General features: G+C 28.7%; 91 protein-coding genes and 1 pseudogene (1 of these 92 running past the window's edge). 13 read left to right on the forward strand and 79 right to left on the reverse strand.

Annotated features, from left to right (window positions below; genetic code table 11):
• Window positions 1-311: 311 nt before the first annotated feature.
• From N4A48_RS00660 to N4A48_RS00710, 11 genes are all read right to left on the reverse strand, one after another.
• Window positions 312-575, reverse strand: coding sequence for a hypothetical protein (locus tag N4A48_RS00660; protein WP_293663745.1), 264 nt, complete (start codon window positions 573-575; stop codon window positions 312-314).
• Between the two features lie 217 nt (window positions 576-792).
• Window positions 793-2,211: a hypothetical protein gene (locus N4A48_RS00665; RefSeq protein ID WP_293663746.1), complete on the reverse strand. Its 1,419-nt coding sequence runs from the start codon at window positions 2,209-2,211 to the stop codon at window positions 793-795.
• Window position 2,212: 1 nt separating this feature from the next.
• Window positions 2,213-2,950, reverse strand: a complete 738-nt coding sequence (locus N4A48_RS00670) for an endonuclease/exonuclease/phosphatase family protein (protein WP_293663747.1) — start codon at window positions 2,948-2,950, stop codon at window positions 2,213-2,215.
• A gap of 22 nt (window positions 2,951-2,972) precedes the next feature.
• A complete protein-coding gene (locus N4A48_RS00675) occupies window positions 2,973-3,929 on the reverse strand; it encodes a radical SAM protein (RefSeq protein ID WP_293663748.1) in 957 nt (318 codons plus the stop codon).
• Window positions 3,930-4,112: 183 nt separating this feature from the next.
• Window positions 4,113-5,471, reverse strand: coding sequence for a 23S rRNA (uracil(1939)-C(5))-methyltransferase RlmD (rlmD, locus tag N4A48_RS00680; protein ID WP_293663749.1), 1,359 nt, complete (start codon window positions 5,469-5,471; stop codon window positions 4,113-4,115).
• 364 nt (window positions 5,472-5,835) lie between these two features.
• Window positions 5,836-6,531, reverse strand: a complete 696-nt coding sequence (locus N4A48_RS00685; RefSeq protein WP_293663750.1) for a hypothetical protein — start codon at window positions 6,529-6,531, stop codon at window positions 5,836-5,838.
• A gap of 246 nt (window positions 6,532-6,777) precedes the next feature.
• A complete protein-coding gene (locus N4A48_RS00690) occupies window positions 6,778-8,358 on the reverse strand; it encodes a sodium-dependent transporter (protein WP_293663751.1) in 1,581 nt (526 codons plus the stop codon).
• A gap of 498 nt (window positions 8,359-8,856) precedes the next feature.
• Window positions 8,857-9,435, reverse strand: coding sequence for a TetR/AcrR family transcriptional regulator (locus N4A48_RS00695; protein ID WP_293663752.1), 579 nt, complete (start codon window positions 9,433-9,435; stop codon window positions 8,857-8,859).
• A gap of 145 nt (window positions 9,436-9,580) precedes the next feature.
• On the reverse strand, window positions 9,581-11,338 hold the full coding sequence (gene pyk / locus N4A48_RS00700) for a pyruvate kinase (RefSeq protein WP_293663753.1): 1,758 nt from the start codon (window positions 11,336-11,338) through the stop codon (window positions 9,581-9,583).
• 50 nt (window positions 11,339-11,388) lie between these two features.
• Complete coding sequence (gene pfkA / locus N4A48_RS00705) at window positions 11,389-12,348, reverse strand: 6-phosphofructokinase (RefSeq protein WP_293663754.1); 960 nt, start codon at window positions 12,346-12,348, stop codon at window positions 11,389-11,391.
• 221 nt (window positions 12,349-12,569) lie between these two features.
• On the reverse strand, window positions 12,570-16,055 hold the full coding sequence (locus N4A48_RS00710; RefSeq protein WP_293663755.1) for a DNA polymerase III subunit alpha: 3,486 nt from the start codon (window positions 16,053-16,055) through the stop codon (window positions 12,570-12,572).
• A 135-nt stretch (window positions 16,056-16,190) separates the two neighbouring features.
• Here N4A48_RS00710 and N4A48_RS00715 point away from each other — a divergent pair, with 135 nt between their 5' ends.
• Window positions 16,191-17,258: a YibE/F family protein gene (locus tag N4A48_RS00715; protein ID WP_293663756.1), complete on the forward strand. Its 1,068-nt coding sequence runs from the start codon at window positions 16,191-16,193 to the stop codon at window positions 17,256-17,258.
• Window positions 17,259-17,563: 305 nt separating this feature from the next.
• Here the strand turns inward: N4A48_RS00715 and N4A48_RS00720 are convergent, their stop codons facing one another.
• From N4A48_RS00720 to N4A48_RS00765, 10 genes are all read right to left on the reverse strand, one after another.
• Window positions 17,564-18,664 (reverse strand): YibE/F family protein, encoded by a 1,101-nt coding sequence (locus N4A48_RS00720; protein ID WP_293663757.1) that lies wholly within the window; start codon window positions 18,662-18,664, stop codon window positions 17,564-17,566.
• A gap of 114 nt (window positions 18,665-18,778) precedes the next feature.
• Window positions 18,779-19,045, reverse strand: coding sequence for an HPr family phosphocarrier protein (locus tag N4A48_RS00725; RefSeq protein ID WP_293663758.1), 267 nt, complete (start codon window positions 19,043-19,045; stop codon window positions 18,779-18,781).
• Window positions 19,042-19,998: a DNA-binding protein WhiA gene (gene whiA, locus N4A48_RS00730; protein WP_293663759.1), complete on the reverse strand. Its 957-nt coding sequence runs from the start codon at window positions 19,996-19,998 to the stop codon at window positions 19,042-19,044. Before whiA ends, N4A48_RS00725 begins: the two co-directional genes overlap by 4 nt.
• A 31-nt stretch (window positions 19,999-20,029) precedes the next feature.
• A complete protein-coding gene (locus tag N4A48_RS00735; protein WP_248480250.1) occupies window positions 20,030-20,452 on the reverse strand; it encodes an NUDIX hydrolase in 423 nt (140 codons plus the stop codon).
• Window positions 20,453-20,518: 66 nt separating this feature from the next.
• A complete protein-coding gene (locus N4A48_RS00740; RefSeq protein WP_293663760.1) occupies window positions 20,519-21,643 on the reverse strand; it encodes a gluconeogenesis factor YvcK family protein in 1,125 nt (374 codons plus the stop codon).
• 12 nt (window positions 21,644-21,655) lie between these two features.
• Entirely contained in the window at window positions 21,656-22,513 is an 858-nt protein-coding gene (gene rapZ, locus N4A48_RS00745; RefSeq protein WP_293663761.1) for an RNase adapter RapZ, read from the reverse strand.
• A gap of 5 nt (window positions 22,514-22,518) precedes the next feature.
• Window positions 22,519-23,241, reverse strand: coding sequence for a PHP domain-containing protein (locus tag N4A48_RS00750; RefSeq protein ID WP_293663762.1), 723 nt, complete (start codon window positions 23,239-23,241; stop codon window positions 22,519-22,521).
• 17 nt (window positions 23,242-23,258) lie between these two features.
• The gene (murB, locus tag N4A48_RS00755) at window positions 23,259-24,173 is read right to left on the reverse strand and encodes a UDP-N-acetylmuramate dehydrogenase (RefSeq protein ID WP_293663763.1); all 915 of its coding nucleotides are present in this window, start codon (window positions 24,171-24,173) and stop codon (window positions 23,259-23,261) included.
• Window positions 24,174-24,253: 80 nt separating this feature from the next.
• On the reverse strand, window positions 24,254-24,469 hold the full coding sequence (locus tag N4A48_RS00760) for a hypothetical protein (protein WP_293663764.1): 216 nt from the start codon (window positions 24,467-24,469) through the stop codon (window positions 24,254-24,256).
• A complete protein-coding gene (locus N4A48_RS00765; protein WP_293663765.1) occupies window positions 24,423-25,226 on the reverse strand; it encodes a formate/nitrite transporter family protein in 804 nt (267 codons plus the stop codon). Before N4A48_RS00765 ends, N4A48_RS00760 begins: the two co-directional genes overlap by 47 nt.
• A gap of 198 nt (window positions 25,227-25,424) precedes the next feature.
• Between N4A48_RS00765 and N4A48_RS00770 the strand changes: the two genes are divergently transcribed.
• Window positions 25,425-26,288: a formate/nitrite transporter family protein gene (locus N4A48_RS00770; RefSeq protein ID WP_293663766.1), complete on the forward strand. Its 864-nt coding sequence runs from the start codon at window positions 25,425-25,427 to the stop codon at window positions 26,286-26,288.
• 41 nt (window positions 26,289-26,329) lie between these two features.
• On the opposite strand, the gene N4A48_RS00775 is transcribed toward N4A48_RS00770, so the two are convergent.
• Window positions 26,330-26,770 (reverse strand): DUF1499 domain-containing protein, encoded by a 441-nt coding sequence (locus N4A48_RS00775; protein ID WP_293663767.1) that lies wholly within the window; start codon window positions 26,768-26,770, stop codon window positions 26,330-26,332.
• Window positions 26,771-26,797: 27 nt separating this feature from the next.
• Entirely contained in the window at window positions 26,798-28,192 is a 1,395-nt protein-coding gene (locus N4A48_RS00780; RefSeq protein ID WP_293663768.1) for a dihydrolipoyl dehydrogenase family protein, read from the reverse strand.
• A 163-nt stretch (window positions 28,193-28,355) separates the two neighbouring features.
• On the opposite strand from N4A48_RS00780, the gene N4A48_RS00785 reads away from it, so the two are divergent.
• Window positions 28,356-28,814: a DUF3189 family protein gene (locus N4A48_RS00785; protein WP_293663769.1), complete on the forward strand. Its 459-nt coding sequence runs from the start codon at window positions 28,356-28,358 to the stop codon at window positions 28,812-28,814.
• 47 nt (window positions 28,815-28,861) lie between these two features.
• On the opposite strand, the gene N4A48_RS00790 is transcribed toward N4A48_RS00785, so the two are convergent.
• From N4A48_RS00790 to N4A48_RS00940, 31 genes are all read right to left on the reverse strand, one after another.
• Entirely contained in the window at window positions 28,862-35,029 is a 6,168-nt protein-coding gene (locus N4A48_RS00790; protein ID WP_293663770.1) for a calcium-binding protein, read from the reverse strand.
• A gap of 24 nt (window positions 35,030-35,053) precedes the next feature.
• Window positions 35,054-36,427: an HlyD family type I secretion periplasmic adaptor subunit gene (locus N4A48_RS00795; RefSeq protein ID WP_293663771.1), complete on the reverse strand. Its 1,374-nt coding sequence runs from the start codon at window positions 36,425-36,427 to the stop codon at window positions 35,054-35,056.
• 14 nt (window positions 36,428-36,441) lie between these two features.
• Window positions 36,442-38,568: a peptidase domain-containing ABC transporter gene (locus N4A48_RS00800; RefSeq protein ID WP_293663772.1), complete on the reverse strand. Its 2,127-nt coding sequence runs from the start codon at window positions 38,566-38,568 to the stop codon at window positions 36,442-36,444.
• Window positions 38,569-38,909: 341 nt separating this feature from the next.
• Window positions 38,910-40,421, reverse strand: coding sequence for a DUF4153 domain-containing protein (locus N4A48_RS00805; RefSeq protein WP_293663773.1), 1,512 nt, complete (start codon window positions 40,419-40,421; stop codon window positions 38,910-38,912).
• Between the two features lie 65 nt (window positions 40,422-40,486).
• A complete protein-coding gene (gene recQ / locus N4A48_RS00810; protein ID WP_293663774.1) occupies window positions 40,487-42,598 on the reverse strand; it encodes a DNA helicase RecQ in 2,112 nt (703 codons plus the stop codon).
• A gap of 285 nt (window positions 42,599-42,883) precedes the next feature.
• On the reverse strand, window positions 42,884-43,822 hold the full coding sequence (gene hpdA, locus N4A48_RS00815) for a 4-hydroxyphenylacetate decarboxylase activase (RefSeq protein WP_293663775.1): 939 nt from the start codon (window positions 43,820-43,822) through the stop codon (window positions 42,884-42,886).
• 15 nt (window positions 43,823-43,837) lie between these two features.
• Window positions 43,838-45,115, reverse strand: coding sequence for an MFS transporter (locus tag N4A48_RS00820; protein WP_293663776.1), 1,278 nt, complete (start codon window positions 45,113-45,115; stop codon window positions 43,838-43,840).
• Window positions 45,116-45,147: 32 nt separating this feature from the next.
• The gene (gene hpdC, locus N4A48_RS00825) at window positions 45,148-45,405 is read right to left on the reverse strand and encodes a 4-hydroxyphenylacetate decarboxylase small subunit (protein ID WP_293663777.1); all 258 of its coding nucleotides are present in this window, start codon (window positions 45,403-45,405) and stop codon (window positions 45,148-45,150) included.
• Between the two features lie 5 nt (window positions 45,406-45,410).
• On the reverse strand, window positions 45,411-48,134 hold the full coding sequence (hpdB, locus tag N4A48_RS00830) for a 4-hydroxyphenylacetate decarboxylase large subunit (protein ID WP_293663778.1): 2,724 nt from the start codon (window positions 48,132-48,134) through the stop codon (window positions 45,411-45,413).
• 440 nt (window positions 48,135-48,574) lie between these two features.
• Window positions 48,575-49,372: a radical SAM protein gene (locus N4A48_RS00835; RefSeq protein ID WP_330665019.1), complete on the reverse strand. Its 798-nt coding sequence runs from the start codon at window positions 49,370-49,372 to the stop codon at window positions 48,575-48,577.
• The gene (locus N4A48_RS00840) at window positions 49,335-51,704 is read right to left on the reverse strand and encodes a glycyl radical protein (RefSeq protein ID WP_293663779.1); all 2,370 of its coding nucleotides are present in this window, start codon (window positions 51,702-51,704) and stop codon (window positions 49,335-49,337) included. The genes N4A48_RS00835 and N4A48_RS00840 overlap by 38 nt, the downstream gene beginning before the upstream one ends.
• A gap of 107 nt (window positions 51,705-51,811) precedes the next feature.
• Window positions 51,812-52,357: a helix-turn-helix domain-containing protein gene (locus tag N4A48_RS00845; RefSeq protein ID WP_293663780.1), complete on the reverse strand. Its 546-nt coding sequence runs from the start codon at window positions 52,355-52,357 to the stop codon at window positions 51,812-51,814.
• Window positions 52,358-52,678: 321 nt separating this feature from the next.
• On the reverse strand, window positions 52,679-53,425 hold the full coding sequence (truA, locus tag N4A48_RS00850) for a tRNA pseudouridine(38-40) synthase TruA (protein WP_293663781.1): 747 nt from the start codon (window positions 53,423-53,425) through the stop codon (window positions 52,679-52,681).
• A gap of 193 nt (window positions 53,426-53,618) precedes the next feature.
• Window positions 53,619-54,887 carry an RNA-guided endonuclease InsQ/TnpB family protein gene (locus N4A48_RS00855; RefSeq protein ID WP_293663782.1) on the reverse strand — a complete coding sequence of 423 codons (1,269 nt, stop codon included), beginning with the start codon at window positions 54,885-54,887 and terminating at the stop codon, window positions 53,619-53,621.
• A 188-nt stretch (window positions 54,888-55,075) separates the two neighbouring features.
• Window positions 55,076-55,294 (reverse strand): hypothetical protein, encoded by a 219-nt coding sequence (locus tag N4A48_RS00860; RefSeq protein WP_293663783.1) that lies wholly within the window; start codon window positions 55,292-55,294, stop codon window positions 55,076-55,078.
• Window positions 55,295-55,609: 315 nt separating this feature from the next.
• Complete coding sequence (locus tag N4A48_RS00865; RefSeq protein WP_293663784.1) at window positions 55,610-56,476, reverse strand: hypothetical protein; 867 nt, start codon at window positions 56,474-56,476, stop codon at window positions 55,610-55,612.
• 74 nt (window positions 56,477-56,550) lie between these two features.
• Window positions 56,551-57,456 (reverse strand): hypothetical protein, encoded by a 906-nt coding sequence (locus tag N4A48_RS00870; protein WP_293663785.1) that lies wholly within the window; start codon window positions 57,454-57,456, stop codon window positions 56,551-56,553.
• On the reverse strand, window positions 57,456-57,701 hold the full coding sequence (locus N4A48_RS00875) for a hypothetical protein (RefSeq protein WP_293663786.1): 246 nt from the start codon (window positions 57,699-57,701) through the stop codon (window positions 57,456-57,458). Before N4A48_RS00875 ends, N4A48_RS00870 begins: the two co-directional genes overlap by 1 nt.
• 89 nt (window positions 57,702-57,790) lie before the next feature.
• Window positions 57,791-59,017: an ATP-binding protein gene (locus N4A48_RS00880; RefSeq protein ID WP_293663787.1), complete on the reverse strand. Its 1,227-nt coding sequence runs from the start codon at window positions 59,015-59,017 to the stop codon at window positions 57,791-57,793.
• Window positions 59,018-59,030: 13 nt separating this feature from the next.
• Window positions 59,031-60,731 (reverse strand): ATP-binding protein, encoded by a 1,701-nt coding sequence (locus N4A48_RS00885; protein ID WP_293663788.1) that lies wholly within the window; start codon window positions 60,729-60,731, stop codon window positions 59,031-59,033.
• Window positions 60,732-60,745: 14 nt separating this feature from the next.
• Window positions 60,746-61,333: a hypothetical protein gene (locus N4A48_RS00890; RefSeq protein ID WP_293663789.1), complete on the reverse strand. Its 588-nt coding sequence runs from the start codon at window positions 61,331-61,333 to the stop codon at window positions 60,746-60,748.
• A 95-nt stretch (window positions 61,334-61,428) separates the two neighbouring features.
• Window positions 61,429-61,905, reverse strand: a complete 477-nt coding sequence (locus tag N4A48_RS00895) for a hypothetical protein (protein WP_293663790.1) — start codon at window positions 61,903-61,905, stop codon at window positions 61,429-61,431.
• 550 nt (window positions 61,906-62,455) lie between these two features.
• Window positions 62,456-63,778, reverse strand: coding sequence for an MFS transporter (locus N4A48_RS00900; RefSeq protein WP_293663791.1), 1,323 nt, complete (start codon window positions 63,776-63,778; stop codon window positions 62,456-62,458).
• A gap of 81 nt (window positions 63,779-63,859) precedes the next feature.
• Complete coding sequence (locus N4A48_RS00905; protein ID WP_293663792.1) at window positions 63,860-64,456, reverse strand: indolepyruvate oxidoreductase subunit beta; 597 nt, start codon at window positions 64,454-64,456, stop codon at window positions 63,860-63,862.
• A gap of 1 nt (window position 64,457) precedes the next feature.
• Window positions 64,458-66,233: an indolepyruvate ferredoxin oxidoreductase subunit alpha gene (gene iorA / locus N4A48_RS00910; RefSeq protein WP_293663793.1), complete on the reverse strand. Its 1,776-nt coding sequence runs from the start codon at window positions 66,231-66,233 to the stop codon at window positions 64,458-64,460.
• Between the two features lie 17 nt (window positions 66,234-66,250).
• Window positions 66,251-67,363 carry a histidinol-phosphate transaminase gene (gene hisC / locus N4A48_RS00915; protein ID WP_293663794.1) on the reverse strand — a complete coding sequence of 371 codons (1,113 nt, stop codon included), beginning with the start codon at window positions 67,361-67,363 and terminating at the stop codon, window positions 66,251-66,253.
• Window positions 67,364-67,643: 280 nt separating this feature from the next.
• Window positions 67,644-69,686, reverse strand: a complete 2,043-nt coding sequence (locus tag N4A48_RS00920; protein WP_293663795.1) for a sigma-54 interaction domain-containing protein — start codon at window positions 69,684-69,686, stop codon at window positions 67,644-67,646.
• Between the two features lie 252 nt (window positions 69,687-69,938).
• The gene (locus N4A48_RS00925; protein WP_293663796.1) at window positions 69,939-70,070 is read right to left on the reverse strand and encodes a hypothetical protein; all 132 of its coding nucleotides are present in this window, start codon (window positions 70,068-70,070) and stop codon (window positions 69,939-69,941) included.
• Window positions 70,071-70,455: 385 nt separating this feature from the next.
• On the reverse strand, window positions 70,456-71,094 hold the full coding sequence (trmB, locus tag N4A48_RS00930; RefSeq protein ID WP_293663797.1) for a tRNA (guanosine(46)-N7)-methyltransferase TrmB: 639 nt from the start codon (window positions 71,092-71,094) through the stop codon (window positions 70,456-70,458).
• 1 nt (window position 71,095) lies between these two features.
• Entirely contained in the window at window positions 71,096-72,511 is a 1,416-nt protein-coding gene (locus N4A48_RS00935; RefSeq protein WP_293663798.1) for a sensor domain-containing diguanylate cyclase, read from the reverse strand.
• 170 nt (window positions 72,512-72,681) lie between these two features.
• Window positions 72,682-74,883 (reverse strand): GGDEF domain-containing protein, encoded by a 2,202-nt coding sequence (locus N4A48_RS00940; RefSeq protein WP_293663799.1) that lies wholly within the window; start codon window positions 74,881-74,883, stop codon window positions 72,682-72,684.
• 271 nt (window positions 74,884-75,154) lie between these two features.
• Between N4A48_RS00940 and N4A48_RS00945 the strand changes: the two genes are divergently transcribed.
• Window positions 75,155-75,853, forward strand: coding sequence for a DUF554 domain-containing protein (locus N4A48_RS00945; protein WP_293663800.1), 699 nt, complete (start codon window positions 75,155-75,157; stop codon window positions 75,851-75,853).
• A gap of 106 nt (window positions 75,854-75,959) precedes the next feature.
• Here N4A48_RS00945 and N4A48_RS00950 read toward each other — a convergent pair whose 3' ends face one another.
• The 5 genes from N4A48_RS00950 to fdhF all read right to left on the reverse strand — a co-directional run bounded on the left by N4A48_RS00950 (window position 75,960) and on the right by fdhF (window position 81,336).
• Window positions 75,960-76,463 (reverse strand): peroxiredoxin, encoded by a 504-nt coding sequence (locus tag N4A48_RS00950; protein ID WP_293663801.1) that lies wholly within the window; start codon window positions 76,461-76,463, stop codon window positions 75,960-75,962.
• A 222-nt stretch (window positions 76,464-76,685) separates the two neighbouring features.
• On the reverse strand, window positions 76,686-77,243 hold the full coding sequence (locus N4A48_RS00955; protein WP_293663802.1) for a 4Fe-4S dicluster domain-containing protein: 558 nt from the start codon (window positions 77,241-77,243) through the stop codon (window positions 76,686-76,688).
• Complete coding sequence (locus N4A48_RS00960) at window positions 77,243-78,616, reverse strand: [FeFe] hydrogenase, group A (RefSeq protein ID WP_293663803.1); 1,374 nt, start codon at window positions 78,614-78,616, stop codon at window positions 77,243-77,245. The genes N4A48_RS00955 and N4A48_RS00960 overlap by 1 nt, the downstream gene beginning before the upstream one ends.
• A 17-nt stretch (window positions 78,617-78,633) precedes the next feature.
• The gene (locus tag N4A48_RS00965) at window positions 78,634-79,176 is read right to left on the reverse strand and encodes a 4Fe-4S dicluster domain-containing protein (RefSeq protein ID WP_293663804.1); all 543 of its coding nucleotides are present in this window, start codon (window positions 79,174-79,176) and stop codon (window positions 78,634-78,636) included.
• 21 nt (window positions 79,177-79,197) lie between these two features.
• A complete protein-coding gene (gene fdhF / locus N4A48_RS00970) occupies window positions 79,198-81,336 on the reverse strand; it encodes a formate dehydrogenase subunit alpha (RefSeq protein WP_293663805.1) in 2,139 nt (712 codons plus the stop codon).
• Between the two features lie 311 nt (window positions 81,337-81,647).
• Between fdhF and N4A48_RS00975 the strand changes: the two genes are divergently transcribed.
• The 4 genes and pseudogenes from N4A48_RS00975 (at window position 81,648) to N4A48_RS00985 (ending at window position 84,858) form a co-directional block, all read left to right on the forward strand.
• Complete coding sequence (locus N4A48_RS00975; protein ID WP_293663806.1) at window positions 81,648-82,289, forward strand: hypothetical protein; 642 nt, start codon at window positions 81,648-81,650, stop codon at window positions 82,287-82,289.
• 7 nt (window positions 82,290-82,296) lie between these two features.
• Window positions 82,297-82,362, forward strand: a pseudogene (locus N4A48_RS15030) (hypothetical protein); the annotation flags it as partial.
• A gap of 42 nt (window positions 82,363-82,404) precedes the next feature.
• Window positions 82,405-83,352, forward strand: a complete 948-nt coding sequence (locus N4A48_RS00980) for a methyl-accepting chemotaxis protein (RefSeq protein ID WP_293663807.1) — start codon at window positions 82,405-82,407, stop codon at window positions 83,350-83,352.
• Window positions 83,353-83,433: 81 nt separating this feature from the next.
• On the forward strand, window positions 83,434-84,858 hold the full coding sequence (locus tag N4A48_RS00985; RefSeq protein WP_293663808.1) for a copper amine oxidase N-terminal domain-containing protein: 1,425 nt from the start codon (window positions 83,434-83,436) through the stop codon (window positions 84,856-84,858).
• A gap of 125 nt (window positions 84,859-84,983) precedes the next feature.
• Here N4A48_RS00985 and N4A48_RS00990 read toward each other — a convergent pair whose 3' ends face one another.
• The 7 genes from N4A48_RS00990 to N4A48_RS01020 all read right to left on the reverse strand — a co-directional run bounded on the left by N4A48_RS00990 (window position 84,984) and on the right by N4A48_RS01020 (window position 92,084).
• Entirely contained in the window at window positions 84,984-86,774 is a 1,791-nt protein-coding gene (locus N4A48_RS00990) for a sensor domain-containing protein (protein ID WP_293663809.1), read from the reverse strand.
• Between the two features lie 289 nt (window positions 86,775-87,063).
• Window positions 87,064-87,858, reverse strand: coding sequence for an ABC transporter ATP-binding protein (locus N4A48_RS00995; protein ID WP_293663810.1), 795 nt, complete (start codon window positions 87,856-87,858; stop codon window positions 87,064-87,066).
• On the reverse strand, window positions 87,821-88,720 hold the full coding sequence (locus N4A48_RS01000; protein ID WP_293663811.1) for an ABC transporter permease: 900 nt from the start codon (window positions 88,718-88,720) through the stop codon (window positions 87,821-87,823). The genes N4A48_RS00995 and N4A48_RS01000 overlap by 38 nt, the downstream gene beginning before the upstream one ends.
• A complete protein-coding gene (locus N4A48_RS01005; RefSeq protein ID WP_293663812.1) occupies window positions 88,721-89,713 on the reverse strand; it encodes an ABC transporter substrate-binding protein in 993 nt (330 codons plus the stop codon).
• Window positions 89,714-89,931: 218 nt separating this feature from the next.
• Window positions 89,932-91,131: a cation:proton antiporter gene (locus tag N4A48_RS01010; RefSeq protein WP_293663813.1), complete on the reverse strand. Its 1,200-nt coding sequence runs from the start codon at window positions 91,129-91,131 to the stop codon at window positions 89,932-89,934.
• 78 nt (window positions 91,132-91,209) lie between these two features.
• Window positions 91,210-91,632 (reverse strand): HutP family protein, encoded by a 423-nt coding sequence (locus N4A48_RS01015; protein WP_293663814.1) that lies wholly within the window; start codon window positions 91,630-91,632, stop codon window positions 91,210-91,212.
• Window positions 91,623-92,084, reverse strand: coding sequence for a MarR family winged helix-turn-helix transcriptional regulator (locus N4A48_RS01020; protein ID WP_293663815.1), 462 nt, complete (start codon window positions 92,082-92,084; stop codon window positions 91,623-91,625). Before N4A48_RS01020 ends, N4A48_RS01015 begins: the two co-directional genes overlap by 10 nt.
• Window positions 92,085-92,282: 198 nt before the next feature.
• Between N4A48_RS01020 and N4A48_RS01025 the strand changes: the two genes are divergently transcribed.
• On the forward strand, window positions 92,283-92,831 hold the full coding sequence (locus N4A48_RS01025) for an NADH peroxidase (protein ID WP_293663816.1): 549 nt from the start codon (window positions 92,283-92,285) through the stop codon (window positions 92,829-92,831).
• Window positions 92,832-93,137: 306 nt separating this feature from the next.
• On the opposite strand, the gene N4A48_RS01030 is transcribed toward N4A48_RS01025, so the two are convergent.
• The 6 genes from N4A48_RS01030 to N4A48_RS01055 form a co-directional block, all read right to left on the reverse strand.
• A complete protein-coding gene (locus N4A48_RS01030; protein ID WP_293663817.1) occupies window positions 93,138-93,722 on the reverse strand; it encodes a tyrosine-type recombinase/integrase in 585 nt (194 codons plus the stop codon).
• 1,820 nt (window positions 93,723-95,542) lie between these two features.
• Complete coding sequence (locus tag N4A48_RS01035) at window positions 95,543-96,160, reverse strand: type II toxin-antitoxin system PemK/MazF family toxin (RefSeq protein WP_293663818.1); 618 nt, start codon at window positions 96,158-96,160, stop codon at window positions 95,543-95,545.
• A gap of 326 nt (window positions 96,161-96,486) precedes the next feature.
• Complete coding sequence (locus tag N4A48_RS01040) at window positions 96,487-97,437, reverse strand: hypothetical protein (RefSeq protein WP_293663819.1); 951 nt, start codon at window positions 97,435-97,437, stop codon at window positions 96,487-96,489.
• Between the two features lie 202 nt (window positions 97,438-97,639).
• The gene (locus N4A48_RS01045; RefSeq protein WP_293663820.1) at window positions 97,640-98,095 is read right to left on the reverse strand and encodes a hypothetical protein; all 456 of its coding nucleotides are present in this window, start codon (window positions 98,093-98,095) and stop codon (window positions 97,640-97,642) included.
• Window positions 98,096-98,100: 5 nt separating this feature from the next.
• Window positions 98,101-98,370 (reverse strand): hypothetical protein, encoded by a 270-nt coding sequence (locus tag N4A48_RS01050; RefSeq protein ID WP_293663821.1) that lies wholly within the window; start codon window positions 98,368-98,370, stop codon window positions 98,101-98,103.
• Window positions 98,363-98,722, reverse strand: coding sequence for an S-layer homology domain-containing protein (locus tag N4A48_RS01055; protein ID WP_293663822.1), 360 nt, complete (start codon window positions 98,720-98,722; stop codon window positions 98,363-98,365). Before N4A48_RS01055 ends, N4A48_RS01050 begins: the two co-directional genes overlap by 8 nt.
• Window positions 98,723-99,453: 731 nt before the next feature.
• On the opposite strand from N4A48_RS01055, the gene N4A48_RS01060 reads away from it, so the two are divergent.
• The 4 genes from N4A48_RS01060 (at window position 99,454) to N4A48_RS01075 (ending at window position 102,416) form a co-directional block, all read left to right on the forward strand.
• Window positions 99,454-100,632: a tyrosine-type recombinase/integrase gene (locus N4A48_RS01060; protein ID WP_293663823.1), complete on the forward strand. Its 1,179-nt coding sequence runs from the start codon at window positions 99,454-99,456 to the stop codon at window positions 100,630-100,632.
• Window positions 100,633-100,748: 116 nt separating this feature from the next.
• On the forward strand, window positions 100,749-101,315 hold the full coding sequence (locus tag N4A48_RS01065; protein ID WP_293663824.1) for a hypothetical protein: 567 nt from the start codon (window positions 100,749-100,751) through the stop codon (window positions 101,313-101,315).
• Window positions 101,316-101,670: 355 nt separating this feature from the next.
• Entirely contained in the window at window positions 101,671-101,853 is a 183-nt protein-coding gene (locus N4A48_RS01070; protein WP_293663825.1) for a hypothetical protein, read from the forward strand.
• Window positions 101,850-102,416 (forward strand): peptidoglycan recognition protein family protein, encoded by a 567-nt coding sequence (locus tag N4A48_RS01075; RefSeq protein ID WP_293663826.1) that lies wholly within the window; start codon window positions 101,850-101,852, stop codon window positions 102,414-102,416. The genes N4A48_RS01070 and N4A48_RS01075 overlap by 4 nt, the downstream gene beginning before the upstream one ends.
• A gap of 67 nt (window positions 102,417-102,483) precedes the next feature.
• Here the strand turns inward: N4A48_RS01075 and N4A48_RS01080 are convergent, their stop codons facing one another.
• The 7 genes from N4A48_RS01080 to N4A48_RS01110 all read right to left on the reverse strand — a co-directional run.
• Window positions 102,484-103,317 carry a methyl-accepting chemotaxis protein gene (locus N4A48_RS01080; protein ID WP_293663827.1) on the reverse strand — a complete coding sequence of 278 codons (834 nt, stop codon included), beginning with the start codon at window positions 103,315-103,317 and terminating at the stop codon, window positions 102,484-102,486.
• Window positions 103,318-103,465: 148 nt separating this feature from the next.
• Window positions 103,466-104,119: an ECF transporter S component gene (locus N4A48_RS01085; RefSeq protein ID WP_293663828.1), complete on the reverse strand. Its 654-nt coding sequence runs from the start codon at window positions 104,117-104,119 to the stop codon at window positions 103,466-103,468.
• A gap of 274 nt (window positions 104,120-104,393) precedes the next feature.
• Complete coding sequence (locus tag N4A48_RS01090; protein ID WP_293663829.1) at window positions 104,394-105,944, reverse strand: ABC transporter ATP-binding protein; 1,551 nt, start codon at window positions 105,942-105,944, stop codon at window positions 104,394-104,396.
• Entirely contained in the window at window positions 105,917-106,696 is a 780-nt protein-coding gene (locus N4A48_RS01095) for an energy-coupling factor transporter transmembrane component T (protein ID WP_293663830.1), read from the reverse strand. The genes N4A48_RS01090 and N4A48_RS01095 overlap by 28 nt, the downstream gene beginning before the upstream one ends.
• A 186-nt stretch (window positions 106,697-106,882) precedes the next feature.
• Entirely contained in the window at window positions 106,883-109,894 is a 3,012-nt protein-coding gene (locus N4A48_RS01100; protein ID WP_293663831.1) for an S-layer homology domain-containing protein, read from the reverse strand.
• A gap of 16 nt (window positions 109,895-109,910) precedes the next feature.
• Window positions 109,911-111,512: a lectin like domain-containing protein gene (locus N4A48_RS01105; RefSeq protein ID WP_293663832.1), complete on the reverse strand. Its 1,602-nt coding sequence runs from the start codon at window positions 111,510-111,512 to the stop codon at window positions 109,911-109,913.
• A 13-nt stretch (window positions 111,513-111,525) separates the two neighbouring features.
• Window positions 111,526-115,343, reverse strand: partial view of an Ig-like domain-containing protein gene (locus tag N4A48_RS01110; protein WP_293663833.1) — the final stretch only. It continues 4,537 nt past the right edge of the window; the window shows 3,818 of its 8,355 coding nt (coding positions 4,538-8,355); its start codon lies beyond the right edge, outside the window; its stop codon occupies window positions 111,526-111,528.

The following is a 115,343-nucleotide window of genomic DNA, read 5'->3' on the forward strand; positions in this document are numbered from 1 at the left end:
ATATTCCTCAATTTTACATTTAGAGTAATGATGCCAACTGTCATTATCTGGCCAAACCGAAGAGATATTCTCATAAAATTCTTTTGTTTTTTGTATATCTATTTTCATTTGTAAAACCTCCAAATAATCTATAGTTATTTTAAGTTAATATATCAAAAAAATTATTATTTTATTTTCTATATTAACGGTATTTATCAATAGAGTTGTCGTATAAAATTTAATCTTTTTGTTATATTCAATTTTTAAAAGTGTAAAATTTCAATGTTTCAACACATATTTTTCAACCAAATATTTGACCTCATCTGTTAGATTTAAAGTAACGATTTTAGGAGTTTCCCATTTAGTATTCCTTTATTAAATCGTTGAAAATCAAGCTTTCGTGCTGATTTATATAGTTCTTTTCTTCTTCTCATTATTTCTTCATCTTGTCCATTATGTCTGCTATTTGGTGTTAAAAAATTTATTCCACTATGATAATGCTTGTTATTGTAGCAATCAACAAGGGTACAAACCCATTCTCTTGCATCTTTAATGGTTTTAAATCTAGCTTCTGAATACGGATTATCATTACTCACTCTTAATCTTAAAATTTATTCTTAGATGCTAGTCTTATAGATATTTTTCTTCTAGTGGCTATCTTTTATTGTTTTTTCTATAGATCTAACCTCCTTCATTATCTTCATTCGAGAATATCATTAATTATCTACTACGATAACTATCTTACCACAGGGAGTATATGAAATAATCTAACAATCACTATTCAAACAAAGATGATTTTACTTTATATCACATTTAGCTAGGTGCTGTGGCTAAAGGTTGTTTTTCAGTAGTAAACTGATCTCTATCTTTCTTATTTAATATTCGCTTATCAACTAATTCGTTAATTAACGGATTGACTCCATCCTTAATATTAAATTCGATTACACTCCATCCACATTTTATCGCTTCTTCAATATCCTTTTTCTCATCATCTATTAAAAGAACTTCAAGATTATTAATTTGTCTATATTCTGTAAAAGCTTTATAAAATTCTTCATTAGGCAACAATATATCTTTATTACATAACCTTTCATAAGACATAAAACTTTCTCCATTAAAATTATTAAAATAACCATTTACTTTATAATGTTCACCATTTTCTTTGTCTATATTACCAAAGGGATATACCTTATATCCTTTATCCACTAGCAATTTAACAAGTTGTTTCATTTCTTTATTAGGTTCCCAAACACTCTTCCAAGTATCTTTTATTAGCTTTTTATCTTCTTTTTTGAATGTTTTATTTGTTCTTTTTTCCCAAACTTTAACTATATCAATCTTTCCTAAATTTAATTCTTCATCTAATATAACTGTATCTTGAGATGTCGTTTTAACATCTAGATTTAGTTTTTTATTTATAACATTAACAAAATCGTTATTAAAATCACCATTAAAATATACTCCACCTAAGTCTAATGCTATATATTTTATTAAAGGGTTTACTGATTCGCTATGCATTGAAATGAATTCCTCTTTTAGCGACTGTATTATAAATCCATTTGTTATTTCGATTTTATTATATTTTGAACCCTCTAAAGTTTTTTCAACAAATAAACATTTAGTCCTACCTGTTGAGTCAATTTTAATGTGACCTCTTAGTTTACTAAAACTATTTTGAGATGTACTTGAGTCTATTCTTCTTATATCTACATCAGAATCCAATAGTTCTTTATACTTAGATTTTAGATTGTTACCAATACTATTTGAAGTACAAAGAATCTTACAGTTTGACCTTAACTGCTTGAACTTGTTAAATTGATCTTTATTGTCCTTCAGAAAATCTAGATCACTGCCTATTACATATAACTCAACTGCATCTTTAACAAAATTATCATATTTTTTATTTATTTTCCTAGTGCTTATTTCTGAAGAAAAAGTAATTTTCTGTAATACTTTCATTGCCTCTATTAAAGACACTAATACTGTACTACTTATAATAATATAAAAGATATTATATTTATTAGCAAATTTATATGGTAAGAATCTAATATCATCGCTTATTAATTTGCTATCCAATACAAAAAAATTAGGAATATTAATCCATCCTATTACAGTTATTAACGCCCCTGTTATAAGTATTTCAAGTGCAATATGTTTATTAAATCTAAAATATAACCATACAGAATATATAATTAAGATACATACTAAAAAAAGAACGAAATTCCCACTCATTTTATGACCTCATTTCTATTATTTGACATGCATGATCACTTAATTTTTGTGTTATAGTGTTTTTATCAAAATATGCAGATTCAACATTTTCTAATAATTCTTTGCTCATGTATGTATAATCATATAAATGACCTATATTCTTGTTACCATACCAACTATATAATTTTTTATCGTAATTAAAAACATCATTTACATCAATTAATCTATAGCTTAATATTTTATCAAATATCTCATATTCCCATTTCCTAAACCAGCTAAATTTAGGTATATGTACTCTTTTAACAGAATTAAAATCACCTATAAGCATCACTCTATTACTATTAACATTGTCTAAAACATCAAACAATAATTTAGTATGCTCTTTTTTCTTTTCAATTTTTTTTCTATTATTTGCTGGAAAATATGTCCCAATTAAAAATACTTCTCTATCATATATATCCAACACTATAGAAGTAATTCTAGAGTTAATATCAATCCTTTCAAAATGTAAATTTTTACAATTAATATTTGACCTTATAACAATAACAGCGCTATACTTATCTATAAAGTTATCATTATAAAATAAGTTATAATTTAAATCATAAAAAAAACTACGTAATACTTCATTTTTTTCTCTATTCCCACTTTCTGTTAAAACCATAATATCCGGATTAATTTTCTTTAGATATTCTACTTGTTTCCTCAACCTATCAATTGATGGGTTCCCAATATTCCAGTTTATAATTTTAATTTTTTTCATATAGTAGTACTCCTTATTTAATCTATAATATATGTGCAATACACTCTCCATAATCTTCTATATCGTATTCTACTTTCTCAATAGCTCCATTAAAAACATTACCTATAATATTTGTTAATCCATCTATATTTGCTTTTTCTTCCATGTTTTGTGAAAATGATACATATGGACATTTAGTAATATTACCATTAGCATATATATAATACAATCTATTGTATATGCAATTTGCAATTTTACTTTTTTTTATTATAGGAAATCTAATATAATTAATATCAAAATTACTATCTTTTAATTTTGCAGTACTTGCATATAAATTATTTAAAAAACTGTCGCTAACACCACATATATTTACATTATCAACCCCTCTTCCCAAAGGTGCAATAGGATTAAATAGTACATATTTTGCATTATTAGCCTTTGCAAATTTACATAAATCAACATATTCATCTATACTAGAATATATGTTTGGCGTTACTAGTATACCCTTTAGTAATCCAATTTTACCAATGTGTTCTATAGTTTGTTTAACACTGAAAAATTTATTATTCACTCCACGAAAGTTTGAATAACTTGTTTCACTAAAACCATCAAGACTCACATTAATATGTATATCATTTAATTCATTAAATTTATTAATCAAATCATTCCCTAACAGCATCCCATTTGTACATATAGCAACGCTTATATCATTATCATTTAATATTTTAGCAAAATGAAATATATCCTTATGTAATAATGGCTCTCCTCCAGTCAATGTCACCCTTTTGGTTTTCCATATTCTTAATTGCTCAACAATATATTTATTAAAATTCTCTACATTTATATCAAATCCATTTGATGTTGCTTTCACAAAGCAATGTTTGCAATTCATATTACACCTATTTGTAATTTGTATAAGTACTTTACTATTAGGCTTTTTAACACTTGTTCTAAAATAACATATTTGGTTAATAGCATTACTATATATTTTATCAATCATATATACAGCCCCCTCAATCTATTATATGTTATATTTTACCACACAATATTACTTTTATTGCCTCTTTTTCTAAATAAAAATACAATTATGTCGAATAAACTTGATAACTTATATTTTCTTTTTACTACAAAAAGAAGCTAATAAAAATTAGCTTCTCAATAACTCTACACTATATTAAATTCATTACTTTCTAACTATAAGGGCAACCGTCTCAACATGCATAGTATGCGAAAACATGTCCACCGGTTGAATTTCTTCACACTTATATCCTCTCTCATCTAAATAAGCTAAATCCCTTGCAAGAGTTGATGGATTACATGAAACATACACAACCCTACTCGGATTCATGCTAACTATAGTGTCTAACACCTTTTCGTCACACCCTTTGCGCGGTGGATCAACTACAACTACATCAGCTGTTTTTCCCTCTTTATATAGCTTAGGAACGACCTCTTCTGCCTTTCCTGCATAAAACTCAGTATTATCTAAATTATTCATACTAGCATTTACTCTAGCATCAGCTATAGCATCCTCAACTATCTCTATTCCATATACTTTCTTAGCCTTTTTGGCTAAGAATAACGATATAGTTCCTATGCCACAATATATATCAAATACATTCTCATTTCCTGAAAGATTTGCATACTCTAAAGCCTTGTTATATAAAACCTCAGTTTGTACAGGATTTACTTGAAAGAATGATAGAGGTGATATATTAAACTTAAGATCTTCTATATAATCTTGTATAGTTCCATCTCCATATAAAACCTTGTTCTCTCTTCCAAGTATAACATTACCTTTTCTTGTATTTATATTTAAAACTAAAGTCTTAAAACCTTCTATATTATCTTTTAGATCATTTATAAGCTTGTCTACATTAGGAAGCTTCTCTGTATTAGCTACAAGAACAACCATTATCTCTTTAGTTTTAAAACCAATCTTAGTTACTAAGTGCCTTAAAAGACCTTCATGCTTTTTTTCATCATATACACTAACATTGTTTCTATCTATATAATTCTTAACTACATTGACTATCTTATCATTCATATCATGTTGTATAATACACTTATTCATAGGTATTATATCGTGGCTCTTCTTTTTATAAAAGCCTAGTACAGACTCACTTCCTTTTTTTCCAATTGGAAACTGAGCCTTATTTCTATATCTAAAAGGAGTATCCATTCCTATAGTATCATAAATCTTAACATCCTCAATCTTACCTATTCTTTTTATAGTCTCTTTAACTAGATTAGTCTTTATATCAAGCTGTTTTTGATAATCAAGATGCATAACTTGACATCCACCACATTCTATTAAATCGTCCGAACACTCTCTATCAACTCTAAAAGGAGACTTTTCTATAATCTTAACTATTTCGCCTTCGGCATAATTCTTCTTAGACTTTATTGTCTTAACCTCTATCTTATCCTGTATAACTCCACCTTCAACAAATACAGTAAAACCTTCAAATTTTCCTATTCCTACTCCAGTATGTCCTATATCAACTATATCAACTATATACTTTTTACCTTTATTTAGCATAGCGTCTCTCCTTTTTGTTTAAATATCATCTATTAATATTACCAAAAAACAATACATGTATCAACTCAGAATATACTCAACTTTCTTCACTATTATTTTTGCTTTATCCAAATCTAAAAGTTTTAAGACTCTACCCTATTGGGGCAAGCTTCTGCTTTTATACTAAATCATCGCTACTAAAATATATATAATAATGTTAGCGAATGCTTTTAGATATTTTGATTAATATCCAAAATATCGTTGTATTCGCGGTATTATTATATATATTTTAGATAACCCACAATCGAGAAAATCATAGTTCTTTTGTAATAGAAAAAAGCCCTCTCTATTAAAGAAGACTTTTGGTATAAATATATTATAATTGCTATACAAATAAATCCTTACTCTTATATCCTCTATAAAGCTGAGTCATAGCTACTAGAAAAAGTACACATGCAAGAATAGGTGGTACAGTAACTAACGCCTTTGCAATTCCTAAGCTTCTTCCAGTATCCGTTATAACCTTATTAACTGCTTCTTGATAATTGCCCATTGCATATAAACCATATCTTATCCATATAAACGAAGTCATAAGTCCGACAGGTACTAAAGACATACTCATATAAAGACCATTTATAGATCTACTTTTAACTCCCTTAATACCTAAATACATAGGAACAAAAAACACCGCTGGAAGTACAAACCCAAAGTACTGTGGAGATAATCCCAAAAACAATATAGCTGTGAATATGAATGACCTATAATACTTATTCACATATTCTGTACGACCTTCAAAATCAGCCATTGCTGCCTTTAAATATCTTATATATACCTCTATATTGTCTCCATTTTTCTTGTTACCTTTATTATTTTTTATTTCTTTTACAAGTTCTTTTCCTTTGTTACATAAAGAATCATACACGTCACTTAAATTTGTAGGTATTTCTAATTTCTCATAGTGGCTGTATAGTTTATTTAATTGACTAATATATTTTTCTTTTCTAGACTCTTTAATAGTCTTTAGACCCTTAGTTAAATCTGTTAATTGGTTTAATGTGTTCATTAATGTAAGAGCTTTCATTAGATTCACCTCCAAATGTATTTTAGAAGATTCCGAATAATATTTTAATTAATTGTATCACATTTTGGTTATAATTTAAATAACTAACTTCATCTTATATTTTAAAACCCCACCTTATCGGTGGGGTTTTATATCTATTTTTTCTTTAATAGAGGTCTTAGTGTAATTGCTATACAACAAAATATAACAGACCATATTGTTAACATAAAAGTAAGTGCTGTACTAGTCATAATTAATCCCTCCTAATTATATACGTATAGAAACTTCATTTTCAGAAAGTTCTTTACCGTATTTGCTCTTGATAGATCTATATGATTGCATAAATCCTATTATCAATGTTGCAAGTATAACAAATCTAGCTCCATTAACCCAAGGTACTAACTCTGGAGTTTTTTCAACAAATGATGGAACTAATCTAAAGTATCCAGCCTTAACATAATCCATAGTAGAGAAGAATAATATTGTAAATGTAGTTATAGGAGTTAATGTTTGATGGAATAATTTAAAGAACCATTTAGGAATCTTCCAAATTCCACCTTTATTCATTTCAACTAAAGCTTTCTCTCCCATTAACCATGCACAGGCTACAACCTCAACCGCTGCAAGAACAATCAGTAAATACGAACCTATCCAGTTATCTACTTCTGTTAAGTATACAAGATTTGCACTCTTTGTTATTATACCTTCAAGTCCAACTGGAAGACCTAATATAATATATCCTAAGAATATAATCCATGCACCCTTGCTTCTAGCTATACCCATATCTTCTTCAAGTAGAGCAACTAAGTAGTTGTACATAGCTATTGCTGATGTAAATCCTGCGAAGAATAATAAGAAGAACCATAAAGCTCCTACAAATTGTCCTCCACCCATAGTTCTAAATACGTTAGGTAGTGCTATAAATGCAAGACCAACACCTTGACCCATTCCATCTGGTCCCATGAATGCATAAGCTATAGGAATAACCGCTGTTCCTCCAAGTATAACCTCTGCAAACTCATTAAGTGAAACTGTTGCAAGTGATGAAACTATAATATCATCATCAGGCTTTAAGTAAGACGCGTAGTTTGCTATAATACCCATACCAACTGATAATGTAAAGAATACCTGACCTGCTGCTGCAACTATTGATTTCCATGTAAATGTTGAGAAGTCAGGATTCCAAATAAAGTTAAGACCCTTCATAGATGACCAATCAGGATTAACTGGACTTCCCATAGTTAAAGATCTTATTGCAAGAACTATACCAAAAGTATAAAGAACTGGCATCATAAGTTTAGCCCAAGTTTCTATACCTTTTTGAACTCCACGCATAACTGCAAAACCAAGTCCTGCTAGAGCTATTACCCAGAATGTAAATACCATAGATGGGTTTTGAATATAATTTACGAATACCTCCCCTGTTGAAACACTCATATCTGAGTATCCACCAGTTAGTGATAAGAATCCATATCCAAGTGACCAACCTATTATATGGTTGTAATATGAATTAACAAGAAGCGTTACTGCAAAAGCGAATGATCCTGCTACAGCTCCTATTATAGCAGCATTTCTAGGTTTTGTTCCCTCTCTAGCTTGTAAATAAACCATTGGTCCAAGTGTACCATGACCATACTTTCCACCATAACGTCCTAAGTTCCACTCAAGAAGCATTACAGGTATACCAAGTACAATAAGTGCAATAAAATAAGGAATCATGAATGCTCCACCGCCGTTACTAGCAGCTTGATACGGGAATCTCCAGAAGTTTCCTAATCCTATAGCATTACCTGCCATAGCTAGTATAAGACCTATCTTAGATCCCCAGTTTTCTCTTGAATTTGACATTTAACTGTTCCCTCCTTTAATCATTTTAATTATTTTTTATTATAGTATGTATATTGTAGATATTTTATACATACCCTAAATCTATTTAATAGTTATTATACTATTTAAAAAAGTATAAATCAATTTATTTTTCAAAGTTTTCTGAATCTATTTTTTAACAAAGAAAACCCTAGACTGTATACAGTCTAGGGTTTATTTTGAATTTTCTTGCATTTTGTATTATGAATCCAATTATTTTTTTGCTTAACTTTACAGATAATTCTTACAAATAATTTGATGCATTTGCAATTTTTTCTCTATTGTACCTTTATTGATGCCTCTTCCTTTTATAAAGTAAGTTATTTTTTAGTATTGAATTAATTATATAGTAGATATATTTATACCTTTTTCATTAAGTTATAAAAGTGGTATTTAAGCTACTGTTTCATATATACTTTGTTTATTTTTTATCAATTTTGAAATATTATCCAAATTTCTGTCGAATTATTTAAAAAATATTTAAGATACTTCCTTATTTATTCCATTAAAATAAAGTTTAATTATTTGATCTAATTTTTCTATAGTAAAATTACCATCATGTATAATCATAGTAAGAATGCCTCTTAATATTAGTTCATATGCATACATTATATTTTGCATTTTTTCTTCATCGATCTCTTTATTTTTTGTTTTTTCTTTAATATTCATATAAATACATTCATAAATTTTATATTTAGTTATATCAAATTTAACTTCTTTTTCTAAACTATATGGTGGAAAATACATAACTAAACTCCAGAATTTTGCTAAAATAATATTATTATTAAAATAATCCACAAATCTATATATAATTATATATAACATTTCTTCTAATTCGTATTTTTCTATGTCATTGTATATATTTTCCATGTATGCATTTAGTTTCTTAATTTCATCTTCTAATATAGAAAAAAATATCTCTTCTTTACTTTGAAAGTGACTGTATATAGAAGGTTTCTTTATTCCTACCCTTTTTGCTATTAACGATAAAGTTGTCTGACAATACCCTCTTTCTGCTATAAGTTCAAGAGATGCTTCTTTTATTTTTTTTCCTGTCATTAGATAATCCTCCATTAGTAGTTCTATATTAAAGTAAATTAGTCAATATACTTATCGTCATAGCTATCTTATTTTTTTATAATATTTCAAATTTTTATTATTATAGTTTTATAAGCAAAAAAACAAGCCTAGGCTTGTTTTTTGATTATAAAACTCTTGTATTTCCTTTGTATATTATTCCACTAGCAGTATCTACAGTAATTATTTCTTCATTCTTTACAAGTTTCATTATATCTTCTGCTGAAACTATTACAGCCTTTTCTAGGTTAAGACCTACTATAGCTGCATGACTTGTAATTCCACCTTCTTGTGTTATTATTGCAGAGGATTTTTCTATATATTCATTCATATCTATATCAGTCAAAGTAGTAACTATTATATCTCCTTGATCAAAATTATCTTTTATATCAGAAGCATTCTTTACTAAACAAACTTTTCCACTTACTACTTTTCTTCCAATACCTATACCTTTAGTTATTATTTCACTAACAACATGAACTTTTATTAAGTTAGTTGTGCCTGTTACACCGACAGGTACTCCAGCAGTTATAACTACTAATTCACCATTTTTTATGTATCCTGATTCAACAGCAGTATTGATAGAATTATCTATAACTTCATCAGTTGAAGTTGCTGATTCAGTTAGTAGTGGGTATACACCCCAACTAAGTGCAAGTTTTCTCATAGCTTTTTCACAGTTAGTAGCTGCAATTATAGGAGCTTGTGGTCTAAACTTAGATACCATTCTAGCTGTGTGTCCAGAAGATGTTGATGTTACTATTGCAGATGCTTTTAAGTCAATAGCTGTTGTACAGGTTGCATGACTTATAGCATTAGTTACATTCACTTGATTTAATTTTTTTGACTTTAATATATTATTGTAATCAAGAGATTCTTCTGTTCTTTTAGCTATTAACGCCATTGTTTTTACTGAATCAGCAGGATATCTACCCGCAGCAGTTTCTCCTGAGAGCATTATAGCATCTGTTCCATCATAGATAGCATTTGCAACATCTGTAACCTCAGCTCTTGTAGGTCTTGGATTTCTAATCATGGAATCAAGCATTTGAGTTGCAGTTATAACAGGTTTTCCAATCTCATTACATTTTCTAATCATCATCTTTTGAGCTATAGGTATTTCTTGAGTTGGTATTTCAACGCCTAAATCTCCTCTAGCTACCATTATTCCATCAGAAATTTCAAGAATCTCATCTATATTATCTACACCTTCTTGATTTTCGATTTTTGATATTATTTGAATATCTCTTGCATTATTTTCTTCAAGTATTTCTTTTATTGCCATAACATCTGATGCTTTTCTAACAAAAGATGCCGCTATAAAATCTATTCCTTGCTTTATACCAAATTCTATATCACTTTTATCTTTTTCAGTTATAGCTGGAAGATTGATTTTTACTCCTGGTACATTTACACCTTTATTATTCTTTACAATACCTGCATTTTCAACTATACAAACTATTTCTTCACCTTTTATTTCTTGTACCTTAAGTCCTACAAGACCATCATCTATTAATATAGTGTCTCCAATTACTATATCATTAACAAGTTCTTTGTAGCTTACTGTACACCTTTCTTTTGTTCCAAGTATATCCTTCATAGTTATAATGAAAGTTTGCCCTTCTTCTAGTAAGACTTCAGGGTCTTCAAACTTACCAGTTCTTATTTCAGGTCCTTTTGTATCAAGAAGTATTGCTATTGGCTTATTTAATTCTTCTCTTAATTCTTTGATTGTATCCATTCTTTGTCCGTGCTCTTCATGATTTCCATGTGAGAAGTTAAGTCTACATACATTCAACCCATTATTTACTAGTTCTTTTAGAACCTCTTTCTTTTCACTAGCAGGCCCTATTGTACAAACAATTTTAGTCTTTTTTCCTAACATTTATTAATCCTCCTCAAATAATTTTAACTTTGTCTTAATTAAATTTTATTTTATATAGACAATATATCAACTAATTTATAGATATCTTTATCAAGCTTTCTTTCCATAGCTAAAGCTTCATGTATATCCATATCTATTATAGAATTGTTCTTTATACCTACAACCCTTGAAGATTTTCCATTTATTAATAACTCTACAGCTTTTGCACCCATTTGACTAGCTATTATTCTATCAAATGCACTAGGACTTCCACCTCTTTGAATATGTCCAAGTATTGTTGCTCTAGATTCTATGCCCGTTTTATCCTTTATTCTCTGAGCTAAATCGCGAGATCCACCTACACCTTCTGCAAGCATTATTATACTATGAGCTTTTCCTCTGTTTTTACTTTGAATTAATTTTTTACATATATCATCTTCATTGTAATCTGATTCTGGAATTATTATAATCTCAGCTCCGCCTGCAAGCCCTGCATAAAGTGCTATATCGCCACAATGTCTTCCCATAACTTCTATTATGCTCAATCTTTCATGAGAATATGATGTATCTCTTATTTTACTTATTGCATCTATAACTGTGTTAAGAGCTGTATCAAATCCTATAGTGTAGTCTGTATAAGCTAAGTCATTATCTATTGTTCCAGGAACACCTATTGCAGGAAATCCCATTTCACTTAGTTTTTGAGCTCCTTTAAAAGATCCATCTCCACCTATTACAACAAGTCCATCTATACCAAATACTCTAAGTACATTGAGTGCTTTTTTTCTTCCTTCTTCTTCTATAAATTCCAGACATCTAGCAGATTTTAGTATGGTTCCTCCTCTATGTATTATATCTCCAACAGAAGATAATTCCATTTCAAATAAATCTCCATCTATTAATCCTCTATAACCTCTGTTAACTCCATAAACTTTACATCCATTATATATAGCAGAACGTGCAACTGCTCTTACAGCAGCATTCATTCCTGGAGCATCTCCTCCACTTGTCAATAAAGCTATTTTTTTCATTTTGTACCTCCTATTACTAAGGGACATTTTAAGTCCCTATATATTCTTTTTCATCCCACTACATTTAAAAAAATTCGTCTACTCGCTAACGCGGTGACTCATGTATTTATGCTTTGGCTCATGCTTAAATATTATTCTTAAATTAAAATTATTATGATTTATTTAGAGATAGAATATAAAAATTATATTCTATCTCTAACATCATACATTATAACATAATTTTAAATATTTTTTGAACTTATATTTTTAATTTTAATATTCTGAACACCAAAAAATTCTTGTAATTTATTTATTAACTCTTCATTCAAGTCCACCATACAATTTTTTTCAACTCTATATGCTTTTCTTGATTTCTGACAATATAAACGAACTAATGAATTTCCTTTATGTTTATTTAATATTCTGTTAAGATTATATACTTCTTCATTATCTTCTATATCATTTAATTTAATCCATAATTCTTTATCACTAATTTTTATTATTTCTTCAAATTTATTAGCTATAATTTTTGCATTTTCGCCTTCTTTTATACTCATATTTCCTTTTATATATATAATTTTATCTTCTAATATGATATCTGAGTATTTTTGAAGTATTCTTGGAAATACTATTACTTCTATAGTTCCATCTAAATCTTCAACTTCTATAAATGCCATTATGTCGTTTCTCTTAGTAGTTTTAATAGTTTTATTTATTATTATACCACCTATGATAACTTCTTTATTGTCCATATCTAAGAATTTTTGATAGTTTTCTTCTTGAATCTTAGAAAGAGTTATATTATTTATATTAGTATTCAGTTTAAGCTCTCTTTCATATTGTGATAATGGATGACCACTTATATACATTCCTAAAACTTCCTTTTCTAATAGAAGTTTCTCTTTTTCCTTAAATTCAGATACATTAGGAAGTGTATATATATTATTTTCTTCTTTTTTATCACTTATTTCAAATAAAGATATCTGACCTTGAATATTTTTTTTCTTATCACTTATTATACTCTCTATTATTTTTTCATAACCAGCCATAAGCTGTGCTCTATTAGGACTTATACTATCAAACGCTCCACATTTTATAAGTGATTCTATAACTCGTTTATTTAAATCCTTTGATTTAATGGTTTTGCAAAATTCAATAAAGTCCTCAAATTCACCGCTTATTTCTCTTTGTGCTACTATATCTCTTATAGCATTTGCTCCTACATTTTTTACAGCTTCTAGCCCAAACCTTATATTGTTTTCTTCAACTGAAAATTTACCAAAACTCTTTTTTATATCAGGCTTTAATACTTGTATTCCAAGGCTGTTACATTCTCTTATATACTCTACTACCTTATCCGTATTTCCCATTACGCTAGTTATAAGAGCTGCCATGAACTCTACAGGATAATGTGCTTTTAAGTATGCTGTTTGATATCCTAAAACCCCATATGCAGCTGCGTGCGATTTGTTAAATGCATACTTTGCAAAATCTATCATATCGTCATATATTTGATTTGCTATTTCTTCACTTACTCCATTTCTAACACAACCTGCTATTTCTATATTTCCATTATTATCAAGTTTACCATGTATAAAGTATTGCCTTTCTTGTTCCATTACATCCATTTTCTTTTTACCCATAGCACGTCTAACCAAATCGCTTCGTCCATAAGAGTATCCAGCTAAATCCCTAACCACTCTCATCACCTGCTCTTGATAGACAAGGCACCCATAAGTTACATCAAGTATAGGTTCTAATTGTTCATGAAGATACTTTACTTGGTCTGGATTGTTTTTGTTTTTTATATAAGTTGGTATAGAATCCATAGGTCCAGGTCTATAAAGAGATATTCCCGCTACTATATCCTCAAAATTATCAGGTTTTAATTCCTTCATAAACTGTCTCATTCCAGCACTTTCTAGCTGGAATATCCCAAGTGTATTACCAGAGCTTAAAAGCTGGTACACTTTTTTATCATCGTATTCCATTTTAGAGAAATCTATTTTTACATTATGATTTTTTTGTATAAGAATAAGAGCGTCTCTTATTACAGTAAGAGTTCTAAGGCCTAAAAAATCCATTTTTAGAAGACCTAACTCTTCAAGTGTAGTCATAGTAAATTGAGTTGTAACTCCATTTTCATGCATATATAATGGAACATAATTGTCCACTGACTCTTTTGATATAACAACTCCAGCTGCATGAGTTGATGCATGTCTTGGCATTCCTTCAAGATCTCTTGATGTATCTATTATTTCCCTAACTATTTTATCCTCTTCATACATATTCTTAAGATTTTTATTTACTTCAAGTGCTTTATTTATAGTCATTCCAAGTGCAAATGGAATTTCTTTTGCTATTTTATCAACTTGAGCATAACTAACATCTAAAACTCTTCCAACATCTCTTATAGCAGCTTTTGCTCCCATTGTTCCAAATGTTATTATCTGCGCTACATGATCATCTCCGTACTTTCTTTTAACATAATCTATTACTTCTTCTCTTCTTTCATAGCAGAAATCAATGTCAATATCTGGCATTGATACCCTTTCAGGATTCAAAAATCTTTCAAATATAAGATCATACTTCATAGGATCTATATCTGTTATCTTAAGAGTATAAGCAACTATTGATCCAGCTGCACTACCTCTCCCTGGACCCACCATTATATTGTTCTCTTTTGAGAAATTTATAAAATCCCAAACTATAAGGAAGTATTCTACATACCCCATATTATTTATTACATCTAATTCATAATTTAGCCTATCTATTAATTCCTGAGATGGATTCTCAAACCTTTCATAAAGACCATCCGTACATAACTTTCTCAGATAATCACTTTTTGTAAATCCACTTGGTACGTCATACTCAGGTAAATGAATTTGATTAAAATCAAATTCCAAGTTGCACATATTAGCTATTTTGACTGTATTGTCAAGAGAACTAGGTGCATATGAAAATAATTCATACATCTCTTCCTTTGACTTTAAATAAAACTCCTGCGTTTCAAATTTCATTCTTTTCTCATCTTGAAAGGTTTTTCCAGTTTGAATGCAAAGTAGTATATCATGAGTTTTTGAATCTTCTTTATTTACATAATGCACATCATTAGTTGCAACAAGAGGTATCCCTGTTTCTTTTGAGAGCTTCAAAAGACTTAAATTTACTTCTTTTTGTTCTTTTATTCCATGATCTTGAATTTCAAGATAAAAGTTATCTTCTCCAAATATTTCATTTAAATTAAGAGCTAATTCTTTTGCTCTTTCATAATTTCTCTTCATAAGATGCTGCTGTATATCTCCTCCAAGACAAGCAGATAAAGCTATTATTCCATCGCTATGTTTTTTTAGTTCTTCATAATCAACTCTTGGTTTATAATAAAAACCCTCTACATAAGCCTTTGAAACAAGCTTTATAAGATTTTTATACCCAGTCATATTTTTTGCAAGAAGAACTAAGTGACCTTGGTATTTATCATAATTAGGATCTTTGTTTTTTAAGGACCTAGCTGCTGTGTATACTTCACATCCTATTATTGGTTTTATTCCTTCTTTCTTAGCCTTTTTATAAAAATCTATCACACCAAACATACATCCATGATCTGTAATAGCAACTGACTTCATATCAAGTTCCTTAGCTCTTTTAATAACCTTATCTATTCGAGCAAATCCATCAAGTAAACTATACTGGGTATGGACATGAAGATGAGCAAAATCTTTTACCACAAAATCACCTCCATTATTTAATTTAGATTATTTTATTCTATCATGAATGTATATTTTTTTGAAATAATATAAGAGTTTTTTGTTCTAATGCTTGTCTAAATTACATACTATGTTATAACACGAGGAGGGATTAATATGAAAAAAATTATATATGTATTAATTTTTGTAATGTTTTTACCAAATATAGTATATGCTCAGAATATAGATAATAGTGATATAGTGAAAGCTGAAATATTAGACATAAAAAAGATAGATTTTAATGAAGTAAAAAAAGAAATTATTAAGGTGAAAATTTTAGAAGGCGAGTATTTAAATAATGAAATAGAGATTGAATATATGCCTATACAATATTCTCAGTATAGTTTTGATCTTCACAAAGGTAGCAAGGTAAGAATAAAAATTCAAAAAGATAGCGGACAAATAAAAGCAAATATTATAAACGTATCTAGGGAAGATAATCTCAAATTACTTGCTATAGTTTTTTTAATATGCGTAATTTTATTTGGTAAAATAAGAGGTCTTCTTTCAATAACTTCATTAGCTGTTTCTGGATTTATAATAATAAAATTTATGATCCCATTTATATTAAAAGGATATAATCCACTTTTAGTATCTGTCATGTGTAGTATATTTATTGTTTTAATAAGTTTTATTTTAGTATCTGGATTTACATATAAAAGTTTTGCTGCTATATTAGGAACTATTTGTGGAACTATTAGTGCTGGAATTTTAGCTTATATTTTTACTGATTTATGCTCTATAACTGGGCTTGCAGATGAAGATGTACAATTTTTAATTACATCTATGAATATTACATTAGATTTTAGAGGTTTTTTTATGAGTGGAGTTATTATAGGAACTATAGGGGCAGTTATGGATGTAGCTATGACAGTAACCTCTGTTATTTTTGAAGTTAAAAGTAAATCCAGAAATTTAGGATTTATGAAATTGATTGGAACAGGTCTGAATGTAGGAAAGGATGTTATGGCAACTATGGTAAATACTCTTATATTAGCTTATGCAGGAACATCTATGCCTCTTCTTATAATATTAAATAAATTCAATATTTCAGTTAATCAAATAGTAAGTATGGAGATTTTATCAACCGAAATTATTAGATCTCTATGTGGAAGTATTGGTTTAATTATGACAATACCATTAACTTCAGTAATCGCTAGTGTTATGGCTAATAATAAAAGATAGAAACTTTAGGTGAAGTAAGTTTCCCTTTATGTGGGTTATCAAAACTATATATTAAAATACCGTGAATGCAACAATCTTTTGAATACAACTAAGATTTTATCTTATTAATAATCCTAAAATTTACGAACTCCCTACGGTCAGACACGCAAATTCCTTAACGGATTATTAAACGATAAAAACTAAGTTATATTAGTCATTGAATAAGATGTAATGCTTAGTATTATTAAAAATATTTACTACATGAGCGGTATTTTGATACCATTTATTTTAGATTAAGCACATAAACCTCCTTATTTTATGAAATTTTATTTTGATTCTTTCTTATTTTTAATTAGCATACTTGAAACCAGTGCCGTTAAAGGTATAGCTACTATTAAACCAATACTTCCTGATAATGAACGTACGATTTCTGTGGCTATTATATCTAAATTTAATATTTTTACTATAGATGGCTCATAATACATAAAAAGTAAAAGTAAAGGAATAGAACTTCCTGTATAAGCAAGTATTAGTGTATTAGTCATTGTGCCCATTATATCTCTTCCAACATTCATACCTGATGCAAATAATTCTTTCTTAGATAAAGACGGGTTTGCTTTATGTATTTCTTCTATTGAAGAAGCAATTGACATACCGACATCCATTACAGCACCTAAAGCTCCCATAATAATTCCAGAAAACAATAATGATTTAAAATCAAGGTTAATAGAATCACCTATAGTAGACAACATTATCGCTTCTTCACTATTAAGTCCTGTTAATTTAATTTTACTACCTACATAATAGGCTAATATTCCTGATGTTAGAACTCCACCAGTAGTTCCAATAATTGCTGATATACTTTTAGTATTCACTCCTGAGATAATAAATAGTGTGGCTCCAGTTATACCTATTGATACGCAAATTGTCGTAATTATAGGATTGAACCCTTTTAGTACTAATGGAAGTAGTATTTTTACTACTCCAAAAAGAGTAATTGTAAGAGTTATTACAGATTTTACACCCTTTTGTTTTCCTACTACCAATATAAACAATATAAAAATAATACTTAAATAAAGGATATAATCTTGTCTTAAATATTCAGATATAAATACATCTATATCTCCATTTACTTGTTCTTCAATTACAACAACAACTTTATCATTTGCTTTTACTCTTATGTCATAAGCAGGATTTCCAGATAAATTATTTATTACATCTAAAGTTTTATTATTATACTTTCCGCTTAGTATTTTTAGCTTTACATATTGCTGCTCCATTTCATAATCTTCAAACTCTATATTTTCTATACCTTCAACTTCTAAAATAACTGCTTTTTCAGTATACATAATAGGTTCTTCATCTGCATATACGTTAAATACGGATGCAAACAAAGCTAAGATAATTAGTAAAATATATTTTTTCATTAAGCACCTCCACTAACCTGTCTCTGATTTATATTAATTATATAACAATGATTTGTAATATCAAATTTTTTAATAACATAATACAGAAAATCCCCTTAAATAAAGGGGATTCTTCTACAGACTTTTCAATTTTTCATTAAAAAACTCTTGAATGGCTTTAATAGCATCATTTTCATCAGCTCCATCTATAATAACAATAACTTTGTCACCAAATGCTGCTCCTAGTGTTAATACTCCCATTATAGATTTGCCATTAACTGTCTTATTATCTTTCTCAATAGATATCTGAGATTTAAATTTACTAGCAGTTTGAACGAATAAAGCTGCTGGTCTTGCATGAAGTCCTACTTTATTAAAGATTTCAAACTCTTTTTTTATCATATTCCCCTACCCTTTCCTTTTAAATCTTCTGCTAATTTTTCTAATTTTCTAAGCCTATGATTAACTCCAGACTTTCCAATAGGAGGATTTAGAATTTCACCTAATTCTTTCAAGCTCAAATCTTGATACTGAATTCTCATATAAGCTATTTCCTTTAAATTCTTAGGTAATGACTCTAATCCAATTGTATTTTTTATATATTCTATATTGTGTATTTGCCTTATAGCTGCATTTACAGTTTTACTTAAATTTGCTGTTTCACAATTAACAATCCTATTTACATTATTTCTCATCTGCTTTACTATTCTAACATTCTCTAAATCAAGAAGCGCCTTATGAGCTCCCATTATATTTAATAAGTCTGATATCTGCTCACTTTCTTTTAAATAAATAACATAATTACTCTTTCTCATAACTATCTTACTATTAAAACCTAGTGAGTTTATTAAATCACTAAGGGATATGCTGTATTGTTCTTTATTTGTTACAAATTCTAAATGATACGTTTTTTCAGGATCACTAACTGATCCTCCTCCTAAAAACGTACCTCTTATGTAAGATTTTTTAAGCTTATTGTCCTCCATTATAGAACTAGGTATATCATTATTTATAATAAGATTGTTACCCTCATTTAGGATACCTAAATCCTTTAATAAAGTACTTGCTCCCATCTCACTAGTTACGCTAAGTATATAACTATTATTTTTTTTCAAATTCTTATTTTTCTTTACCATTATTTGAGTGTGAATATTAAAGTTTGATTTCAAAAGCTTAAATACCTTTCTAGCTATAGCCGCATTTTCCGTAGCTATTTCAAGATTTAGCTTTTGAAATCCCTTTAACTTAATAGTTCCACTCATTCTTATTATTCCCGAAAGTTCTGCTATATTACATTTTTTCTGTGAAGAACTAACCCTTACTAGTTCATTCTTAGTTTTGCTCGAAAATGACATTTTCTATCACCTATACCATTTTAAATATTCTTTAAATTAAATGTAGTTTCTTTATTTCATCAAGTGCAACCTTAATTATTTCTTTTTCATCATCATACTTTGCAAGATCTACAACCCTATTAATGTGTATAAATTTAGCATCTACAAAACCTTCTTCTCTTTGAGGAATGGTATTCATGGTTTTTGCTTTCATAAGATACCAAAAAACAGTTTTGTGAACAGTCTTGTTTTCATCCCAGTTTTCTTTAAAAGTATAATGAATCTCTCCTAAATATTTAACAATTTCTCCTTTTACACCTGACTCTTCCAGGACTTCTCTTAACGCTGCTTCATCTTTTTCCTCATTTTTTTCTACTTTTCCCTTTGGAAGTACCCAATCTCCGTTATACTTTCTTAAGAGAAGTATTGCATTTCCAAATAATACCACGCCACCAGCACTAATCTCTTCTCTCATATTTCTCACTCCTTAAAAAAAGCATAATAATAAAAAATTCTACATAAAAGCTTCAAATCCTCTATATTAGGAGTTAAATTTATTAAGAATATTTTTAATTAAGCAGCTACAGTTAGTCTTCCTAGTTAAACCAACTATAATACTACCTATCTTTTCAGAGTTGTGTCTTATATACTTTTTTCTAATCTCAACAAGATTGGTTTGTATAACCGAAATATTCATAGAGTTTAATTGTTTTATTTGATCTTTATCTATTAACACTTGATTTGATCCGTCTTTTTCATACTTTACTAAATCATCGTTATTTATTCTTTCATTATTGGCTATAACTAAATCTATTATTCCATCCTTAGTATGCTTAAGTATAGAATTAATATGATCACAAACATTGTAATTATCAGTTTCTCCTGGTTGAGTCATTATGTTGGATATATAAACTTTAAGAGCATTACTTTTTATTATTTTATCAGAAACTCCGTCTACTATTAAATTTGGTATTATGCTAGTGTATAAGCTTCCCGGACCCATTACAATTATATCTGCATTCTCTATAGCATCCAAAACACCTTGTAATGGTTTAGGTTTACTGGGTTCTAAGTGTATTCTATCAATCTTGGTATCTTGATTTTTTACTTCCTCAGGTATTGCGGATTCACCTCTTACTATATTTCCATTTTTAAGCTGGGCTATTAAATTTATATCCTCTGTTGTTACAGGATATACTTTTCCTGTTAAAGCGAATATATCTGATATTTTAGATACTGCAATTTCTAAGTTTCCGTATATTCCATTCATAGCAGCTAAAAAAAGATTTCCAAAGCTCTGGCCTTCTAACTTTCCTTCTTCAAATCTGTACTGCATTATCTTTTCCATTGTTGGTTCCATATTTGCAAGAGCCAATATACAGTTTCTTATATCTCCAGGAGGCAGCATTCCAAGATCTTCTCTTAACACTCCAGATCCTCCTCCATCGTCTGCAACAGTGACTACAGCAGTTATATTATTTGTAAATTTTTTAAGACCTCTAAGGAATATAGACTGACCAGTTCCACCTCCTATAACAACTACTCTAGGACCTCTTTTAGCTTTCTCTAGAAGTTTTCTTTTTTTTATAGTTTCATAGTTTAAATAGGCTGATACCAACAAGAAAATTATACCTACAAATACCAGCCATGCCCCAAAATTGTACATAGTATCCTCCAATTATCTCAATGTATGATCTCTATGTTTTTTAAGCACACTATAGTTTTTTTCTTTAAGAAAATCATACAACAAATTAGATATTGTGACTGATCTATGTCTACCACCTGTACATCCTATAGCTATAACCAAATGATTTTTACCTTCTTTGATATACTGAGGTATTAAAAAGTCTACCATATCTGCTAATTTTTCAAAAAACTTTATGCTTACATCAGATTTCATAACATATTCTCTAACTACTACCTCATTACCGGTCTTTTCTTTAAGTTCTTCTATATAGTATGGATTAGGTAAAAATCTAACATCAAATACTAAGTCTGCATCCATTGGAATTCCATGTTTAAACCCAAATGAAGTTACAGATATTATTAAATTTGATCGTTCATCTCCATTTGTATAAGATTTATTTATTTCTTCTTTTAAATCCTTCGGTTTCATATTACTAGTATTTATTATATTATTTGATTTATCTTTTAATTCTTTTAAAATCTCTCTTTCTTTTTTTATTCCCTCAACTATATCCGTATTCGATGATAGAGGATGCTTTCTTCTTGTCATTTTATATCTTTTGACAAGAGTATTATCACTACAATCTAAAAACAGTATTTCATATTCATATCCAAATTTTTTAAGCATTTCAAGACTTTCATTTAAATCATTAAAAAAGCTTCTTCCTCTTATGTCTATACCAAGAGCTATTTTTTCAATAGCTCCCTTTGATTGGTAACATATCTCTGCAAACTTTGATATAAGAGTAGGTGGTAGATTATCTACACAGTAAAAACCAATATCCTCTAAAGCCTTCATAGCTTCACTTTTTCCCGCCCCCGATAAACCTGTTACTATTATAAATTTCAATTATTTCATCTCCCGTCTATATTTATAACACTACTTATATCTATGCCAGCTTGTTTTATCCTCTTTATACCACTTATAAAGTTTCCAACATCTTTAGAATCATGAGCATCAGACCCTAATGCAAACTTAACTCCACTATTTTTTAAAAGTTTTAGCTCATCTACTGTTAAATGTCCATGCTTTGAATTCACCTCAAGTGCTGTATTAGTCTTTTTTGCAACTTTTGCTATCTCTAAAAGATCTACGCTTGCTTTTGCACCAGGATGAGTTATTATAAATATATCATTTTTATTCATAGCATTAATAACAGCTTTTGTATTATACTCAATTGCCGATTTCTTTAACAATCCTGTAAAATTAATTAGATGATTTATGCTTCCTTTTATCAATTTCGTTGGAGTTGACCCAAAATGATATCCTGCCATTATATAATCCAAATGTTGTCTTATATTATCATCTACATCTATATTTCCTTCATCATCTAATATATTGGCTTCTATACCCATTAGTATCTCTATATCTTTGTATTTTTCATTTAGTTCATCTATTTCATCTCTCATCTTCTTTATATCTTTATATTTTATGCCAAAGCCCATGTGTTTATATCCATGATCTGATATTCCTACTCTCTTAAGACCTTTATTTATAGCCTCTAATACATTTTCTTCTATAGTTCCTTTTCCATGACTATATACCGTATGAGTATGGTAATCAGCTATAATATTCATAATTATCGTCTCCTTTTTTAATCTTCTCCGACGATTTTAACTTCCTCATTTAGTTCAACCTTAAACTTATCATATACAGTCTTCTTAATGAATTCTATAAGCTCTATTATATCCCTAGCTGTTGCTCCTCCTGCATTAATAACAAAGCCACTGTGCTTATTGGATACTTGAGCTCCTTTTAATTTAACTCCCTTAAGACCACTATCCTCTATAAGCTTACCTGCATAATAGCCCTCTGGTCTTTTGAATGTACTTCCCGCACTCGGAACATTAAGAGGCTGTTTAGTAGTTCTTTTAACTGTTAAATCGTCAAGTATATTTTTTATATCTTCATAATTACCCTTTTCAAGAGATAATGTAACCTCTAGTACTATTAAATTTTCCTTAGTAACCAAACTAGTTCTATATCCAAATTCCATATCTTCATTAGAAATTTCTACTATTTCTCCTTTTTTGTTCAATACTTTCACAGAGCTTACTACATCCTTCATTTCTCCACCATAAGCTCCTGCATTCATTGCAATAGCTCCACCTAATGTTCCAGGTATACCACTTGCAAATTCAAATCCTTTATAACAGTTTTTAGATATATGTTTTGCAAGAGTTGACAATAGTATTCCCGATTGAGCTTTAATAATATTTTCATTTATTTCAAACTTATTATAATTTTTAGCTATTTTAACAACTATACCTCTTATTCCACCATCTTTAACCAAAAGATTTGAACCATTTCCCATTAAAAAGTATGGAATATTTTCTTGTTTTATATATTTTATAATATCTCTTAATTGTTTTTCATCAGTTGGAGTAACTAAAAAATCTGCTGGCCCTCCTATTTTAAATGAAGTATGATTCTTCATAGGCTCATCTACTAGTATATTTTCTCCCCCCATAATTTCACATAATCTATCATATATATTTTGTTTATTCATAATATCCCTCCCAGAAAAATTGTATCAATTTTAAGTATATAACTAAATTAACACAAGGTCAAAAAAATAGAGATACTTTATTATATAAAGTATCTCTTCAAAATGATTTTAAATATAGTATTTTTTAATCTATTTTTAAAGCTATTTATGGATTTTGATAAATTATTTGCAAGATTATTCAAATCTTGAGTTAGACTTGTTACACTTTCTATAGATGTAAGTTGTTCCTCTGTTGACGCTGATACTTCTTCAATTGGCACTAAAGGTTTTTGATTTTTCTTTATTATTTTTAACATAGCAAATATAATAAGCTATAGGTACTATTAAAGCTCCACCTACTATATTTCCTAAGGTCACAGGTATTAAATTTATAGTAAATATATGGGTCCAACTAGTTGATAGTCCAAGTACTTTTCCCATTGGTATGAAAAACATATTTGCTATACTATGCTCATAACCAGATAATACGAATAACATTATAGGAAACCAACATGCAAATATTTTTGATATAATATCTTGTGCAGCAGTAGCCATCCATACAGCTAAAACTACTATTATATTACATAATATTGCTCTTAAAAATAATACTTCAAAAGGTAATGACATCTTAGCTTTTGCTATATTAATACTTAGATTTGTAGCAGACTCAGAAAATAAATTAGCCTTTAATAACACAAACACTAGTAATAGCGAACCTATAAAATTTCCAATATACACTATAACCCAATTTTTAAGAAGTTGTTTTAATGTTATCTTTTTATCCATAACAGCTAAAGTCATAAGATTATTTCCAGTAAAAAGCTCTGCTCCTGCCATAACTACTAGAATAAGTCCAACAGGAAATACTAATGCTCCAAAGAATTTCATCAATCCTACGTCTATATTTTTTAATGTCTGCATTATTACAATATCTCCATAAGCTCCAAACCCAATAAATATACCAGCAAAAGCTCCAAGTATTAACATATGACTTGACTTAAGATTAGCCTTAGCTACTCCGCTTTTGATAGTTGCCTGAGCTACCTCTTTAGGTGTTAAATATCTCTTTTCCATAAAATATCCCCCCAAAAGTATTATATTAATTTATATATATTTTATGCATTTTACCATATTTTTACAATAAATTTTGTTTAATTTTTGTCAATTTTCTTATTAATATTTTTTATATTTATCAAAGTGTTGTTTTTTGTATACAAAATGATATAATTTATAAAGTACTTTTTATTAAAATATAGTTTGAAAGGAGTTTTTATGAATAATAAAAATTATCTAGTACCTGATGAAATAGCTTCTTATACTATTGATACAGGAATAAAAAAAGTAAGTAAGAAATATTGTGTTCAATTTATATTAGGAATATTAGCAGGAGTGTTTATAGCCTTTGCTGCCCAAGGGTCTAATGTTTCAGCTTATGGACTTTGGGCAAAACCTGAAACTTATGGACTTGGAAAGGCAATGGCCGGCGCTTTATTTGGAACTGGTCTTATGATGGTTCTTTTAGCAGGAGCAGATCTTTTCACAGGTAATACCCTTATAATAATGGCCGTTCTTGAAAAAAAAGTTAAATTAAAAGGTATGCTTATAAACTGGACTTTAGTTTACTTAGGAAATTTTGTAGGATCACTTTTGATTGCATTTATGATAGTTAAGTCTGGGCAGCTTCATATGGGAAATAATATGTTAGCTGGTGCCACTATAAAAATAGCCTCTTATAAGGTGTCTTTATCTTTTACAAATGCATTCTTCTTAGGAATTATGTGTAACTGGCTTGTATGCCTTGCCGTTTGGCTTGCATATTCTGCTAAAGATATAACAGGTAAAATACTAGGAATTTTCTTTCCAATATGGTTATTCATAACTTCAGGATTTGAACATAGTGTAGCTAATATGTATTATATAGCTGCTGGAATACTTGCAAAATCAAATCCTCACTATGCACATGCATCTCACTTATCAAAAGAAACTTTATATGCACTTAACTGGAAAAGTTTTATAATAAACAACTTAGTTCCAGTAACTTTAGGAAATATAATTGGTGGTGCTTTCTTTGTAGGATGTGTATATTGGTTTATATACGTAAGAAAAAATAGTCAAACACAAAAATCCTCTATATAAGGATTAAAACCTAGATTTAAGATAAAATCTAGGTTTTTTTATTAAAACTGAGAATAATAATTTTTTATTTCATCGAATCTTTTTTTATTGAGTCCCATATCAGAATATCCAACTCTTGAAGCTGATCTGAAATGAATAATCTTATTTTTTTCATCAAAGTAAAATTCTACATCATCTTTATATTTCATTCCTCCTGTTGTAAATACAGCATGAATATAGTTTTTTTCATTTTTAATTATCTTTGTTCCTTCATAATTATTTATTATATTTACTATTTTAGTTTTTGTTTCTTCTAAATCCCCATTAAATTTAAGTGGCTCAACTTTTTTATCTTCAATATCTGTTTGAGAAGAAACTGCATTTGGTGTGTTTGGCATTTTAGCTAATTTACCATCTCCTACTCCTAAATTTTTAGGTGTTATATTATTTTTTATAAACATAAAGCTTATAATTAAAATTAAAATTATTGAGAATATTTTCATTTTTTTCACTCCTTTTCTAATATACATTTACTTTCTAAAACCATTGATTAATTTTATAAAAGGATTATTTAAAATATTATCAATATAAACCTTTTTCGATATTTTAACCAATATCTCACTATAAGTTGGATAAGGATGAATTACTTTAGATAATTTGGCAAAATTTATTCCTAAGGTTTTAATTGTTTGAATTTCTGAAATTATTTCACCTGCACGGTTTCCTAAAACACTAGCACCTAAAATTTTCCCTTTTTTATCACAAATAATCTTTACAATGCCTAAGTCATCCTCTTTAGTTTTGGCTCTATCAAGATTTTTATAAGTTTCTGTATAAACTCTTATATCATCTTTGTATTTATCTCTTGCTTCTTTTTCTGTAAGTCCAGCTCTAGCAAGCTCTGGTTCAGAAAATGTACACCATGCAACATGTGAGTAATCTATCTTTTTATTTATTGGTAAAACTGCATTTTGAACGGCTGTTATTCCCTGCATATTTGCCATATGAGAGAATTGATAAGGACCTACAACATCTCCTACAGCATAAATATTTTTCACATTTGTCTCTAGATATTCATTAACTTCAATTCCTCTTTTATTAAACTTAACTTCTACTTCTTCTAAGTTTAGATTATTAATATTAGGAGTTCTTCCAAGAGCTAATAATATAGAATCTCCTTCTAATGTGTCAATATTATCGTTTCTCTCAACCTCAAGTATAATTTTATTGTTTACTTCATTAACATTAACTGCTTTAGTTGATGTATAAATGTTTACTCCTTCATTTATGAGTCTTTCTTCTAATAATTTTGCCAACTCATCTTCTTCTCTAAATAATACTGAGTCCATCATCTCTACTAAAGAAACTCTTATTCCCAACCTATTTAGAGCTTGTGATAACTCCACGCCTATTGCTCCTGCTCCTAGAACTATAATATTTTCTGGTAGCTTTTCTTGTGTAAATATATTTTCATTTGTAAGAAAATTAACTTTATCAAGTCCTTTAATGGGTGGTATAAATGGAGATGAACCTGTAGAAATAATTATTTTCTTTCCTTTTATTATATTTCCATTCACATCTAATTTATTTTTGTCTATAAACTTTGCAAATCCTTTTATAAAGTCTATCCCATCCTTTTCTAATACTTGTGGATTTTCTCCTTCATATACATTTTTTATTACCCTACGTACTTTTTCTAAAACTTCACTAGTATCTACTTCTATATCAGCGTATTTCTTAGCTATATAAACATCTTTTGCAATATTTATTAATGCCTTGCTTGGAACACATCCTGACCAAGTACATTCTCCTCCTGGATTATTTCTTTCAATTAATGCTACTTTTTTTCCAAAGCCTTTAGCTGTATAAGCTGCAGTTAATCCTCCTGCACCAGCACCAATTATTACTATATCGTATTCTTTCATAATTAACCTCCAATTTAATATCAAAACTAGTATTATTAATAATACTATTCTAGTACCCAGTATATTGCTTTTGTAACAATTTGATAAATTAATATTAAAATCATTAATAGGGTATACTATTATTGATTTTAATATTAATTTTAATCAAAAAAGGAGTTAAATTATGAAAATTATATATCATTGTGTTGGCGGAACACATTCTTCTGCAGTTGCTACTGCAATTCACTTAAATATACTTCCTAATAATAGAGTTCCTGATTTAGATGAAATAATGAATATTGGCTATTTTGATACTATGCAAAAAGAAGATTTAGGGAATTTATTTTTAAGAGGTATAGATGAATTTGGAAATGAAATATATAGCTTAGGTAGACAATTTAATAAAAATTTAGTTTTAAATACAGTAAAAAGTGCGTATTCTATATCTGATAATAATCCAGATGATATGTTATTTGTAGATACTATGACTACAGTAAATACTCTTATGAAAGTAGGGGGATTCTCATCTAGAAGACTTCATTTAGTTTCATTTGGTAGGCCTATCGTTTTAAAAGGTGCTCAAAAAGCATATGACGATATGATTAATTTAGTAAAGGATACCAAAGAACAATTTCGTTCTTAGGTATCCTTTTCTTATTTTTATAAATTTTAATTGTATTCTATCTTACTTTATAACAGTTCATCTCTACCTTGATAAGCATTACTTAGGATTTGTTCAGCTATCATACGTATATTGCTATCACTATCAGTCAAAGCATTCCTAAAAGATACACCATTATTATTAGATGCAAATGAAGCCATCTGTTCAACTAGCTTATCAATTTGAGATGATAGAATTACTCTATTATCAGATGTATAAACTTCTTCGATTTTATATTTATCATCTTTAAACCAATTTTTAACACTTGTATAATTATATGCGTAATCTATATCTCCATATTGGGAATCAAAGATATATAAATCATCACCCTTTCTCTGATAATATAGATCTTTACTAGTTAATCTGCCATTTATGACAAGTTTATCTCCTTTATCAGCACCTGTATCTTCAATTATATTTCGTCCATACATTCTAGCTATATAAGTATCGTCTCCAGTTCCTCCATATAAGCTATCATTACCTGAACCATCTACTAATATATCGTTTCCTTCTCCTCCATATAGTTTGTTATCGTCAAAACTATAAGAATCCATAATGTAATCATTCTTGCTTGTACCTTGTATATTCTCTTCACCTTGATTACCATGTATATAATTATCTATTTTAACTCCATATTTTACTCTATTCTTTTGCCACTCTAAATCCATATCATATGATTCGTCATAGTCTTTATAACCTGATTTTAATATATTCATTGCTTCATAATATACATTTGATCCATTTAAAGCCTGTACTATAGACATTCCATATTTTGATTCAAATTTAGCAATTTCTTGAATTTGATTTTCTATTTCTGAGGCTGTAATTCTCCTACTCATTCCTGTATAAATAGTTTCTATTTTACCTCCATTATACCAATCTTTTATAGTTCCATATACCTGTCCGTCTGTAAGTTTGATAATTACATCGTCATTTTCTCTTGCAAAATATATATTTTCACGATTTACATCTAATTCTAGCTTATCATTATCTCCCGCTTCATCATAAATAGTTCCTAGTTTTTGATATCCAGTCTTTAAATACATATCATTTCCTTTTCCGCCTTCTAATACTCCCCCTTTTGATTCTAGAATATCATCTCCATCTCCTGCATATATTTTGCTATTTTCTCCTCTAGCTATTAAATAATCATTTTTATCGCTACCTGTTAATACAGCATCTTTTTCAGTTTTTAATAAGTAATTATCTATCCCCAATTCTTTTATACCTGTATGATTTGAATAGCTTTCTCCATAATACTTATTTATATCTACATTTGATTGTTCATATACACTATTTATAATTGATAATGCTGTACTATTATTTTTAATTAAGTCTGCCCAATTTCCATTATCTGGACCAAACGATTTTTCCATTTCTGCTATCATTTTCTTTATTTGAGTAGTTGTAATTTTTTTATTATCAGCAGTATAAATATCAAAATCATTGCCAAAAAGAACTCTAATTTTTCCTGAATGTCCTATACGCTTTATATATAATAAATTACTATTTATTTCAAAATATATTTCTCTAGAACTAGTATTTTTAAGAACTATAGAATCACGATTACTCTCTATGTCATCTCCATCAGTAAGAGTAACTTTTTGTAATCCGTTATACCAGTCTCCTTTAAATCTATAAATATTCCTTCCAGTTCCACCTGATAATTTATTATTTCCATATCCGCCTTCAATGATATCATCTCCATCTCCAGCAGATATTATATCATCTCCATCTCCACCTACTAAAACATCATCTTTATCCGAACCCATTAAAACATCATTTCCTCTACTTCCAACTATTTTCTCTATAGAATATAATCTGTCTATTCCAAGACTACCTTGCGAATTAGCATCATTTCCATCTCTTTTATTAATTAATCTGTAACCATCACGTTCTAACATATGAATAGCATTATCACTATTTTCATAAGTTACAGTGTCAAAGCCTTCTCCTCCATGAAATTCCCCATTACTAGCTCTTTCATTTAATCTTACGCTAGCATCTATTACATCATCACCTTTATTTGCATATATTTTATCATTTGCACTATCCACTAGTTCTATATAGTCATTTCCTTTTGTACCTACTACATAGTTTCCTCTTCCACTATGATGGCTTTTTATTAGTATTCTATGACCATATTTTTCATCATTTTGTATATCTCCATTTTTACTTGTATCAACATATTCTTTCATATTGTACAAATCGCAAAGTTTTGCATACATCTGCTCTTTATCCCAGATAGCTCCATCTGCAAATTTAATTTTTTCTACAAATCCATCAGAAATTCCAATGTAATTATTTTGTGAATCAAATTTATCATGATATCCATTCATAAAATCTTTTAATATAAGTGTATCTTCAGTTCCTTTAACCTTTAAAATAATATCTCTATTATTACCATCAATCTCAATCTCAACATCTGAGGAATTTATATTTCTAAATATTATTGTATCTTCATTTTTATCATTTAATTTGTGCCATTTGTTGAACCATACTTCTTTTTGTGCTTTATTTATAAGGGTATCTTTACCAAAGCCTCTATCAAATATATACGTATCTGCACCAAATCCACCTTCTAGAATATCGTCTCCTTCTCCACCTTCTAAAATATCATCTCCTTCTCCTCCATATAACTCATCATCTCCTTTTCCACCGTATAATTTATCATTTCCAGCATCTCCAAATAAACCATCATTACCGCCTTGACCATAAATATTATCATTACCATCTTGGCCTTTAAATAAGTTCTTTTTATCGTCTCCTTTTATCGTATCACCAAATCTACTTCCCATTATATTCTCAACTTCTCTTATGCTTTCTTGATAAAAAATTGGATCATCATATTTATCTTTTGGTCTTTCTTTTATATCAGCTTTATTTTGTGATAAATCTACATTAACTTCGTAATCTTCCTGTGAAAAGTCAACTGTATCCTTTCCACTTCCTCCAATATATTCATCTTTACCTCTTCCACCTCTAAGTAAATCATCATCTGCTCCACCATCTAAACGGTCATTTCCTTCTCCACCTATAAGTAAATCACTTCCTCCTTTACCCTCTAAATGGTCGTTTCCTTTATATCCGTCTATTTTATTATCTGCACTATTTCCTGTTATCATATCAATTTTCGCTGAACCTATAACATTTTCGATAGAGCTTAAAGTATCTTTTTCCTGCTTCTCACCATCTTTATAAACATGATCAACATAAGCCGTTCCTTCCTCTAGGTTAACATATGCTTCATTTTGCTCGCTTGAAAAATCAATTGTATCACTTCCAGTGCCACCAACATAATTATCATTTCCTTTACCAGATATAAATACATCATTTCCACCATGACCAACTACATAATCGTCTCCTTCTCCACCTTCTAGTTTATTATTTTCATCGTCTCCAAATATAGCATCCATATATTTTGATCCTTTAATATTCTCTATTGATGTTAATTTTTCTTCTCCATCATCTGTAGTTGCTGTTCCTTTTTTTAACTCTACAGTTACTCCACCTTTATCATCAGCAAAGCTTACAGTATCTATTCCTTTGCCTCCATCATAAGTGTCTTGTCCTTCACCACCTATGAATACATCATTTCCACCATGTCCATAGAATGAATCATTTCCTGCTCCACCATTGAACATATTTGCCTTAGAATTTCCTGCAAAATGGTCTGAATACTCACCACCTAAAACTCCTTCTATAGATGATGCTGTATATGTTCTAACAAGTCCGCCTCCACTTCGTGCTTCATCTACATGCATAACATCATCTTCATATATTGCTACTGATATACGTCCATCAGCCTGTCTATAATCTAGTACATCTATGCCTTTACCTCCATCAAGTAGTGTAAATGTACTAGATCCTTTTTGATGAACAAATACGTCATTTCCGCCCATACCATTAATAATATTTCCTGTCTTATCTCCTCCAAATGAATCTCCTGTTTTTCCTATTCTTATATAATCACTTAAATTACTTCCTGTAATTTTATCAATGTATCCGTGTTCATTTTTTCCCCCAAGATAAGTAAGTTTAACTCCTTTTGTATTGCTAAAATCAATCTCATTCCCATGATTTCCACCTATAATTGTTTTCATAATTGTTTTGCCGTGGTTTTCTCCAGTAGCTATTATTTTATTTTTAGAATTCTTATTCAACTCCAGAGCTTCAAAATTCTTTAAATCATATTTTGCATTATTATAAGATCCTAAATCATATTCAACATTGTTTAATTTATATGAATCATTTGATGCATTATAAATACCATCTGTACTTAAAGCAAACAAGCCTGCCATACTAGCCATGTCATTTCCTACACTTCCATCTATAAATATTTCTTTTCTATCATCAGTTTTTCTTTCACTTACTCCAAGAGTTTTAAACATTTCATATATTGCTTTTTTGTATTCTTGTGTATTAGTACCTCCGTGTAGTTGCTCAAGCATTTTATTAATTATTTTTAATGAAGCATCCTCATATTCTCCAGTTCTGTTTAATTTAAAGACATCATTCCCTCCACCTAAATCAATTAATAACTTATTAAATCTATTTTGAGTATTTCCTACTACAAAGTTTACAAGATTGTCAACCCCACTATAATCGACAAGTTTTACTTGATTAAGGTTAAGATAAGATCTGTATTTATTTGAAAAATTAATAAGTGTATATGCATCCATTTTTCCAGAAACATTATCTACCTTACGTGATAATTCAAATACAAGCGATCTACTTCCCTGATTATAATCTTTAAAAATATTAGCATTCTTATGATTGTATGTATCATCGAACCAATAAAGATCATCCATATATGGGTCATGAACAGCACCATGCTCATCTATAATTTTAGTTATATGACTTCCTAACATATCCTTAAAAGTTGCTCCTATTACTCTGACTGTTTGTACTCCTAAACTTTTTTTCATATCATTATAGAACTTTTTGTTTTCTTCACCTTTAGCCATCTGTTTTACACGATCATCATATATATATGAATAGAAGTTTTGATAGCTTCCATATTCTTCCTTTATTTTTCTGATCATATTATTCTCAAGTACTTGAGCATATATAAAGCTAAATTTATTTATTATTGGAGTAGCATTTAAAGAAGCTATTGTGTGATAACTATCTATAATTATTTTGTCTCCATCATTTGTAGCATTATTAGATGCTTCTTTAAGTTTCATTGCTTGAGATATTGACTTTCCATCAGGCATTATTGGTACAAGTGATTCAAGAACATCAGATGCAACCTCCCAGCCAGTGTTTCCTTCTCCCATAGAACTTCCAACAGACTTAAGAATAGTTCCTACAGTATTAGCTATTGCTCCAATTGCAGGACCAAAAGGTGGAGGAAATAAAGCTGCAATATCTCCAACTAAACAAGTTACATCTCCAGCAACAATTAGAGCTTCATCTGTTACATCATCTCCTGACTCTATAGCCTTATGCAATTTATATGAATCATATCCTAACCATGCTCCATCTAATGCTATACCTACACCGGCCATTACATTTGAAAACTTACCTCCGGATTCAGCTCCTTCCAATTGTATATCTTTAGCACTTTTAATATCATCTAAATCAAAGAAAGATATTGTTCCTTGATTTCCAAAATAATCAGAAGCATCTTGATAAGATTTTGTTAATTGACGAAAATCATATAAGCTCTTACCTAAGTCTACTAAATTATAAGCAAGTGTAGGTACCATAAGAGAATCTTCTACTATTTTTAATTTTGTTTTATCATCTTTAAGATCGTTATATACTCCGTTTTTTATATTATTTACAACCCCATATATAAACTGTCCTGTATATGCTGCAGTTGCTATACCAGAAACTTTTGTAAATACACTTCCGTAGTCTTTTATAGTAGTATTTAATCTAATAGAATGAAGTCTATTCACAAGAGTTATCATATTACCAAGAGCTGCTAGTTTATCAGCCTCACTTCCCAAATTAAGCCCTTCTGTTTCAACAATAGCTTTTAGTTTACGACCTCTAATAGAGCTAGGAAGCCCCGCCTTAATACTATCTTCATCCACAATATCCTTAGAAAATTCATATGCAGATTTTAATTGAACTCTAGCATCTTTTAGTAATTTATCCAAATCCAAATCATCATTTACTATACTGTTTTTCATCTTATCTATATCTTCTTGATTTATATAGTTGATTGCTTTTACTTCACTCATTTTTATCTCTCCTTTTAAATTAATTTATCGAATTTCAAAACTTTCCTTTAGGTATTCCATTCCTGGAAGGAAAAATTCTATAACTCTTCTCTTTCCTGTCTTTATTTCTGCTGTACTTGTCATACCAGCTGAGATAGATACATCTTTTTTATTTATTAATATAGTGTTTTTATTTGGTTTAATTTTCGCTTTATATATGTATCCCAGTCTTTCATCCTTGATTGCATCTGGGCTTATATGTACTATTTCGCCTTCTATCGTTCCATATTTTTGAAATGGAAATGTATCTAGCTTAATATCTGCTTTTTGCCCCTCATGAACAAATCCAATATCCTTGTTAAGAATAGATGCTTCTAATAACAAAGACGTATCTTTAGGTACTATAGTTATAATAGGCTTTGCAGATGTAACTACTCCACCTATTGTAGTTGTACCTACTGCAAGAATTGTACCATCTACTGGAGATAAAATCCTTTGCATCGTCAACCTCTTTTCTAGTTTTATCACCTCCTTTTCAAGTTTTTGAATTTCCTTATCCTTGCTGATTATTTGATTCATAATTTCTTTATTGTATTCTGCATCATGAATATTTTTTTGGGTCATATTTATATCTGTTTGCTTTTCATAATAAGCAATTTGTGCTTCTTGCATATTTTTTTCATTAATAGCATTTTCTAAATCATTTTTTCTTTTTTCATACGCTTCCTCTGATACTGCTTCATCTTCAAAGAGCTTTTTATATTTTTCTTCTTCATCTTTTAAAATTTCTATATTCTTTTCTTTTTGTTTTAAACTCTCTTTTGCTATTTCTAGCTCTTCAATACTTTTTTGGTAATTTAGATAGTGAGATTTTTGTTTTTCTAAGAAATCTTTTTCTTTTAGTTCTTTGAACTTTTTATATGTATTAATAACTTCCTGATCTAATAACAAGCTTTTGTTATTCTTAAGCTTATTAATTTTTGAATCATCTCCACTTGCCATTGCTGAGTAAAAATCCTTTTCTAATTTAGCTACTTGAAGAGAATTCTTATATTTCTCAAGTTCTGCTACATTAATATCTGCATCTAATTCAATTAATAGCTGCCCTTTTTTAACGCTTTCTCCTTCTTTAACATGTATATTTCTAATTATCCCTCCCTCTAAGGACTGAATAACCTTAACATTTCCATCAGGTACAATTTTTCCTCTTGCAACAGCAATTTCATCTACTTTACTGACAAAAGACCATATAATAGCTGTCATTATTAATATAAAAACTAACCAAATAGTAAGACCTCCAAGAGGTGATGCTGGTGTTTCAATAATTTCTAATGCTGAGGGTAAAAACTCTGTTTTTATATCCTTTTTCCAGTTTAGTTTTCCATCTTTTACAATTGATTTGATACCTTTTTTATTCAATAAATCCACCTCCTTTATGACATTTGTTCATTTCCATTTACTAAATTATAATATATACCTTTTACATCCATTAATTTATCATGAGGTCCAAATTCCACAAGCTTTCCACGGTCCATTACCATTATTGCATCAGCATCCTTTATAGTTGATAATCTATGAGCAATAATAAATACAGTTCTTCCTTTACAAATACTAGATAAATTTTCTTGAATAATCTTTTCTGATTCATAATCAAGTGCAGATGTAGCCTCATCAAATATTAATATACTAGGATTTGTTAAAAGTGCTCTTGCAATTGCTATTCTTTGCTTTTGTCCTCCCGAAAGAGCAGTTCCTTTTTCTCCTACCTGTGCATCATATCCTTCTGGAAGTTCTAAAATAAAGTCATTTGCTCCTGCAACCTTAGCACAGTATACTATTTCTTCCATACTTGCTTCTGGTTTATGTATACATATATTTTCCTTTACACTTCCGTTAAATAAAAAGTTTTCTTGAAGTACAACTCCAATTTGCCTTCTAAGCCAGTGAGGATCTGTCATAGATATATCTACTCCATCAACCATTATTTTTCCTGACTCAGGTATATATAATCTTTGAATCAACTTTGACAATGTACTCTTACCTGAACCTGAACGACCTACTATTCCTATAGTCTTTCCTGGTGGAATCCTAAGAGAGAGCTTATTTATAGCCTCAGGTGTATTTTGTCTATATCTAAAAGTTACATCTTTAAATTCTACATGCCCTTGAATATTAGGTAATCTAATTTTACTTCCATCTGAATTAGGCTCAGGTACAGCATGGAATATATCTCCTAATCTCTCTATAGAAACACTAGCTTGTTGAAATTCCTGCCATAAATTTACTAATCTAAGTATTGGTCCACTCACTCTACCAGATAGCATTCTAAAGGCTATTAACTGACCTACTGTAATTTCTCCACTTATTACAAGATGAGTACCTACCCATAATATAACAATATCTGTAGCTCTTTGTACAAACTGCCCTATTGCTCCAGCAGTTCCTCCAATTATAGATGTTTTAAAAGATGCTCCTGTGTAATCTGCAATCTTATCCTCCCAACGTTTTTGAGTAAGAGGCTCTAGAGCAAATGATTTGATAGTTTGTACACCTGATACCGTCTCAACTAAAAAGTTTTGCATCTCTGCTCCAAATTCAAATTTTTCCTTTAATTGATTTTTAAATAATGGTGTTATAATTAATGAAATTATTGCAAAAATCGGTAATGATAATAATACAATATTTGTAAGCTTTGTACTGTACATATACATAACTACAACATATACAACAAGAAAAAGAACATCTAATATAGAAGATAATGGTGCTCCAGTTAGAAACTGTCTTATATTTTCAACCTCCCTAACACGTGCAATCGTGGCTCCTACTCTTCTTGTTTCAAAATATCTTAAAGGTAATCTGAATAAATGATTAAACAAACGAGAACTTAATATTACATCTATCTTATTCGTTGTATGGGTAAATACATAATTCTTAGCTAAACTCATAAACATTTCAAAGGTAATGATAATACAAAGACCAATCATTAAAACCTTTAGTGTTGTAAATGCTTTATGTACTAAAACCTTATCTATTATTACTTGAATAATTAGGGGTGATACTAGTCCAATAATTTGTATCGTAAATGCAGCAATTAAAACATTCATAAAAGATTTTTTATATTTTAATATAGATGGAATAAACCATTTAATACCAAACTTTATCTGTCTCATTCTAAAATCTTTATTTTTTACTAGAATAATTTTTCCTGTCCATATTTCTTCAAATTCTTCTTTTGTCATTTCTTGTGGTCCCTGCTTTAAAGGGTCTAATACAAGTACCTTTTCTTCATCAGCTTTTGCTAATACTATGAATCCTCCATCTTTCATTTCTATTAATGCTGGTAGTGGATACTGTATAACTTTTTCATATTTTTTATTTGTTACCTTTGCTTTTAATCCTACTTTTTTACAAATTCTAATGATGTCTTCTTCATTTACATCCTTTCCTTCTAATGCAAAGGTATGGTTTATCTGATCTTCATTTAAATTAACATGATTCATCTGACTAATTATAATTAAGCTTTGTGTTGATTTTTTTAATTCTTTTATTTTTGACTCCATGATTCCCTCCTTTATTTTTAACTTTATCAAGCTATTTTGAATAGTTGTAATTTTATAACAATTATTTTCAATAATTATACATTTTTTCTGTATTTTTCGCTATAATTTTACAGTATTTTTTAAAATTTGCTAATTTAAGTTAACTGTTTTCTATTTTTATTACATTTGAAATGTAACAAAGAAGAAATCTTTGTAATTTTTTGTAAATAATTGTACTAAAAAAGAGCCTTTAGACTTGATTCTAAAGGCTCTTTTCAGTACATTAAATCTCTAAATTCTTATTCTATTTTAATTTATTCTATATACACTATAACAACATTCTTATTTATATCTATTATCTATCAAATATCTGTATTTAAAACCTTAGATTTATAATAATTGTATTCATACCAATTATCATATGATTCTTTTAGATACCTTTTTTCGTCTTGTATATATTGCTTTATACGTTTTGAATCTAATTTAGATTCATTTTCCTTTATAGCATCTATAGCATCATACGAAAGATCTAGTATGTACCCTTTATCCAATTTACCAGTTTCATTATATCTTTTTATATTTTTATTTACTATTATCTTATCTAGATTAACGCAATTAACTACCATATAAATAACCATTATAGATACTATTGAAAATTTAAATACATCAAATTTCTTCTGCCAAATTTTTATCAATCCGTATATAAGAATTATTGATAATGTAAATAAAAATATATGAACATAAATTCTAAGTCTTGTAAACCCAAGTACTTTTTCATATATTGTTAATTTATAGTTTGATGAGAAAAGCATGTTTCCCGTGAAAACTAAAAGTATTGTATAGAATATATTTAAAGTTTTATTTATTTTATCAGAGGTTATTTTTACACTTTTCATACTAAATCCAAGTATTGAGAAGTTTATTAAAGCAACTGTTAAAAGTTCAAAAAATCCTTTTCTTGCATACTTTGAATAAGAAAATCCACTAGGAAGAACATGCTTATTTCCTCCATATAAATATGATGTTTGTATTATAGAGAATAACAGATATGTACAGCATAATACAAATAGTATAGTTAAAACCATAATAGGATTTATCACTTTATAATCCTTATCAATCTTACTATCCTTGTATTCATATTTAAGACTCCATATATATCCAAAGAAATACATTGAAAATATAGTTATTAATATAACATCCCAAATTATATCTCCAAAATTGATTTTTCTTAATATGAACTCATATAAATCTTTTATATTTCTTATATAATGATCAAACATCATATCAGCAGATGCTAAAAGCGCTACTATGATAGCTAAAAGTGGTATTGATATTATTACTCCTAGTAATATATTTTTTATATTATCATCTTTAGTCTTTAATTTATCAAAGTTCACAACTTGCTTTGAAAAAGAAAATATTTTTTCAATATTACTAAATGAAAAATTTAAAAGTCTTTTTCTAATATGAGTTATTATTCTAAGCTTCATATAATCTATATTCTGATATCTTATAGTTATAATATAAGCACTTATACTTATAGGAACTAAGAAGAAATTAAAAAATTTTATTAAACTATTATTGTAAATAGAAAAATTCAAACACATTACAAATATAAATAAGAGAATAAAGTTACTAAATTTATTCTTCAGATTAACCTTATCTTTAACTGAGTATACACAAGATAAAATGAATAAAGTTGCAAATATCATCTCAGATACTCCAATACCATTTCCATTATAAAAATATCTACATAAAATTCCTAATAAAATAGATAGTATTACAATTTTTAGTTTATGAGATAAGCTAATATTAGAATCTATTTCCTTCTCTATATTAATTTTCGTGTCTATAACGCTCTTATCATTTTTCATATATATATTCCCCCCTTTGATTTTAAGCAATATAATAATACCATATTATTTATACTTTTCCAATATCACCCCTTAACTTTATGAAGAAATACTTTTATATGAAAATAACTTATTTCATCTGGTAAATTTTCTTTTATAGTTTTTAAAGCATTGTATCCAACTTTATTTACTACTTCCTCTATTTGCTTTTCATATTCATCAGGTAGTAATTTATCCAAGTCAACTTCCATTCCTTCTATTGCACATCTAAACAAATGCTCTCTTACAGTTGACTCTACTAAATCTCTCTCTTTTGCTATATCCTCCACACTCTTTTTTTCATTATACAGATTAAGTGTTATTATATGACTTTTTACTTTTTCTTTTTTAGTCTCTTTTTTTATTTCTTTAGTTTCTATATTTTTATTTTTTCTGTATTCATTTATTTTTTCCATGAATAAATTCCCGTACTTTTCAAGCTTTGATTGCCCAACTCCTTTTATAGTCAAAAATTCTTCTTCACTTTGAGGCATATAAATACTCATTTCCTTAAGCGAAGCATCTGAAAAAACTATATACGGAGGAATACTTTCTCTTGTAGATATTTCTTTTCTAAGCTCTCTTAAAATATCAAATAGTTCATTGTCTGAGTTAGATATTTTCTTAACTTTCTTGTTTATCTTCATAAATACATTTTCATTTCCCTTTAAAACATCAACAGATTTTTTGTTCATTTTAACTAATGGATACTGTCCTTGGGACAGTACAAGATAATCATCTGCTATTAGCTTATTTATTATTTCTTGTATTTCCTTTACTGTATATTCCTTTACTATTCCATAAGTACTTAGTTTATCTAATCCAAAGTTTAATAATTTTTGATTTTTAGACCCTCTTAAAACCTGTGCAATAAGTATAGATCCAAATCTCTCCTTCATTCTGTATACACAAGAAATTATCTTTTGAGCTAGCACTGTTATATCTTCTTTTTCTTCATTATCATTGCATACACTACAATTTTTACATTTATCTTCTATATTTTCCTCACCAAAGTACTCTAGTATATATTTTCTCAAGCAATTTGATGTATGACAGTAATCTATCATATATTGAAGTCTTTTATACTCATATTCTTTTCTATCTATATTGTGTATAGTTTCTTCTATAAAAAACTTTTGAGTTTGAATATCTCGTGGATTGAATAAAAGTATACATTCACTCTTCTCTCCATCACGACCTGCACGTCCTGCCTCTTGATAATAGCTTTCCATATTCTTTGGCATATTATTATGTATTACATATCTAACATTAGACTTATCTATTCCCATACCAAATGCATTAGTTGCTACAATAACATTTATATTATCATACGAAAAATCATCCTGCATTTTAGTTCTTTGTTCATCTGTAAGACCTGCATGATATATACCAGCCTTATAATCTTTATCAATTAATAGTTCATATATAGATTCTGCTTCTTTTCTTGTAGATGTATATACTATCCCTGTCTGTTCTTCATTATTCTCAACAAAATCAGCTATGAATTTTTTAGTATTTTCTCCTCTTATAACAGAAAACGTAAGGTTTTCTCTATCAAATCCACTTATATACTCGTTTGGTTCTCTAAGCTTTAGTAATTTTTTTATATCGTCTTTAACTTCACTTGTAGCAGTTGCCGTAAAAGCACACACTATAGGTCTTTCATATAAATTCTCTATAGCTTGACTAATTCTAGTATAGCTTGGTCTAAAATCATGCCCCCATTGAGATACGCAGTGAGCCTCATCTATAGCTATTAAAGATATATTTGCATCATTTAAAAAATTTAAAAACTCCCTTGAATTAAGTCTCTCTGGTGCAACATAAATAAGCTTATATTCCTCGTCCTTTGCATCAAATAATCTCTCTGTTATCTCAATACTTGATAATGTACTATTTATATAAGTTGATTTTATACCTATTTCATTAAGGGAATCTACCTGGTCCTTCATAAGTGATATTAATGGAGATATAACTACTGTTACTCCTGATAGTGCCATTGCTGGAACCTGATAGCAAAGAGACTTCCCTGCACCCGTAGGCATTATAGCTATCGTATCATTTTTTTGAAGTATACTATTTATAACCTCTTCTTGTCCTTTTCTAAATCTATCGTATCCGAAATATTTCTTTAATATATCCTTTTGTATATCAATCATATATTTGCTCCTTTAAATTAAAAGTATTATATTTTATTATATACTAAATATTTATTTTTTAACAAATTCTTATAACGAAAATTATATTCTTCTTTAAGTTATGAATAAATATAATTTTCGTTATAAGTTTCAAAAAAGTTTACATATAAGATTCTTTTAAAAGAAGAACTTTTTTATTATTTAAAATCCTAATACTCATTTTGATATACTAAAAAAGAGCTGTGAAAAATTTTCACAGCTCTTTTTTATTTAGCTATAGCCTTATCATGTTGATTTGGAAATTTACTAGAATGCAGTGTCATGCCCTACATAACATGCTATCTGATTTTCTAAGAACAAATCTTGTATTTCTTCAAGCTTTTTAGGATCTGTCCCCTCTTCATCTTTATATTTATATTCTTTACCTAATTGTTTCCATTTAGATTCTCCAAGTCTATGAAATGGAAGTATATTTATTTCAAATAAATCATTTTCTTTCATAAACTGGGTAGTGTCAGTTATATTTTCATATGTGTCATTAAAGTCTCTTATAACAGGCATTCTAAGGATTAATCTTCCCTTCCAACCACTCTGCTTTAAAGCTCTAATGTTATTTAAAATGATATCATTATATACTCCAGTCTTTTGTTTATGCATATCTCTATTTATATGCTTTACGTCTATAAATGCAAAGTCTATATACTTCATAACTTCTAAAAATGTTTTATTATCTTTGTATGCAGTTGTTTCAATAGCAGTATGAAAATAATTTTGCTTACATTCTTTTAATAAATTTATCAAGAATTCACTTTGTAAAAGAGGCTCTCCTCCACTAAATGTAACTCCACCCTCAACACTCCATGAATTAGAATCTCTAGTCAATATTTTCATTATTTGATCAACACTATATTCTTTACCACAAACCTTAAGTGCATCATAATAGCATTTCAAGCTGCATTCAAATGTATCACAGTTTTTGCATATATCCCAATTTAATGTCGGCATATTATTAAATGTTAGACCTTTATAAGGACATGCATCTTTACAAATAGTACATCCCTTTTGATACTTACAGCTAGTTTCGCTAAACATTATATGAGGCTTTAAAGTCCAACTTTCAGGATTTGCACACCACTCACATCTTAAAGGACATCCATTCATAAAAACTGTAGTCCTACATCCCGGTCCGTCATGTACTGAAAAACTCTGTATATCAAATACTATTCCTTTGTCGATTTTTTCCATTTTAAATACCTCACTTTAATCCTTATCTATAGATAATGGAAGAAGCATTGCCACTATAGCAGATATTGCGAATGATGTCATGGCAAACTTTAGTGAATTATAATAACTTCCTGATATGTCATATAAATAAGCTCCCATAAAACTTCCAAGTGCAGGCCCTATACCCATGACTATAAGAGTTGATAGTCCCCATATCTTACCAAACGTCTTATTGCCATAAACAGATGCTGCATATCCTGCAACTCCACCAGGTTCTATAGCCCAGTATACAGCAAATACTATACAAGATACTATACTAAGAGTTACTGCACCTTTTCCTGTCATTAAAGCAATACAAGCTATAACTCCTGTTATAGGTGCAAATATTATCATATACTTCCTAGCTTTTGTCTCATGCTTTAACTTACCTACCATTTTATCTGCTACAACCCCCATTAAAGGCATTGTAAATATACCAGCTATTCCTATTGCAACATAAAGATTAGTAGCAGTAGATAAAGATAAATCACAATCTGCCATCCAATACTTTACAATCTGAGTCCAAACTAAAAATTCTGCAACCATACTAGTCAAGAATGCTATTATAGCACCCCATATAGGAAATGTAGAAAATGCCTGTTTTATACTCCATTCTCTATCATTTACATTGTTTTTCTTAGTTTTTAGTGTATCCATGCCAAAAGGCTCAAGTCCATAATATTTAGGATTTTTCTTTGCAACTAAAGTAGCTATTATTAAAGCTATTAATACTACAAGAGATAGTATCCTCATAGCAAATCTCCAGTCCATAGTTGCAAGAACTTGTTTTGCTCCAAGGCTTAGTACAACCTGTGCAACAGGTGCTCCCATAAAAGCTATCCCCCACATTGTTGCATATGCCTTTCCTACATACCATTTTCTAACGGATACTGTTGATGATACCCAAAGCATACCAGTTCCTATTCCTGCAAATACAGCATATGGAATCAAGTATGACATATATGTTTTAGAAAAGCTTGTTATTAAAAATCCTAAGGAACCACTTATAGCACCTAAAAAATACGCAGGCTTAGTTCCCCATTTATCTATTATCATTCCACTAAAGAATGCAGTTACTGCATAAACGCTCATCATAAGTGAATAACCTAGAGTTAGCTTTGACGCACTCCACCCAAGATCCTTTGCCATAGGACCTTGAAGAACAGAAAAGGTAGCTCTATAGCCAAACAAACAAAATACTGCAAGCCAAGAGGCAAGAACTACCATATAACCTAGGTGTTTTGCTTCCTTTTCACTTACTCTGCTCTCTAGCATTCACTATCAATCCTTCCACCTTATTCAATATATTATCTTTTGAATTCGTGTGAATTACAAGTTATAGCATTTAAATCTCCATATGTCCAGCTATCTTTATCAAGACCTACGCACATTCCTAATTCATCTTTATCCGAGTTTTTAAAGTTAGAACAATTTCTACATTTAGGACATAGCTCAAATGCTTCACATACATCAGAATCTATATTAATCATATTTCCTGTTACTCTGCAAATTCCCTTTGCAGCGTCCATAGGAGAAAAATTTAAACAATCATTGTGTTTTAACATAATCACTACACTCCTTCATATTCTGTTCTTGAAATAACTTCATCTTGAATAGGCTTACCTATTTCGCACCAGTATTGTGTAAATCCTGCAACTCTTACCATAAGATCTCTATAATTATCAGGATTCTTTTGTGCATCTCTTAATACCTTAGAATCAACTATATTGTATTGTATATGGAATCCTCCTTTTCTCATGTATGAGCGTGTTAAATCTAATAAATGCTTAGTTCCTTGTGCTCCTTTTAATGCACTTGGATGTATCTTCATATTCATTTGAGAATTTTGAGAATTTGAATGATCCCAAACTGTAGCTGATTCAAATAATGCATATGGTCCATTTTTATCAGTTCCAGGATAAGCTGACATTGAACCATCTGAATAAGTTGTTCCTGCAAGTCTTCCATCAGGTGTAGCAAGCGTTGCAGCTCCTTGTGCTCCGTGAGTTGAAACTGATATTTGGCAAGCATACATAGGCTTTGCATAAAGTGACATTGCAGTCTTTGACATTTCGCAGAACCAATCTTCATACTCCTTAAGGATAGTATCTGCATAAGGATTGTCATTACCGTACTTAGGAGCCATCAAGCATTCTCCATATATATCATCATATTTTCCACTATTATCTACTTTTTCTTGATCCACCATTGAGAAGTTTCTAGTTTCTAGAGCATTCTTAAATCCAAAGTTATTTATTATAGCATCCTTTAACTCTTCAATAGTAAACTTCTTATCATCATATACAACCTTTTTAATTCCAGCTAATGAATTTACCATAGTTACAGTTCCACAGCTTTCAACATTAAATGTAGCATTGTATCTATATCCCATATTACCTATATGCTGTCCTTTTGATAAGCAGTCTGGTTTTAAGAAAGAGTTTACAACAGACATATTTTGCTTACGCCATATATCATGCTGAACATTATTTGTTTTAGCTAAAACATCAACTGCTTTTTCATAATACATCTTAAATGTATCAACTAATTCTTCATAAGTTTCAAGCTTTCTATTATGAGGTTCAAACACCTTAATTCCAGTTCTATTATCTACTCCATTAGTAAGTACTAATTCTAATACCTTAGGATTTGCTATAAAGTGAACTCCAACACTTGTAGGCTGACCTGCTCCTCCAGGTATTTTATATTTCTTACCATTTAAATCAAGCTCTTTCCAACATCCTGGTGATGTTTCAAGGCATCCTCCTATTGCAAAAGATCTAGCTTCTTTAATAGTCATTCCTTCAGGAGAGTATTGATTCATCATAAATTCTATTCCACCTCTATTGTTCATCCAAGCTGGATATCCTGCACCAGTTTTATCGCATTCTACACACTTTAATAAGAACTTCTCTGGAAGCTTCTCATCGTAAAGAACTGATAAAGTAGGCTGAGGTGTTTCACATGTTATACCAGCTTCAACTATTAACATTTCTAAATCGTTAGTAGCAGACTGTCCATCATGAGTAAGTCCTCCAAGAGTTAAGTTGTTAAATGTATTTCCTGATAAAACTCCTCCAACAACTCCAGTTGATGCAAAGCAGTCTATACATGTAATTTTTATTCTATATAATTCTAGAAGCTCTAATACTTCTTCTTTAGTTATATTTCCTAATTCAATATCTTGTTCATACCAAGGATACAATACTTGACCAAGTCTTCCTATTGCTAATCCTGATATTGCATCTTCATTTAAAACTGCAATATGTAGGATATATGATAATTGAAGTGCTTCTCTGAATGTAGCTGGCTTTTTATGAGCTATATTTTCTAAGCAGTTAGCTATATCCATATACTCTTTTTTGTCTTCTTCATTTTTAGCAATCTTTTCAAGTCTTCTTGCATGCTTTGAGTAATTTAATATCCAAGTTTGAATACCTTCTATAATATGAATTACAGCTTCATAGAAATAAAGTCTGTCCATTCCTGTTACTCCATCTCCATCTGCATTTCCAGCAACTTCATCTTTACACTCTTTAGCCATCTCTATAAGTTTGTCAAATCCATACTGAAGAGGATAGTAATAGTTTATTACTTCTCTTCCTTGAGGTAGAGTAAATCCTGAGTCAAACATACAAACTAAGCTTCTCATTATATTCTCTTTTATTTCATAATCTGGAACCATTTTTTCATATTTATGTCCTAAGTCCTCAACAGATTTTCCTATCCATTCATTTGCAACCTTTAAAAGAACAGGTATTTCTTCTTTTCTCATTCCAAACTTACCTGCAATGGAAACTACATTACCAAAACTCTTTGTAACATTTCCTCCACCGTGTCCAAATTCACTTAACTCACCAGCACTTGCACTACCTGATTCAAGAGCAGCTTTATATAATTCACTCTCTTTTGCTACGAAGAAGCTTTCTGAAAGCCACGGCATAGGAAAAGAGCCTCTATAATTATAAGTTTTTTGCATAACAAGTTTTTCACCAGGAATGATATTTGGTGTAAGTCTTGAAAATGCCTCTTTTAAAGCAAGAGCTCTTCTAACTACTGTAATCTCACCTTCAAGTTCATTAAACTTACGATTATACCAATAAGGAAATTCCATATTAGCAGTTGATAATGTGTTATAAAATATATCCCTTAACCTCTTTGCTCTTGGAGTTGGTTCTTTTTTTACCTCTCTATCAACCATCTCCTCAGGAGCTTTTCCTCCATACTGATAATTAATTGACAGTCCTTTAGATGCCAAAATATCAGCAAGTTTCATTTTTTTATTATCATCCATCCAATTTACCTCCCTTGTAAACTTACTTGCCCTATAAATATATATGACTTTTGTTCTTGATTAATGAGTTAATAATCAATTTTAATACACCTTATTTTACCATTATTCTACATAAAAGTATATCTTTAAAAAATTTGTTAGATGAATTATATATTTTATTTATATTTATGTCTGATTATCATTTTTCTTGTTTTCTAATTATTATATTTAGAAACTAAAAAAACCTGATTATATCAAGTTTTAATTGTTATGTTTCATATAGTGTAAATAATATCTACTGAAGGGTTTAACAATAAGATCAAGTTTCTTAAGTTAACATTTTTTAGCATTAGAAACTTCCATAGAATCAAAAGTGAATTAGCTAGGTTTACTGTGAACTATTTTTTGATATACCCAATCATTTGAATTTCAATATCTGCACCGATTAGATTTCTTCTTAGCTACATGTAGCTAACTACTTCAACACCTTCTTGTTCAATAATATTTTTAAGATGAAACAATTTATCACCCGTAGGTCTTTTGAAATCTTCTGAAGGCTTTTTTATATTAAGTTCTTCATACTTATATGTTCCAAATTCATGATATGGCAACAGTTCGATTTTAGGATGAGGTATATACTTTTTTACAAAAGCTGCTGTTTTCTGAATATTCTCATCAGTCGTATTTACCCCTTCTATCACTGGTATACGAATCACTACGGGGTACGAAAGTGCAGCCATTTTTTTGATATTGTCTAAAATAATCTTATTGTTTTTTTCTGTGAATCCAGTATGTTTAATATCATCAATCACTTTAATATCCACAAAAATCTTATGCATTCTTTCAAGTATTGGCTTAACCTTATTAAACTCAAAATAGCCACATGTCTCGATCGCCAAGTCAAAACCATCATTATATAGTTTTCGTGATAGTGTATCTAAAAACTCTAATTGAACGGTAGGTTCGCCTCCTGAGAATGTAATTCCACCATTTGAAAATCTGTAGAAAACTCTTTGCCTATCGATAAGATTCAGAATAGCCTCAATTGTATATTCACTAATGAAGCTATTTGGTCCATTCGAGGCAAATGATTCAGGATTGGCACACCACTTGCATCTTAGAGGGCAACCAGACAAGAAAAGTACTGTTCGAATACCGTCCCCATCATTCACAGAATAATTTTGTGGCTGCATCATAAAGCCAGATTGATTCTTTGTAAAACTAGAAGCTGCCATGAGCAGTTCTTTCAATAATTGCATCCTGCATTTGTCGGGACAGGTTGACGAACTGAGTGCTATAACCAGCTACACGAACAAGTAAATCTTTATAATCCTCAGGTTTTTCTTGTGCTTTTCTAAGAACTTCAGTTGATATTGTATTAAACTGAACATGGAACGCACCAAGTGCAAAGAATGACTGCACCATGCACCCTAAGTTACTTTGACCTCGCTTGGTCGCTACCATATCTTCGTTAACACGTAGGTTTAGTAAAGTTCCTCCAGAGTGAACATCTTGATTTAATTTTGCTGCAGAACGCATTGCAGCTAGAGGTGTTGATGTATCTGATCCTGCAAATGGTGAAACACCTTCTGATAGTGGCATTCTGGCTTTTCTACCACAAGGTGTTGCTCCCACAACTTTTCCTGTTGGAAGATAGTTAGATATTCCCATAAATGCAGTAAGGAAAGGACTACCATTGATGTCTAAATAGCTGTGTACCTTTTGATAATAGTGGTTCGCTATTTTTATTGCAATATCATCAACATAATCAATATCGTTCCCATACTTAGGAATTGAAAGTGCTTGTTCTCTTAATTCATCATAACCTTCCCAGTTTACATCTAGTGCGTATAACAATTCAGAAAGAGATACAACTTCATCCTCAAAGACTAATTTCTTAATTGCAGCAAGTGAATTGGCTGTTACTGCTAAACCTATCCCTGTCAGCACTGGCCCTATATTATATTTAGCTCCAGCATCAACTAAATCTTTTCCATTTTTCATACAATCCTCAATACAAGAAGATAGGAATGGTCTAGGCACCATTTCTTTATGAAGTTTTTGAGCTAGAACCGTAGCAATTACAGACTGTTCAATGAAATAGTCAAACTGCTTGTAGAAAGCTTCTTCAACTTCTTCATAAGATTTGAATAATTTTGCATCCTTTTCAGCTATACTGACTTGTTCGCCAGTTAAACGACTGCATCCTCCATTAAGTGCAAACTCAAGGGCAGCCGTGAAATTCACGTTTGCAGCCGATGTCCATTCGCTAGTTTTCCTAAAATGAGGTACTACACATCCACAATTATTCCAGTCTCTAGCATCTTCTGGCTCATACCCTGAATTAATAAGCATCTGATAACCTGCAGAATCATTATGAATGGCTGGAAAACCTGTCCCTTTGCTAACTAAATGCGTTATGGCATTCACAAATTCCGTGGGTGCATCTTGATGAAGACGGACACTTAATCCTGGCTGATGTGTTTTTACTCTTTCAGTTGCTTTTAAGCACATGTATGATAATGGATTTGTACCATCCTTGCCATCTCTTCTTTTACCACCAACAGTAAGATTCTGAAACTGGTTGTAACCAGCAAAGAACTCTGCTGTATTGGCTGAAATCGTCCATACCCATTCTGAGTACTTAATCCAAAGACAATCTATTAGCTCTTGAACTTTCTTATCAGTGGTTTCGCCTTTTTCTATATCAGTTTTATAAAATGGATACATGTATTGATCAAATCGACCTGGATTTAACGCAAGTGGGTTTTCAGAAAGTATTCCACCGACTTGAGTGAACCAAACAAACTGAATAGCCTCATAAAACGTTTCAGGAGGTTTAGCTGGAACCTTAGAGCAAATACGTCCGATCTCATAAAGCTCTGATTTTCGTTTTGAATCCTGTTCATCCTCAGCTAACATAATTGCTTTTTTAGAATAGCGCATAGCAAGAGTAATAATCCCTTGAGAAGTTAGTATAATTGATTCATAAAACTCTCTCTTCTTCAAATCTTCAATTGATGTCATACCTACTGACTTCATTTTTTCCTTAGCATCATCAATAATTCCTTGAAATCCTTTTTTAAACAAAACATCTTCATAATCTGGTGTTATTTCACCTACTGCTTGACGCCATTTAGAGTCATTATCAACGAAACCAGTATCAACTACAAGTTTTGCTGTCTCAGAAGGTAATTGTGCTAAAAAGGCTTCCTCGAGAGATTTACCTTCCCAATATGGGAAAATTTCATTTCTAACAAATTCTCTTTGTTCTTCATTCATCTCATAAGGATCTTGAACACGTTTATCAAAATTGTCCATTTCCTTATCAACCCAAGTCCAAGAAAATTCAGGTGTTAGAATTCCACATTTTCGAAACTCACCCGTGGCACCAACAATAAGCTCATCGTCAAAAATTGTCACTACCAGTTCTTCACATGTTTTCTTAAAGGCTTTCGCTCTTCTAATAGGAACAGCTTCACTTTCCGATGACTTATGCGATTCAGTCCAAATTCTGGCTCTTTCATAAGAAATCGCTGGTTTAGAATTAATATAGTTTTCTTTAGCATTTTGAATTCTTTTTGTAAGCATAAAATTCATCCTTTCTCATATCAAACTTTAGTTGTTATATTGAATTTTTATATTTTATAACATACACACGTGTTATAAATTAACCAGAACCAATGGTTCCGGCTAGTTTAATATTTTACAATACTCTGGAAAATCACTTCATCCTCAAACGGATTGCTGTAACTGTGTTCCAAACTAGAATTGAACTTTAATGCTGAAGGTGCTGTCATATCATAAACTTGCCCATCTACTGTCAATCTGAGCACGCCTTTTGTCACAACAATATGTTCCTCTGTTGATTTCAAATGTGGTGTCGATACGTGATGTCCTCCCTGATAAATAGTAATATAAAAATACTCAAATCCCGTCATTGGGTTATAAGGGAAAACATCATGAAGGACCATTTTTCCATCCGATTCATAGACAGGCTCAATATTGCATATATCAATAACATCATGATTCTCATCGCCTGACCCTAATAACTCAGAAAACGAAACTTTAAGCCCTGTTGCAATCTTCCATAAAACTGAAATTGTTGGGTTAGATTTACCTCTTTCAATCTGACCAAGCATTGCTTTACTAACTCCAGTTAGCGTAGATGTTTCTTCAAGAGTCAAGCTTCTTTCAACCCTTACTTGCTTCAGAACAGAACCAATACTTTGTGTAGGATCCATCAATTCTCCTCTCTTCCCTTAATATCATAGAACTTGAAATAATTAAATATGCTATAACATATTTTAACCAATTATAACATACGATAACATTTTCAGCAAATATTTATTCATATTTAGAATTATAAAATCGCGAAATTGCTATGCAAAATCACGCCAATTAATAAGCCTCAGATTTATTGACTTCAGTTTCTAGGACAGGTAATAATATTTTAAAAAACCTCCACCATATTAAATCAGGTGGAGGTTTAACTCTATAAATTAATCTCGATTTATGTGAGATTTAGAGTTATGTTTCATATAGTGTTTAAATATTTATATTAACTAGTATTCAACACTTAATAAACAAAGTGCTCCTGCACTAGCTTTATGACCTACATCATCCATATCTTTAGATTTAAAAGCTTTCTCAATCATATTCATAGGTAATTGACCAAGACCCACTTGAATTAGCGTACCAACTATTACTCTTTCCATATTTAATAAAAATCCATTTGCTGTCATAGTAATAATAATTTCATTTCTAGTTTCTCTTACATCAAGAGACACTATTTTTTTAATTGATTTTCTTGTTTTCTTATTAGTAGTAAAAGCTAAGAAATCATGTTCCCCTACAAGGTAATTTGCAGCTTTTTTAATTTTATCTACATCTACTATTTGATTCATTAAGTTAACATATTGTCTCTCAAACAAAGGACGATTAGGAGCATCTTTTTTCCATAAACGATACTCATAAGTCAAGCTTTTCATTAAGTATCTACTATGAAATCTTTCATCCGCAGTTTCTACCGATAATATAATAATATCATCAGTTAAATATTTTTCGAAATAATCAAAGATTTCTTTTTCCTCTAAACGACTATTTGGTGCTATAAAATTGACAATTTGTCCTTTAGCATGTACTCCAGCATAAGTATTAACTGCACTAATAACCTCTACTTCTTCTTCATAAAGCTTTGATAATATTAATTCTAATTTACCTTGAATACTCTTTTCTAGTTTACCTTTTGATTTATTATACCCCGTATACTTTCTACCATCATAAGCTATCATCATCTTATAGTTTTGCATTTAAATCCTCCTTTTTCTAAATGTCAATCAATACATTCTATCTTGAATACTCCCACCACTTAGGCACTAAAAAAACGTGCCTTGAAGTGGGGGATTCTAAGGAAGTTTACTAATTATTTTTCAACCTAAAAATTAGGAAGTCTTATTCCTTATGGTTAATCCAAGATAACCGTATACTATTGGTTAAAAACCTTTAGCTTACATTTATTCTTTTAGGGCTAAGATATTCTTTGTATTGTAAATCAATTTTAGTTATATTGCTTTTTCTTAATATATTTAAAGCACCATTAACATCAGCATTTATTATAATATTTGTATTTGATTTATATAATCCACGTTTCACACGTTTACCACTAAAAGTATAAGCTTTATTATCAAAAGCTTTATATGTTGGTATACTATCATTTGCTAGAAAGTCAGCTTTGGAAGTATAGCTTTCTTCCTGCTCTACAAATGATATATTATGTCTTTTGCATTGATAATTGAGTTTATCTCTTAATTGCCCTATTGGTAAGTTAACAAAGTTTTGATTATTAGATTTACCTATATTAGAATCTTGCTGAATAGTAGGATTATAGCCTATAATAAGAGTTCCTATATCATTGTTAATACAATAGTCTATAATGATTTTAGCAGATTTATTAAGATAATCATTTACTTTATTGTTACGTTTATTCCAAAGTTGTTTTTGTCTATTAGTAGTTGTTTTAATTTTTTGCTTATCTTTTATACTTTGTAACTTTGAATTAACCTTATTGGCATGAGCATTAATACTTTTAAGTTTTTTACCATCAATAATAAAAGATTTTCCACTATTAGTAACGCAAGTAGCGAGATTATCTATACCAATATCTATTGCAAGTGAATTATTTTTATTGTAAGTTTCCTTTGATTCTTCAATTTCATAAATGTATTGAATTTCAAAGAACCTTGCATTTGATTTAGGTAGTATTCTTATTTCTTTAATCTTTTTATCTATAAGATTTGAAGGGTATTTAACTTTAACTTTACCATATAATCGTCTGAATGATGTACTCATTGGTATAGTAAAATAACCATCTTTTAAGCTAAATTCAGCAAATATAAGATTAAAAAAACTATCTCTTTTAAGGTATTTAGGTAGTTTAATATCTGAATATTGATAACTTCCTTTTTTGGCTAATTCAATTAAAGCAAAAAATGATTTAAAGTTTCTATCAACAACTTTCATTGTTTGTTGTGCTGAATTACTATTTAAAAGAGCATAATTTTCATTGTCTTTACAAAGTTTGTAATTACTTTCATAAGATAAATATTTTTTTTCAGTAAAAAAGTATTGTCTTACATTGTATAAAGCAACATTATATATATTTTTTGATAAAAAACATAATTCTTTTATAACTTTGTATTCATCAGCAGATAAATTTTTAAGTTGTTGTTTTTGGATACCAAACAATATGTTTTTAGTTTTGCCTTTAGCCATACTATTCCCTCCTTTCTTAATTATTTATAGTATAATTATATAATAAAATTGAGAATTTGCAAATGGTTTCTTTTGAAAGTGGCTAGTTTTAAAAGAAAAGGTCAAAGGCAACGATTCACCTCCACCTTAACTGCGTTTGAAGGTGGAGTCCTCTCGCCGAATAAAGATAGATTTATATATAATAATGCCTAACCACACCCTATTTGGAAAATAAAAATAGATATATGACTAAAAAAAGAAAGACCTTTTTGTATTCCTTCCTTAATTCCTTTATTTTTAGCTTTATTAAGTGCACTTATCTTATCCTTTAATATTTTAGATCTCATCTCATATATCATTCTCTGCTCATCATCATTACTAAGTCTTTCAAGCTCGTCCTTTGCTTCTTTTATCTCTTCTATACTCATTTCTAATTCTCTAACCTTCTTATCATCAAAAGCACCTCATATATCTCTATAAATCAATATATTTTATACTAACTCTACACCATTTTTCAGATTTACGTCTAGGTGTTTTCTGGATAATTTTTTTATTCATATATGAAATTTTTATTTTAAAGTTCTATAGATTAATTTATCCCAACACTGTAATACTGTAGTATTATTTAGGTGCAATTTACTTTTCTATTTTATAGTGTATTTTTCCTTTTTCTCGTTAATCATATACCAAATTACAATTCTCCCCCCAATGCTTTTTGCATTAATGGTTTAAATTAAGTTGTATTACTTTAAATTTTTCTCAGCATCTTTCCTCTGTATAGTGTAATAATATAATACATTTATTATTTTATCATCAACATCTAATTCGTCTAAGTTTTCAAAATTATTAGTATGAATTATTTCTTTTGTAATCTTCAATTGCTCAGGTGATAGACTTTTAAATTTTGTCCACCATTTATTTGTAATTCCATTGTTTTTATAATACATTCTATAAACAATAAGTGCTTCTGGCATATATAACAATTTTTCAAATTCTTCTTCATTTTTTCCAAACGCCTCTTCAAAAAAACTTCTTCCTCTCCCTATTTTGCCTTTTGTAGAGTTCAAAATAGCTTGTATGGCTCTAATATACTTTCTATTCCAATGTTTTCCTATATATGTTCTATTATTAAAATATTCATGATCAGTTATTGGATGATATTTCATAGGAAATGAATAAATACTAATTCCTAATTCTTCACACAAATCTATATTCATTTTTAGTCTATAAAATAATTCAATTGGTTTGTCATTATAATTATATAATAAATAGTTAGACATATTTGTAATCCTATAGTTAGCAGCTATTCTAATTGCTTTTTCATAAATATTTCTTATTCCCCATGTGTCAAAAGCAATTCTTAATGGTCTAATTGGAATTTCCGATAATTTTTTCATTCTTTCGTCCGTTAATAGCTTAGCTTCTAAACCTTGATTAAAATCGACATATCTAACTTTAGGTTTTTTTGAATATATTTTTTCAAAATAAGGCTTAAAATAGTAATGAATTGCTAATATATTATCTTTAGTTGCTATCACTTCATCTAATAGATTATATTCTTTTAATAACTCATATGCTTCAGATTGCTTCTCTTCCGAAAGTTTTTTCATAAGTTCCTTATAATGCTTTATAATACATTTTATATAACCTCTATTATTATAGTCATTTTTAAGTGCCTTGATCGCTACTTCATACTTGTTAGGTTCAATGAATTTTGTTTTTTTATCAAATCCAGATGCTTTGATTTCATCAATAATTTATCAAATTTTTCTGAAGCTAAAACATTGTTATCTAATAGTAATAAATTTCTTTTTTCTCCAAATTTGTCTCTTACATATTCAATTTGTCCTTGCATTCCAATATATCCGTTATATTCCGGCTCTATTATAGGCACCAGACAAAAAGAGCATCTGTTAATACAGCCCCTCGTCATATATCCATAGTATCCATCATTTTCTGGATAAGTATAATCTATTTCTTCCAGTATAGAATAATCTAGTGGTAAATTATCTATAATAATATCGTTATCATCTAAAATTCCGGGTTCATTTAACAATCCAGACCACGGTTTTATCCCTGTAGCTTTCTCTAGCTCATTTGGCAAGACGCTAGCTGCTACTCCTCCAACATGAACTTGATCTTTAAATTTGCATAACTCCTTAAATGAATTAATCGTTTCAACAGTCTTTTTCCAATGAAATGTAAATAATGTGCTAATACAAATTCTATCCCAACTTGGATTTTCTAAATAATTTTTCTTTCTATAGTAGTCTTTGTAATACATTAGATTTTCTGGTACAAACTTACTTTCAGATAATGAAGTTAAAAACTTTAAATCCTCTTTAAACCCCCTCTTTATAAATCGTTGAATCTTGTCCTTATATTTAAACCATTCAACATTATCATCAATATTATATAGTTTTTTTATCAATTCCTTGTATATTTCTCTAATTACAAATTCTTTAAATTCACCTTTATAGAACACAACATCATCACCTAATTGTCTATGATATGTTGCTAATTTCATAAGTCCCATAGGCGGATATTTATTTTTATAATTTGGTTCTACCAATAATACTTTTCTAGTCATTATTTTTTCAACTCACTCTGTATTTTTTTTATCAATTCGTCACTTGTGTCAGGTGGTAACATATCTTTTATCACAGCATAAATTTTTTCAACAATCTTTCGCTCTCCTTTTCGCAACTTGCTTAACTCTGAAGTTATATATGCTTTCTTTTTTTGTTTTATACTACTCTTTATCTCCTTATCTTCTTTAGCCTTCTCTTTTATATTATCTACCGAATTAGTATGCTCTTTTTCATAAGCTTGCATAACTCTCTCAAGTACATTATTAGATTTAGACTTTTCTTTAAATTTTCCAATTTTTTTTTCTGCATTTTGTGCATCACTTTTTATTTTCTTTAATTCTTCTTCAACTTACTTTTTTCATCTCTATTAACAAAAAGTTTACTTTCAAATTCTTCACTTTTTTCTTCATAAACTTTCATTTTTTTAAAAGAATTTTTTACTGTATTTGCATCATGATAAATATGATGTAGAGTATTTTTAAAAAAATACTCTAATTCTGCGTCAAACTCAACTCTTGTATCATTTTCATTAAAATAATCACGCCTTGCGTTAGGAACTAAATCTTTATGAACAGCATGAACTTCTCCTACATAATATCCATTACCTCTATTTTCCCTAAAAAATTTGTCTAATGTTGTTGCATCACCTATTTGAATATTTTCTTTTCTTAACCTGATACTCTTCATTTCATTAGATCCACTCGGGATATTTTTTTTAAATCCACTTACACCAAACCAAAGCCAAGCTAGAAGTTCACCCTTACTATTATATAGTTCCTTAAATTCAATATCATATAGTTGATCATACATTTTATATGTTTTACTTTCATATAATTTATCTTTGTATCTTTTTTGAATATCATCACCATTTACTAAAATTTGATATTCATCAACTTTATATCCTTTAGAATCAATGTATTCTTTTATCTTATTTGAATATAAAAAATCTATATTATACGGCACTGGAGCATTACATGCTATATATTGACAAATTTTATTTTCGTCAAGTAACTCACTGTTTTCACTTTTTATATCAATCATTTCTACTGTAAAAAAATGTTCACTTTCATTACACTTTATAGTCTCATACTCTATAATTTCAGCTAATATTTCCTCTGCACTTTTACTCACATCAGGATTATCAATTAACTCTCGACACCTTTTAGCATTCCAAGTCATTACTGTTTTCTCATCTTCTCCTTTATAAGAGGTTATAAATTTTAATCTATCACAGTAGGCTAAACCACCTAATCTTCCTATTCCTCTGAAACCTTTATTCTCTCCCTTTTTTTTATCTGAATCAGCTATATCTCCTAATTTTTTAGCTACATCACACGCTTTAATTCCTGTAGCATTATCATATATTAATATATTTCTATTTCTATCATCTATTTGTATTAATATATATAGTTCTTCACTATCAAACAAATTTTCACTTCTAGCCTTATCTATTTGATCAGCTGCATTTTGAATATATTCTCTATAAATAATTTTAGAATCTTCATACATTCCAGTAGTAAGATTTTCAATAACATTTTTACCTATTTTTATATTAGACATTTTATACCCCCACCTATTTAAACTGCTTATATATTGGTTTTGGAAACTTTATACTTAGCAATGACCTGAATATAGGGTTCTGTATTATATATTCACCTTGTTTCAATCTCGTCATCATACTTTTGTAAACTGCTGGAACATATTTATAATCACCCTTAGCTAACTCAATAGCATTAGTTCTTCCATAAGCAGCTGTTGAACTATTTCCTGTAACTCTTTGATGTATTGCACTTCTAAACTGTTCTGCTCCAAATAAGATAACACCCAAAGATCTACCTCTTTCTGCTATATCTAATATCTGCCTTAATATAGGAGAATTTTTAGGAACTTCACTAGAAGCAAACTTATTTAATTCATCTATGAAAATAACAATTTTTGAAGGTAAGTCACTATTTTCAGGATCTTTTTCACCAAGTTGTAGATTGTATATTTCTCTTATAGCATTTCCAAAAACATATGCTTGCATGTCTGTATTAAGTTTTGCAATGTCTATCACAAAAACATCATTTTTTTTGATTTCTGAAATTTTTTCAGCAATCCTAATTTCTGCATTAGCAGATTTAACAGGAGAAAACAACTCATTCTCTCTAATTGATTTTTTTATCATTCTAGTGAATTTTCTCCAAGATTGAACAGTTATCTCTTTTCCATACTGATAATTATTACTTGATTCACACATTTTATCAAGTTCTTCGATAAAGTCTGACCAACCTTCAATTCTACCAAAATTCCCATAACCATTAATTATATAGTTTAGAATGGAATCCATTGTCTGATTACTATCATCTATATTTGCAAACATTAAATCCAAACTATCTTTGTCATATTCATATTCAAATTTATATTTAAAAGCTTTTTTAACAGCTATTTGTTTATCTAGCAACGATTTTTCAGCATATGTATTTGAAACTCGCCTTCCGGAACATGGATATAGATAGGTGACATTTTTAAATGGTTCAGTTGATAACCCTAACATATTATATAGTGATTTAACTTCTTTTTCATCTTGTTTATTTCTTTCTATACTATCATAATCATTGAAATTATTAGGTTCATCTATAGCTAATAAGTCTTTCCCTTTAACATTAAATACAACAAAAGCAACATTCTCGTTTGTTTCATCTTCACTTTGTGCTAAACATTTATCTTGAATAGCTTTTAATAAAAACATAGCATACGAAGTTTTTGAAGCTAGTCCTGAAATACCTGATATATTTAAGTGAGCTCCCTCTGGACCAATTAAAAATTTAGAATCAATGTGTACAGGTAAGGTTATTTTATCACTCTCACTAGCATTTTCATACATTTCTAAATAACCACATACTAAAGGATTTTTTATATTTTTAAGTCCTAATGCATAAGAAACTTCATCTTTTGTAGCCATATAAACTTTAGAATTACTTTGTACAGGTATAAATATATTTTTATCATTACCAACGACTTTAGCTTTAACGTAGTTCATACCTATCCTCATTGTATTTTCTTCAGCTGACACATCACCAAAATCATTAGATATAAAACTGGATAAAAAGCTAGCTGAATCAGTAATATGAGATATTTCTTCTATTACTGCATACGTACTACTTTTCTTAACATGATCAACCTTTACTACATCAAAAGGATTTAATATTAAATCTTTCTTTGTCCAAAATCCAAACTCATCTATCGTAGTAGGTACTTTTTCAGTTGCTATTACTTTTCCTATTAAACTCATTTTTTTCTCTCCCTCTAAAATAATTGCATGAATAAATTATTACTTATATAATTACTCTTTACGTAAGACTCTGTTAGATATATAGGGTATAAGTGATTTGCCCATCTACTATCATGTCCATAACATACAGGATTTCTTTCATTGATTAAATGAGCAGATATATGGTTTATCAAGTCAGTATCGACACCATTATCAATTTCGCCTTCTTTAATTACAATTTTTTCCACTTTTAATATACCATCAAATACATTCGTCGTATATTCTGCTTTCCTTATTCTAATATACCAAATAGTAAAGTAAATGTTTCCTGCGATTTTAGATTGATACATGTAAGCTGGTGTTCGTTCATATAGTTTTAATCCTGCTATAATATCTGAATTTGACTTTCCACCTTTTACTAAACATTTTGTTGGATTAAAAGACTTCGATACACCTAGAACATATTTATAATGATTTTTTATATGTTTATCTTTTAAATTCTTACCTTTTTTATTAGTTACAACTTTATATTCCAATGAACCATCCTTTATAAGCCAGTTATATTGATTAAGTTTATACTGAGAAGCTAATTCTGCCACTGCATCTTTTTCAAGTTCAATCATATAGTCTTGAATAACCGCAATACCTTTCTTCTCAGGAGAATCATCTGATATAGGTTTTTTATAATATAGTACCTTGTCAAAATTAAAGTCATATCCTAATATACTTTTTTTTCTTTATTTATTTTCTGTAGAAGATCATCGCAAAAATTCTGCATTCCCCACTCACTACCACTGGCATTACGAGGAACTACAATCACCATTTTTCTTTCAATCTTTTCCTTAGTCATTGTTTTATCTACTCTTTTGCAACAACCAACTCCTATCTGACCTGCTAGAATAGGCAAAACATTCTTTTCATAAGATATATCATCAACTTTGTATGTATGTCTTGATCCATCCAAAAAATATGTAAAAATAGATTTCTGTCCTTTTAATTTATCAGCTCTTTCTTTTAAGTTTATAGGTTTTTGAGGCTTAGTTGTTTCACCGAAATTTTTCCAAATAACTTCTCTCTCTTCTTCATATTCTATTGCAGAAGAGTTTATCACATCATGACAATATCTATGCGATTTATATCTTTTCCCCTGAGTTTCTTTAGAAACTATATCTATAACACTTTTTTTGTTTATCATTTAGTTTAATACCTCACTTTGAATTACTTAGGTTTATTTATTCTTGTTATATAGCACCATAACAATATCACCTTTAAAATATATCTATATTCTAGTTCGATACTTTGATTGACTTATTTCTGAACCCTTTATTATAAAAATCTTTCTTTTTCGTGTATCTCTATAGTATCATTTATAATTCTACCAATTATTTAAAATTCCGATATTAATTTAGCTTTTTAGCAATCTTTTTATATATAATTATAACGTTAAAAAATATTAATTGTAAACCTATCTTTGTTAATACTTCCAAAGAATTCACTCGAAATTCCGCTTGGTAAATTCAACACAAAAAAATAGGGATTATAAAAATGTTAGCTACTTTTGATTAATATTTTGCTATAAAACTTAGATTGTGACGTTTGAATATCCGTTAAGAAAGTTCGTTGTCCGACCAACGGGAGTTTAGAACTTTTAGGATATTCAATAAGTCACAATCTCTAGTTTTATCAAAATATTAATTAAGTAGCGGTATTTTTATAAGCCCTATTTTTCGCTTAACCACCCAATCCTACTTAGAATATATATTCCTACAATTAGTCTCCTTAACTAAAAACACAAATCCATACCCCACAAGAACACTCAAAAAGCAATACATAAACGCCTTATTATAAAGCTCAACACTACCTAAAGTAGCTGAATACTTATCAAATACTCCTCCAAGTACAGATGGCATAATAGCAGCTCCAAAAAATCCTCCTATATTAACAACAGAAGTTGATATACCAGCTATCTCAGGTGGATTTATCTCCTTTGAACATGCCCATCCAAGTACAAACGTAGAACAAGTAAATCCTAGAGTAAATAATACAAGCTTTAAAATATTAGTATCAAGTCTTCCTCCAAAAGCTATAGCACCCCAACAAGCTAAATAAACACTTCCAAATATCATCATAGGAGTCTTTCTCTTTCTCATCTTATCAGAAATACCTCCAATAAATATACTTCCAATAGCTAGTCCCAAAACAGGAAGTATCATATAATTAGAAGCTTGTATCTTAGACACATTATATACATCAGTTATATATCCATTTCCCCAGGCTCCAGTCAACGAAACAAATGCTCCAAAGAATCCTGCAAATATAAAAAATCCTGGCCACGTTCTAGGATTAGTCATAACCTGTATAACTGCTTGTCCCATATTAACCTTACTTCTATTAACATTCTTTATACTGATACCTTCAATCTCACTAATAGATGGATACCCCTTATCTCTTGGATCATTTCTAACTATCATATAGCAAAGTGCACTTACTATTACAGAAAATACACCCATAACAACAAAAGAATTTCTCCAAGTTATAGCTGCAACAAGTAGTGCAAGAGGAGTTTGAGCTATTATTCCTCCTAAATTTCCTACAAAAGAAGTAATACCAGACATTATTCCAAATTCACTTTCCTTAAACCAAACAGATTGTATCTTAAGTATAGGTATGAATACAACAGATACACCAATACCTACAAGTAATCTTCCTACAAATGCCCAAAATATACTAGGCGCCATACCAAATATTATAGATCCTATTCCAGATAATAACACACCTATTGAAACAGTCTTTCTAGCACCTAATGAATCCGCTAACATACCAGCAGGAATCTGCATTATCATATAAGCATAAAAATACATAGCTCCTAAATTTGCAAATGTAGTTTTCGAAATATTAAATTCATTTATTAAATCATCTTTAACAACCCCAGCTGCCAATCTATGAAAAAATACTATAATATATGCAAATGCTAGTATCCCCCATACAATCCACCTGTATTTCATCATTTTTTCTACCCTGTTTTTGTCCAAAACCTCACAAGCTTTTGCCTCATTAAATTCTGCCATATAACCCTCCCCCTCTGTTAAAATATTCGTATAGAAATAAATTGTGTGACCTTTATAAAGCCACACAATTTATACTTAATTCTATAATACTTTTTCCTTTAATCCACTGTCAAGACCTTTCTTTATAGCTTTAGTATTTAACTCTATGAATCTTTCTTTAACATTATCTTTTAATGCCTTATCCCAATCTATCTCTTCAATTCCTAATGACTTAATAAGTCCACCAAGCATTATTATATTTTGAGCCTTTATATTTCCAAGTTCTATAGCTTCATTAGCTGCATCTATAACCGTTACATCATCATACTTTGATTCTATTTTTTCAATTATATCTTCTGGGTATGCTTCTTTTCCTGATAAAACAGTTGCTGATGGAATAGAATAATCATTTATTACAATCTTTCCACCTGGCTTTAAATACTCTAACCATCTTAAAGCCTCTACTCTTTCAAATGCTACTATTATATCCGCTTGACCTTTTCCTATTATAGGTGAGTATACTTTTTCTCCATATCTTACCTGAGTTGTAACACTTCCCCCTCTTTGTGCCATACCGTGAACCTCAGACATCTTAACATCGTATCCTGAATCTATTAATCCGCTAGATAATACTTTTGAAGCTAGTATTATTCCTTGTCCCCCAACACCTACTAATAAAACATTGTTTACCTTACTCATATTATTCACCAACCCTTTCTATAGCATCAAACGGGCATACTTGAGCACATACGCTACATCCAACGCACATAGTCTTATCTATCTTAGCATATTCATCAAATGAGATTGCAGGACATCCTGTCTTTACACACATCTTACACTTTTTACACTTATCTTCTTTTACTTCATAAGATTTAGGTGTACAGTCAAATCTCTCTTTATCTTCTTTAGAGAATTTCTTAAGTACACAAGGCCATTGTGTTATTATTACTGATGGTTCATCAGATGCAAGAGCATTATTTAAAGCTTCTTCATTTTCCTTTAAGTTAAGAGGATTAACAACTGTAACATTTTTAATTCCTATAGATTTACATAAATTTGGTATATCTATTTGATTAGTTTCCTCTCCCATTAAAGTATATCCTGTTCCTGGATTTTGTTGGTGTCCTGTCATACCAGTTATTCTGTTGTCTAATATTATAGTTACTGAGTTTCCTTTATTGTATATAACATCTATTAAGCTTAATATTCCTGTATGGAAGAATGTTGAATCCCCTATAACGCTTACTACCTTCTTGTCTACATTATGGAAGTTAAACGCCTTTTGAGCACCATGACCTGCACTAATAGATGCTCCCATACAAATACAAGTATCCATAGCATTAAGAGGTTCTGCAGATCCTAGAGTATAACATCCTATATCACCTGTAATCATTACATTCTTCTTTTTAGATAAAGTATAGAATAATCCTCTATGTGGACATCCTGCACATAATGTTGGAGGTCTATTAATTACATCTTCCTTAAGTTCAGCAACAGCGGCTGCAACTTCGCTTTTTATTCCTAAAAGAGAACTTGCTATGATATCTGGATTTAACTCTCCTATATTAGATATCTTTTCTTTTCCTATACAATCAATTCCTCTAGCCTTTAATTGTTCTTCTATATAAGGCTCTAATTCTTCTATAACATATAAAGTTTCTACTTCTTTAGCAAAATCTTCTATCTTCTTAAATGGAAGCGGATGAGTGAATCCTAACTTAAGATAAGAAACCTCATCACCAAATACTTCCTTAGCATATTGATAAGATATACCAGAAGTTATAACTCCTACCTTTTTATCATTCCATTCTATTTTATTTAAGTGAGTTTCATTACTGAACTCTTCCATTTTCTTCAATTTATCTTCAACAACAACATGTAACTTTTTACCATTAGCTGGAGTTGCTACAAACTTAGATATATTTTTAGTATATGGCTTAATTCCTACTTCTTCTTTATCATTAAATTCAACCAAAGTCTTAGAATGACATATTCTAGTTGTTACTCTATATAAAACAGGTACATCAAATTTTTCTGATATTTCCATAGCATCCTTCATGAAATCCTTTGCCTCTTGTGAATCACTAGGTTCTATCATTGCAATTTTAGCAAACTTAGCATAATATCTGTTATCCTGTTCATTTTGAGATGAATGCATTCCTGGATCATCTGCAGTTACTAGTACCATTCCTCCATTAACACCAGTGTAACCAAAAGTCATAAGAGGGTCAGCTGCAACATTAACTCCAACATGCTTCATGGCAGCAAGTGATCTTGCTCCTGCTATAGATGCTCCTATAGCAACTTCAAGAGCTACCTTTTCATTCGGAGCCCACTCTGAATAAATATCTTTATATAAAGCTACATTTTCAAGTACCTCAGTAGATGGAGTCCCTGGATATGCACAAGCTATACTTCCACCTGCTTCATAAAATCCTCTGGCAATAGCTTCATTACCTGTCATAAGTTTTTTCATTATAAATTCCCCCTTATTTAAGCATGTTTTTTATTTTCTTCTAATACTTCATTTAATGCATCTATAAATTTTTGAATTTGCTCTTTAGTTCCTGTACTAACTCTTAACCAATCTTTCCAGTTCCAAAGATAGCCAGGTCTAACTATAATTCCTTTCTTAAGCAATTCTTCAAATACTATTTTTGAATCAAATCCAACATTTACAAATATAAAGTTTGAATTAGACTTTATATACTCCATATTGTTTTCTTCAAAGTATTTTTCCATCATGTTCATACACTCATAATTAAGTGATACAGTTTTATCTATATGATCACTATCATTTAAAGCTCCTATTCCTGCTGCTTGAGCCAATCTATTAACATGGAATACCATTTTCATCTTATTCATAGCACTAGCTATTTCGCTTGATGTAAGTAAGTATCCAACCCTTACTGACGCAATTCCTGCAACCTTTGAAAATGTTCTAAGTATAATTGTATTTGGTCTTTTTCTTAGTATTTCTAAAGAATCTGGATACTTATCATTCTTTATAGCATACTCATAATAAGCTTCATCAAATACTAAAACTACATTTTCTGGAGTATTTTTTACTAAATAATCAATATCATCTTTTGTCATTATGTTTCCAGTTGGATTGTTTGGATTACATACATAAATTAATTTTGTCTTATCATTAATTTTTTGAACAAACTTTTCAAAATCATGCTTATAATCTTTAAGGTCTATTTGATGAGCAACTCCACCCATAAAAAGAACTTCACTTGCATATTTTCCAAATGTAGGATTAGCCATTATAGCCTCATCACCTTCATTTATAAAAGTTTGTGCTATTATTTTTAAAAGCTCTTCCCCACCATTACCAACAACTATATTCTCATGCTTTAAATTATATTTTTCACATAATCCATCTTTTAACTTAGTACAGTTAGGGTCTGGATATATATGTATATTATTTAACTCTTTCTTAATCTCCTCTATAGCCTTTGGAGATGGTCCTATTGGATTTTCATTAGATGCAAGCTTTTCAATATCCTCAAGTCCTAATTCCTTCTTTAATTCATCTACAGACTTTCCAGGTATATATGGTTTTATAGAAGCTACTTCTTTTCTAAATAGATTTTCATTCATTATTTTCAACCCCTCTATTTTAAAGTAAAACTTAATTCATATGTGGTTTTCAAGATATCTTAAAGCGTTTATAGAATATTAAGAATTATCTCTATATTAAATCAAGCAAGTTTTATGCCAACCTAGTTTCACTATAAAAAATATCTATTTTTACAAATATATAGGTGACTCATATAGGCAATAATGCTTAATAGACTTTATTTTTTTAAATAATTTCAAGTATAGTTCTTAAATTAGATAAAAAGAAAAATGGGTTAAAAGGTATTATTAACAATACCTTTTAACCCATTCTTAAGTGTTCAACAACTTTAATTCCATATTTAGTTATATTAGTTCCACGTCTTCCTTTATTTATATCTACCATCATAAATTTCTCAAGATTTATAAGTATAAGCCTTATCTCTTGCTCACTTATAAATATACCTTCATTCTTAGCTTTATTGTATAAAGTTCTTCTTCCAAGCCTTTTCTCATTTTTGTAACCATCCTCAAGTTCTTTCAATATAAATATATATTTATATTCATCTTTTCCAACATCTTCTCTAAATCTATCTAATAGCTGTTTTTCATGATGATTAAATACTATAAAATTTGAATTTTCATCTTCTTTAAAGGGCAAGTCATCTATATCTATATAATCAATACCTATATTAGAAAAATATTCTATATAATTTTTTAGTTCTCGTATATTTCCTCTCCATGTATGATCTATAAGTTTTTCTTTGGCTCTCTGAGTTAAGTTAAAATCATACGCTGATTTTTTTTTCATTTCATTCATTATAGTCAATATATCTTCTTTTCTATTTCTAAGAGGTGGAATTTTTAGGGGAAGTACATTAAGCCTATAATATAAATCCTCTCTAAAGTCACCTTTTTTAACCATTTCTTTTAAGTTTCTATTAGTAGCAGCTATAAGTCTTATATTTACCTTTATAAGCCTGTCTCCACCTATTCTCATAACTTCCCTTTCTTGCAATACTCTAAGTAGTCTTTGCTGCAAATTTATAGGCATTTCACCTATTTCATCTAAAAATAAAGTTCCATTATGTGCAAGTTCAAAGAGTCCTGGCTTTCCCCCTTTTCTAGCTCCTGTAAAAGCACCTTCTTCATATCCAAACAGTTCACTTTCTAACAGACTCTCTGGAAAAGCTCCACAGTTGATAGCTACAAACTGATAATTTTTTCTTGAAGAATTATTATGTATAGCCTGTGCAAATAATTCTTTACCAGTTCCACTTTCTCCACTTATAAGTATTGATGAATCTGATGTAGACATTCTAATTGCTATGTCCTTTGTCTTATTTATAATATCACTACTTCCAATTATATCCTCAAACCTATACTTAGCTTTATGACCCTTACCTATTAATTGTGCTCTTAATTTATGCTGCTTTATTTCTGTGTCGCTAAATCTTTTTAGTACGACTATTGCTCCATATTGTTTATTTGAATGTATTATAGGATGTATAGATACTACTACGTCATATCCATTTATTTTTATAAGCTTTTCTTTTATCGGCCTTAAGTTTTTTATAGAATTGTTAAATGGTATAGTAGATAAAATTTCATCTATATATTTTCCTACTATTTCTTCTTTTTTATAACCTATAATAGTTTGTGAATTTTTATTACAAGAATATATTTGCCCATTTGAATCAGCTGCTATTATTCCATCATCTGAAACTTGACGTAATATATCAAGTTGACTTTCAAATTTATTGGTTCGTCCCATAACATTAGAAAGTCCCACATCCTTTGTCACTATTTCTTTATAGCTTTTTTTTATATCCTGCCTTTGCAATATATCCAATAAGTTTAGCTTTACACCTATATCTATAATTGTACTAATATCTAATAATGCATTTCCTATATTTATAGTATTGTAATTTTCATTTTCATAATCTTTAAATACTATAACCTCATTGTCTTCTATATCTTTTTTGACACTTTCACATATAGGTATAAGGTCTATGTGTCTAATTCCAAGTTGATATATTACACATGTCATTTGAAGGGCCATCTGATAATTATGGTCTAATAGATAAACTTTATTACCAGATTTTATATTCATAATTTTTTCAAATGCATTCTTTGATATTGTTCTATTTAATATAACTAATTCAGCTTTATTTTTTATATACTTTTTTATAATTTGAAATATATTATAAGACGATACTAAAATTACATCTGAATTTATATCATTATCTATTTCATCAACGCAAAACTTTTCAATTTCTATATTTTGTGAGAATAAGCTCTTTATCTGTTCATAATAGGTATTGATTTCTGATAAAGTATAGCTTATTATGCTTATTTTTTTCATTCCTCTCACCTTTTCTTTTGTATTTTAAGTTAACTTTAAGATATTTTTGACATCTAATTTTTCTTAGATTTTATGGGTTATTAAAAATTTTATATAATAATTAAAAATATAATTGTACTTCATGTATAGTTTGGGTATAATATAAGTATATTGTACATTATTAACGTACAATATGATCATACTTACTAAATTGTATAAAAAAAGAATTACAGTCTATGTGGTATAGAGTGTGATTCGAATTAAATAAAATTCTTAATTGTTTTTCTTGAACTTGATTTTAACATCAAGCTCGAAACCACCCTCATCGCCATTTGGGTGGTTTTTTATTTTATCGTATATATAATTGGTTATTAAACCAAATATAATAGTAAAAATAGACTCCATACTTCCTCACCTCCTTCCAATTGGAAGTAGGTTTTTCTTTAGTATGGAACCACCCTCTATAGACTGTAATCCCTATTAATTATTATAACATACTACTTTCTTTTGTAGATGATCTTTTTTAGTCAATAAACAAAATTAAAATGACGCTTATTGAAATGTTAGGTACTTTTGATTAACATTTTACTATTAAACTTAGATTATTCTGTTAAAATATCCGTTAAGAAACTTTTTTGTATGACCAAAGGGAGTTTAAAAAGTTTTAGGATATTTTATAAAGAATAATCTGTAGTTTTATTAAAATGTTAATTAAGTACCGTTATTTCAATAAGTGTCATTTTTGCTTAACAACAAAATTTTATATATAAGAAATAGGTAGACAAATTGTCTACCTCTTCCTCCCCTCACATCTATATATCCTCATACCCAAATTCATAAATTTATCTTCATACTCAGTAGTAACATTTCCCTCAAATTCACTATTTGCTAAATCAAGTGAAACATTTTGTAGCTCAAGACCATATCCAGATATTTCATTAAGTGAGAACTCGAATAGCTTTTCATTATCAGTTTTAAAATGCATCTCTCCATCATCAGATAATACCTTATTGTACATATCTAAAAATCCACTATGTGTAAGCCTTCTTTTTGCCCATCTTTTTTTAGGCCAAGGATCACAAAAGTTTATATATATTCTATTTATCTCTTTTTCATCAAAGTATTCTAATATATTTTGTACATTTCCCCATATAAAAAGTATATTCTTTAATTCTCCTTCATCCGCTTTTTGAACAGCTTTTAATAATACTTCTTCTTTTATTTCCATTGCTATAAAGTTTATATTAGGATTTTTTTTTGCTAAAGTAGTTAAAAATTTTCCTCTTCCAGTTCCAACTTCTATATATATAGGATTATCGTTATTAAATTTTCCCAACCATCTTCCTTTTAATTCATTTGGATTTTTTATTAAATAATTGTCGTATGATAATAATTTTTCGTCTGCACCTTTTACTTTTCTTCTTCTCACTTTATGTCCCTCTTTCTATTCTATCTCTTCCATTTTCTTTTGCTTTATACAGCAGATTATCTGCTTTATTAATGATATCCATGCACGATTCTTCTTTTAACTGAACTGTTCCTCCACTTATTGTAACTATAAGATTTTTATTTTTAAATTCAATATTTTTTATTCCATTTCTTATTTCTTCTGCCATTTCATATGCATTTTCTATGTCTGTATTTAACAAGACTATTAAAAATTCTTCTCCACCGTATCTTCCAACAAATCCAGTTTTACCAATATAAGTTTTAATATATTTAGATATCTCAACTAACACATCATCTCCAAATTGATGACCATAATTATCATTTATTTTTTTGAAATGATCTATATCAAACATTATTATAGATAAATCACTTTTCAGTTCACTAGATTCTTGTATCTCTTCATTTAACATTTCATATATGTGTTTATGATTGTAAAGCCCTGTTAAGCCGTCTGTTATGCTGAGTTCTTTAAGTTGTTTGTTCATCTGATTTATTCTATTTTCTATATCATATCTATCTTTTATCATACAATTTACAGATACACCTATTTTTTTTAGTTCTATATATTTTAATACTTCCATATCTATGTATGTTCTCTCTTTTGAGGCTCTTTCAAAGAATGAAATCACAAGATTTATTTTTTTATCCATTCTTCTATTTATAATTTTAATATATATAAATACCATTAATATCATTAATACCATTAATACTGTAACTATTTTAATTTCCTTTTTAAATTCTCTCTTTAATATAAGTTCATTTTCTTTTATATGATTTTCTATCTCATCTACATATATACCTGATCCTATAGCCCACTCCCAATCAGGAACAGATTTTGCAAAATACAGCTTATCATGATCTAAAGTATCAGTATTTTTTTTCCATTTTTGGATTAAATATACTCCTTTTTCATTTTCTTTAGCCATTTTAATAAGTCTTTGACCCACTTTAACTCCGTCTATATCCTTGAACTTTGAAATATTCTTACCTACCAACTCTGGATATTTGCCATTCGCAAGCTCAACTCCATCATAGGTAACTATAAACATATATTGCTCATTATTATCACCAAAGTAAATGTTTGATACAAACTTTATAACTCTTTGCTTTATTATTTCTTCTATTTGTGACTTTGTATATTTAGAATTTTCTTTTAACAATTTGTATGTATGGTTTTTTTCGAATTCTATATATTCAAATACTTCATCTACTTTACTTCTTAATACTTCTTTTTGTTTTTTTGTATACTCTAGTCTTAAAACTTCGCTTTCTCTTAAAAAATTTCTATACTGTCTAATCACATGACTACATTCTATTGTGACTGTAATTGCAATAATCAAAATCACTATACTTCTAAGCAAAATACTTTTTATGCTTGCATTATCTGATTTTAACATCGTTAGCACCTCTTACTTTAGCATTAATTACTTTTATTATATCATATAAAATCTAAAATGGAATTTTAGAACGCTTAGATAACTATTAACTTCTATTATTATATGATTATTTATTCTAAAATGATGCATTTTAAAAAGAATTTCAATAAAATTATTGAAACTCTTTTGATTTAAAATTTATAATTAGGCTTTCCTATGTGATAGCCTTGTGCATAATCTATATTTAGTTCTCTTATTATATCTAATATCTCTTCATTTTCTACAAACTCGGCAATAGTTTTCATTTTGAAAGCCTTTGCCATATGTACGATAGATTTTACAATATATAAGCTTTCTTCGTTCTCGTTTATGTCCTTTATAAAAGAACCATCTATTTTTAAATAATTTGCCGGTATTTGTTTTAAATATTGCATAGAAGAAAATCCAGTTCCAAAATCATCTATAGAAAATGTAAATCCTAATTTTTTAAATGGATATATCGTTTTTACAAGAGAATCAATATTATCTATGTTTTGAGTTTCTGTTATTTCAAATACTATATTTTGGTATTTTATCTTATATTCGTCTGCTAAATTAACAATTTTCGGTAGAAATTCAGAATCATTTAAATCCTTTCCCGAAACATTGACTGAAAATTTTATTTTATCTTCTTTATCCCAATTATTTTTGTATTCCATTGCCTTTTCTATTACAAGTAAATCTAATTTTGATATTAAATTATTTTCCTCTGCTATTTTAATATAAGGAAAAGGTGATAAATAATTATCTCCACTTTTTATCCTCATAAGAACTTCGTATTTTTCAATTATATTTTCTTTTATATCATAAATAGGTTGAAAAAATGGAATAATTCTATCTTCTTCCATAGCTTTTATCAGTTCTTCCTTCTTTGTATCCTTTTTCTCTTTTATTTCAAGAAGTTCCTTAAAATCTTCAAATACTAATAATCCAACTTCTGTTGTTTTCTTTAATTTATTGAAAATATCTTCAACTAATAATATGGATGTATTCCAGTCTTTTATTTCTAATGAATCTATTTTAGTTAAGCCTAAAAACACATTAATATTTATAGTTAAATCATCTATTGTCATTTCCAAATTAGTTACTAATTTATTTAGTTCTTTTGATTTAGAAAGTGAATCTTCCCAGTCTTTTGAATTAAATAAAAATAAAAAGTCATCCGCCTTTGAGTGGACTAATATTCCATCACAACCTAAATTCTCATTTATTATATCCGTTAATTTTTTTATAACTTTATTACCAAAAATACTTCCATAAATTCCATTAATAGATGAGAAATTATATATATCCATAAATAAAATAATTTGTTCTTTATTAGATTGTTTTTTTAAAACTTCTAAAAGCTTATTTTTGTTATAGCTATCTGTTAAATCATCCTTATTATATATATTAGTAAAAATAATATATATAAATATACTTAACAATATAAATATAATTAGTCCCCAAAATGCAATTTTTACCGAATATAAATCATCATTCATTTCTATTCTTTCATAATCTATTTTACTTACAATAATCCAATCTGTTTTAGGTACTTTGCAAAAATATCCATACATTTTTTCTTTTGCATCATCATAATATAGTGTTCCTAAAGAGTTACTTAAAATATCTATTTTATTTCTTCCCCATATTTTTGAATAGTTTTCTAAATTTTTCTTCTCATTGTTTGAAAATTGATTCATGTAACTCTTTTGAGGACTCCACATAGAGAATCCTAATAATTCTTTCGTAAGATGAAGTATAATATTACCAGAATAATCGGTTATATAATGTACTGTATTTTCTGTATTTGTAGTTATTTCTAATATTTTATATAAATCCTCTAAAAATATATCAGCAGAAAAAACACCTTTTAGTTTATTATCTTTTTTTACTCCATAAGAAATAGTTATTACTGGTTTTTGACTATATACATCGTTATATATTGATGTAACAATAGGTTCTTCTGAATGAATTGCCTGTTTATACCAGGGTCTATTTCTTAAATCAATTAATTCATTAGCTTTATCATTATAAATCAACTTTTGAGTTTTTTCTTCATTTACATAATATACATTTGATATGATAGGTACATTATCAACCATTTTATCAAAAATTATTTTAACTTCTTCTTTATCATTTAAATCTGTAGAAGCTAGTATCTTACCTGTATTTTCAATTAATGTTATTACTGGATTTATCGTGTTTAGTATGAATACCTGATAATTTTGAGATCTTTTTTTTAAATTATTTTGAGTTTTTAATAAAATTTCTTTTTTATAATTATTACTAGAATAATAAATCATAGAACATGTCAATATAGAAATCACTGTACATATTAAAAAGAAATATTTTAATTTTTTAGATTTCATAATACACCCCTAATCTTAAATTTAAGCAACAACTCATATGTATATCCCCCATTTATATTCCATATTTTTTTTAATAAATTTGGCTAAATTTTCTACATTAAACATATATATTATACGTTATTCGAGTTTCTTTTTCTATATTTTTTTTGTATTTAAGGGATAATTTTCAATATAATATAACTCATTTGTTACAATAATATTTACTTGAATAACTTTCCATACAATTATACAATTATAATTAACTTTGGTTTTATCTTTAGGAGGTTTTTATATGTTGGGCAGTTTGGCAAATGGATTAGCAGTATTAATAGGAAGTTTAATAGGACTTTTATTTAAAAAAGGTATAGGTGAAAATTATAAAAAAATACTTATGGACTCTATGGGGTTATGCATATTCTTAATAGGAATTATGGGTGCCATAAAAGTTCAAAATATACTACTTCTTATAGTTAGTTTGGCAATAGGTAGTGTTATTGGGGAATTTCTAAAAATCGAAGCAAACTTAGACAAGCTAGGAGATTTTTTAGAAAGCAAGTTAGTGAAAAATCAGGGAAGTGTTGCAAAAGGATTTGTAACTGCTACCCTTATATTTTGTATAGGTTCTATGGCAATCATAGGTGCTCTAGAAAGTGGTTTAAACGGAAACCACCAAACACTTTTTGCTAAATCTATAGTTGATGGAATACTATCTATAATATTTGCATCAACCTTTGGAATAGGAGTTTTATTTTCATCAATATCTGTGTTCTTATATGAAGGCTTCATTGCACTTGCTGCATCTTCTGTAAAAATATTTTTAGTGGATAGCGTAGTAAGCGATATATCATCAGTAGGAGGAGTTCTTATTATAGCAATCGGCCTTAATATAATGGATATAAAAAAAATAAAGGTAGGAAATATGCTACCAGCCATATTTATACCTTTGATTTTTTTCATATTCAAAATTGTATATTTTAATATAATTCACTAATATATAACATCATATGAGTTTAAATATTTATATTTTGCTTATTTCTCGGGAAATATAGCATAAAAATCCATAGGAATTAAATATTCCTATGGATTTTTACATTTAACTACAATGTAGCTTGTCCTTCATCCCAGTTTGCTGGGCAAGCTTTACGAGTCTGTAGTGCTTTAAGAACTCTAAGAAATTCCATAACATTTCTTCCAACCGCAGTATTATTTACAGAATAGTATTGTAAAATGCCCTCAGGGTCTATTATAAACGTACCTCTTAATGCAATTCCACCAGCTTCATCTAAAAATACACCATATTCCTTGGCTAATTTTTTATCATAATCAGCTAAGAGTGGATAGTCAATTCCCCCTAAACTTTTAATCCAAGCGTGATGAGTTGGTATACTGTCTGTATTAACACCTAATACAGTAGAGTTTAATCCTTCAAATTTTTTTAACATACGATTAAACTCGGGTACTTCAGTGCCTCACACAGGTGTAAAGTCAAGTGGGTAGAAAAATAGAACAACATATTTTCCTCTTAAATCTTTTAACGATATATCTTTACCATGTGTACTTGGTAATGTAAAATCAGGTGCAGGTGAGCCAATTTTAATCATTTGTTTTCCTCCTTTATTTTTCTTGATCATATATATTATTTGTTGTAAAAATACTTTTATGCTTACCTTATTATTGTATAGTAAACGTATTTTATATGTTCAGTAAATATATGCCCATATATTACTTATTTAAAACTTAATGTTTGTACTTATATTCATTAAAAAAAGTTTACATTTGAAATTTCAAATGTAAACTTTTTTGAAGTTTTTTAGGATTAAAATTTATAGTAAAGATGCACTTTTACTTCTCTTATTCTTTACAGATTGTTTTATATCTTCCTCCTTAACTATCTTAAATGCATCTGTAGGACATACTTCAACACATGCTGGCCCTTTGTCTCTATTTATACAAAGATCACACTTATTAGCTATTATTCTCTCCTTAAAACACAAGTTTTTAGAATCCATATCTATTAAATTAGGTTGAAGTACTTTTTCTCCCTCTTTATAATAATCAACTAATTCAATAGCTCCTAATGGACATGCCATAAGACACGTTTTACATCCTATACAAGTTTCTTCGTTTATTTGTATACTTCCATCTTTATTTACTATTGAATTATTTGGACATACATTTGCACATGGAGCATCTTCACAGTGTCTACATTGAATAGGTGCACTAACGATAGCTGTTTTTACAACACTAAGTCTTGGATTGAACGATATATTTTTACACTCTGGATTAAATATATCTTCATCCGAATGAGCAACAACGCAAGCTATTTGACAGGTTCTACATCCTATACACTTATTAGGGTCTGCTATAACAAAGGTATTCATTAATTTTTCTCCTTTCTCGATGCATACTCAGTATGTAGAAGATGATGTGATTTTTCTTTAAGCGGCTCTCCTAAAAATTCCTCATACAATTTTTTTATACTACTATTTTCATGAGATTTTCTAAGTGTACACTCACTATCATGAGTATAAATAGATTTTTTTCTATTATCATATGCTATTTCTCTATGCTTATCTAAAATAACCTTTGGCTGTCCTCCTCCACTTATACATCCTTCTGGGCAGGTCATAACCTCTATAAAATGTAAATCTGATTTATTATTTTTGATATCCTCAAGAATTGCTACTACATTTTCAAGTCCTGATACTACTGCAACATTTAATTTCATATCTCCTACATCAATACTAGATTTAGTTACTCCATTTTCTCCTCTAACACAATTTATATCTATATTAGGTATGCTTTCTTTAGTTATAAGCTCATATGCGGTTCTAATAGCAGCCTCCATAACTCCACCGGTAGTTCCAAATATTGTTCCAGCTCCCGTGTAATCACCTAGAGGATTATCAAAGTTTCCTTCTTCTATATTTTTAAAGTCTATACCCATATCTTTTATTAAATAAGCTAACTCTCTTGTAGTTATTACTACATCAACATCCTTGTATCCACCGCTATTCATCTCTTCTCTATCACATTCATATTTTTTACATGTACAGGGCATTACTGATACACTAAATACATTTTTAGAGTCTACATTATCTATATCTGCACCGTAAGTTTTGAATATAGCTCCTGCCATTTGTTGAGGAGACTTACAGGTTGATAGATGGTTTAATAGTTCTGGATATTCTCGTTCCATAAATTTAACCCATGCTGGACAGCATGATGTGAACAGAGGAAGGTCATAGCCTTCATTAACTCTATTTACAAGCTCTGTTGACTCCTCAATTATAGTCAAATCTGCTGAAAAATTAGTATCATATACTCTATCAAATCCCATTTTTCTAAGAACTGCTGCAAGTTTTTTATCTGTTAAAGTTCCTAATTCTAATCCAAAATCTTCTGCAAGAGCAACTCTTACAGCAGGTGCGCACTGAACAACCTTATGTAACTTGTTATTACTTAAACTTTTCTTTACCTTTTGAACATCACACATATTGTAAGCCGCAAATAGAGGTTCTTTAACCGTTTCAAGCATTCCTCTTTCTTTTAATTTTATATCTACTGGAGTAATATCTTCTTCAAACTCACTTAAATAAGCACTACATATTTGTATACATTGACCACATATAATACATTTATCCTCATTTATACTTTGGACTTCCCCTTGTTTTCCCTCTATAGCATCAACTGGACATATGCTAGCACACATTCTGCACCCTGTACATATTTCCTTATCTATATTGACTATCATCTCCTGTCCCCCCTTACTTAAAGATTCATCAGTCCTAGTGCAGCCTTTATATTCTTATTCTTTCTATCTTCTTTTATATTTACAAGCTTTAATGCATCTTTAGGACATGCTTCTATACAAGCCTTTGTTTCTTTTCCCTTACATAAATCACACTTGTAAGCTATTATTTTTTCTTCTTCAAGACCTAATTGAATTACTTTCTTTTCATTTTTATACTGTGGTAATAATTCTATACCCCCTATTGGACATGCCATAATACAGGTCTTACAACCTATACAGTTTTCATCTACATAAATAGTATTATTTTCTTGCTTTATAGCGTTATTAGGACATGCATTTGCACAAGGTGCATCTTCACAGTGTCTACATTGAATAGGTGCACAAAACTTTTCATTTTTTACAAGATATAACCTAGGTATAACAGGAGTTGTCATAGTCCCTACGGTATAACCTATATTGTTTTCTTTATTGTGAACGCTAGAGCAAGCTAATTCACAGGCTTTGCAGCCTATGCATTTATTTGGATCAGCTATAACAAATGTATTAAAAGCTTCATTCATTCTTCTTCCAGCCTTTCATTTTTAAATTCTTTCAACCCTCATATTATTTTTTATTTTTTTATATTCATCTTTTATATACTGTTCAGCTTTTTCTTGATCTTTTATTTTTTCAACCTTTATAGCACAATATTTAAACTCAGGAGTTTTAGAAATAGGATCTAAGCTATCTATAGTAAGCTCATTACAAGAACCTATCCACCACTGATAAGTCATAAAAGTAGAACCTTCTTTTACCCTATCAGTAACACAAGCTCTAGTTATAACACTTCCCCTTCTTGAGCTTACTCTTACTAATTCCTCATCCTTTATACCTAACTTTTCACTATCATTAACACTCATTTGAATATATCCAGGCTCATCTGCAAGCTCTTTTAATGCTCTACAATTACCAGACATAGTTCTAGCAGAATAATGTCCAACCTCTCTAACAGTTGAAAGACTAAGTGGATATTCTTCATCTGGAATTTCTTTAGGTGATCTCCACTCGCTTGCAAATAAATTACCTTTTCCACTAGGAGTTGAGAATTTATTTCCTTTATATAAATACTTAGTTCCATCATGATCCTCACTTAAACAAGGCCATTGAACTGTTCCTAACTTCTCTATCTTCTCATAACTCTCACCAACAAAACTAGGACATAAACTTCTCATTTCATCCCAAATTTCATTAGTGTTTTCATACTTCATAGGATATCCCATCTTAGTTGCAATCTCAGAAATTATCTGCCAATCAGGTTTAACATCTCCCTTAGGTTCTATAACTTTATTAAACTTTTGGAATCCTCTATCAGCACAAGTATATACCCCTTCATGCTCTGCCCATGACGTTGCAGGAAGTATAACATCTGCATGAAGAGCAGTTTTATTCATGAATATATCCTGAACTACTACAAAATCTATTTTATCAAGTGCTTTTCTAACGTGTGACGCATTAGGATCACTTTGAACTGGATCTTCTCCAAATATATAATATGCTTTGATTTTATCTTCTTCTAAAGCAAGATTTGGTACCTCTGTTAAAGCATATCCATTCTTATTAGAAAGCTTAACTTGCCAAGCATTTTCAAATTTTACTCTAACATTATCATCACTTACCTTTTGATATCCAGGATAAACATTTGGTAAAACTCCCATATCACAAGCTCCTTGTACATTGTTTTGACCACGAACAGGACCAATTCCTACATTTTCACGACCAAAATTTCCTGTTAAAAGAGCTAATGATGCAAGACCTTTAACAACATCAACAGCTTGTGAGAAGTGACATACTCCCATACCATAAAGTATCATACTATCCTTTGACTTAGCATATTCTCTCATAGCCTTTCTTATATCCTCAGCCTTAACCCCTGTTATTTTTTCAGTGTATTCAGGAGTATATTTTTCAACTAAATTCTTATATTCTTCAAATCCATCTACATATTTTTTTACATATTCTTTATCATAAAGCTTCTCATTTATTAAAACATTTCCAAAGGAATTAACTAAAGCCATATTAGTTCCACCCTTTATAGGAAGCCACATATCAGCAATTCTAGCTGATTCAGTTATTCTAGGATCTGTAACTATTATCTTTGCTCCATTTTCCCTCGCTTTAATTATTCTTCTTGCAACAATAGGATGTGAATCTGCTCCATTATATCCGAATATAAATAATAAGCTTGCATTTTCTATCTCATTTATTGAATTACTCATTGCTCCACTACCTAAACTGTAAGCCAGACCGGCTACTGATGGAGCATGTCAGATTCGTGCACAGTGATCTATATTATTAGTACCTATCACTGCTCTCATAAACTTTTGCATTATGTAATTTGCTTCATTTCCAGGTCCTCTTGCACAACCTGTACCCATTATAGAATCTGGTCCATAATCTTTTTTAATCTTATTAAGTCTTGTTGCAACATAATCTATAGCCTCATCCCACTCAACTTCCTCTAATTCACCATTTCTTCTAATCATAGGCTTTTTAATTCTAGCTGTAAGATACTGAGGATCTCTTAAGAAATCCCATCCATAATGTCCTTTAAGACATAAATTTCCTTCATTAGTTCTTCCATTTGCAGGTTCAGCCCCTACTATTTCCCCATCTTTAACTATAAGATACATCTTGCACCCTGCACCACAGTAAGGGCATACAGTTAATACCTTTTTCTCCATATAATATCCCCCTCTATTATATTTCCTATAGAGCAAAAAAGCCTAATAAGATTATCTAACTTATAGGCTCACATTTTTATATGTCATTAGATTTTTTGTATATTTAATTATACAATAGCTTCAATAAAAATATATCAATTCCTTTTTATTCATCACGATTAAATTATTCTAAAATATATTCATTAATCCTTAAAAATAGTCATATTGCATCAATTTCTATCTGTATTTTGTATTTTTTCTATTTATTTCCTAAATATATAAAAACTTTGTTATAATTAATATATATTTTTTAAGAAAGGAAGGTAACGACTATGATATCTAAAATACCATATAAAGAGAAAATAGAAACAAAAATTTGTTTATCGTTTTTATTAACTGTTTTAATAATTATTTCTATATTATCTAGTGTAATGTATTTCAGAAGTTATAATATGTTGGTAAATAATGTTGGTAAAAAAGCTTCTAAGATTGCACAAGTTGCCACTGAAAAGATTAATATAGAAAAATTTAAAGATTTAAAAACTGTTGAGGATATGAATAATCCCTATTTTAACGAAATGGGAAAAGAACTTAACTATATTAGAGTTATATCTGGAGCAAAATACTTATATGCAATGAGAAAAAACGAAGCTGGACAATACATTCAAATAATAGAAAGTGCTGATTATAACAGTGAAGATCCTGCAGAAATTGGAACAGTAGAAGATCCTTACCCAGGATTTGAGGATGTTATGCAGGGAAAAACATATATAGATAATAAAATATCCGTAGATCATTACGGTATACTTTTATCTGCTTACTATCCTTTAAAAGATTCCAATAATAATGTAGTAGGCTTTGTAGGTATAGACTATAATGTAGAAGATGAATATAATGAATTTCATAAATTTAGAATCAACATATTGATAATATCTATTATTATTTGGATTTATATTTTCAAAAAGAATTTCTAAGCCATTAATAAATTTAACTCAATCAGCTAATAAGGTTGCTAATTATGACCTTAGTGTTACATATAATATTAAGTCTAAAAGTGAAATTGGTTTATTAGCAAATAGTTTTAATAAAATGATTGAAAATATTAAAAACTTAGTAGAAAGTATAAAGAATACTACTATAAGCTTAGACAATGCTTCCCAATCAATAACATCCTCTACAGAAGAAATAAGTGCATCAAATGAAGAAATTTCAAAAACTGTTCAAGAAATTGCTTCTAGTTCGCATAGCCAAGCTATAGAAACTAATGATTGCTTACAAATAACTTCTGATTTAGCTCAAAAAATAGAAAATATAAATTCAAAATTGGAAGAATCAATTACTTCTACTCAAAATATGAAAGAAAAAAATGAATTAGGTATACAATCTATCGAAGAACTTGATAACAGCTTTAAAGAAACTGTTCAATCTACAAAAATAGTTGGAAATAGTATACAAGATTTAGCTGATAAATCAAAATCTATAGGTATAATAATTGAAACAATTAAATCAATATCACATCAAACTAATTTATTAGCTTTAAATGCTGCTATTGAAGCTGCAAGAGCTGGAGAACACGGCAAAGGGTTTTCTGTTGTGGCTGAGGAAATACGAAAACTAGCAGATGAATCTTCAAGTGCAACGGAAGAAATACAAAGCATTCTAGATAAAATAATACAAGTAATAGATAATACTAACGATACTATGAATAATTCTATAAATATAGTTAATACCACAAACGACTCTTTTAAAGACACAAAGAATATCTTTAATGAAATTAAAATATCATCAGATAATCTTATAGAACAGGTCAAATTATTAACTTCTGATATTAATTACATAAAAGAAGATAAGGACAAAGTTTTCTATTCTATAAAAAATATATCTACATTAGCTGAGCAATCCTCAATTACAATAAATCAAATTAGTTCATCTTCTCAAGAACAATATGCTTGTATGGAGGAAGTAGTCTCTTCAATTCATAAATTGAATAATATGGCAAATAAATTATCAGAATCAATTAAGATATTTAATATATAAAATTGTTATAATTTACAATTTGTTTACTTTTTAGAGTTTTTTTGATAATATATTTTTATCTAGAATTATAAGGAGGATATTATGAAAAAAAGAATTAGTATACTTTTAACTTTTTTAATGATTTTCAGTTTAACATTAACAGGCTTTGCTGAAACTAACGAAATAAAGGTTCAACTAAACGGAGAAAATGTAGCTTTTGATGTAGCTCCCCAAATCATTAATGGAACTACTTTTCTTCCAGCAAGAAATATAGTAGAAAAATTAGGTGGATCTATCGAGTATGTAGCAGATACTAAAACTGTTATAGCTAAAAAAGACAACACTGTAGTTACTCTTAAAATTGATAACCAATTAGCTACAATTGAAAAAGACGGTGAAGTAAAAGAAATAACATTAAATGAATCACCAAAAATTATTAATGGTGCAACTTTAATACCTGTTAGATTTTTATCAGAAGCATTTGATACAAAAGTCGGTTGGGACGAATTTGAAAAAACTGTAGTTGTAATAGATTACAACAAAATAATTAAATCTTTAGATGAGTCTTTAAAATCTGAAGCTCCAGCTCTTTATGAATTTTTAAACACTGGTTATAAGCAACCTGATGCATTTACTTCAACAACTAGCTTTAGTATAGATTTCAAATCAACTCCAAAGGCTGATTCTATGAATAATTATTCATCTTTAGCTATGTTTGGTGCACTTCAAGGAGGATTTGATGTTACATCTACATCTTCAATGAATAATGGCAGTGCAATAATTGATATGAATATAAAAGCTAAAGGAATGCTAAAAGAATTCCTAAATAATGAAGCTTTTGGATTTAAAGGTCTAGACAATATTAATGTAAAATTATTATTTGATGGACAATCTATGTATATACAATCAGATGTATTTGATAAAGTTGAAGATTTAAAAAGTTTAAATGTGGGTGATAAATGGGTAAAATTTGATATGTCTGAAGAAGATATGGTAGCTTTTAAGCAAATAAACGAAATGCTTAAAGCTGATGATTTAAAGCCTATTGATGTTATTTATGCATTAATTCAAGATCCTACTACACCATTAAATACTAACACTTATAAAGTTAATACTTTGATATCTGAGGTTTTAACTAAACTTTTAAGTGATGATAACTTCAAAGTATCTAAAGCAGGAAATACTAAAAAATATACTTTAAAAATAAATTCAGATGATTTTATTAATTTAATATTAGATATGTCTTCAAAGTACTCAGATGAAGATTTAACTAAAGATGCTGATTTTATGAAGTTAAAGGATGCTCTTAAATTTAATTATGATTTAACAATTAATGTGAAAGATGATTATATTACAGATGAGACTCTTGATATGAAACTTGATGTTGACTCAGAAGAAGAAGGAAAATTCAATTTAGGATTCAATTTAAAAACAACTGTAAGTGATATAAATAGTGATTCTATTAAAATAGAAATCCCTGCTGACTCTGAAATAATAGACTCTAAGATATTCGAAAATCAACAATAATAAAAAAGATGGTGATTAAAATATTTTAATCACCATCTTTTTTATTATATAGAAATTATAAAATTTCAAAACTATATAATATTGATTAAATAGTACTCGTTAGCGATCTAATCCATGCGTTAGCATCAAGCGAATTTTTGCATTATTAAAGTTTTTTCAAATGCAGTGCTGTCAACAGGACGACTAAATAAATATCCTTGTCCAAATTCACACTTGTTATCTTTTAAAAACTCTAATTGTCTTTTTGTTTCAATACCTTCTGCTACTACCTTTATATTTAAACTTTTAGCCATTGTAATAATAGCTAAAGGTATTTCTGTATTATTGTGTTCATTATCAATATCATTAATGAAACTTTTGTCAATTTTCAGTTTAGAAATAGGTAATTTTTTAAGTTGCCCTAATGAAGAATATCCTGTCCCAAAGTCATCAATAGAAAGGCTTATTCCTAGTTTTTCTAAATTATGTAATATTTTTTCAATATTCTTTATATTTTCAGCAGAAATACTTTCTGTTATTTCCAATTCTAAATACTTTGAATCAAAATTTGTTTTCCTTAAAATATCAAATACCGATTTAGGAAAACTTTTTTGTCTTAATTGATTTACTGATATATTTACAGATATCTTTATAGGAGAATAGCCCTTATCCTGCCACTCTTTATTTTGTCTACATGAATTTTCAAGTACCCAACTACCAATTTTATCTATAAGTCCATTTTTTTCAGCTATAGGTATAAATTTTTCAGGAGATATAAATCCAAATTTAGGATGTTTCCATCTTAGTAATGCTTCTGCTCCAACTATTTTTTCTGTACTAATATCTATTATTGGTTGATAGTATATTGATAATTCTTTTTTTTCTATAGCATATCTTATATGATTAGATAAAAGAAAATCTTCTTTTATTTTCTCGTCCATATCAGAATAATATAAACTAATGCGTTTTTCATAAATATTTTTATTTTCTTTAGCTTTATACATAGCTATCTCTGCATTTTTTATTAATGCCTCTGCATTTTTACCATCATTAGGATATTCTGCTATTCCTATACTGACTGAAATTTCTAATTTCTTTTTATTTACTACAATAGGATTTCTTAAAGAATTAAGAATACAATTTGCTGTATTTATATACCTCATCTTATTTTCATATTGTTGCATAAGTATAATAAATTCATCTCCACCAATTCTTGCAACTGTATCTATATCTCTGACACACTGTTTGATTCTTATTACAAACTCCTGCAAAACTTTATCTCCAAACGAATGACCTAATGTATCATTTATATTCTTAAAATCATCTAAATCTAAATATAAAACAGATAAATTTTTGTTAAGATTTTTAGATATTTCATTATCTAGTTTATATATAAAAAAAGTTCTATTATAAAGATCTGTGAGATTATCTCTAAATGACATGTATTTTATTTTTTCTTCTTTTTTCTTTTTTTCAGTAATATCTTTAATTATTCCAATAAAATTAATAATATTATTGTATTCATCTTTAATAGAATATGCTGTTAATAAATGATTGTATATTTCTCCATTTTTATCTTTATTTAATATTTCACCTGACCATATACCTTTATTTAGTATAATTTTCCATGCTTTTTTACAAAATACATTATCATATCTTTTTGATTTTAATTTTATAATATTTTTACCTATAGTTTCTATAGATGTATAACCTGTCATATTAGTAAATGCATTATTTACCCATTCTATATTCCCTTCTCTATCAGTAATAACAATTCCTTCTGTATTTTTAGCTAATACTTTTTCAAATAATTTCAATTTATTTTTATAAATATCTATAATTGTTTCATCCAAAGAAGAACGTTGACATAAATTTAAATTATTACAGTTAATAATAGAGTGGTTTAATTTATTATTTATGTTTATTTTTTTATTCATTTTTTATCTCTCCCTTATGCTTTTTTCTATTTTATTAGCTGTAAAGCTTAAGCTTCCCCCTACTTTTTTACTGCAAGTTTAAAAAAAAGGAATCTATTAAATATAGATCCCTTTTATTCCTTTAAAAATAAACATGTTTTCCAACGTATAAATATAATAATGTATTTTAGTTAATAAATCTATTTCAATTACAAATTAGTATAAGCAAATTAATTATATCTAATTTGAATATAAATGTCAATATATGGTCTAATACGAAATACTCTGTACTCTTTTGTTTTAATATTTTTTAAGAAAACACTACTCTATCACTTAGCCCATCTTTAGATTGTATTTTTTCAAAATATGATAAAAGCTTATCTATATTCAAATCCTTTTTTTCATTTTCTTTGATATCTAAAACTACTTTTCCACCATGCATCATCAAAAGTCTGTTTCCCATAGATATAGCATGATTCAGATTATGAGTTATCATAAAAGTTGTGATTTTTTTTCTCTCTACTATCTTTTCAGTAAGCTCTATTATTCTTTCTGATGTTCTAGGATCAAGAGCTGCTGTATGTTCATCTAATAATAATATATCTGGATTCTTTATAGTTGCCATTATAAGAGACAGTGCCTGCCTTTGACCTCCCGATAAAAGAGAGACCTTAGTATGAAGTTGATTTTCAAGTCCTAATGATAACTCTGATAATATTTCCTTAAAATACTCTATATTCTTTTTTGAAATTCCCATAGATAGTCCAAATTTATTTCCTTTATTTATAGCCATAGATAAATTTTCTAATATAGTCATCGATGGAGATGTTCCAAAGCTAGGGTCCTGATATACTCTAGCTATAAATTTTGATCTTTCGTATTCTTTAAGAGATGATATATCTTTATTGTCTAAATTTATAACTCCACTATCTTTATCTAAACTTCCTGATATCATATTTAAAAGAGTTGATTTTCCAGCCCCATTACTTCCTATTATAGTTATAAAATCACCTTCTTCTATATCCAGTGATAATTTATCAAATACCTGCTTTTCATTTATAGTATTTTTATTGAACGTTTTGCATAAGTTTCTTATTTGAATCATTTGTCTCACCTCTTTTTATAAAGTTTAGATTTAATTTAAATTTGGAGTTATTAGTAGCTATAGCAACTACTACTATTAATGCTGTTATTAATTTTAAATCAGTTGGATTAAATCCAATCTTTAGAGCAAGAGCCGTACTTAATTTATATAAAATAGACCCTATAACAGCCATTGTAGTAGTCTTAATAAATGAGAATTTCTTTAAAACCGCTTCTCCAAATATTACAGATGCAAGACCCATAACTATAATACCACTGCCCATTGTAACATCTGAAAATCCTTGATATTGAGCAAGCAAAGATCCTGAAAGCGCAACTAATCCATTTGATATCATAAGTCCTATTATTTTTATATTTCCTATATCTATTCCAAGAGATGTTATAAGCTTTTCGTTATCTCCACATGCCTTTAAGACAAAGCCAAGTTTCGTTCTAAGAAAAAGATCTAATAAAATTTTTACTAAAAAAGCCATTACAAGTATAATATATATAGTATCTATATTGATATTAAATACTGTATTTTGATTGAATAATGGGATGTTTGACTTTCCCATTATTCTAAGATTTACAGAGTATAAAGCTGTCATAACTAATATACCCGATAATAAATTAGTTATTTTAAATTTAACATGAAGTATTCCAGTTACAATTCCTCCTATACATCCAGCTACAATAGAAACTGATGTTGCAACAACTGGATTTATACCTTTTACCAAAATGGCTGCTGTAACAGAGGCTCCAAGTGCAAAGGTTCCATCTACTGATAAGTCAGGGAAATCTAATATTTTGTATGTTATATACACTCCTAGTGCCATTAAAGAAAATATTAAGCCCTGCTCGAGTATACTTATAATTAAGTCCATTTAGTTTTCCCCCTCTATAATTTGTGCCTTTGACTTTAAGTCATTTGGTATTTTTATATTTAAATTTTTAGCTACTTTCTCATTTATAACAAGATTAGTATTTTTAATATATTCTATACTCATATCTTGAGGTTGTTTTCCATTTAAAACTTTAACAGCCATAAGACCAGTTTCATATCCTAACTGCTTATAGTCTATTCCTTGTGTAGCTAAAGCTCCTAATTTTACATGTGATTCTTCTGCTCCTATTATAGGGATGTTTTTTTCATTGCATTTATTTGCTATTAAATTCATTGATGATGCAACTAAGTTATCTGTTGGTGTGTATACAATGTCCACATTTTGAACCAATTTATCCATAGCTTGTGCTACTTCATTAACACTACTTACTCCAACTTCCTCTATATCAAATCCAATTTTTTTAGCTTCTTCCTTAGCCATATCAATTTGAATTTTAGAATTTATTTCACTTGTATTATATATAACTCCTACTTTTTTAGCATTTGGAACTAATTTCTTTATAAGTTCAAACTGCTTATCAACAGGAGTCATATCACTAGTTCCCGTTACATTTGTCTGTGTTTTTTCAATAGATTTTACTATTCCTGCCTCTACAGGATCTGTTACTGCTGTTATTAGTATAGGGATTTCATTTGTAGAATTGAATGTACTTTGAGCTGATGGGGTTGCTATTGCAAATATCATATCCTTGCTTTGAGATACAAAATTTTGTGCTATAGTTTGTGATGTAGGTATATCTCCTTGAGCACTTTGAAAGTCTATTTCTATGTTATTTCCATCCTCAAATCCATTATCCTTAAGAGCTTTTATAAATCCTTCTCTGGCTAGATCAAGAGCTGGATGCTCCGTTATTTGAGTTATTCCAATTTTGATTTTGTTATCCTTTGAAGTGTCTACTGACTTGCATCCTACTAAAGATACAACTACTACGATAAGTAATAAAACAATTTTAAAATTCTTTTTTCCTACCATGCTACCATCCTCCTAAATTTTCAATTTTTAAAATACAAAAAACTCTCGTATGAGAGTTTTTAAACAAAATTAATAAACCTACCCTACATACCTACCATTCTACATATCTACCAAACTACTTTTCTACTAACCTTCTACGAACTTCCTAATCTACATTTTCTTCTAATTTAAAATTCATTATATTAAATTTAGTATACAATGTCAATCTAATTTTACAATTAATTTACACTTTTAATTACTTCTCTTAAAACCGAACTTTCATCTGCTTTTTTAATTGCTATCTTAGTTGCAACAGGTCCTATTATTTCTGTAATTATAGTTGTCGCCATGAGTATAGTAATTACAATTTCTCCAAGTGATGTTCCAGGAAACTCTCTACTTACAGTTATTGCAAGTCCTATAGCAACTCCTACTTGTGATAAAAGTCCAAGACCTATATATTTTTTTACTTGAGCTGGAGCTTTTGAAATTGTTGCTCCAACAGATGCGCCTCCTACTTTTCCGATTATTCTAAATAATAAATACATAACTCCTAAAAGTCCAATCTTTGGAATTAAAGAAATATCAAGTCTAGAACCTGCTAATGTAAAGAATGCCGCTGTTACTGGTGGTGACCATTTTTCAAGTATATTAAATGCTTTATTTGCTTTGCTTGATACATTTGTTACCATTATTCCACTTGCCATAGAGCAAAGAAGTGGAGATAAATTGAATTGAAGAGCTACCCCTACAATTAAAACAATACTTGCCATAACAAAAGTTAAAACTTCAGATTCATTCTTCGCATTTTTAAGTAAATAACATAATAATATACCAATTAATCCCCCTACACCTATAGATAAAACTATTTCTGTTAAAGGATGGATAATAACCTTTGACACAGTTAAAGCCTCATGCTTTAAAAACACTTTTGCAATAGAGGCTGCAATTGCATATATCATAAGAGATATAGCATCATCAACTGCAACAACTCCAAGTAATGTACTAGTTAAAGGACCTCTAGCTTTATACTCTTTAAGAACCATAACAGTAGCTGCTGGTGCAGTAGCCGATGATATTGACCCTAATATAAGTGCTGTTGGCATATTTTGACCAAGGAAAAGCATTATTCCAGTAACCAAAACAAACGCTACCATAGCCTCACAAAATGCTATTATAAATATATTTTTACCTAATTTTTTCATCTCTTGTATCTTAAATTCACTACCAATATTAAAAGCTATAATTCCAAGTGCCACATCACTTATAAAAGACAACTCTTCAATTACTTGTTCATTGACAATATTAAGTCCTGATACTCCAATTATCAGACCTGCTATTATATATCCTCCAACTGCAGGCATATTCATTTTATTCATAGCCTTACCAAGTAAAACTCCAAATATAAGTGCTAGTGCTAAACTTATAAAATCACTCATTCTTAACAATCTCCTTCTATTCTATTTTTTGCAAATTTTAAACCAAGGAATATAATATTCCTTGGCATTATTATAAAACTAATATATATCTGGTATTGATCTATGAGATAGACCAATCACAACCTCATTCAAATGTAAAAGTCCTATACTCATGAATATACAAACACTCAAATGTTCCTTACTTCTTGTAATACCTATTTTTCCTCCTGCATTCATTCCATTAGCCTTTGAAGCTACCTGCATTATTGCTTCTCTAGCAGCTCCTGCTACTGCACCATCATGTACATGACACTCTTTTATAACTCCACTTCTTCTTGAGGCTACAAGTGCCCTTTCTATAATCTTAGGTATAGATTGTATTAAATTTCCTCCTATATCAACTGCTGCTGATTTTATATTTTCTTTTCCTAACTCTCTTATCACTCTTTGTTCATCTTCTCTTGAGCTTGTTATAGCTACCTTAATAGATGCCTTTGCTATATGAGTACTGTCTAATTGCATTCTATAACCTCCATAGTATTTTCCTTTTTTATACTTACTATAATTTTTGATACTAATTTTGAGAATAATTCTACTTCCTCTTCAGATAAATGCTTAGATATTTTCTCAGTAAAATGCTTATAAACCTCAAGCTCTGCATTTAAAATTTCCTTACCTCTATCGGTTAAATATATATGAAATTCTCTTTTATCATGTTCTGATTTCATTTTTTTTACATAACCCTGGTCTGTTAAGCGTTTTATCATAGCTGTAACAGAAGGCTTACTAACATTTAAAGCTTGAGCTAATTGGCTAAAAGTTGGATTATTAAGTGTATATATATATTCCAAATAATACATATGATTTATACTAAATCTTGAGAATTCTTGTTTAGTCATAATTTTTTCTATATATTTTTTATATACCTTATGAATATATTCTTCCATTTCCAACAAATTTACTTCTAGCTTCATCAATTCCTCCTAAAAAATTACATTTTTTAAATATTAGTTAGTTAACACTAACTAATATTTTAAGATATTTTTCTTCTTTTGTAAAGTAATTTTATAATATATAAATATAAATTTTTTAATTTTTATGTTTAAGATATTTTTTTATTGGTATATATGAATTAGAAGAAACATTTAACTTAATTTGGGAGGTATTCAATTATGAAAAAATTTATATGTAAAGTATGCGGTTATACTCACGAGGGAGAAAATGTACCAGAACTATGTCCACAATGTAGGGCTCCTAAAGATCAATTTATAGAGCATGATGAGACAAAATTAGCTTGGGCTGATGAGCATTTTGTTGGTGTAGCTAAGGGTGTAGATCCAGAAATAATAGAAGGTCTTCGTCAAAACTTCTTAGGAGAATGTACAGAAGTAGGTATGTACCTTGCTATGAGTCGTCAAGCTGATAGAGAAGGTTTCCCAGAAGTAGCAGAAGCTTATAAAAGAATAGCTTGGGAAGAAGCAGAACATGCTGCTAAATTTGCAGAATTATTAGGAGAAGTTGTAACTGATAGCACCAAAAAGAACTTACAAATGAGAGTAGATGCTGAGCACGGTGCTTGTATGGGCAAAAAAGAATTAGCTACTAAAGCTAAGAAATTAAACTTAGATGCAATCCATGATACAGTTCATGAAATGTGTAAAGATGAATCTAGACATGGTTCAGCTTTCAACGGTTTACTTAAGAGATACTTCGGAAAGTAATAATAACAAGCAAAAACAATCCTTGACATTAGGTAAATCAAGGGTTTGATGATTGTCAAGATATTAAATATTTATAATGAAATGAGGGAAATGTATATGTGATATGCATTTCCCTTTTTTAGATTTTTGGAAATCTCAAGGGAGATTTCCCTTGAGAAGTGGTCTTAGGCTAGTGTTTGTAAAGGTTATAGAGATTTAGTTTTTCCCCTTGAGTAGCCTTATTTTTAGAAGATGTAATATAGGATAAGGGCAAAGCCCTTATCCTAGTAAAATCCCTGAAAAGAAATAAAAACTTCCTAACCTTTTTTAGCTAGGAAGCTTTATATGTTTCTGAAGTGCTTGTTCACACTCTCTAGATTGAACTGATAAATAATGCTGTGTAACTGCTACCGTAGAGTGTTGCAGTAATTGACGAACTAATTCAACATTGTAACCATTATTATTGTAAATTGACAATGAGAAATATTTCCTCACTGAATGCGTTCCTATCCTCTCTAGACCTAGATAATCTGCTACTTTCTGTAAATGTTTTTGTACTTGCCTTACAGTTATGTCAAACAATCTTCCACTTGGTTTAACTCCTCTTTCTAGTGCATATGATTGTATATAAGTATATACCTCTTGTGGTACTGTAAACTCTCTTTTCTTTCCCGTTTTTTGTTCTACAATATCTAATCTATATCTACTGCCATCTTTAATAATATCTGTTAACCTCAAATTGATAACATCACCAATCCTTAAACCTAGGTTTGCTTGTAAAGTAAGTGCTATAGCTATTCTTTGATTAGGTTTTATTTTATGACCTTCTTTATCTATAAATCCTTCTCTAATAGTTTTGATTATTAGAGAATATTCATCCTCTGTCAATGCTCTTGTTTTCTTATTAGCCATCTTGATTTCCTCCTTTCTGTCAATAAGTTTCTGACTAAACTTCTTTAAACTCACCCCTAAACTTCTTAATTCTGCCATTTGAAATTGTCTTTAAAATTAAACTACCACCAAATCTGATTTGTTCTTTTTATGTATATTTTACGAACTTGGTTTTTACTGTATTTGTTAAACCTTGTCAATCTTTTTTAACCCTCTATATTTTTATTATCTTAAAGTCTCTTTTTTTATGTCTATACTTTTCTGTACTAGTTAATTTTTTGCATATATGTACATTTATTTTTTAGTACTTATTAGAACATATATGTGGTAATAAAAAAATAATGCTTATATATTTAAATTCTTATATTTCACTACTCATAGACTATACTTTTTTAAATGATGTAATTTTTTTTATAAAACTAGTTATTTTTCTTATTATATATGCTCAATGTTTTTTTAAAGATGTGATTCTTTTTATAAAATTAGTTATTTTTTTTATAAAAACTGTAGTGAAAGATTCACATGAAATTACATATAAATAAAAATCCCTATTTGCCCCACTTCTATTTAAATTTCTATATTAAGTTTCCTACTACTTAAAACATCTAATAGAAAGTAAATTTTCTACCCCCACTTTTACTTTTCCCCTCCCTTATTCTCATAAAAAACACCTTGATTTTACAATGTTTTTATAGATATATAAGAGGGTAGATTTTTTATATCTAAAAACTACCACTTTTTAATGACACTTCCTTATATTTTATTGAAAATTTTTTAGCTTAGATTATGTGAGTTTTTCAGGGCTTTACATATTTAGTTACCCCCTTATACTTTATCCTATTTAATCCCATATTTCTGTACTAGTTCTAGCTACTACTTCCCCAGTAGTGATATCTACATAACAGTTATCTGATTTTTTTTATCCTCTAAGTTTTCTAGTTTATCTAACTCACTAGATGAAAGCTTTAAATTTAATCATCTCTTTATATCCTTTTCCAATTAATTTTAAATGAAGCATACTACTATTAATATAACTGTGGGTTTTTATGCTATTCACAAATCTATATATCCACTTTCTATTTTTGTATAGTCCATTTTGTTTTTTGATTTATTAAGATAAATAAAAAAATAAGAGCTTAAGCTCTTATTTTTTGAAATTATAAAATTTATTAGATTTTCACCTTTTTATATAAAAATTCTTTAAAGACTTATTATATCTACATCTATGAATATTTTTATTTTCTATACCCCCTTATATCTTTATAAATCATACTGTATCTATGTTTTATACTTTTTATAGATTTGATTTTTCTACCTTATTAGCATTTAATATAACTTTAAGCTATACTTTATCATTTACTTTTCTTAACTCTTGGTAAAGAAGATAAAAAACTTATCTGTTCTTTATATACTTATTTAAATTTTTATATTACATACTTTTCTTTGCTTAATAATGAAAGACCTAAGAGTTAACTCTTAAGTCTTTTTGATTTTCTTTTGTTTAGTTTTTAAGTGGTCACATTCAGTACCATATACATATTCCGTCCCATTTTAAAAGACAGCTATTAATCCCTCTGTTGATTTCTAGATTTTTACAACTAATTTACCCTCAAATATTTCTAAATATTTGATATTCTTGGTTTAGAAAAATATAAAAAACGGACTATATAGTCCGTTTTTTCTTCTTTGTTGGGATTTTATACCCATAATAATCTTTGTTCGAGTATTTAACTCGTTTCTTCTTTGTCGGGATTCTATACCCTATAATTCTTTGTTTGAGCTACTAACTCATTTCTTACATTAATTATAACATAATATATTATAGGTATCAATGGTATTTTTTAATTGTCTTTTAAAATGTCATCCAAAATATCTTTTATACCATCATCAATATGTTTTTGTTCCAATGTATAGGGTATATTATTTAGTATCTCCTTTATTTCTTGCTTAATACTTACTATTTTTTCTTCTCTAGCTTCAATCTGTTTATTTAGACTTAATATATTGTATGCTAAATCTTTAGCTTTGATAACACATTGTTGTTCATATACTTTTTTTAGTAGTTCTATCTTTTCATCTTGCTCCAAATTAAATAGTAATTCGTTTATTCCTAAACCTAATAAATCGGTAAATATTTCATCATCAGTTTTTGATTTAATGACATTAGAACCTTCTTTAAGAGCAATAAAGCGACTAGCATTAACTGTTCTAATTTGATTAAAAACAGCATATGTATCATGTGTTCTCAAAGATGAGGGTAATGACTGTATTTTACCTAATTTAATTTTATTTACTCCATTTCCGTTAGATTCACTTGTTAATGGCATAACAATATAAGTCCTATTGTCATTATTACGTTTTAACACTAAAGCTAAATGCTTTCCATTAAATTCACAATCTTTAACAGGGTCAAAGATTACATTATAAATATGTTTGATTTTAATATCACTAAATCTCATTTCTATCTCCCCTAGACACACAAATTCTACTCATACTCGAATATTATAACATATTTTGTAGAAAATTTGTGTTTATCTTCATTTTAAGAGTTACCTCTATTATCATCCAAATACACCTTGATACATATAGAGTCTTACTGTTGATAAATCATCTATACTTATTCTTACTTTCTTTTCCATATACTTAAAACCCTGCTTTCTATTTATGTTGTTATATAGAAAGTAGGGTTGGTAGCTTTTATATGTGCCCATTTAGTAAGTTTAGTATCCATAATATAAAAAGAACCTTAGATTATCAAAAGATATGCTCTTTTTTAGTCTACTTATTATATATTAAATATACATCTTAATATACTCCCCCCTATTAGATACATATAAATAAAGTACCTTAGTATACACATAACAAATAATATAGAAAATCTTGTACTTATTATATCATCTACTCTTGGTTTCATTATATGTCTACCTATCACATCAAATAGTAATAATAAAATACCCCCTATTATTACTTCATATTTTAAAGAATACCATATATTAAAAGACGTCATTAAACCCCTTATAGTAAAAGCTAGTGATATACCAATTACTACAGATATCCAATTCATTGTATTCTCAAATTCTACAAACTTAAATTCTTTTGCTATTAACCTATTTTTATATTTTACTACATTGTCCTTTAAACTCTTTTGATACTGTTCAAAGTCAGAACATATACCTACCTTTTTATCTTTAAATAAATTCTGTTTAAGTGTTTGAAGGTCCATTATACCCCTATCTACTTTATTCTCCGCTGTTATTACATATAAAATTCTCTCATTATTATCTTCTACTATTACTGAACTACCATTGGATTGACTTCTCACTATTACACTAAGTTTTTTATCCTCAGAGTATATTGAACCATCTGTTAGTAAATCATTTAGTTCCTCTCTTAATTTATCTACCATACTAGAACCATTTACTTTTGTAGCACTATCACATGCTGTAACATAAATTTCTTGTGTTCCGTCATAACCACCATTTACCAATAATTTTGCTATATCTTTCATTCTCCTATTACCTATTGTTTTTCTTTCTAAGTTACCATGACCACATAAATATATTAATTTATCATCTTTTGTTATCTTTACTTTATCTATATCTTCTACATTATCTGATAAAACATAGGCTGTATGTAATATTACGTTGCTCACTCTTTTTTCACCATCCTCTTTAGGCTCTGGTGCTATTATTACCGCTTTTGAACCTTTTTCTAATTTATATATCCTAAGTTTCATATAATATTAAACCCCTTTTTCCTTATTTTGGTTTAATATTATATGAAACTTCTTTCTAGTTCAACATATTTTTAGATGTATCTGTTATATAGAGAATAAGGTTATTTGCTTTTATATTTTTCCATATATTAGAAAAGAGGTGTCCATAAAGTAAAAGAACCTTAGAAAACATTCTAAGGTTCTTTTTAGTATTATTTATTAATTACTGTGAAGGTCCAATCCACACCCAATCACCGTCAAGATATTGCGTATAGTTACCCACAATTTGATTTTCTTGTGGATTTTGAATCTTCATAGCTTCTTGTAATTCATATTTCTCGATTTTTAACCAGTCTTCTCTGAAAAATCCACTTCCTGTGCGATTATCTTTTAAAAACATTTGACCCATATAACCCCATGATTCTCTACCTAAATCTCCATGCTTTAATGTATCACCATTTGGGTATTTCATACCTTCATATATTGAAACCCCTTGACCTTCACCTAATACACCACTAGGTCCTACTTCTAAAGTAACTCTAGTTCCGTCACTCTTTACAAATATGTCTCCTGCCTTAGGATTTGGTCTATTTGCATCTGTTTGGTTTAATACTCTTGCACTAGAACTTGGTCTTTGTTTGTCTACATTAACTTCGGCTCTCTTACTTTTCTCTAACATTCTTGCTACCATATACTAGCCTCGGCTCTTGTACCACTTGAAGAACCGTCAAATGTTCCTTGTGCATCTCTTCCTGAGATTAAACCTTTCATAAAAGCTTGTTCTACATAATATTTATATGCCTTTTGCTTACTTACCTCTGAGTAGTCTGCCATGATTCTTGCTACCCCAGAAGTTCCTTTTGCATCCTCTTTTATTACTTCCTCTGAGATTCTTACCATTACCTGTGCCATTTCATATCTTGTTATAGGCTTATCCCATTCTGTTTCAGGCATTTACTACATGGTCTCTTAATGCATCCTTAAAGACTCCTGACGCCCAATGTGAATCTTCTGATTGAGATACTTGTCCATTCTTAGCACTTCTGTAAGCTATTGCTACAAACTCTGCTCTACTTATTGTTTTATCCGGTTGGAATGTTCCGTCTGGGTATCCAGATATTGCTCCTCTTTGGATTAAGTAATTGATGTTTTCTTTACCCCAATGGTTTGCTATGTCTGAAAGATTTGTTTGTGTTACTACATTTATATTTTGGTGTTGGTCTTGTAATTTATTTGCATAAACTGGTGTTACTAAACTTGATAATACTAGTGCTCCTACTAATATTTTGTTTATTTTTCTTTTCATATTTTTTCTCCTTTTATTCTATCATTTGTATAATATGGTTATATACCCCGTATATTACCTATATTATACAACGTTACTTTTCTATAGTCCATCAAATAAAGGATATAAATACAACTGATACCCTAGTTATTACTATATTTATTCTATTATTGCTAATCTAAATTTTCTTATAAGATATCTTCTTCCTCTTCATCAAGTTTAGTTGTAGTTCTCATATAGTTTCCCCCTTTCTATCTTTTTCTTTATTGTAAGTTTGTACAGATGTATAGTAAGATTTTCTCTTCTGTTTTATATGTATATTTCTTTGTACTTTTATGTCCGTTTCTTAAATTTTTATATTTAACTTTATCTTTTTTTGTCCATTCGATGCTTTTAAATACAGCTATACTAAGGAAATAAATTTTTTATCAATTATTATATCTTTTTTAAATTTCCTAAGTATAAAGTGTACAAATCTAAAACTCAGGCTTATTCATATACTTTTTATTTTTATGATTAACAGTTATTCCATCTTTTTTACATAAATGATATTTTACTTAACAGTTTTATCTAAAAATCTAACATAAATAGGAATAGTTATGAAATAGAAATATGTAAATAAAGATTTTGGGTATATTTCGTGAGCTTTTCTTGGAAAAACACTAGATGTTTTATCTCTGAAGAGTTAAAATGCATTTGACCAAAAACTGATTATTTACAGAATTTACATAGATTGAAAGGGGAAAATATCAATGGCAGAAGGAATTAGAAAAAAGGGTGCAACTTATTCTTATAGAGTTAACTATAAGAGTGAAACAACAGGTAAATGGAAAACTATAGAAAAAGGTGGTTTTAGGACAATAGCAGAAGCAAAAGCTGCTAGAGCAGAACGACAAGCAGAAATCAATTCAAATCCTAGTAGTGTATTGGTTAAAGATAAGGCAATTAATTTGGAGGAGGTCTATAATACCTTTATTACTAAACGAGCTCAATGCCATAGAACAAAATCTACTCTAAAAAGATACGATAGTCTATTTAGAAATCACCTGAAACCTAAATGGGGAAATAAACAGATAGAGAAAATTCAAGCTACTGATTTAACTGATTACCTATTCTCATTGACAACTACGCATTCTCATTCATACATAGAAAGCATCCATAAATTCATGAAAGTACTTTGGAATTTCGCTTATGATAGAGAATATATGAAAGAAAATAAAATAGTCAAGGTTAAAACCCCAGATAAAGAAACAAAAGAAGAAGTTAAGATTTATACAGAAGAAGAGCTTGATATGTTTGAAAAAAGATTTTCTTCTACTAATCTTATTATAGCTTTTAAGCTTGGTAGAGCATTAGGATTAAGAATAGGTGAATGCTTTGGACTTTTATGGAGTGATATCGATTGGAAAAATAGAGAAATTAACATCAATAAGCAACTTGTATATGAGGATAAGATGTGGACTTTAAGAAGTACAAAGACTAATAAAAGTAATAGAACCATTGACCTCCAGGATGATATTTATGATTATCTAAAAGAGTTAAAAAAGCAACAAGAAAAACAAAAAGAAGAATTAGGTATTGCCTATAGGTCTATAAAAGTAGCTATTGATAAGGGCAGAAATAAGAGCAAAGAAATTATAGAAAATTTAGATTTTATCAATGTAAAAGGGAATGGAGACCTATTAACTACTGATAGCGCTAAGATTTTAGGAAGAATTGCTAGAGATGAATTAGGTATCAATTTCAAGTACCATAATCTACGACATACACATGCAAGTAGATTAGCTGAAAAAAATATACCTATAGTTGTTGTGAAAAAACGATTAGGACATGCTAAAGAAGAAACTACATTGAAGTATTATACTCATATAACGCCCGTAATGAGGGAAAATCTACTAAATTCATTAAATGAATTAGCAAAATGCAATTAAATTAATAAGATTTTAAAAGTCGCCTATAAATCATAGGCGACTTTTATTTACAAAATATGTTATTATAGAATAGAAAAGTGTAGAATAAATAATTAAGATAAAACGAGGAGGATTAAATGGTAAAAAACACAAAAAATATATTATCAAATGCATGGGTAGTAAACATTTTATGCTCAATCATAGCTACTATTATTATATCTATTGCAACAGCATTTTATAAAAAAATTAACTTCCTACAAGCCTTACAGTTATTAGTTAAAACTCTATTGAGTTGGGGTACTAACATTCTTACTTTTAAAGTACCTATCTACATAATTATTTTAGTAGTAATTATCTTAATTGTTGTTATCGAAATATATTTGAAAACTAATACTTCTAAGGAAGATAATTCACCTAAATGGTTAAACTACACAAGAACACGCTATAAAAAATGGGTCATGAAATGGGAATACTGTTTAGGCTACAATAATAAATACAATATAGAAAATGTACATCCTATATGTGAATGTGGATGTGAGCTTTCAGTAAAGAAGCAACATAATAATATGTATCACAGTAATGGAATATTTGTATGTCCTAAATGTGGAAATACTTATCCACTTTTAGAAAATAGTACATTAGAAGATTTTGAGAAAATACTAATCCATGATATTAATACAGAAAATTACCTTCATAACTTGTAAAAATAATTTTAACTTATGTAGTAAACTATAGTGTTTTTTCTGTAATTTCAACATATAGATAAGATTAAAAATCTAAAGGGAAAGTCGTGGGAAACCTGCTCTCACCTCCTTCAATCCCTTTATTTAAAAGGATTTTTGTTTAAAGTATCGTGTAGAAGCTAGACACGGTTCAGCTTTTAATGGATTATTAAAGAGATATTTTAATAAATAATACATAAATAGTTTTTATTACAATGTAAGTGCATTTGTATTTGGATTTTAATTCCAAGTATGAATGCATTTTTTATTTTATCAAATACTCATAAACTCTAATATACTAAATTAAGGATAGATAAAAATTATAGGAGGCTATGGCATGTTTGAAAAAATAAAATTTGAATCAATATTCCAGGCTATAATATTGATAGTTTTAAGCATATATGTTTTTAAGGGAGATGACCCTGATAATATAAAATTAATAATTGGTGCTTTTATTGGGGTTTTATCAAATGTTCCAAAATTAAATTATAATAAATCAAAGGGGGATCAACTTAAATGAATAAGCCAAATAAAATAATAATTCATCATTCATTAACTAAGGATAGTAAAACTGTATCATGGGAAGCTATTAAAAGGTATCACATAAATAATCAAGGATACAGAGATATTGGATATCATTGGGGAATTGAACTAGTTAAAAATGAATATAAGGTGTTTAAAGGTCGAGAAGAATGGGAAGTAGGAGCACACACTAGAGGCGCTAATACAAATTCCATAGGCATATGCTTAGTAGGTAACTTTGATAATAGCGAACCTCCAAAAGAACAGTTATATAAATTAATAGTATTAATAAAAGATATCTATTCTAGATACGGAGAACTTCCAATATATACACATAATCATTTTGCTAGTTATAAGTCATGCCCTGGAAGAAAATTCCCTTTTAATTGGCTCTTAGATCAAATTAAAAAGTCTAATCCTAATAATGATTTTGCATCTGCAATAAACAAGCTTGTATCTAACAAAATTGTTAATAGTCCAGATTACTGGCTAAATAATGAAAATTATAAAAGTGAATACGTAAGAGAGCTAATAAAAAATATTGCTAATAAGTTAAATTAATATATATCCTAACACCAAACTAATAAGCTTCCTATTAAAGGAGCTCTCAGAGCTCCTTTAGATTATTTTATAAATTCTCAGTCAATTTCATTAAATTAGTAGATAACTCCTTTAATTTTATAGCTCCATCTTCTACGTTCTCTGTTTGAGTCGATTGTTCTTCACTAACTTCTACAAAACTATTCACACAGTCAATCATTTTATTAATATCATCTCTCATTTGTGTTAATGTTATTGTTATTTTCTCTGTTGAGTCTTTACTATTTTGCGCTAACTTCCTTATTTCTTCAGCAACTACTGAAAATCCCTTTCCATGTTCACCAGCTCTTGCAGCTTCAATAGATGCATTAAGACCCAATAAATTTGTAGTTTTAGCAACACTCTCAATATATTTAATAATATCATCCATACTTTTGATTTGTCCTTGAATACTATTAATTGTGATATTGAAATCTTGACTACTTGATGATAATTCTTCTGATGAACCTGCAAGCTTTTGTGAAGAAAATGATAATTTTTCAGAAAATGCTTGTAGTTCTTCAGAGATTTCTATAATATTATTTTCTTTTTCCTGAGAAACCGCAAAAGTAATTGTTCCTACTACATTGCCTGTATCATTATTAATCACTGGAACAGCACAAGCAATTATAGGAAAACCAAATACTTTCTTTGGATATCTCTCAAATTGTTTTTGTCTTGTTTTTATTGCTCTTTGAGAAGCCCCACCTTCTACTAAATTATCATTTTCGTGAATGTTTAGTTTAAAAGAATTTGGTTGCCTAACTAAAAGGAATTTTTCTGTGTCTGTTAAACTAACTCCTGTATCAGAAATAAACATCCCAGGTAATATATGAAAAATCTTTTCTAACATTTCAATAAACATTTCATCATTTAAGTTCATATTTTAGTCTCCCTATTTTTTGACTTTTAATTTTATCTTAACAATTCTTTCATCAAATTTCAAATATATTTCATTATAATAAAATACAATCTCTACTTTTATTAATTATCGGTATTTAGTTGTTTCTGTTTTAGTCAAAAGTATATTTCTATTTTTTATATCTAAAGCTGAAATTATACATATCTATTTTTTCAGCAGGAATTTCACTGTAGCTTATCCTATCTTTAAACCTAGATAATATATTTATAAAATCCTTACCCAATAAATATGTAAATATGAAATTTCCTATACTATGCATCAAATCAAAATAAAATGATCTTATATAAGTAAACATAAAACTTTTAATTGTGTGATCATGTACAAAAAACAACCAATGCCATAAATTCATTATGTAATCAAATAAAAAACCCCATATAAAAGCAAATATACTTAAATATAATCTATATGGTTTTTTCATTATTTTTCTTAATAATCCTGCACTTAATCCTGCAAGACCCCAGGCTAGCATTTGCCAAGGTGTCCAAGGTCCCTGTCCTAAAAAACTATTAGACACAAGAGCTGCTACCCCACCTACCATAAATCCAAACGAAGATCCAAATACATATCCACTTATAATAACCAAAAAGGTAGTAGGCTGAACGTTCGGAAGTGCTACAAACGCAACCCTACTAACTCCAGCTAGTGCTGATAAACTTGCTATTAAAGCAATTTCCTTAACACTGCCTTTTCTTCTCTCATAAGAAACAAAAACAAATGCAAATGATACAATTAAAACAACTATAGATAGTACACCATAATCCATAACATATATCTCCTTTTTAGCACCTAAGATAATTATTTAATAATAAATCTCTAACTTACTTAAATGATGTATGTGAAAATATAAGTGAATGCTTTTGAAAATTTTGCAAAAAAACTTGTTACATGGAGTAAAAAATCCGTTAATAAACTTCAATGTTTGAGCATTAGCGAGTTTTTGAAGTTTTAGGATTTTTTATGGAGTGTAACTTAGTTTTTCAAAATTTTCATTGCATGAGCGTTATTTTTTCATACATCATTTTCACAAAACCTAATAGTTATATACTAAGTGCATCATCTAAAGTTAAAATATTATCTACATATCCACTAAAAAGCTTATTAATCTGCGTACTATAATATATTCCAGAAGTTAAAATATCGTATTTTGATCCAATTTGTGCTATATTTCCATCGAATATAAGACAAGCTCTATCGCAAAACTTACTTGTGAATTCAATATCATGAGTTACAAGTATTATTGTTTTTCCTTTATCTTTCAAATCAAGTATTATACCGCCTAATTTTTCTTTTAAATCTTTATCCAGCCCTCTAGTTGGTTCATCTAGTATTAATATATCAGGATTCATAACAAGTATAGATGCAATAGCTACCCTCTGTCTTTCTCCTCCACTCAAATCTCTAGGATTCTTATCTTTATACTTATAGATATCTAAATCTTTAAGTATTTTATCAACTATCTCATAATCCTTAATATCCTTGTTATCAAGGGTATATTTCAACTCTTCATAAACGGAATCATTAAATAAATAATCATTTGGGTTTTGAGAAAGATATCCAACTACTCCTTCAACATATAATTTACCTTTTGTTGGTTTTAGTAACCCAGATATATTTTTTAGCAATGTAGATTTTCCCCCACCATTTTCTCCAAGTATTCCTAGTATTTCTCCCCTATGTACAGTTAAATCTATTTTTTTCAAAGCATGTTTTCCATTCTCATAAATAAAATCAATATTTTTAGCTCTAATTACATCTTCTTTTTTATTATCATCTACATAAATTTCTTTTTTAGGTAAGTTATTTTTATCAAACAATTTTTTTAATTTTTTTCTTCCCTCTTTTACGGTAAACGGTATGCTTTCATATCCTTTTTTAACAAAGTATTCAGAAACAGATGGCAAGAAATTTTTATTATTTTCATTGCTCCAAAATACAAATTCTTCACGATTTCCATCAAATACTAAGCTTGCATTTTCCATAAATAATATCCTGTCTGCTAAGTGAAAACATCTATCTATTCTTTGCTCAATCAAAATTATTGTGTATCCAATCTCCTCATTTAATCTTTTTAAAATATGTAGTATTTCCTCAGCTGATACAGGATCAAGCTGAGATGTTGGTTCATCCAAGACTAAAAACTTATACCCCATAGAAATAGTTGCTCCTAAAGCAACCTTTTGCTTTTGCCCACCTGATAATTCATAAGTTTTTTTATCTTTTATATAGTATATATTAAGAAAGCTTAATGACTCCATTACTTTTTTTCTCATAGTTTCATAAGGAACCCCTATATTTTCAAGTCCAAAGGCAAGTTCTCTTTCAACCTTATCCATAACTAACTGTTTTTCTGGATCTTGAAAAACCATTCCAACTTTATCAGTTCCTTCTAAATTACCTTTTATTTTTCCACCATAAAAATTTGGAACTATTTTATTGAATACTCTTCCTAAGGTAGATTTACCAGACCCTGATTTTCCAAGAAGTAATATAAATTCTCCCTCTTCTATATCTAAATTAATATCCTTTAGAGCAGGTTCTTCTTTTCTAGGATAGTAATAAGTTAAATCATGTATTTTAAAAGCTTCCACTTTTTACACCCCCAAATCATCAAACTATGAATTAATAATACTAGGTCTATATATATAAGAAACAACATATCTTTATATTTAAAAAACTTTAATTCATTATAAGGATCATAAAATCCCATATATGAAAATAACCCATATGTAAAAACACTAAGTAAAATCAAATTAATAAAATTAAAGTAATAATCTACTCTTTTAATTTCAACTTGAGAATAAGAAGTTCTTGTTCCCATACCATATTTTTTAGAATAAAGAGATTCTGCTCTATCTAAGGATCCTTCAAGTGTTGATATTAAAATTATCTTTAAGAAAGGATAATACATTTTCACCTTTTTAAATATATTTTTCTGATTAAAATCTACTCCTCTTAAAATCATCACATCTCTTACTCTAGTTATTTCCAGTATTAATCTATGAATTATATTAGTAGTCATAGATAGTGTTAATGTTATTTTGTGAGCAAATTTTGAAAAAAAACTGAACGAATCATCTCTATCTATCATAAGACTGTACAGCAAAAATATTAATACTATACAAATAAGCTTAACCCCCATATTAGCTCCAAACACTATAGATTCGAGTGTTATTCTTATTTTACCAATAACGGGTATTCTAGGACTTTTATAGATTATAGTTCTTCCAGACTGCGAAACTAATGGATTAATAATCATAATCCAAATAGTAGTATATAAGCTGTATTTAATTGTTTTTTTAAGCTTGTCTTTTCCATCTAGTAATACTATATTAATAGTCAAAATAATTAATATTGAAAATATGTAAATAGGATTTGAATATACTAAAGTCAAAATAAATAAAGACAATGTATAAAGTACAACAGTAAAAGGATGCATATTTAACATAAAATCACCTAATTCTTTATATTATTTAAGAAAAAACTGCTAGCTAAATACTAGCAGTTTTTTATACATTCATATAATTTTTTATTTCATAATTAATTTATATAATCTATAAAGCATAACAGCAGCTTGTGCTCGTGTTGCTTTTTTATTTGGAGCAAAGGTTTTATCCTCCATTCCATTTATTATCTTTTCTTTTACTGTCAGTGATATACTTTCCTTTGCCCAAGGAGCTATATTTTCTTTATCCTTGAACATATTTAGTTCCTTAATATCAGAATCTTTATATCCTTTACTTTCAAGTACTTTAGCTATTATTTTAGCCATTTCTTGTCTTGTTATATTTCCATTTGGGTCAAATGTATCTTCGCTCTTACCATTTATAAGTTTATTTTGGTATGCAGCATTTATTGAATCGTAATACCATTCACTTTTATTTACATCTTTAAATAAAACCTCCCCATTACTATCTTGATACTTTAACATTCTTGTTACTAAAGCTGCAAATTCCGCTCTAGTTATATTATCATTTGGGCTAAATTTATTATACTCTTTTCCATTTACAATTCCCTTAGATGCCATAATTTCTACTGAATCTTTTGCCCATTTAGTATTTTCTAAGTCAATAAAAGATTTAGTATATTCCTTTGCAAAGTATTTGCTAAAATGATTTGTTATAAACCTTACAGTCTTGGTTTTTTCATTATATAACCCGCCCATAGATTCTAAATCTCCATCATTCTTTATATAAAATACATTAACTTTATCTTTATTTTTTACACTTTTTTCGTAAGGAATAGTTATCTCTATTGGATATTTAAATTTAGTTATATCTTCTCCATCACTTAATTTAAAATCTATCACTATGCTATCATCTGGTACTCTATTTTTCTGCTTTTTAGATAATTCTGAAGCTTTTAATTTTTTAGATGTTAATGTTATGCTTTTTTCTTTATCGAAAGTATTTGGAATTATACTAAATGATGCTATGTCAGAAGTTATATTCATTTTATCAATATCATTTTCTGTTGTTTTTTTGATAAAAACTGCTGGTAGTTTAATTTCTACTTCATTTTTACTTGATTCAAAATATACTGGTATTTTGTTTTCTATTTGTAATGAAGATTTGATTATCTCATCACATATTTTTTCTGATTTTTCTTTGTCTTCAATATCATCTATTATTTTGATTGTTATTCCTATATTCTGTCCTAAAAGCTTATATACCTGTTCTTTTTTATCTTTATCACTTATTTTTTTATATAGTTCTACAGTATTATTAGTTAATTTTGTAGTACTCTCTGCTATATCATTATATCCTTCTTGTGAATTTGTTTTAGAATAAGCTATTTTCATTATTTTTGATATATCTTCTATATCATCAACAAGTTCTTTAGCTTCTTTCTCCGATTCTATACTGTCTATTTTTTTATCTAGTTTTTGACTAACATTTTTTGTAGCTTTTAGCACATCTTCTTCACTTGAGTTTTTGTCTATTATTTTAGAATATGTATCTTTATATTCTTCATTAGATATTGCAGTATCTACATTTTCTATAATTTCATCTACCTCTTTATTAGTATTTCTTGGATCGACTGTATAGTTCTTTGTATAATACCACTCTATTTCTTTACCAAAAATGTTAGTAAAATCTCCAGCTCCAGAAGATATTGTTTTACCTCCAACATTTATCATCCATCCACTTTTAACACCTTTGTCAAACTCACCTAAACCATCTATACTTCTTACATATCCATCACTATCAATACTATACTTTATTCCATTTTGTTCTAATACCTTTTTTAATACAGATAATGCATTATCATTATCTCCTATTGTTACTTTTGTTTTTTTAACTATATATCCGTTAACTCCTTTTATTGATATATATACTGTTTTATCTTTAGGAACTTCTATATTAGTATTTTCTTCATTAGTGTTATTTTCTTCTATATTTTGCTCTTTATCATAACCTTCATTGCTTATTGTTTTATTAGTAAACATAGATCTTTTATTATGTAAATCTGCTACTGCCATAAAGGTTTGTTCTGTTTCTTTCGTATTTTTAAATTTATTTTTTCTATGGTATTTTACTAAAGAATTAACCATATTTTTATCATCTATGCTCCATTTAGTGGATAATGGATTTTCTCCCACAGAAATTAATCCTTGTATAACAGCAGATATGGTACATGCATTTGCATCTTCAATTATATATTTTTTATTTTTTAGTAAAAACGCTTCAGCTTTTTGTATACTTACAGTAGCTCCTTCTACATCTGTATGATTAGAAAGTGCCATAAGACACATTCCAGTTCTATCTATATCTTCAAATTTTCCATCTTGTTGAGAATCAATCAAAGCTTTTACTGCACCCTCTACATTATATTTTGCTTTAGCCATATCTAGTGCAATTATGCTCCAAGCTGTTTGTGTAGATTCTTTCTCTTCATCACTTAAATCAAATTCTCCACTTGGCTTTTGATACTTAATAAGATTTGTTACATATTTACCTTCTTTATATTCATTAGGATTTACTTTACCCGCTATTAATCCAATAATATTATTTGCATAATCAGTTGCAAGACTTAGATTTTCTTTTTCTTTAAACCTTGATTTTATAATAGATGAATCAGATGATTTATTATCACTTGCCCAATAATATCCAATAGCTTGTCTAAATGTAAACTCATCTTTATTTTTATAGTATTTCTTTAATTCATCTAGGGTTTCTTTTATTACTTGTTTATTTGTTTTTTTATTTTCCTCATTATTATCCTGAGTTTTTGAAGTTTTAAATTCAAAATCCTTTTTTTCTTGTCCTGCTAAAACATAACCCTTATATGTTTTATTACTATCTAGTTTAGTTTTAAATTTATACTTTCCATTACTATCAACTTCTACTTGGTCAAAATAAACCTTTTTATTTTCATCATTTATTTGTATAGTAGCAGATTCATTATTATAATTTGTTGTTCCTTGTATTGTTACATCATTTTTATTAGTAGTTACATTAACATTAATTTGTGCAAATGAAGTAACAGTAAGTGATATTATTAATAATATTGATAATAATATGCCATTTATTCTCTTCATGTTCTCTCTATCCTCTCTATTGTATATTTGTCTTTATAGGATTTTTCATAAGAGAAATTCCATTATCTGAGTCATCCCATAAGAATCCTTTTAATGTATACTTTCCTTTATCAGGTATTAAAACTCCACCTATTAGAATAACTTCTTCATTTGCTTTTATTTCTTTGTTAATACAGCTATGGTTAACCATTTTATTATTTTCATCATATAAGCCTACCATTAAAGCTACATTTTTAGATTTATCTTCATTATTTCTTATTCTTAAAGTTATACTAGCTTGTCCTTTATCAATATTAGATTCATCATTTTCCACTACTTCTATTTCTAATTTTCCTTTTTCTTGTACACTATTTTTATTGTTTGTGAAAATTTTCAAGCACACATTCGAGTTAGGTTTGCTACTTGTTAAGTCACTCCATTTAGAACCATCAGAGCTTATAAAACTTTCATTTTCATTTGCGTTTGCCTTACTTGCATATTTTCCACTTGGAGTTTCGATAGCAATTGGATTTTTTTCTTTTTTCGTTGTTAATTTTACGATAACACCAATTTTTTCATTTTTATTTAATTCAACCTCATCTAATGAAATTGTGTGATATCCTGTAGTATTTATTTTTCCTTCTTTTATTTTTTCCTTCTTTTTAAATGAATTTATATTTTCAAAGTTCCTACATATCCATATTTCATAATTAGAATCTTCTTCAGTTGTATAAAATCCTGCACCACTTAAACCTTCATTGTCTTTAACTGTAAAAACATTAGAAAACCACGCCGTTTCATTTGAATATCCATATCTAAGAGTTTGTCCAAGTTCATCATACTGATAAATATTGTCATAATCTTCATCAGAAGCTAAGAAAATAGCATTTTCCTTTTTACCTATATTAAAATCATAATATGATACATAAAAATAACCATTCTCTCCCCAATTGTCTCCTGCACTGTTTTTACATATAAAAGCTCCATCAGCAGAAGCTTTTTCTTTGAAATTATCTTTTGAATAATTATCATCCCATCCTACAATAGCAACAGCATGATTTCCTTTACCTGCACTATTGCAAATATAAGAATTATTGTTTTGATTATAAAAAGATTCATTCCACTCTAAAGCTGTATATACTGCTCCATAATTCATTATTGCTTTTTTTATTTTCTCATTATCATTAAATGTTTTTCTATTTGGTATATATATAACATTTTGAACATGATAATCCGACTTTTTTATTCCTCTATCTACAGGATCTATATCTTTTGAATATGGATCTTTTTGTTCTAGTACAGCTCCTTTCCAACTCGTAAGATAGGCTGTTGCCATATATATGTTTCCTCCATCTTTTGCACCTAAATCAAAACCATGATTAGTTATCATATTATTCTCTGACAAATTATATTCTTTATTTTCTTTAAGTTTAATATTAGATTCAAGAGAAGATAAAGCTGCAAAAGCCCAGCAGCTATTTATCTCTCCTTGATCTTTAACAGGAGTTACACCATTTTTTTCTCTTAAATCATACTTTGTTGGCAAACTATCTGCATATGAAAAGTTACTTAAAAATACTATATTAAAAATTAAGCAGAATACAATGCCTATAATCCTCTTTCTATTGTTTATTCTCATAATGTTCTCCCCTTTAATTTATATCTATAATTTTAGTTGGATTAAATTTATCTATATTTTCTACATTATCCGCTACAAATACTTTTATTTTGTATTTACCATTATCAGGTATTGCAAATTGAGGAGATATAGTTTTTTCTCCATTACCAACTATAGGTTCTATTGCAGAACTATACTTTAATATTTTTCCACTTTCATCTTCTAACTCTATAATGCAGATTAACATACTTTTCTCATCAGAACTATTTGTTATATTAATATTTAACCTAGCTTCTTTTTTACGTTCTATTTTAGTATCATCTACTTTTACTTCAAAATTTGTTTTTTCTATGTCGTTAGTAACCTTAACTTTACAATATGAACCAATATAAGGTGATTCAGGATTTGTACTTTCACCCTGTAGTATATATTCTCCTTCTTTTTCAAATCTTAAAGTTGCATTTCCGTTACTATCTGTTATTACATTTTTTCCATCTAACATATAGCTTTTTTTGTTAACTAATATGTGAGCATTATCTATATTAGATTCTATATAGTTTCCAATATCATTTTTTATATTAGCCTTGTAATTTATAGTAAAACTTTGATTAGGCTTAACAACTATTTTAGTTTTATCAAAATACGAATATTTTTCTTTTTTATAATCTTTAAAGTAAACCATTGTAATACTATCATTATCCTTAATTTCTTTATCAATTAAATTTTTATCTATATACTTATTATTTACAAAATACATCCATCCACTGTTTGGTCCATATTCAAGTTCCTCTATTCCAGCTATATTTATTACTTTTTCTAATTTATTTCCTGCATCAAATTTTTCTTTATTATCACAATCTATTCCATTATCTCTAAGAGCATCAATAAGTACATTCATTGCCGTTGGATACTCTTTTAGCATACAACTTTTATCTCCATACCTACCCACATCAAAGTTATCTACTTCTATTTTAGTTTCAGGCACTATATTAACTAACCCTTCAACTCTTACTTTTACTGTAGCTTTAGTATTTTTTAATACTTCTAAATTTAAAGTATCACTAATATTAGGATTACCTTTAAGTGAAGCCTTTAAATCTACACTACCTACTTTTAATCCCTGTATGTATGTAGATTCATCACTCATTGCTAAATCAACAATATTTTCATCTGAGCTTTTCCATACGATTTCTACACCTTTAACCTCATTTCCTATAGCATCATAAGCTTTAGCTCCCAATAGTATATATCCTTCATCAATATTAGTATTTAATTCTACTTTTTCTTTTTCTCTAATTTTGTTTATACCATGTATCCTTATTTCATTTATTCCTATATTTTTTATACTAATATCTATAGTGTTTTCTATACTTTTACCTTGTATATAAGCTGTTACAGTTACTGTTCCTTCTTTTTTAGCTGTAAGTATTCCATTCTTATCAATACTTGCTTTATCATTAGAAACCTTCCATGCAATATTAGCATCTTCCACTAAATTATATTTATCATCCCATGCATTAACATATAATTTTAATGTTTTTCCTATTAGCATTTTATCGTTCTCTGGTTTCACTATTGAAACATTTGTTACATCTCCTACATCTGTAGTTACCTTATCCTTAGTTTTAAACTTTTCAAACATAGACTCATTTTGATACATATCAGTTAAAGCTGCAAATACATAGTAAGTTGCAGATACCGCTCTACTTCCACCTTCAAAAGTGGAATATCCTGATTTATCTATATCTGTTGGATGTTCATATTTTCTTTTTAATATACTATCTAGCATTGTTTTTTTATTCTTCATCCACTCTTTTGAATAAAGAGGATTTATATTATTAGCTACAAGTGCTTGAACAACTCTCGCTGTAGCAACTGGATTATCTTTTCCCATCTTTGAATCAAATCCAGCATTTTTATTTTGTTTTTCTTTTAATAAATTTATGATATTTCGTATTTGCTCATTAACTCCTTCAATATCCTTATGTTTTGCAAAAGCAGTTAATGCCACAGCTTTTATCTTTACCTCGTCTTGTCCTAATTTTGTTTTAAGTTTAGGATCTTTAAGTAAATTTATTAAAGCTTTTATTGCTTCTTCTTTATCATAATCTGCATTAGCCATATCAAGAGCTATTATACAATAGGATAATCTTTCAATAGAATCAGTATCACTATAACTATTTATTACAAATTGTCCTTTATTATCTCCCTCTTTAACTTGAGATGCTCTTAATATATCAACAGCATTTTTTGATTTACCTTCAATTTCAATATCTCGTGGATTAAGTTTTGCTCCTAAAGATGCTATTATTAATTTTGCATATTGATAGGTATCAATATATTTAGTACTTTTATGTATCCTGCTTTGAATATTACTTTTATCAATACCTGTAGTCATTGCTGCTGGAGATGCTACAAATTCATATTGATTATAGGCCTTGTAATGCTCTTTTAAAAACTCTACTTCTTTTTTTAATTTTTCTTTTAAAACCTCATCAGAAATTCCCGATTTTATGTTTATATTAATTTCATCAAATATTTTTGGATTATTCGCTAAACTTACTTTTATTTTTACTTGTCCTTCACTTAATCCTCTTAAAAGTCCATCGTCTATAGTTGCTTTTTGGGAATCACTACTTTCCCACTGAATATTTTCATTTTTTACTATATTATTATTTTTATCATATATAGTAGCTTCAATTTGAAGTGTATACCCTTCTATTATATTTATAGGTTCTTCATTATTTATTTCTATTCTAGAAGGTTCTCCTGCTTCTACATATTTTATTTCACTATACATTGATTTTTTATTTTCTAAATCAGCAAGAGCACAAAGTGCATATGCAGTAAAATTATGTGTACCAAGTCCTGATGAATAATCAGACTTAAATCCTATTTTACCCCTACACTTTAATAATGCATCAAGTAATGTGATTTCATTTCCGTATTCATCATATTTTACCCATTCTAATGAAAGCGGATCTTCTTTAAGTGAAATAATACCTTGAATAAGAAGAGATGTACTCTCACAATCTCCAACCAAAGCATTCTTACCTTGCTTTTCCTTTAGATAGTTTTTTATGCCAGCAATTGCATTTGAAGTACTATTTATATCTTGATGATTTGCAAGTGCAATAAGCACCCACTCTGTAGCTTCTAAATCTTCCTTGTATTCTGAATCTATTGTTTTTGTAGCATATATTTTATTTGAATCTTTTTTTAGTTTATTTACTAAAGCATTAATAGCATTTGCTTTATTATATTTTTCCTTTGCCATATCCAATGCTATAATAGCTTTTGCCACATATTCAATATTTGAATCATTATAAAATTCAGGTTGTATTTTAGTTATTTTATCAATATAATTTTGCTCTCTATAGTTTCTTGGATTTTCGCAAGCCGCTATAAGGTTAATTATATTTCTTTCATCATTATGCAAATTAGCCATATTATAAATATTCAATTTTGATGAAATATGACCTACATTCACATTGGTGCTTCTAAGAGCCATTGAATCAATAAAATCATACGAATCTTTTGTTTTTAAATATTTTTTAGCAAAATTTATTGCTTCACTTATTCTTGCTTCTCTTGTTTTAGATTTTGTAATTTCTAAATTAGTGGTAGATTGTATTAGATTATCTCCATTTTCGATAAACCCTTTTATTGTAATTGTTCCTTCTTTTAAGGCTGTTAATATACCATTTTCATCAATAGTTGCATATCCTTTAGGTTGAATATCCCACTTAATAGATGCGTTTTGAATAATTGCTTCCTCTGAATCAAACACCTCTGTATTGATTTTTATTTTTTTATTAGTTTTTATAGAGATAATATTTTTATCTACCGTAA

The sequence above is a fragment of the Tepidibacter sp. genome, from assembly GCF_025210165.1.
Taxonomy (GTDB): Bacteria; Bacillota; Clostridia; order Peptostreptococcales; family Peptostreptococcaceae; genus Tepidibacter_A.

What these genes read in the sequence shown, in the direction of transcription:
- iorA (WP_293663793.1), bottom strand. Translation starts at nt 66,233, where the DNA reads ATGAAAAAACTTATGACAGGTAATGAAGCTATTGCCAGAGGATTTTAT.
- N4A48_RS00865 (WP_293663784.1), bottom strand. Translation starts at nt 56,476, where the DNA reads ATGAAAAAACTTTCGGAAGAGAAGCAATCTGAAGCATATGAGTTATTA.
- whiA (WP_293663759.1), bottom strand. Translation starts at nt 19,998, where the DNA reads ATGTCATTTTCGAGCAAAACTAAGAATGAACTAGTAAGGGTTAGTTCT.
- N4A48_RS01015 (WP_293663814.1), bottom strand. Translation starts at nt 91,632, where the DNA reads ATGCAATTAGACAGTACTCATATAGCAAAGGCATCTATTAAGGTAGCT.
- N4A48_RS00790 (WP_293663770.1), bottom strand. Translation starts at nt 35,029, where the DNA reads ATGAGTGAAGTAAAAGCAATCAACTATATAAATCAAGAAGATATAGAT.
- N4A48_RS00770 (WP_293663766.1), top strand. Translation starts at nt 25,425, where the DNA reads ATGAATAATAAAAATTATCTAGTACCTGATGAAATAGCTTCTTATACT.
- N4A48_RS00985 (WP_293663808.1), top strand. Translation starts at nt 83,434, where the DNA reads ATGAAAAAAAGAATTAGTATACTTTTAACTTTTTTAATGATTTTCAGT.
- truA (WP_293663781.1), bottom strand. Translation starts at nt 53,425, where the DNA reads ATGCAAAACTATAAGATGATGATAGCTTATGATGGTAGAAAGTATACG.
- N4A48_RS00960 (WP_293663803.1), bottom strand. Translation starts at nt 78,616, where the DNA reads ATGATAGTCAATATAGATAAGGAAATATGTACAGGGTGCAGAATGTGT.
- hpdC (WP_293663777.1), bottom strand. Translation starts at nt 45,405, where the DNA reads ATGTTAAAACACAATGATTGTTTAAATTTTTCTCCTATGGACGCTGCA.
- N4A48_RS00860 (WP_293663783.1), bottom strand. Translation starts at nt 55,294, where the DNA reads ATGAGTATAGAAGAGATAAAAGAAGCAAAGGACGAGCTTGAAAGACTT.
- N4A48_RS00885 (WP_293663788.1), bottom strand. Translation starts at nt 60,731, where the DNA reads ATGAGTTTAATAGGAAAAGTAATAGCAACTGAAAAAGTACCTACTACG.
- N4A48_RS00715 (WP_293663756.1), top strand. Translation starts at nt 16,191, where the DNA reads ATGAAAAAAATTATATATGTATTAATTTTTGTAATGTTTTTACCAAAT.
- N4A48_RS00935 (WP_293663798.1), bottom strand. Translation starts at nt 72,511, where the DNA reads ATGTTAAAATCAGATAATGCAAGCATAAAAAGTATTTTGCTTAGAAGT.
- N4A48_RS00800 (WP_293663772.1), bottom strand. Translation starts at nt 38,568, where the DNA reads ATGGAGTCAAAAATAAAAGAATTAAAAAAATCAACACAAAGCTTAATT.
- N4A48_RS00945 (WP_293663800.1), top strand. Translation starts at nt 75,155, where the DNA reads ATGTTGGGCAGTTTGGCAAATGGATTAGCAGTATTAATAGGAAGTTTA.
- N4A48_RS01105 (WP_293663832.1), bottom strand. Translation starts at nt 111,512, where the DNA reads ATGAGAATAAACAATAGAAAGAGGATTATAGGCATTGTATTCTGCTTA.
- N4A48_RS00720 (WP_293663757.1), bottom strand. Translation starts at nt 18,664, where the DNA reads ATGAAAAAATATATTTTACTAATTATCTTAGCTTTGTTTGCATCCGTA.
- N4A48_RS00905 (WP_293663792.1), bottom strand. Translation starts at nt 64,456, where the DNA reads ATGAGTAAGGTAAACAATGTTTTATTAGTAGGTGTTGGGGGACAAGGA.
- N4A48_RS00890 (WP_293663789.1), bottom strand. Translation starts at nt 61,333, where the DNA reads ATGATTGAACTTGAAAAAGATGCAGTGGCAGAATTAGCTTCTCAGTAT.
- N4A48_RS00900 (WP_293663791.1), bottom strand. Translation starts at nt 63,778, where the DNA reads ATGGCAGAATTTAATGAGGCAAAAGCTTGTGAGGTTTTGGACAAAAAC.
- N4A48_RS00740 (WP_293663760.1), bottom strand. Translation starts at nt 21,643, where the DNA reads ATGTACAATTTTGGGGCATGGCTGGTATTTGTAGGTATAATTTTCTTG.
- N4A48_RS01085 (WP_293663828.1), bottom strand. Translation starts at nt 104,119, where the DNA reads ATGGATTATGGTGTACTATCTATAGTTGTTTTAATTGTATCATTTGCA.
- N4A48_RS00940 (WP_293663799.1), bottom strand. Translation starts at nt 74,883, where the DNA reads ATGAAATCTAAAAAATTAAAATATTTCTTTTTAATATGTACAGTGATT.
- hpdA (WP_293663775.1), bottom strand. Translation starts at nt 43,822, where the DNA reads ATGGAAAAAATCGACAAAGGAATAGTATTTGATATACAGAGTTTTTCA.
- N4A48_RS00695 (WP_293663752.1), bottom strand. Translation starts at nt 9,435, where the DNA reads ATGACAGGAAAAAAAATAAAAGAAGCATCTCTTGAACTTATAGCAGAA.
- N4A48_RS00845 (WP_293663780.1), bottom strand. Translation starts at nt 52,357, where the DNA reads ATGGATCCTACACAAAGTATTGGTTCTGTTCTGAAGCAAGTAAGGGTT.
- rlmD (WP_293663749.1), bottom strand. Translation starts at nt 5,471, where the DNA reads ATGCTAAATAAAGGTAAAAAGTATATAGTTGATATAGTTGATATAGGA.
- N4A48_RS01060 (WP_293663823.1), top strand. Translation starts at nt 99,454, where the DNA reads ATGGCAGAAGGAATTAGAAAAAAGGGTGCAACTTATTCTTATAGAGTT.
- N4A48_RS01075 (WP_293663826.1), top strand. Translation starts at nt 101,850, where the DNA reads ATGAATAAGCCAAATAAAATAATAATTCATCATTCATTAACTAAGGAT.
- N4A48_RS00880 (WP_293663787.1), bottom strand. Translation starts at nt 59,017, where the DNA reads ATGTCTAATATAAAAATAGGTAAAAATGTTATTGAAAATCTTACTACT.
- N4A48_RS00725 (WP_293663758.1), bottom strand. Translation starts at nt 19,045, where the DNA reads ATGATAAAAAAAGAGTTTGAAATCTTTAATAAAGTAGGACTTCATGCA.
- N4A48_RS01080 (WP_293663827.1), bottom strand. Translation starts at nt 103,317, where the DNA reads ATGAACTTAAATGATGAAATGTTTATTGAAATGTTAGAAAAGATTTTT.
- N4A48_RS00990 (WP_293663809.1), bottom strand. Translation starts at nt 86,774, where the DNA reads ATGAATAAAAAAATAAACATAAATAATAAATTAAACCACTCTATTATT.
- N4A48_RS00840 (WP_293663779.1), bottom strand. Translation starts at nt 51,704, where the DNA reads ATGCTTACAAAAAGAATTCAAAATGCTAAAGAAAACTATATTAATTCT.
- N4A48_RS00665 (WP_293663746.1), bottom strand. Translation starts at nt 2,211, where the DNA reads ATGAGTGGGAATTTCGTTCTTTTTTTAGTATGTATCTTAATTATATAT.
- N4A48_RS00835 (WP_330665019.1), bottom strand. Translation starts at nt 49,372, where the DNA reads ATGCAATTATTGAAAGAACTGCTCATGGCAGCTTCTAGTTTTACAAAG.
- pyk (WP_293663753.1), bottom strand. Translation starts at nt 11,338, where the DNA reads ATGTTAGGAAAAAAGACTAAAATTGTTTGTACAATAGGGCCTGCTAGT.
- N4A48_RS00685 (WP_293663750.1), bottom strand. Translation starts at nt 6,531, where the DNA reads ATGAAAGCTCTTACATTAATGAACACATTAAACCAATTAACAGATTTA.
- N4A48_RS01040 (WP_293663819.1), bottom strand. Translation starts at nt 97,437, where the DNA reads ATGAAACTTAGGATATATAAATTAGAAAAAGGTTCAAAAGCGGTAATA.
- hpdB (WP_293663778.1), bottom strand. Translation starts at nt 48,134, where the DNA reads ATGGATGATAATAAAAAAATGAAACTTGCTGATATTTTGGCATCTAAA.
- N4A48_RS00875 (WP_293663786.1), bottom strand. Translation starts at nt 57,701, where the DNA reads ATGCAAGCTTATGAAAAAGAGCATACTAATTCGGTAGATAATATAAAA.
- N4A48_RS00780 (WP_293663768.1), bottom strand. Translation starts at nt 28,192, where the DNA reads ATGAAAGAATACGATATAGTAATAATTGGTGCTGGTGCAGGAGGATTA.
- N4A48_RS01020 (WP_293663815.1), bottom strand. Translation starts at nt 92,084, where the DNA reads ATGAAGCTAGAAGTAAATTTGTTGGAAATGGAAGAATATATTCATAAG.
- N4A48_RS00820 (WP_293663776.1), bottom strand. Translation starts at nt 45,115, where the DNA reads ATGCTAGAGAGCAGAGTAAGTGAAAAGGAAGCAAAACACCTAGGTTAT.
- N4A48_RS00925 (WP_293663796.1), bottom strand. Translation starts at nt 70,070, where the DNA reads ATGGAGTCTATTTTTACTATTATATTTGGTTTAATAACCAATTATATA.
- N4A48_RS01005 (WP_293663812.1), bottom strand. Translation starts at nt 89,713, where the DNA reads ATGGTAGGAAAAAAGAATTTTAAAATTGTTTTATTACTTATCGTAGTA.
- N4A48_RS01035 (WP_293663818.1), bottom strand. Translation starts at nt 96,160, where the DNA reads ATGAGATTTAGTGATATTAAAATCAAACATATTTATAATGTAATCTTT.
- N4A48_RS00750 (WP_293663762.1), bottom strand. Translation starts at nt 23,241, where the DNA reads ATGAATATTATAGCTGATTACCATACTCATACGGTATATAGTCATGGA.
- N4A48_RS00895 (WP_293663790.1), bottom strand. Translation starts at nt 61,905, where the DNA reads ATGATAAACAAAAAAAGTGTTATAGATATAGTTTCTAAAGAAACTCAG.
- N4A48_RS00690 (WP_293663751.1), bottom strand. Translation starts at nt 8,358, where the DNA reads ATGTCAAATTCAAGAGAAAACTGGGGATCTAAGATAGGTCTTATACTA.
- N4A48_RS01000 (WP_293663811.1), bottom strand. Translation starts at nt 88,720, where the DNA reads ATGGACTTAATTATAAGTATACTCGAGCAGGGCTTAATATTTTCTTTA.
- N4A48_RS01010 (WP_293663813.1), bottom strand. Translation starts at nt 91,131, where the DNA reads ATGAGTGATTTTATAAGTTTAGCACTAGCACTTATATTTGGAGTTTTA.
- N4A48_RS01065 (WP_293663824.1), top strand. Translation starts at nt 100,749, where the DNA reads ATGGTAAAAAACACAAAAAATATATTATCAAATGCATGGGTAGTAAAC.
- N4A48_RS00855 (WP_293663782.1), bottom strand. Translation starts at nt 54,887, where the DNA reads ATGGCTAAAGGCAAAACTAAAAACATATTGTTTGGTATCCAAAAACAA.
- N4A48_RS00735 (WP_248480250.1), bottom strand. Translation starts at nt 20,452, where the DNA reads ATGAGAGAAGAGATTAGTGCTGGTGGCGTGGTATTATTTGGAAATGCA.
- N4A48_RS01030 (WP_293663817.1), bottom strand. Translation starts at nt 93,722, where the DNA reads ATGGCTAATAAGAAAACAAGAGCATTGACAGAGGATGAATATTCTCTA.
- N4A48_RS00965 (WP_293663804.1), bottom strand. Translation starts at nt 79,176, where the DNA reads ATGAATGAAGCTTTTAATACATTTGTTATAGCTGATCCAAATAAATGC.
- murB (WP_293663763.1), bottom strand. Translation starts at nt 24,173, where the DNA reads ATGAATAAACAAAATATATATGATAGATTATGTGAAATTATGGGGGGA.
- N4A48_RS01070 (WP_293663825.1), top strand. Translation starts at nt 101,671, where the DNA reads ATGTTTGAAAAAATAAAATTTGAATCAATATTCCAGGCTATAATATTG.
- N4A48_RS00675 (WP_293663748.1), bottom strand. Translation starts at nt 3,929, where the DNA reads ATGATTGATAAAATATATAGTAATGCTATTAACCAAATATGTTATTTT.
- recQ (WP_293663774.1), bottom strand. Translation starts at nt 42,598, where the DNA reads ATGATTGATATACAAAAGGATATATTAAAGAAATATTTCGGATACGAT.
- N4A48_RS00760 (WP_293663764.1), bottom strand. Translation starts at nt 24,469, where the DNA reads ATGTTAAAAATAATAAAGAAAAATCAAAAACCTTTAGTGCCAATTGAA.
- N4A48_RS01055 (WP_293663822.1), bottom strand. Translation starts at nt 98,722, where the DNA reads ATGAAAAGAAAAATAAACAAAATATTAGTAGGAGCACTAGTATTATCA.
- N4A48_RS00980 (WP_293663807.1), top strand. Translation starts at nt 82,405, where the DNA reads ATGATTGAAAATATTAAAAACTTAGTAGAAAGTATAAAGAATACTACT.
- N4A48_RS00765 (WP_293663765.1), bottom strand. Translation starts at nt 25,226, where the DNA reads ATGGAAAAGAGATATTTAACACCTAAAGAGGTAGCTCAGGCAACTATC.
- N4A48_RS01045 (WP_293663820.1), bottom strand. Translation starts at nt 98,095, where the DNA reads ATGTTAGAGAAAAGTAAGAGAGCCGAAGTTAATGTAGACAAACAAAGA.
- N4A48_RS00870 (WP_293663785.1), bottom strand. Translation starts at nt 57,456, where the DNA reads ATGACTAGAAAAGTATTATTGGTAGAACCAAATTATAAAAATAAATAT.
- N4A48_RS01100 (WP_293663831.1), bottom strand. Translation starts at nt 109,894, where the DNA reads ATGAAGAGAATAAATGGCATATTATTATCAATATTATTAATAATATCA.
- N4A48_RS00920 (WP_293663795.1), bottom strand. Translation starts at nt 69,686, where the DNA reads ATGAAAAAAATAAGCATAATAAGCTATACTTTATCAGAAATCAATACC.
- hisC (WP_293663794.1), bottom strand. Translation starts at nt 67,363, where the DNA reads ATGAATGAAAATCTATTTAGAAAAGAAGTAGCTTCTATAAAACCATAT.
- N4A48_RS01025 (WP_293663816.1), top strand. Translation starts at nt 92,283, where the DNA reads ATGAAAAAATTTATATGTAAAGTATGCGGTTATACTCACGAGGGAGAA.
- N4A48_RS00775 (WP_293663767.1), bottom strand. Translation starts at nt 26,770, where the DNA reads ATGAAAATATTCTCAATAATTTTAATTTTAATTATAAGCTTTATGTTT.
- N4A48_RS00995 (WP_293663810.1), bottom strand. Translation starts at nt 87,858, where the DNA reads ATGATTCAAATAAGAAACTTATGCAAAACGTTCAATAAAAATACTATA.
- N4A48_RS00805 (WP_293663773.1), bottom strand. Translation starts at nt 40,421, where the DNA reads ATGAAAAATGATAAGAGCGTTATAGACACGAAAATTAATATAGAGAAG.
- N4A48_RS00975 (WP_293663806.1), top strand. Translation starts at nt 81,648, where the DNA reads ATGATATCTAAAATACCATATAAAGAGAAAATAGAAACAAAAATTTGT.
- N4A48_RS00670 (WP_293663747.1), bottom strand. Translation starts at nt 2,950, where the DNA reads ATGAAAAAAATTAAAATTATAAACTGGAATATTGGGAACCCATCAATT.
- N4A48_RS01050 (WP_293663821.1), bottom strand. Translation starts at nt 98,370, where the DNA reads ATGCCTGAAACAGAATGGGATAAGCCTATAACAAGATATGAAATGGCA.
- N4A48_RS00955 (WP_293663802.1), bottom strand. Translation starts at nt 77,243, where the DNA reads ATGAATACCTTTGTTATAGCAGACCCTAATAAGTGTATAGGATGTAGA.
- pfkA (WP_293663754.1), bottom strand. Translation starts at nt 12,348, where the DNA reads ATGAAAAAAATAGCTTTATTGACAAGTGGAGGAGATGCTCCAGGAATG.
- N4A48_RS00785 (WP_293663769.1), top strand. Translation starts at nt 28,356, where the DNA reads ATGAAAATTATATATCATTGTGTTGGCGGAACACATTCTTCTGCAGTT.